98 protein-coding genes are annotated in these 113650 nt (G+C 72.3%); 63 read left to right on the top strand and 35 right to left on the bottom strand.

Translation table 11 applies throughout. The features are described 5' to 3' along the window. Positions 1 to 7: 7 nt before the first annotated feature. Entirely contained in the window at positions 8 to 700 is a 693-nt protein-coding gene (locus AC27IY_RS23335; RefSeq protein ID WP_423473330.1) for an aspartate/glutamate racemase family protein, read from the top strand. A 19-nt stretch (positions 701 to 719) separates the two neighbouring features. On the opposite strand, the gene vanY-N is transcribed toward AC27IY_RS23335, so the two are convergent. After that, positions 720 to 1280, bottom strand: a complete 561-nt coding sequence (gene vanY-N, locus AC27IY_RS23330; protein WP_371251139.1) for a D,D-peptidase/D,D-carboxypeptidase VanY-N — start codon at positions 1278 to 1280, stop codon at positions 720 to 722. Positions 1281 to 1483: 203 nt separating this feature from the next. Between vanY-N and AC27IY_RS23325 the strand changes: the two genes are divergently transcribed. The 3 genes from AC27IY_RS23325 (at position 1484) to AC27IY_RS23315 (ending at position 4518) form a co-directional block, all read left to right on the top strand. Next, on the top strand, positions 1484 to 2158 hold the full coding sequence (locus AC27IY_RS23325) for a response regulator (RefSeq protein WP_364451137.1): 675 nt from the start codon (positions 1484 to 1486) through the stop codon (positions 2156 to 2158). A 7-nt stretch (positions 2159 to 2165) separates the two neighbouring features. Continuing rightward, positions 2166 to 3662: an ATP-binding protein gene (locus AC27IY_RS23320; RefSeq protein WP_487179158.1), complete on the top strand. Its 1497-nt coding sequence runs from the start codon at positions 2166 to 2168 to the stop codon at positions 3660 to 3662. Positions 3663 to 3951: 289 nt separating this feature from the next. Further along, complete coding sequence (locus AC27IY_RS23315) at positions 3952 to 4518, top strand: GerMN domain-containing protein (RefSeq protein WP_487179157.1); 567 nt, start codon at positions 3952 to 3954, stop codon at positions 4516 to 4518. Here AC27IY_RS23315 and AC27IY_RS23310 read toward each other — a convergent pair. Next, positions 4493 to 4801 (bottom strand): hypothetical protein, encoded by a 309-nt coding sequence (locus AC27IY_RS23310; RefSeq protein ID WP_344204886.1) that lies wholly within the window; start codon positions 4799 to 4801, stop codon positions 4493 to 4495. The genes AC27IY_RS23315 and AC27IY_RS23310 overlap by 26 nt on opposite strands. 95 nt (positions 4802 to 4896) lie before the next feature. On the opposite strand from AC27IY_RS23310, the gene ccmA reads away from it, so the two are divergent. Then, positions 4897 to 5520 carry a heme ABC exporter ATP-binding protein CcmA gene (ccmA, locus tag AC27IY_RS23305; RefSeq protein WP_423445226.1) on the top strand — a complete coding sequence of 208 codons (624 nt, stop codon included), beginning with the start codon at positions 4897 to 4899 and terminating at the stop codon, positions 5518 to 5520. Continuing rightward, positions 5517 to 7367: a DUF6297 family protein gene (locus tag AC27IY_RS23300; protein WP_487179156.1), complete on the top strand. Its 1851-nt coding sequence runs from the start codon at positions 5517 to 5519 to the stop codon at positions 7365 to 7367. The genes ccmA and AC27IY_RS23300 overlap by 4 nt, the downstream gene beginning before the upstream one ends. Here the strand turns inward: AC27IY_RS23300 and AC27IY_RS23295 are convergent. Next, positions 7337 to 7846 (bottom strand): GNAT family N-acetyltransferase, encoded by a 510-nt coding sequence (locus AC27IY_RS23295; RefSeq protein ID WP_371251146.1) that lies wholly within the window; start codon positions 7844 to 7846, stop codon positions 7337 to 7339. The genes AC27IY_RS23300 and AC27IY_RS23295 overlap by 31 nt on opposite strands. A gap of 57 nt (positions 7847 to 7903) precedes the next feature. Here AC27IY_RS23295 and AC27IY_RS23290 point away from each other — a divergent pair, with 57 nt between their 5' ends. Together AC27IY_RS23290 and AC27IY_RS23285 are read left to right on the top strand one after the other, a co-directional pair. Next, positions 7904 to 8200, top strand: coding sequence for a hypothetical protein (locus tag AC27IY_RS23290; RefSeq protein WP_091083820.1), 297 nt, complete (start codon positions 7904 to 7906; stop codon positions 8198 to 8200). After that, complete coding sequence (locus AC27IY_RS23285; protein ID WP_487179155.1) at positions 8197 to 8616, top strand: acyl-CoA thioesterase; 420 nt, start codon at positions 8197 to 8199, stop codon at positions 8614 to 8616. The genes AC27IY_RS23290 and AC27IY_RS23285 overlap by 4 nt, the downstream gene beginning before the upstream one ends. A 6-nt stretch (positions 8617 to 8622) precedes the next feature. On the opposite strand, the gene lepA is transcribed toward AC27IY_RS23285, so the two are convergent. Next, on the bottom strand, positions 8623 to 10452 hold the full coding sequence (gene lepA, locus AC27IY_RS23280) for a translation elongation factor 4 (protein ID WP_344204895.1): 1830 nt from the start codon (positions 10450 to 10452) through the stop codon (positions 8623 to 8625). Positions 10453 to 10508: 56 nt separating this feature from the next. Here lepA and AC27IY_RS23275 point away from each other — a divergent pair, with 56 nt between their 5' ends. The 7 genes from AC27IY_RS23275 to AC27IY_RS23245 all read left to right on the top strand — a co-directional run bounded on the left by AC27IY_RS23275 (position 10509) and on the right by AC27IY_RS23245 (position 21797). Further along, positions 10509 to 10886, top strand: coding sequence for a hypothetical protein (locus AC27IY_RS23275; RefSeq protein WP_344204896.1), 378 nt, complete (start codon positions 10509 to 10511; stop codon positions 10884 to 10886). Positions 10887 to 11603: 717 nt separating this feature from the next. Beyond that, on the top strand, positions 11604 to 11873 hold the full coding sequence (gene rpsT, locus AC27IY_RS23270) for a 30S ribosomal protein S20 (RefSeq protein WP_344204897.1): 270 nt from the start codon (positions 11604 to 11606) through the stop codon (positions 11871 to 11873). Between the two features lie 197 nt (positions 11874 to 12070). Further along, positions 12071 to 15121, top strand: coding sequence for an FtsX-like permease family protein (locus AC27IY_RS23265; protein ID WP_487179154.1), 3051 nt, complete (start codon positions 12071 to 12073; stop codon positions 15119 to 15121). Further along, positions 15118 to 17703 (top strand): FtsX-like permease family protein, encoded by a 2586-nt coding sequence (locus AC27IY_RS23260; RefSeq protein WP_487179153.1) that lies wholly within the window; start codon positions 15118 to 15120, stop codon positions 17701 to 17703. Before AC27IY_RS23265 ends, AC27IY_RS23260 begins: the two co-directional genes overlap by 4 nt. 25 nt (positions 17704 to 17728) lie before the next feature. Then, a complete protein-coding gene (locus AC27IY_RS23255; RefSeq protein WP_371251149.1) occupies positions 17729 to 18658 on the top strand; it encodes an ABC transporter ATP-binding protein in 930 nt (309 codons plus the stop codon). Then, on the top strand, positions 18648 to 19352 hold the full coding sequence (locus tag AC27IY_RS23250) for an ABC transporter ATP-binding protein (protein WP_329582946.1): 705 nt from the start codon (positions 18648 to 18650) through the stop codon (positions 19350 to 19352). The genes AC27IY_RS23255 and AC27IY_RS23250 overlap by 11 nt, the downstream gene beginning before the upstream one ends. An 81-nt stretch (positions 19353 to 19433) precedes the next feature. Continuing rightward, positions 19434 to 21797, top strand: a complete 2364-nt coding sequence (locus AC27IY_RS23245; protein WP_487179152.1) for an ExeM/NucH family extracellular endonuclease — start codon at positions 19434 to 19436, stop codon at positions 21795 to 21797. Between the two features lie 518 nt (positions 21798 to 22315). Here AC27IY_RS23245 and holA read toward each other — a convergent pair. The 8 genes from holA to AC27IY_RS23205 all read right to left on the bottom strand — a co-directional run bounded on the left by holA (position 22316) and on the right by AC27IY_RS23205 (position 34005). After that, complete coding sequence (holA, locus tag AC27IY_RS23240; RefSeq protein WP_487179151.1) at positions 22316 to 23287, bottom strand: DNA polymerase III subunit delta; 972 nt, start codon at positions 23285 to 23287, stop codon at positions 22316 to 22318. A 224-nt stretch (positions 23288 to 23511) separates the two neighbouring features. Then, the gene (locus AC27IY_RS23235) at positions 23512 to 25569 is read right to left on the bottom strand and encodes a ComEC/Rec2 family competence protein (protein WP_487179150.1); all 2058 of its coding nucleotides are present in this window, start codon (positions 25567 to 25569) and stop codon (positions 23512 to 23514) included. Positions 25570 to 26452: 883 nt separating this feature from the next. Further along, positions 26453 to 27520 carry a ComEA family DNA-binding protein gene (locus AC27IY_RS23230; RefSeq protein ID WP_487179149.1) on the bottom strand — a complete coding sequence of 356 codons (1068 nt, stop codon included), beginning with the start codon at positions 27518 to 27520 and terminating at the stop codon, positions 26453 to 26455. 352 nt (positions 27521 to 27872) lie between these two features. After that, complete coding sequence (locus AC27IY_RS23225; RefSeq protein ID WP_487179148.1) at positions 27873 to 28787, bottom strand: IS982 family transposase; 915 nt, start codon at positions 28785 to 28787, stop codon at positions 27873 to 27875. Positions 28788 to 29128: 341 nt separating this feature from the next. After that, the gene (locus AC27IY_RS23220) at positions 29129 to 30028 is read right to left on the bottom strand and encodes a DegV family protein (protein ID WP_487179147.1); all 900 of its coding nucleotides are present in this window, start codon (positions 30026 to 30028) and stop codon (positions 29129 to 29131) included. 40 nt (positions 30029 to 30068) lie between these two features. Beyond that, positions 30069 to 31277 carry an imidazolonepropionase gene (gene hutI / locus AC27IY_RS23215; RefSeq protein ID WP_344204908.1) on the bottom strand — a complete coding sequence of 403 codons (1209 nt, stop codon included), beginning with the start codon at positions 31275 to 31277 and terminating at the stop codon, positions 30069 to 30071. Positions 31278 to 31800: 523 nt separating this feature from the next. Further along, complete coding sequence (gene hflX, locus AC27IY_RS23210; protein ID WP_344204909.1) at positions 31801 to 33228, bottom strand: GTPase HflX; 1428 nt, start codon at positions 33226 to 33228, stop codon at positions 31801 to 31803. 84 nt (positions 33229 to 33312) lie between these two features. Beyond that, entirely contained in the window at positions 33313 to 34005 is a 693-nt protein-coding gene (locus AC27IY_RS23205) for a DUF4097 family beta strand repeat-containing protein (protein WP_423445242.1), read from the bottom strand. 156 nt (positions 34006 to 34161) lie between these two features. On the opposite strand from AC27IY_RS23205, the gene aceB reads away from it, so the two are divergent. From aceB to AC27IY_RS23170, 7 genes are read left to right on the top strand one after another with little or no spacing between them, the layout of a single operon-like run. Further along, the gene (gene aceB / locus AC27IY_RS23200) at positions 34162 to 35739 is read left to right on the top strand and encodes a malate synthase A (RefSeq protein WP_487179146.1); all 1578 of its coding nucleotides are present in this window, start codon (positions 34162 to 34164) and stop codon (positions 35737 to 35739) included. A 10-nt stretch (positions 35740 to 35749) separates the two neighbouring features. Further along, positions 35750 to 37186 (top strand): FAD-linked oxidase C-terminal domain-containing protein, encoded by a 1437-nt coding sequence (locus AC27IY_RS23195; protein WP_344204913.1) that lies wholly within the window; start codon positions 35750 to 35752, stop codon positions 37184 to 37186. Further along, on the top strand, positions 37183 to 38343 hold the full coding sequence (locus AC27IY_RS23190; RefSeq protein ID WP_487179145.1) for an FAD-binding oxidoreductase: 1161 nt from the start codon (positions 37183 to 37185) through the stop codon (positions 38341 to 38343). Before AC27IY_RS23195 ends, AC27IY_RS23190 begins: the two co-directional genes overlap by 4 nt. A gap of 2 nt (positions 38344 to 38345) precedes the next feature. Then, positions 38346 to 39548: a (Fe-S)-binding protein gene (locus AC27IY_RS23185; protein ID WP_487179144.1), complete on the top strand. Its 1203-nt coding sequence runs from the start codon at positions 38346 to 38348 to the stop codon at positions 39546 to 39548. After that, complete coding sequence (locus tag AC27IY_RS23180; protein WP_449943097.1) at positions 39545 to 40288, top strand: IclR family transcriptional regulator; 744 nt, start codon at positions 39545 to 39547, stop codon at positions 40286 to 40288. Before AC27IY_RS23185 ends, AC27IY_RS23180 begins: the two co-directional genes overlap by 4 nt. Positions 40289 to 40302: 14 nt before the next feature. After that, entirely contained in the window at positions 40303 to 41046 is a 744-nt protein-coding gene (locus AC27IY_RS23175) for an IclR family transcriptional regulator (protein WP_344204918.1), read from the top strand. Positions 41047 to 41049: 3 nt separating this feature from the next. Continuing rightward, positions 41050 to 41262, top strand: coding sequence for a DUF2277 domain-containing protein (locus AC27IY_RS23170; protein ID WP_344204919.1), 213 nt, complete (start codon positions 41050 to 41052; stop codon positions 41260 to 41262). Between the two features lie 19 nt (positions 41263 to 41281). Here AC27IY_RS23170 and AC27IY_RS23165 read toward each other — a convergent pair whose 3' ends face one another. Together AC27IY_RS23165 and AC27IY_RS23160 are read right to left on the bottom strand one after the other, a co-directional pair. Beyond that, entirely contained in the window at positions 41282 to 41521 is a 240-nt protein-coding gene (locus AC27IY_RS23165; RefSeq protein ID WP_487179143.1) for a DUF6289 family protein, read from the bottom strand. 67 nt (positions 41522 to 41588) lie between these two features. Beyond that, positions 41589 to 42008, bottom strand: a complete 420-nt coding sequence (locus AC27IY_RS23160) for a hypothetical protein (RefSeq protein WP_364451073.1) — start codon at positions 42006 to 42008, stop codon at positions 41589 to 41591. A 92-nt stretch (positions 42009 to 42100) separates the two neighbouring features. Here AC27IY_RS23160 and AC27IY_RS23155 point away from each other — a divergent pair, with 92 nt between their 5' ends. The 6 genes from AC27IY_RS23155 (at position 42101) to AC27IY_RS23130 (ending at position 47468) form a co-directional block, all read left to right on the top strand. Beyond that, positions 42101 to 42778: a response regulator transcription factor gene (locus AC27IY_RS23155; RefSeq protein WP_344204923.1), complete on the top strand. Its 678-nt coding sequence runs from the start codon at positions 42101 to 42103 to the stop codon at positions 42776 to 42778. Continuing rightward, on the top strand, positions 42775 to 44013 hold the full coding sequence (locus tag AC27IY_RS23150) for a sensor histidine kinase (RefSeq protein ID WP_423473611.1): 1239 nt from the start codon (positions 42775 to 42777) through the stop codon (positions 44011 to 44013). The genes AC27IY_RS23155 and AC27IY_RS23150 overlap by 4 nt, the downstream gene beginning before the upstream one ends. Before the next feature lie 35 nt (positions 44014 to 44048). Then, positions 44049 to 44393: a PepSY domain-containing protein gene (locus tag AC27IY_RS23145; RefSeq protein WP_487179142.1), complete on the top strand. Its 345-nt coding sequence runs from the start codon at positions 44049 to 44051 to the stop codon at positions 44391 to 44393. A gap of 942 nt (positions 44394 to 45335) precedes the next feature. Continuing rightward, the gene (locus AC27IY_RS23140) at positions 45336 to 45917 is read left to right on the top strand and encodes a hypothetical protein (RefSeq protein WP_423473614.1); all 582 of its coding nucleotides are present in this window, start codon (positions 45336 to 45338) and stop codon (positions 45915 to 45917) included. Positions 45918 to 46021: 104 nt separating this feature from the next. After that, positions 46022 to 46768 carry an isocitrate lyase/PEP mutase family protein gene (locus tag AC27IY_RS23135; protein ID WP_487179141.1) on the top strand — a complete coding sequence of 249 codons (747 nt, stop codon included), beginning with the start codon at positions 46022 to 46024 and terminating at the stop codon, positions 46766 to 46768. A gap of 49 nt (positions 46769 to 46817) precedes the next feature. Beyond that, a complete protein-coding gene (locus AC27IY_RS23130; RefSeq protein ID WP_487179140.1) occupies positions 46818 to 47468 on the top strand; it encodes a class III extradiol ring-cleavage dioxygenase family protein in 651 nt (216 codons plus the stop codon). Here AC27IY_RS23130 and AC27IY_RS23125 read toward each other — a convergent pair. Next, on the bottom strand, positions 47444 to 48358 hold the full coding sequence (locus tag AC27IY_RS23125) for a ribonuclease Z (RefSeq protein ID WP_344204942.1): 915 nt from the start codon (positions 48356 to 48358) through the stop codon (positions 47444 to 47446). The genes AC27IY_RS23130 and AC27IY_RS23125 overlap by 25 nt on opposite strands. Here AC27IY_RS23125 and AC27IY_RS23120 point away from each other — a divergent pair. Genes AC27IY_RS23120 through AC27IY_RS23095 form a run of 6 tightly spaced genes read left to right on the top strand, consistent with a single transcriptional unit; the run spans position 48357 to position 54546 of the window. Then, complete coding sequence (locus tag AC27IY_RS23120; protein WP_449943081.1) at positions 48357 to 48893, top strand: methylated-DNA--[protein]-cysteine S-methyltransferase; 537 nt, start codon at positions 48357 to 48359, stop codon at positions 48891 to 48893. The genes AC27IY_RS23125 and AC27IY_RS23120 overlap by 2 nt on opposite strands. Before the next feature lie 40 nt (positions 48894 to 48933). Then, positions 48934 to 49839, top strand: a complete 906-nt coding sequence (gene miaA / locus AC27IY_RS23115; protein WP_487179139.1) for a tRNA (adenosine(37)-N6)-dimethylallyltransferase MiaA — start codon at positions 48934 to 48936, stop codon at positions 49837 to 49839. A gap of 9 nt (positions 49840 to 49848) precedes the next feature. Then, a complete protein-coding gene (gene dapF, locus AC27IY_RS23110; protein WP_344204947.1) occupies positions 49849 to 50661 on the top strand; it encodes a diaminopimelate epimerase in 813 nt (270 codons plus the stop codon). 49 nt (positions 50662 to 50710) lie between these two features. After that, on the top strand, positions 50711 to 51466 hold the full coding sequence (locus tag AC27IY_RS23105; protein WP_487179138.1) for an SCO6745 family protein: 756 nt from the start codon (positions 50711 to 50713) through the stop codon (positions 51464 to 51466). Between the two features lie 19 nt (positions 51467 to 51485). After that, positions 51486 to 53762: a tetratricopeptide repeat protein gene (locus AC27IY_RS23100; protein WP_487179137.1), complete on the top strand. Its 2277-nt coding sequence runs from the start codon at positions 51486 to 51488 to the stop codon at positions 53760 to 53762. A 25-nt stretch (positions 53763 to 53787) separates the two neighbouring features. Further along, positions 53788 to 54546, top strand: a complete 759-nt coding sequence (locus AC27IY_RS23095) for an SDR family NAD(P)-dependent oxidoreductase (protein WP_364451047.1) — start codon at positions 53788 to 53790, stop codon at positions 54544 to 54546. Positions 54547 to 54559: 13 nt separating this feature from the next. Here AC27IY_RS23095 and AC27IY_RS23090 read toward each other — a convergent pair whose 3' ends face one another. Beyond that, the gene (locus tag AC27IY_RS23090) at positions 54560 to 55579 is read right to left on the bottom strand and encodes a helix-turn-helix domain-containing protein (RefSeq protein ID WP_487179136.1); all 1020 of its coding nucleotides are present in this window, start codon (positions 55577 to 55579) and stop codon (positions 54560 to 54562) included. 130 nt (positions 55580 to 55709) lie between these two features. On the opposite strand from AC27IY_RS23090, the gene AC27IY_RS23085 reads away from it, so the two are divergent. The 5 genes from AC27IY_RS23085 to AC27IY_RS23065 are packed head-to-tail and all read left to right on the top strand — an operon-like array spanning position 55710 to position 63462. After that, positions 55710 to 58106, top strand: coding sequence for a GcvT family protein (locus AC27IY_RS23085; protein WP_487179135.1), 2397 nt, complete (start codon positions 55710 to 55712; stop codon positions 58104 to 58106). Then, entirely contained in the window at positions 58103 to 59317 is a 1215-nt protein-coding gene (locus tag AC27IY_RS23080; protein ID WP_487179134.1) for a sarcosine oxidase subunit beta family protein, read from the top strand. The genes AC27IY_RS23085 and AC27IY_RS23080 overlap by 4 nt, the downstream gene beginning before the upstream one ends. After that, positions 59317 to 59550, top strand: a complete 234-nt coding sequence (locus AC27IY_RS23075) for a sarcosine oxidase subunit delta (protein ID WP_423473630.1) — start codon at positions 59317 to 59319, stop codon at positions 59548 to 59550. Before AC27IY_RS23080 ends, AC27IY_RS23075 begins: the two co-directional genes overlap by 1 nt. Further along, on the top strand, positions 59547 to 62744 hold the full coding sequence (locus AC27IY_RS23070; RefSeq protein ID WP_487179133.1) for a 2Fe-2S iron-sulfur cluster-binding protein: 3198 nt from the start codon (positions 59547 to 59549) through the stop codon (positions 62742 to 62744). The genes AC27IY_RS23075 and AC27IY_RS23070 overlap by 4 nt, the downstream gene beginning before the upstream one ends. Positions 62745 to 62778: 34 nt before the next feature. Continuing rightward, positions 62779 to 63462: an HNH endonuclease family protein gene (locus AC27IY_RS23065; protein ID WP_423445276.1), complete on the top strand. Its 684-nt coding sequence runs from the start codon at positions 62779 to 62781 to the stop codon at positions 63460 to 63462. 7 nt (positions 63463 to 63469) lie between these two features. Here AC27IY_RS23065 and miaB read toward each other — a convergent pair whose 3' ends face one another. After that, complete coding sequence (gene miaB / locus AC27IY_RS23060) at positions 63470 to 64966, bottom strand: tRNA (N6-isopentenyl adenosine(37)-C2)-methylthiotransferase MiaB (RefSeq protein WP_487179132.1); 1497 nt, start codon at positions 64964 to 64966, stop codon at positions 63470 to 63472. A 137-nt stretch (positions 64967 to 65103) separates the two neighbouring features. On the opposite strand from miaB, the gene AC27IY_RS23055 reads away from it, so the two are divergent. The 6 genes from AC27IY_RS23055 (at position 65104) to AC27IY_RS23030 (ending at position 71400) form a co-directional block, all read left to right on the top strand. After that, a complete protein-coding gene (locus tag AC27IY_RS23055; RefSeq protein ID WP_344204963.1) occupies positions 65104 to 65859 on the top strand; it encodes an amino acid ABC transporter ATP-binding protein in 756 nt (251 codons plus the stop codon). Between the two features lie 17 nt (positions 65860 to 65876). Continuing rightward, positions 65877 to 66731, top strand: a complete 855-nt coding sequence (locus AC27IY_RS23050; RefSeq protein WP_364451022.1) for a glutamate ABC transporter substrate-binding protein — start codon at positions 65877 to 65879, stop codon at positions 66729 to 66731. 77 nt (positions 66732 to 66808) lie between these two features. Then, positions 66809 to 67498 carry an amino acid ABC transporter permease gene (locus AC27IY_RS23045; RefSeq protein WP_423473637.1) on the top strand — a complete coding sequence of 230 codons (690 nt, stop codon included), beginning with the start codon at positions 66809 to 66811 and terminating at the stop codon, positions 67496 to 67498. Beyond that, positions 67495 to 68376, top strand: a complete 882-nt coding sequence (locus AC27IY_RS23040) for an amino acid ABC transporter permease (RefSeq protein WP_329583062.1) — start codon at positions 67495 to 67497, stop codon at positions 68374 to 68376. Before AC27IY_RS23045 ends, AC27IY_RS23040 begins: the two co-directional genes overlap by 4 nt. 131 nt (positions 68377 to 68507) lie before the next feature. After that, the gene (locus AC27IY_RS23035; protein WP_487179201.1) at positions 68508 to 69350 is read left to right on the top strand and encodes a glutamate ABC transporter substrate-binding protein; all 843 of its coding nucleotides are present in this window, start codon (positions 68508 to 68510) and stop codon (positions 69348 to 69350) included. 310 nt (positions 69351 to 69660) lie between these two features. Further along, positions 69661 to 71400, top strand: a complete 1740-nt coding sequence (locus AC27IY_RS23030; RefSeq protein WP_487179131.1) for a S9 family peptidase — start codon at positions 69661 to 69663, stop codon at positions 71398 to 71400. Positions 71401 to 71430: 30 nt separating this feature from the next. Here AC27IY_RS23030 and rny read toward each other — a convergent pair whose 3' ends face one another. The 3 genes from rny to recA all read right to left on the bottom strand — a co-directional run bounded on the left by rny (position 71431) and on the right by recA (position 77705). Beyond that, positions 71431 to 73050, bottom strand: a complete 1620-nt coding sequence (rny, locus tag AC27IY_RS23025; RefSeq protein ID WP_449943050.1) for a ribonuclease Y — start codon at positions 73048 to 73050, stop codon at positions 71431 to 71433. A 401-nt stretch (positions 73051 to 73451) separates the two neighbouring features. Next, on the bottom strand, positions 73452 to 75029 hold the full coding sequence (gene recX, locus AC27IY_RS23020; protein WP_487179130.1) for a recombination regulator RecX: 1578 nt from the start codon (positions 75027 to 75029) through the stop codon (positions 73452 to 73454). A gap of 1584 nt (positions 75030 to 76613) precedes the next feature. Further along, positions 76614 to 77705 carry a recombinase RecA gene (gene recA, locus AC27IY_RS23015; protein ID WP_344204974.1) on the bottom strand — a complete coding sequence of 364 codons (1092 nt, stop codon included), beginning with the start codon at positions 77703 to 77705 and terminating at the stop codon, positions 76614 to 76616. Between the two features lie 279 nt (positions 77706 to 77984). Here recA and AC27IY_RS23010 point away from each other — a divergent pair, with 279 nt between their 5' ends. Continuing rightward, positions 77985 to 78266 (top strand): hypothetical protein, encoded by a 282-nt coding sequence (locus tag AC27IY_RS23010; RefSeq protein WP_487179129.1) that lies wholly within the window; start codon positions 77985 to 77987, stop codon positions 78264 to 78266. A 6-nt stretch (positions 78267 to 78272) separates the two neighbouring features. Here AC27IY_RS23010 and AC27IY_RS23005 read toward each other — a convergent pair whose 3' ends face one another. Then, a complete protein-coding gene (locus tag AC27IY_RS23005; protein ID WP_026214037.1) occupies positions 78273 to 78467 on the bottom strand; it encodes a DUF3046 domain-containing protein in 195 nt (64 codons plus the stop codon). A 44-nt stretch (positions 78468 to 78511) separates the two neighbouring features. On the opposite strand from AC27IY_RS23005, the gene AC27IY_RS23000 reads away from it, so the two are divergent. Then, positions 78512 to 78706: a hypothetical protein gene (locus AC27IY_RS23000; protein ID WP_329583084.1), complete on the top strand. Its 195-nt coding sequence runs from the start codon at positions 78512 to 78514 to the stop codon at positions 78704 to 78706. A gap of 212 nt (positions 78707 to 78918) precedes the next feature. On the opposite strand, the gene AC27IY_RS22995 is transcribed toward AC27IY_RS23000, so the two are convergent. Further along, positions 78919 to 79407 (bottom strand): VOC family protein, encoded by a 489-nt coding sequence (locus tag AC27IY_RS22995; RefSeq protein WP_344204977.1) that lies wholly within the window; start codon positions 79405 to 79407, stop codon positions 78919 to 78921. A gap of 116 nt (positions 79408 to 79523) precedes the next feature. Here AC27IY_RS22995 and AC27IY_RS22990 point away from each other — a divergent pair, with 116 nt between their 5' ends. From AC27IY_RS22990 to AC27IY_RS22970, 5 genes are all read left to right on the top strand, one after another. Continuing rightward, positions 79524 to 84101: an ATP-dependent helicase gene (locus tag AC27IY_RS22990; RefSeq protein ID WP_487179200.1), complete on the top strand. Its 4578-nt coding sequence runs from the start codon at positions 79524 to 79526 to the stop codon at positions 84099 to 84101. 151 nt (positions 84102 to 84252) lie between these two features. After that, positions 84253 to 85020 (top strand): hypothetical protein, encoded by a 768-nt coding sequence (locus tag AC27IY_RS22985; protein WP_487179128.1) that lies wholly within the window; start codon positions 84253 to 84255, stop codon positions 85018 to 85020. Between the two features lie 25 nt (positions 85021 to 85045). After that, on the top strand, positions 85046 to 85723 hold the full coding sequence (locus AC27IY_RS22980; RefSeq protein WP_364450991.1) for a GntR family transcriptional regulator: 678 nt from the start codon (positions 85046 to 85048) through the stop codon (positions 85721 to 85723). Between the two features lie 103 nt (positions 85724 to 85826). Then, positions 85827 to 87575, top strand: a complete 1749-nt coding sequence (locus AC27IY_RS22975; protein WP_487179199.1) for a gamma-glutamyltransferase family protein — start codon at positions 85827 to 85829, stop codon at positions 87573 to 87575. After that, positions 87572 to 88318 carry a sulfite exporter TauE/SafE family protein gene (locus AC27IY_RS22970; RefSeq protein WP_487179127.1) on the top strand — a complete coding sequence of 249 codons (747 nt, stop codon included), beginning with the start codon at positions 87572 to 87574 and terminating at the stop codon, positions 88316 to 88318. The genes AC27IY_RS22975 and AC27IY_RS22970 overlap by 4 nt, the downstream gene beginning before the upstream one ends. A gap of 11 nt (positions 88319 to 88329) precedes the next feature. On the opposite strand, the gene AC27IY_RS22965 is transcribed toward AC27IY_RS22970, so the two are convergent. The 3 genes from AC27IY_RS22965 to AC27IY_RS22955 all read right to left on the bottom strand — a co-directional run bounded on the left by AC27IY_RS22965 (position 88330) and on the right by AC27IY_RS22955 (position 91336). Next, positions 88330 to 89415 (bottom strand): carboxylate-amine ligase, encoded by a 1086-nt coding sequence (locus AC27IY_RS22965; RefSeq protein WP_344204985.1) that lies wholly within the window; start codon positions 89413 to 89415, stop codon positions 88330 to 88332. Between the two features lie 85 nt (positions 89416 to 89500). Next, positions 89501 to 90175, bottom strand: a complete 675-nt coding sequence (locus AC27IY_RS22960) for a M15 family metallopeptidase (RefSeq protein WP_344204986.1) — start codon at positions 90173 to 90175, stop codon at positions 89501 to 89503. A 12-nt stretch (positions 90176 to 90187) separates the two neighbouring features. After that, positions 90188 to 91336, bottom strand: a complete 1149-nt coding sequence (locus tag AC27IY_RS22955) for an ROK family transcriptional regulator (protein WP_344204987.1) — start codon at positions 91334 to 91336, stop codon at positions 90188 to 90190. A gap of 137 nt (positions 91337 to 91473) precedes the next feature. On the opposite strand from AC27IY_RS22955, the gene AC27IY_RS22950 reads away from it, so the two are divergent. The 4 genes from AC27IY_RS22950 to AC27IY_RS22935 all read left to right on the top strand — a co-directional run bounded on the left by AC27IY_RS22950 (position 91474) and on the right by AC27IY_RS22935 (position 96181). After that, complete coding sequence (locus AC27IY_RS22950) at positions 91474 to 92790, top strand: extracellular solute-binding protein (protein ID WP_371251177.1); 1317 nt, start codon at positions 91474 to 91476, stop codon at positions 92788 to 92790. Between the two features lie 2 nt (positions 92791 to 92792). Continuing rightward, on the top strand, positions 92793 to 93806 hold the full coding sequence (locus tag AC27IY_RS22945; protein WP_371251178.1) for a carbohydrate ABC transporter permease: 1014 nt from the start codon (positions 92793 to 92795) through the stop codon (positions 93804 to 93806). Beyond that, positions 93803 to 94654, top strand: coding sequence for a carbohydrate ABC transporter permease (locus tag AC27IY_RS22940; RefSeq protein ID WP_364450976.1), 852 nt, complete (start codon positions 93803 to 93805; stop codon positions 94652 to 94654). The genes AC27IY_RS22945 and AC27IY_RS22940 overlap by 4 nt, the downstream gene beginning before the upstream one ends. An 84-nt stretch (positions 94655 to 94738) precedes the next feature. Beyond that, positions 94739 to 96181, top strand: a complete 1443-nt coding sequence (locus tag AC27IY_RS22935) for a glycoside hydrolase family 3 protein (RefSeq protein WP_487179126.1) — start codon at positions 94739 to 94741, stop codon at positions 96179 to 96181. Between the two features lies 1 nt (position 96182). Here the strand turns inward: AC27IY_RS22935 and AC27IY_RS22930 are convergent, their stop codons facing one another. After that, entirely contained in the window at positions 96183 to 97364 is a 1182-nt protein-coding gene (locus AC27IY_RS22930) for an ROK family transcriptional regulator (protein WP_423445590.1), read from the bottom strand. Between the two features lie 244 nt (positions 97365 to 97608). Here AC27IY_RS22930 and AC27IY_RS22925 point away from each other — a divergent pair, with 244 nt between their 5' ends. Both AC27IY_RS22925 and AC27IY_RS22920 read left to right on the top strand, forming a co-directional pair. Further along, the gene (locus AC27IY_RS22925; protein ID WP_091083967.1) at positions 97609 to 98058 is read left to right on the top strand and encodes an RrF2 family transcriptional regulator; all 450 of its coding nucleotides are present in this window, start codon (positions 97609 to 97611) and stop codon (positions 98056 to 98058) included. 99 nt (positions 98059 to 98157) lie between these two features. Continuing rightward, complete coding sequence (locus AC27IY_RS22920) at positions 98158 to 98937, top strand: DNA-formamidopyrimidine glycosylase family protein (protein ID WP_371251181.1); 780 nt, start codon at positions 98158 to 98160, stop codon at positions 98935 to 98937. On the opposite strand, the gene AC27IY_RS22915 is transcribed toward AC27IY_RS22920, so the two are convergent. From AC27IY_RS22915 to AC27IY_RS22875, 9 genes are all read right to left on the bottom strand, one after another. Then, positions 98934 to 99290, bottom strand: a complete 357-nt coding sequence (locus AC27IY_RS22915) for a helix-turn-helix domain-containing protein (RefSeq protein ID WP_091084154.1) — start codon at positions 99288 to 99290, stop codon at positions 98934 to 98936. The genes AC27IY_RS22920 and AC27IY_RS22915 overlap by 4 nt on opposite strands. Before the next feature lie 286 nt (positions 99291 to 99576). Further along, the gene (locus AC27IY_RS22910) at positions 99577 to 100065 is read right to left on the bottom strand and encodes a CinA family protein (protein ID WP_364450965.1); all 489 of its coding nucleotides are present in this window, start codon (positions 100063 to 100065) and stop codon (positions 99577 to 99579) included. Positions 100066 to 100071: 6 nt separating this feature from the next. Then, on the bottom strand, positions 100072 to 100644 hold the full coding sequence (gene pgsA, locus AC27IY_RS22905; RefSeq protein WP_364450962.1) for a CDP-diacylglycerol--glycerol-3-phosphate 3-phosphatidyltransferase: 573 nt from the start codon (positions 100642 to 100644) through the stop codon (positions 100072 to 100074). Then, positions 100641 to 102050, bottom strand: a complete 1410-nt coding sequence (rimO, locus tag AC27IY_RS22900; RefSeq protein WP_344204999.1) for a 30S ribosomal protein S12 methylthiotransferase RimO — start codon at positions 102048 to 102050, stop codon at positions 100641 to 100643. Before rimO ends, pgsA begins: the two co-directional genes overlap by 4 nt. 60 nt (positions 102051 to 102110) lie before the next feature. Then, the gene (locus tag AC27IY_RS22895; RefSeq protein WP_423445295.1) at positions 102111 to 102926 is read right to left on the bottom strand and encodes a helix-turn-helix domain-containing protein; all 816 of its coding nucleotides are present in this window, start codon (positions 102924 to 102926) and stop codon (positions 102111 to 102113) included. 60 nt (positions 102927 to 102986) lie between these two features. After that, positions 102987 to 105524 (bottom strand): DNA translocase FtsK, encoded by a 2538-nt coding sequence (locus AC27IY_RS22890; RefSeq protein ID WP_423445296.1) that lies wholly within the window; start codon positions 105522 to 105524, stop codon positions 102987 to 102989. A gap of 73 nt (positions 105525 to 105597) precedes the next feature. Continuing rightward, on the bottom strand, positions 105598 to 106539 hold the full coding sequence (locus tag AC27IY_RS22885) for an aldose epimerase family protein (protein WP_487179125.1): 942 nt from the start codon (positions 106537 to 106539) through the stop codon (positions 105598 to 105600). Beyond that, positions 106536 to 107498 carry a LacI family DNA-binding transcriptional regulator gene (locus AC27IY_RS22880; RefSeq protein WP_344205004.1) on the bottom strand — a complete coding sequence of 321 codons (963 nt, stop codon included), beginning with the start codon at positions 107496 to 107498 and terminating at the stop codon, positions 106536 to 106538. Before AC27IY_RS22880 ends, AC27IY_RS22885 begins: the two co-directional genes overlap by 4 nt. 94 nt (positions 107499 to 107592) lie before the next feature. Then, positions 107593 to 108387 (bottom strand): NAD-dependent epimerase/dehydratase family protein, encoded by a 795-nt coding sequence (locus tag AC27IY_RS22875; RefSeq protein WP_487179124.1) that lies wholly within the window; start codon positions 108385 to 108387, stop codon positions 107593 to 107595. A 135-nt stretch (positions 108388 to 108522) separates the two neighbouring features. On the opposite strand from AC27IY_RS22875, the gene AC27IY_RS22870 reads away from it, so the two are divergent. The 5 genes from AC27IY_RS22870 (at position 108523) to AC27IY_RS22850 (ending at position 113396) form a co-directional block, all read left to right on the top strand. After that, positions 108523 to 109833: a sugar ABC transporter substrate-binding protein gene (locus AC27IY_RS22870; RefSeq protein WP_423445300.1), complete on the top strand. Its 1311-nt coding sequence runs from the start codon at positions 108523 to 108525 to the stop codon at positions 109831 to 109833. Continuing rightward, the gene (locus AC27IY_RS22865; protein ID WP_344205008.1) at positions 109830 to 110759 is read left to right on the top strand and encodes a carbohydrate ABC transporter permease; all 930 of its coding nucleotides are present in this window, start codon (positions 109830 to 109832) and stop codon (positions 110757 to 110759) included. Before AC27IY_RS22870 ends, AC27IY_RS22865 begins: the two co-directional genes overlap by 4 nt. Further along, complete coding sequence (locus tag AC27IY_RS22860) at positions 110756 to 111616, top strand: carbohydrate ABC transporter permease (protein ID WP_329583156.1); 861 nt, start codon at positions 110756 to 110758, stop codon at positions 111614 to 111616. Before AC27IY_RS22865 ends, AC27IY_RS22860 begins: the two co-directional genes overlap by 4 nt. A gap of 96 nt (positions 111617 to 111712) precedes the next feature. Next, entirely contained in the window at positions 111713 to 112474 is a 762-nt protein-coding gene (locus AC27IY_RS22855) for an IclR family transcriptional regulator (RefSeq protein WP_344205011.1), read from the top strand. Positions 112475 to 112487: 13 nt separating this feature from the next. Further along, positions 112488 to 113396 carry a 5-dehydro-4-deoxyglucarate dehydratase gene (locus AC27IY_RS22850; RefSeq protein WP_487179123.1) on the top strand — a complete coding sequence of 303 codons (909 nt, stop codon included), beginning with the start codon at positions 112488 to 112490 and terminating at the stop codon, positions 113394 to 113396. Positions 113397 to 113650: the final 254 nt, after the last annotated feature.

Genomic DNA, 113650 nt, shown 5'->3' with positions numbered 1-113650 from the left:
GAGTTCCATGCGCGCCATCGGCCTCATCGGCGGGTTGAGCTGGGAGTCGACGGTGATCTACTACCAGATCATCAACCAGCGGGTACGCGAGCGGCTCGGCGGCAGCCATTCCGCCGACAGCCTCATCTGGTCGGTCGACTACACGACCGTCGAGGACCTCATCTTCGCCGACCGCTGGGACGAGGTGAGCGCGCTGCTGGCCGACGCCGGCCGGAAACTGCAGAGCCTCGGCGCCGGCGTCCTGCTCGTCTGCAGCAACACCTTCAGCCGGGTGAGCGACGACGTGGCGCGCGCCGCGAGCGTGCCCGTGCTGCACATCGCCGACGTCGTGGGCGCCGAGGTCCGGGCCAGGGGGATGCGCAGGGTCGGCCTGCTGGGCACCCGCTTCACCATGGAGCAGCCCTTCTACCGGGACCGGCTGGCCGCCCACGGCTTCGACGTGGTCGTCCCGCCGCGGGAGCAGCGGGAGCTGGTCCATCGCGTGATCTTCGACGAGCTGGTGCGCGGGGTGCTCAGGGAATCGTCCAGGGACGCGTTCGCCCGGATCATCGCCGGCCTCGCGGCCCGCGGAGCGGAGGGTGTCATCCTCGGCTGCACGGAGATCGAGCTCCTGATCACCGAGAAGGACACCCCGGTTCCGCTGCTGCCGAGCGCGCGGCTGCACGCGGAGGCCGCGGCCGGCTTCGCCCTGAGCGGCTAGTTCCCGATGACGTGGCCCGCTAGTTCCCGATGACGTGGCCCGCGCCCGGATGCGGCCGTCGTGGTGGTGGCGTGCCGCCGCACTCCGGGCGGTGCTCGAAGTGCCACCATTCGTTGTCGTACAGGCGGTAGAGGTCGTAGCGGGCGCCGTGTTCCTCCAGCCACCGCGCGCCCTCATGGGGACGGACGTCCAGCGCGACGCCCTTCACGTGGCCGGACTCCGCCGGCGGCAGCACGAGCATGCGTGCCGAGGCCGGGGAGCCGGAGCGGCGGACCTCCTCGTCGAACATCCGCTGCTGGACGGCGGGGTCGCGGTAGCCCGAGGTGAGGCCGATGAGCTGGCGGTGCCGCCAGAGCGCCTCGGTGCGCGCCGCGGTGAACGCGGCCCTGGCGCCCTCGGTGAGCCCGGTCAGGTCCTCGGCGGGGAAACGCATCGCCAGCACCCAGCCGCAGGCCAGCTCGCGGGCGTGGCCGGGACGGCGGACGAACGCCACGGGCAGCAGCAGCACGGCGAGCACCAGCGTGACGGCGGCGTACAGCCGGTCCCGGGGCCGAGGTGGGATGGTGCGTGGTTCGTTCATGGCGAACTACGATTGGCGCCGAATGTGCGCGCGTCGTCAGCCGTATGTCACCGTTCGTCGACGCGTTCGTCGACGGGGACCCCCGCTCGTGCGACCGTGACACAACCATGACATGGCGCTGACGGGACGAGGACACGACCGGCCGACAGTGGTTGGGGTCGGCCGACGGGCGAGTTACGGAGTGTGCGGTGAAACCCGGGGGCATGTCGCGAATACTGCTCATCGAGGACGACCCGGCCGTACGGGAGGGCCTTGAGCTGGCACTGTCCCGGCACGGCCACTGGGTGCGCGCGGTGGAGTCCGGCGAGCAGGGGCTGGACCGGCTGCGCGCGGACGTCCCCGACGTCGTCGTGCTCGACCTGATGCTGCCCGGCATGGACGGGTTCGAGGTCTGCCGCCGCATCAGGGCCACCGGGAACGTGCCGATCATCATGCTGACCGCACGCGGCGACGATATGGACGTGGTGGCCGGGCTGGAGTCGGGCGCCGACGACTACGTGGTCAAGCCCGCGCAGCCCAGGGTGCTGGAGGCCCGCATCCGCGCCGTGCTGCGGCGGATCGGCCGCGAGCAGGCCGAGCTCGAACGGCACGGCGACCTGACCATCGACCGGGCCGGGCTGGTGGTCGACAAGCGCGGCGTGCCGGTCAGCCTCGCCCCGACCGAGCTGCGCCTGCTGCTCGTGCTCTCCAGCACGCCCGGCCGGGTGCACAGCCGCCAGCAGCTGCTGGAGTCGGTGTGGGAGCACGGCTACTTCGGCGACTCGCGGCTGGTGGACGCGTGCGTGCAGCGGTTGCGCGCGAAGATCGAGGACGACTCGGCGGCGCCCGTCTACGTGCAGACGGTGCGCGGGTTCGGCTACCGGTTCGGGCCGGTGTGAGCCCGCGGTGGCGCCTCGACCGAGCCTGGGGCTGCGGGCCCGGCTGCTGTTCGCGTTCGCGCTGCTGTGCGTGGTCACCGCGGCGGCGGTGGCCGGCGGGAGCTACGTCCAGGCCCGCAACGCCATCCTGGAGCGGACCCAGGACGCCGCGGTGCAGGCGCTGACCAGCCGCCTGCAGGCGCTCTACCCGCTGCCGACCGCCACGCCCGGCCAGGAGCAGCTCAACAAGATCGCCGCGGCCGCGGCCGAGCAGTCCGGCTTCTCGGTCGCCTTCTCGGTCGCCTTCTACGGCGAACTGCACTCGCCGGTCCCTCCTCCTCCACCCCCGCCGCCGGGGCGCGGCCCGGGTCCGGATGCCCGGGCGCCGGTTCTCTCGGTGATCTCGCCCAAGCTGCGGCGGGTGGTGGCCGGCGGCCGTACCGCGTGGCAGCGGGTGCAGTGGCAGGACGGGCCCTGGCTGATCGTCGGCATGCCGCTGCTGGTCTCCGAGCCAGGTCTCGGGCCGCCGCGGCCGTCCGGCATCGAGGTCTACGCCGCGCGCAGCCTGCTCGCCGAACAGCGCAGCATCGACGAGCTCGCCACCCGCGCCTGGCTCACCGGCGGGGCGGCGCTGGCGTTCGCGGTCGTCCTCGCGTCGCTGGCCACCCGCGGCGTGCTGGGCCCGGTACGCGAACTCGGCCGGGCGGCGCGCCTGCTGGGCGAGGGCGAGCTGCGGACGAGGATCGAGGTCCGCGGCTCCGACGAGCTGGCCGACGTGGCGCGTACGTTCAACAACACCGCCGCCGAGCTGGAACGGCACGTCGAGCAGCTGCGCGCGATGGAGGCCGACGCCCGCCGGTTCGTGGCCGACGTGTCCCACGAGCTGCGCACCCCGCTGGCCGCGCTCGCCGCGGTCGCCGACGTCCTCGACGAGGAGGCGGCCCGGCTGCCCGAGCCCGCCGCCAGGGCCGCCCGGCTGGTCAGCCAGGAGACGCACAACCTCACCGGCCTGGTGAACGACCTGATCGAGGTCAGCCGGTTCGACGCCGGCGTCGCGGCCCTCGCGCTGAACGACATCGACGTCGCCGAGCTGGTGCACGCGACCCTGCGCGCCCGGGGCTGGCCGGAGCGGGTGGAGGCCGAGCTGCCGTCCGGGGTGACGGCCCGGCTGGACCCGCGCCGGGTGGACGTCATCCTCGCCAACCTGGTCGGCAACGCTCTGCGGCACGGCGAGCCACCGGTGTCGGTGCGCCTGTCCGCCGACCCGGAGTGGATCGAACTGCAGGTCCGCGACCACGGGCCGGGGCTGGACGACGCGGTGCTGCCGCACGTGTTCGACCGCTTCTACAAGGCCGGCGCGGCCAGGACCAGGTCCGAGGGCAACGGCCTCGGCCTGGCCATCGCCCGCGAGAACGCCCGCCTGCACCAGGGAGACATCACCGTCACCAACGCCGAGGACGGAGGCGCCCTCTTCACCTTGCGCCTGCCCCGCCGATCCTCCGATCCGGAGGAGGACCCGGCATGAGAACCCGATCCGCCGCCCCCGGGCCGCCGGATACCAGATCCGGACGCAGGCCCGGAGTAAGGACCTGCTGCGCCGCCCCCGCCCTGCCTGGCATCCAACCCCGACGGAGGCCCGCTATGGGGACTCGGTCCACCGCACCTGTCCAGCCGGACTCCGGACGGAAGCCCCAGTATGAGGACCGCTTCACCGCTCCCACCCCGCCGCACATCACATTCGGACGCAGGCCCGGCGTGAGGACCCGTTTCACCGCCGCCTCCCTGCCAGCAGGCAACCCCGACGGAGGTTCGGTGTGAGGACTCGGTTCGCCCGGCGCGTGTTCGCTGCGGACTTCGTCGGGCTCGTGGTGGGCTTCGTCGCGCTTGTCGCCGTGGCGGGGTGTGGCGTGCGGCCCAGCGATGTCATCCTCGCCGGTGATCCGCCGAGCGGGCCCGTCCAGCATGCCACGACGGTCACCCTCTACCTGGTCAAGGACGGGCGGCTCAATGCGGTGGCGCGGCCCGACGGGCGGCTGACCCCGGCGGACACGCTCGCGCTGCTGGCCGCCGGGCCCACGCCGAGGGAACAGGCGCACGGGCTCACCTCCGAGGTGCCGCCCGACGCCGGCCCGTTCTCGCTGACCGCCGGCCCGGCCGGCCAGCTGGTGGTGACCCTGTCCGCTCCGGCCGGCGAGCTGTCGGCGCCGGCCGTCGACCAGATCGTCTGCACAGCCGCCGCCACGATGCGGGGCAGCTCCGCACAGGTCACCGTGGTCGGCGCCGGCCGGAGCATCGGCCCCCGGACTTGCCCGTCCTCGCCTCCTGACGCTGCGGACGGGCCGAGACGGCCGCCCTCTACCGCATCCCCCCGCCCGAGTTGAGCTGCGACTCGTCGTCGAACCCGGCGAGCTGTAACAAGGTCTCCAGCGCCGCCTGCCGCGTCTCCTCGACCGAGCCGCCCCGCTCGCCGAAACACTCGGCCGCCACGTCGAGCAGGGCCGTGACCACCGCGGCGTCGGGATAGGGCACGTCGACCAGCACGGTGCCGTCCGCCCCCTCCTCGCTCGCCGCAGGGTCGAGATGCCGGCTCAGCAGCCGCCTGGCCTCCTCCGCCACAGCGACCCCCAGCACCGCAGCACGCTCGAAGCGCTCAGAAGCAATCATGCCGACCTCCAGTCGCACAGGTGTTCGGAACAGAAGGTAGACGACCGCACCGACAGAATCGCCTGTGCGCACGGGGATCTGGCTAGGCTCGAACGGTGGACGAGCCGATCATCAGTGTCGAGAACCTCACGGTCGAGCTCGGCGGCAACCCCGTGCTGCGCGAGCTCACACTGACCGTGTCACCAGGCGAGATCGTCGCGGTCGTGGGCCCGAACGGCTCCGGCAAGTCGACGTTGCTCCGCACCCTCGCCGGGCTCCAGCCGGCCTCGGGCGGCGAGGTACACGTGTTCGGGGCCCCGCCGGTGGACGACGCGGCGTTCTGGCGCAGGGTGGCGCATCTCGGCGACGAGCCCGCCTGGTACCCGGGGCTGACGGCGGGCGAGCATCTGGAGCTGATGGCGGCCGTGCATCCGCGTGCCCGGATGGACGCCGGGACCGCGCTGGAGGTGTTCGACCTGGTGGAGCGGGCGGACGCGGCGCCGCTCAACCTGTCCACCGGGCAGCGGCAGCGGCTCGCGCTGGCGGCCACGCTGCTGAGGCCGAGCAGCGTGCTGCTGCTGGACGAGCCGGAACGCGGCCTGGACCTCGCGTTCCGGCTGCGCCTGGCGGAGTTGCTGACGGCGTACCGGGACGAAGGCGGCACCGTGGTCATGGCCACGCATGATTCCGGCCTGGCCGCGCACGGGCGGCTGATCTCACCGGCGGGGATGGCGGCATGAGCGGGGACGGCGTGAGCGCGGGTGGCGGCGTCGGCGCTGGCGGCGGCGTCGGTGCTGGTGGCGGCGTCGGCGCTGGTGGCGGCGTCGGCGCTGGTGGCGGCATGAGTGTGGGCGGTGGCGTGGGTCAGGGGCAGGGGCAGGGTGGTGTGCGGGCGGTGCGCGGGTTCCTGCGGGCGCGGAGCCGGACCCGATCGACGTCGCTCGACCGGTACGTCACCCTCTTCTGCCTGCTGATGTTCGCCGCCGTCGCCGGGCAGCCGGTGTCGGAGCTGCTGACCGACCTGGCCGGGACGGCGGGGGCCGTCGAGCCGGCCCGCTTGGGGGCGGGGGTGGCGCTGCTGGCGCTCGGGCTGGCCGGGTTCCTGGCCGTGGCTCGGGCCGCCGGGCCGGTGATGATGACGGCGCCGGACGCGTCCTGGCTGCTGCTGTCGCCGTTGGACCGCAGGCAGGTGCTCGGGCGTACCGGGCGGGCGCTGCTGATGGTCGCCGTGGCGGCGGGGCTGGTGCTCGGGCTGGGGCTGGTGGCCGTGCTGGGCGCGCCGGACCAGCTCGCCTGGCGGGTGCTCGGCGCGCTGGTGCTCGGGGTGTCGGCGAGCGTGGGGGCGATGGCGCTGGCCGTGCTGGCGCGGGCGTCCCAGTCGTGGCAGGTGTGGCTCGTCGTGGCGATGATCGCGCTCCTGGTGGTGGCCGTGGTGGCGGTCAGCGGCCAGGCCCGTACGGTGCTCGCGATCGCCAGCGGCGCTCCCCTGACCGCCGTGGCCGTCGCCGCCTCGCTCGCGGCGGCGGGCTCGGCCCTCCTGGCGTGGCAGGCGTGGCGGGCGTTCGGCCGGATCCCGGCTCGGGAGATCGCCGCCGCCTCCACGCGGGGCGGGCACGTCGCGGACGCGGCCACAGGGGTCGATCCCAGTGCGCTCACCTGGATCGCCGAGGACAACCACTGGCGGGGCAGGAGGCTCAGGTCGCGGAGGTGGCCGGCGCTGCCCGCGGCGTTCGCGACCGCCTGGCAGGACTGGCGGCGGCTGGCGCGGCGGCCGGGGCGGCTGGCGTTCACGCTGGCCACGGCCGGGCTGCCGGCCCTTCTGGCGCAGGCGGGCGGCGCGCCCGGCATGCTCGGGGCGGTGGTGCTGGCGGGCGGGCTGGCGGTGGCGGCCTCCGCCGCGACCGGGGCGCGCCGCGACGCCGCCAACCCGGCCCTGGCCCGGCTCCTCGGCATCGGCCACCGATCGACGCTGGCGGCGCGTGCGGCGCTGCCCGCCCTGCTCGCGGCCCTCTGGACGTCGGCCGCCCTCGCGGGCCTCACCCTGACGGCCGCGCCGCCGTCCCCGGCCCCTGCCGTGGCCCAGGCGACGAGCAGCGCGGCCCCGGTGGCGGGCATCCCGGCGCACCAGGCGAACGCCGCCGGACCGGAAGCGAGCGCCGCAGGAGCGGGAACGGGCGTCCCAGAGCACGGACCGAGCGCCGTCGTACCCGGAGCGGGCGCCCCAGGGCACGGGCCCGGGACGGGCGCTCGCGAGGCGAGTGTCGCGGGGGGCGGCGAGGGCGTTGCCGTGGTGGTGTTGTTCGGGGTGTTGGCGGCGCCAGGGCTGGCGGCCGGGGCGTTGCGGGTGGTGCGGCGGCGGCCGGTCGATCATTCGCTGCCCGTCATCGACACGGGCGCGGGTCCGGTCCCCCTCGGTCCCGTCCTCTGGGCGGTCACCGGGCTCGACCTGGCCCTCGTCGGGTGCCTGCCCGCTCTCCTCGCGTTGTCCACCGCTCCCCCGCAGCCGGGCCCGTACCTGGTGGCCCAGGCTGTGACGGGGGCGGCGGCGCTGGCGGGCTACGTCCTGCGGGCCGGCAGGGCGACGTAGACGTAGCTGGGCACGCCCCCGTACGGGATCGCGCGGTCCCGGCGCATCCCCGCGCGCTCGGCCACGCGGAGCGAGCGGGTGTTGACGTCGCGGATGACCGCGACGACCGTCCCGAGCGGGCCGCCGACGCGCAGCGCCGCTCTGACCAGCTCCACGGCGTACCCGTGGCCCCAGGACATCGGATGGAATCGGTAGTAGAGGTTGAGCACCTCGGCGCCGTCCACGACGGCGTGCCGGAGGCCGCCGACGCCGATGAGGTCCGGTGACGTCAGCGGCCGGGCGGCCCAGTAGCCGAGGCCGCGTTCGGCCCAGTCGGCCAGCCACAGGTCCAGCATCGCGCGGCTGGACTCCAGGTCCGGGGACGGGCCGGCCGGGTTGTACACGCTGGTACGCGGATCGGAGTGAAGCTCGTGCACGGCCTCCAGGTCGTCGGCCGTGACGCGAGATAGGAGCATTCGCGCCGTTTGCACCACTTCCATGGTTCCAGCGTAGCCCCTACTATCGAAAAGCAATTGATACCGATCGAGGAGCGATCGATGGACGTTCCGAAGATCCAGAGTGCGCTGCGGACCATCGCGCGCGGCCTGGAGGAGCTGGCCGGGGCGCTCGGCGACGAGCAGGAGGCCGGCGAGGACGAGCGCACCGCGCGGGTGATCAGGGAGTGGGGCCGGCGCGGGCTCACCCAGAAGGAGGCGTCCGCGCTGTTCCAGCGGCACGGGTTCGCCCCGCAGACCACCGGCGGCTGGGCGCGCGGCGAGTGGGTGGAGCTCGGCGACGACGGCCTGCGCTACCTCACCGCGAAGTCGCACGCCTGGCTGGAGGGCCGGCCGTGACCTTCTCCGTACGCGTCGCCGTACGCGGCTACGAGCTCGACACGCAGGGCCACCTCAACAACGTCGTCTACCACCAGTACGGCGACCACGCCCGCTGGGAGTGCCTGCGCGCCGCGGGCATCGAGCTCGGCGAGATGCTCGCCGCCGGCGTCGGCCCGGTCACCCTGGAGAACACCATCCGCTTCCGCCGCGAGCTGCGCGGCGGCGACGAGGTGGACGTGACGTGCGCGTTCGAGTGGGGCGCGGGGAAGACGTTCCGGGTCAGGCAGGAGTTCCTGCGGGTGCGGGACGGCGCGCAGGCCGCCGCGCTGACCGGCGTCGGCGGCCTCATGGACCTGCGCGAGCGCCGCCTGCTCGACGACCCGGGGGCGCGCTGGCGAGCCCTCGCCCGCGCGCCCGAGGTGCTCAACCTCTGAGACCGGCTACTTCTTCGGCTTGTCGGAGCTGGACTCGGTGGACAGCGCGGCGACGAAGGCCTCCTGCGGCACCTCGACGCGGCCGACCATCTTCATCCGCTTCTTGCCTTCCTTCTGCTTCTCCAGCAGCTTGCGCTTACGGGAGATGTCACCGCCGTAGCACTTGGCCAGAACGTCCTTGCGGATGGCCCGGATGTTCTCGCGGGCGATCACCCGGGCTCCGATGGCGGCCTGGATCGGCACCTCGAACTGCTGCCTCGGGATCAGCTCGCGCAGCTTCTTGGCCATGTCGACGCCGTAGGTGTAGGCCTTGTCCTTGTGGACGATCGCGCTGAAGGCGTCGACCGGCTCGCCCTGGAGCAGGATGTCGACCTTGACGAGGTCGGCCTCCTGCTCGCCGGCCGGCTCGTAGTCGAGCGAGGCGTAGCCGCGGGTGCGGGACTTGAGCTGGTCGAAGAAGTCGAAGATGATCTCGCCGAGGGGCAGCGTGTAGCGGATCTCGACGCGGTCCTCCGACAGGTAGTCCATGCCGAGGAGCTGGCCGCGCCGCCCCTGGCAGATCTCCATGATCGCGCCGATGAACTCGGACGGCGCCAGGATCGTGGACTTGGTCACCGGCTCGTGGACGGTCGCGATCTTGCCGCCGGCCGGGAACTCCGACGGGTTGGTGACCGTGAACTCCTTGCCGTCCTCCATGACGACCCGGTAGATCACGTTGGGCGCGGTGGAGATGAGCGACAGGCCGAACTCGCGCTCCAGCCGCTCGCGCACGATCTCCATGTGGAGCAGCCCGAGGAAGCCGACGCGGAAGCCGAACCCGAGCGCGGCGGAGGTCTCGGGCTCGTAGACCAGCGCGGCGTCGTTGAGCTGGAGCTTGTCGAGCGCCTCGCGCAGCTCGGGGTATTCGTCGCCGTCGATCGGATAGAGGCCGGAGAACACCATCGGCTTGGGGTGCTCGTAGCCGGCCAGCATGTCGCCGGCGGGCTTGGCGGCCGAGGTGACGGTGTCGCCGACCCGCGACTGGCGGACGTCCTTGACGCCGGTGATGAGGTAGCCCACCTCGCCGACGCCGAGGCCGAGGTCGGCGGGCTTGGGCTCGGGCGAGATGACGCCGATCTCCAGCGTCTCGTGGGTGGCGCTGGTGGACATCATGAGGATGCGCTCGCGCTTGCCCAGGTGGCCGTCCACGACCCGGACGTAGGTGACCACGCCGCGGTAGGTGTCGTAGACGGAGTCGAAGATCAGCGCCCGCGCGGCGGCGTCGGCGACGCCCACCGGCGCGGGGATGGTCTGCACGACGTGGTCGAGCAGCTCGCGTACGCCCTCGCCGGTCTTGCCCGAGACCCTGAGCACGTCGGACGGGTCGCAGCCGATGAGCCCTGCCAGCTCCTCGGCGAACTTCTCCGGCTGCGCGGCGGGCAGGTCGATCTTGTTGAGGACCGGGATGATGTGCAGGTCGGCGTTCATGGCCAGGTAGAGGTTGGCCAGCGTCTGCGCCTCGATGCCCTGGGCCGCGTCGACCAGCAGGATCGCGCCCTCGCACGCCTGGAGCGACCGGGAGACCTCGTAGGTGAAGTCGACGTGGCCCGGCGTGTCGATCATGTTGAGCACGTGGCCGTCCCACGGCAGGCGGACCGCCTGCGACTTGATGGTGATGCCGCGCTCGCGCTCGATGTCCATCCGGTCGAGGTATTGGGCGCGCATGGAGCGGTCGTCGACCACCCCGGTGATCTGCAGCATCCGGTCGGCAAGGGTCGACTTGCCATGGTCGATGTGCGCGATGATGCAGAAGTTGCGGATCAACGCGGGGTCGGTCTGGCCAGGCTGAGTGCGCACCGAAGTCCGTTTCAACAGATTTGAGGTCAGGCAGTCTTCTATGGTGACATGCCCGGATGATTGTCCGGACCGTCATCCGCCGCGGCCTGCGCCTGCTCGCGCTTGCCTTGGTCGTCGTGGTCGCGCTGGCCGGCCTGCTCGCCGCAGCGCTCCGCGTCCAGTTTACCGGTGCCCCGGCCGCGTGGGCGAAGAGCACGGGAGATGACGCTCTGTGGCTGGGGCACATGTGGGTGGACGGCCGGCGCGGGGAGGCGGACGTCGAGCGGCTGGCACGGCGGCTGGGGGCGACGGGGATCAAGGACGTGTACGTCCATTCCGGACCATTCGATGAGGGCGGCCGCCTCGCCCGGCGCTACACCGGGCCGCTGTCCACCTCGGCGCCCCAGATCGAGCCGTACCCCGGTCTGCGCCTGACCGCGCGGGCGCCGTTATGACGTACGTCTCCGGCACGCCCGCCCGGTCCCTCTACGGCGGCCACGTCGCCCGCTAGGCCGAGCTGGCCCTGGACCTGACGCCGGCGGGCAAGCACCTGCTCATCGGCGCGGCCGCCGAGGGCGCCCGCCTGGCGCTGACCGGGCACGGCCCCCGCCAACGTTTCGGCCCGGCCCTCTACGTGGACTTCGCCGCCACCGAGGAGGACTGGCGGGAGTACTTGACATCCTCCCCCTCGTAAACGAGGGGGATTCCCACGGTCACCCGTGAGGGTTCCTGCTTCACTGCCGGTCGCCCGCCAGGAAGGACTTCCCTTGAGGTCTTACACCAGCTCCACAGGCGTTTCAGCTCTCCGCCAGCCCGGCGGCGAGGGTGTTTCTGATCATTCGGCAGGTGGCTTAGTTGTCGCCACCGTCGAACACAATACCGAACCGTGCGGTGTCGTGCGGCGTTTCGACGGCGGTCCGCCTGGCGGCGGATCGCCTGCTCCTGCCCTGCTCCGCAGAGTCCGATTCCTCCCCCGCCTGGAGGCGGGGGTTCCCTCGGAGGTATCCGATGACCGGCTGGATGGCCGTAGACTCGTGACAGCCCATTCGCCCAGGCTGTTGATTTGAGGAGCCGCCTGGGTTATTGGTAATCTGTTCAACTGCGTGTGTGGCGCGCCCTCTCTCGAGCCCGCGCGCCCCATCCATCACTCAGACTTTCACCGAGGCTTCTTCGTGGCGAACATCAAGTCCCAGATCAAGCGCAACAAGCAGAACGAGAAGGCTCGTCTGCGCAACAAGGCGGTCAAGTCCTCTCTGAAGACGGCCGTCCGCAAGTTCCGCGAGGCCGCCGAGCAGGGCGACGCGGCACAGGCCGCCGCGCTGCAGCAGGCCGCCGCCCGCCAGCTCGACAAGGCTGTCAGCAAGGGCGTCATCCACAAGAACCAGGCCGCCAACCGCAAGTCGGCCATCGCCAAGCAGGCCGCCGCGCTGGCCGCCAAGTAAGGCCAAGGCCCGGCGGCACGCCGGGCCTGTCATTGCGGACGCCGCTCCCCCAGGGGGCGGCGTTCTCGTTTTCTCCACGGTTTCGTCACGGTTTCGATATCACACCGCCGTATCGGGTGAGTCACCGTTCCAGAGATCACCTTGATTGCGTCCGGCCCCTCCCCGAAGGTGCACTCAACGGACAAGAGGGGGATCGGATGCGGGGGCCGCTGGTCGTCAAGCGGGCGTTCAGCGAGCCGCTGCTCCTGCTGGCCGCGTTCGGGGCGATCCTGCTGGCCACCACCACGCTGGTGGCGCTGACGATGTACGCCTCCTCCATCGCCGACGCGGGCGTCCGCCGGACGATGGAGACCGCCTCGTTCCGCCAGACCGCCGCCGTCATCAGCGCGCCCGTCACCGCCGAGACCTTCCCCAGGTACGACCGCGCGGTCCGCGACGAGCTCACCCGCGCCTACGGCGCCGCCCCGGCGATCGGCACCAGCTTCCGCTCCGACTCCTACGTGATGCCGGGCCAGGACGGCGAGCCGCAGCCCGAGCTGCTCAGGTTCGGCAGCTACGACGGGCTCGACCGGCACGCCAGGCTCGTCTCGGGGAGCTGGCCGCGGCCCGGCGGCCCGGCCGTCGAGGCGGCGCTGTCGCTGCCCGCCGCCTCCGCCGCCGGCCTGGAGGTGGGCCGCGAGTTCACCACGAAGGGCCGGCTCGACCCGCGCCCGGTCACCGTGCGCGTGGTGGGCGTCTTCCAGCTCACCGACCCCGCGGGCGAGCGCTGGGCGAACGAGCCGCTGCTCACGCGGGGTGTCGAGCGCGGCGACTTCACCACGTACGGCCCGCTGATGATCCCCCGCGAGACCTTCCTGGCCCGCTTCGCCACCAGCGTCAACGCCACCTGGACCGCCGAGCCCGACCTCGGCGCGCTCACGCCCGAGCGGCTGCGCCCGCTGGCGGCGGCGCTCGGCCAGGTGGGCGAGCGGCTCAAGGAGGGCGGCTGCCCGAGCTGCGTGGCGTCGGGGCGGCTGCCCGAGATCCTCACCCAGCTCGACACGGCGTCCCTGGTGGCGCGCTCGACGATGCTGATCCCGGTGCTGCAGCTGCTGTTGCTGGCCGCGTACGCGCTGATGCTCACCGCCCGGCTGCTGGCCGAGCACCGGCGCATGGAGGTGGCGCTGCTGCGCTCGCGCGGGGCGGGCACCGGGCGGCTGGCCGCGCTGGCCGGGGGCGAGGCGCTGCTGGTGGCGCTGCCCTGCGCGATCGTCGCGCCGTTCCTCGGGCCGCCGCTGCTGGCGCTGGTCGGCGAGCTGCCGTGGATCAGGTCCACGGGCGTGCGGCTCGCGCCGTCTCCCGATCTCGGCACGTTCCTGGTCTCCTCGGCGGTGGCGCTGGCCGCGGCCGTGCTGCTGGCGCTGCCGGCGCTGGCGGGGGCGCGGCGCACGTACGTGGAGGAGCAGTCGGCGCGCGGGCGCGGCGGCGGGCGCGGGCTGGTCGAGCGGGCGGGCGCGGACCTCGCGCTGCTGGCGGTGGCCGGGCTCGCGATCTGGCAGCTGCGCCGCTACGGCGCGCCGGTCACCACGACGGCCGGCGGCGGGCTCGGCATCGACCCGCTGATCATCTCCGGGCCCGCGTTGGCCCTGCTCACCGGCGGCATGCTGGGCCTGCGGCTGGTGCCGCGGGTGTCGAGGCTGGCGGCGCGGCTCACCGCCCGGCGGCGGACGCTGGCCCCCGCGCTGGGGGCCTGGCAGGTGAGCCGGCGGCCGCTCACGTACGCGGGGCCGGCGCTGCTGCTGACCATGGCGATCGCCATCGGCGTGGTCTCCCTGGCCACGGCGGCGACCTGGCGCGCTTCGCAGCTCGACCAGGCCCGGCACCAGGCGGGGGCGGACCTGCGGCTGTCCGGGCCGCCGGACGGGCCGGAGCTGGGCGCGCTCGGGCGCGGCACGGCGTTCACCGCGCTGCCCGGCGTCACCGCCCACTCCCCCGCCTTCCGGGGACAGAGCGAGGTCAGCGGCGAGAGCGCGCTGCTGCTCGGCCTGGACGCGGCCCGGCTCGGCGAGCTGTTCCACCTGCGGGCCGACCTGTCGGAGCAGAGCGTCGCGCAGTTGTCCCGCGCCCTCGCGGGGAGTCGGGCGGGCGGGCTGGCGCTGCCCGGCGAGCCGGCCACGCTGACCGTACGGGCCGAGGCGGACGCCGCGCTGCCGGCCAGGCTGGTGCTCTCCGACGCGCTCGGCGTGTGGCGGGACCTGCCGCTCGGCCCGCTGCGTACCGGTGACAACCAGGTGGAGCTCGACCTGAAGGAGCTGGCCGGGCGGTCAGGGAAGATCAGCTATCCGCTGACGCTGCGCGGCCTGATCGCGGGCGCGTCCCGCGCGGAGGCCACGGTGAAGGTGACCGGGATCAGCGCCGACGGCCGCGAGGTGCCCGCCGCCGCGCTGTCGGTGACGGCGGCCGACCGGCCGGCCGCCGCGGTGTACGGGCCCGGCGCCGCCCCCGGGCCGCTGCCGGTGGTGCTCACCGCGAACCTCGCCGCCGCGCTCAAGCTGGACGCCGGGCAGACCGGACCGGTCAGCATCGACCGGCGGGTGCTCCAGGTGACCGTGGTGGGCGTGGTGGACAGCATGCCGACGGCCGTGGCCGGGCAGCAGGCGCTGCTGGTGGACTGGGGGACGTTGCAGGCGTACGAGCTGGGCGCGGCGCAGCCGCCGAGACCGGCCACCGAGTGGTGGCTGGCCGCCGCCGACCCCGCGCCCGCCCGCGCCGCGCTGCGCGAGCAGCCCGGCTGGGACGTCAGCGTCGTCGACGAGCGCGAGCTCGCGGCGAGGCTGCGCGACGACCCTCTCGCGAGCGGGCTCCAGGGGGCGCTGATGCTGGGCTTCGGTGCGGCGCTGGTGTTCGCCGGGCTCGGCTTCCTGGTGAACGCGGCCGTCGCGGCGCGCGAGCGGCGGGCCGAGTTCGCGGTGCTGCGGGCGCTCGGCACGAGCGCGCGGCAGATGTTCGGGCTGCTGGCGGTCGAGCAGGCGTTCGTCGTCGGGCTGTCGCTGGTCGCCGGTACGGGGCTCGCCGTGGCCGTCGGAGCGCTGGTGGTGCCGCACATCGTGCTGACCGGGCAGGCGTCGGCCGTCACGCCGGGCGTGCTGCTGGAGATCCCGTGGGGCGCCACGGGCCTGATGCTGGCGCTGGTGGCGGCGGTGCTGTTCGCCATCGTCGCCGGGCTGGCGCGGCGCCTGCGGCGCGGGCAGATCCTGGAGGACCGGTGAGGATCCCGCTGCTGGCCCGGGCGCACGCGGGCGCGCTGATCGTGCTCTTCGTGCTGACCGCGCTCGCCTGCCTGCTGGTCTCGGGGCTGCCCCGGGCCACGCAGGCGGCCTTCGACCGGGCGCTGCAACGCGCGCTGACCGACGCGCCCGCGGTGCGTACGGACCTGACCGTCGCGGGCGAGTCCCGCTCCCCCCGCGACGACCTGCACGAGCCCGCCGCCTTCGCCGAGCGCGAGCGGCGCCTGCGGGCGCTGCTGCCCGCCACGCTGCGCCCGCTGGTCGCCCCCGACGGGCACATGAGCGCCAAGACCACCCTCACGCCCGTCACCGGGACCGGCGGGAACACCTACATCAACCTGGGCTGGCTGTCCGACGCCGACCGGCGGGTGGACTGGGTGGCGGGCCGCGCGCCCGGCGCGCCCTCCACCACGCGCTTCCAGGGGCAGCAGATCCCGTTGTTCGAGGTGGGGGTCGTCGAGGAGGCCCTCGGCCAGATGAACCTCCGCCTCGGCGACACCCGGACGCTCGGCGAGAGCGACTTCGCGGCCGTGCGCATCGTCGGCGTCTTCCGCGCCAAGGACCCCGCCGACCGCTACTGGACCCACAACACCGACATCCTGCACGTCACCAAGCTGCAGCCGCCCGGCAAGCTGGACTTCGAGCTCCACACCACGACCCTCATCCCGGACGCCGGCCTCGCCGCGCTGAGCGGCGAGTCCCGCAACCTGACCTACCGCTGGGTGCTGCCGCTGAACGGGCGGGCCGCGAGCGCGCTGGCCGTGCCCGGCGTCGAGGCGGGGGTCGCCGAGCTCGAACGGGTGCTGACCCTCCAGGCCACGACGTCCGCCCCCTACCGGCTGGAGACCGGGCTGCCCAAGGTGCTCGGCGACTTCACGGCGGCGCTGGCCACCGCGCAGACCGTCATGTACCTGCTGCTCGCCGGGCTGCTCGCGGTCGCGCTCGGCGTGATCGTGCTCGGCGTACGGCTGCTCACCGACCGCCTGGACCGGGCGCTCGCGCTCGCCCGCGCCCGTGGCGGCTCGCTGCGGCAGGTGGCCGGGACGGGCGCGGCGCTCACCGCGGCGGCGGTCGTCCCCGCCGCGCTGGCCGGGTACGCCCTCGCCTTCCTCGTCCCCGGCCCCGTGCTGCCGCTCGCGCATCTCGGACCGGCGTTCGTGCTGGTGGCGGGCGTCGGGTTCGGGGCGGCGCGGGTGGCGCTCGCGCACCGGACGCCGCTGCACGAGCGGCGCGACGACGTGGCCGCGGCCCGGCCGACGGCGCGGCGGATCACGGTGGAGGCGCTGGTCGTGGTGCTCGCGCTGACGGGGGCCTACCTGCTGCGGGCGCGCGGACTGTCGGCGCAGGCGGGGCTGGATCCGTTCCTGCTGCTGGTGCCGATCGCGCTGACGCTGGCGGCGGCGCTGGTCACGGTGCGGTGCTACCCGTACCCACTGCGGCTGCTCGTCCGGCTCGCCGCGCGCGGGCGGACGGCGGTGCCGTTCCTGGGGCTGACCAGGGCGGCGCGGGCCCGCGCGGCCGGCGGGCTGCCGGTGCTGATCCTGCTGCCCGCGCTGTCCGTGTCGGTGTTCGCCGCGGTGATCTCGGACGGCATCACCGGTACGCAGCGGCTGGCGTCCTGGCAGCAGGTGGGCGCGCCCATCAGGATCACCTCGACGATCGAGATCCCGGCCGCGACGATCGACAGGATCCGCGCGACGCCCGGCGTCGAACAGGTGGTGACCGCCCAGACCGCGCGGGTGCAGCTCGGCTACACCAGCGAACGCGCCGAGGCCATCGCCGTGGACGTCGCCCAGTGGCGGCGGCTGCTCGCCGGGGCGCCCATCGACCTGCCCGAGCTGCCCGGCGGCCCGTCCGCGCTGGTCTCGCCCGAGCTGCGGGAGCGCGGGACGCTCGACGTCGGCTGGCAGTCGCGGATCAAGGCCAGGGTGGCCGGCGTCGTCGACGCGGTGCCCGGCTTCTACCGCACCGGGAAGTTCCTCGTCCTGCCCCTGGACACGTTGACCCGGCCGGCCGTCAACACGCTGCTGATCAAGGGCGACGTCGCGCCGGGCGAGCTGGCGCGGCTGGTCCCGTCGGCCGCCGTCGAGTCCCAGGAGGGGGCGCTGGCCGCCATCCAGGGCGATCCGCTCACCGGCGCGGTCCTCACGACGCTGGTCGTGGTGACCGCGGCGCTGGCGCTCTACGCGCTGGTGGCGGTGATCCTGTCTCTGGTCGTGGGGGCCGCCGACCGGGCCAGGGCGGTGGCGTTCCTGCGTACGCTCGGGCTGTCGGACCGGCAGGCGCAGCGGCTCACCATGCTGGAGGTGCTGCCGATGGTGCTGGTGACGGCGCTCGTCGGGTTCGGGCTGGGGCTGGCGCTGCCGGCCGCGCTCGGCCCCGGCGTCGACCTGTCCGCGTACGCCGGGGACCTGCCCGTCGGCGGCTACTCCCCCGACCTGCTCACGCCGGGCGCGCTGGCGGCCGGGCTGGCCCTGGTCGCGGTGCTCGGCGCGTACGCGCACACCGCGCTCGACCGGCGGCGCGGCCTCGGCGCCGCGCTGCGCGCGGGAGACCTCTCATGAACGCGTTCCTGCCGGAGGACTCACGATGAATCCCACCCTGTCCGAGCTGGAGGCCAAGGCCACGCGCGGGAAGGCGGCCTTCGGCGGCGACGCGCACATCGTCTGCGACAACCTCGTCCGCATCTACAAGACCGAAGGCGTCGAGGTCGTCGCGTTGCAGGGACTCGACCTGGTGATCGACGAAGGCGAGCTGGTCGCCATCGTCGGCGCGTCGGGATCGGGCAAGTCGACGCTGCTCAACGTGCTGTCCGGGCTCGACGTGCCGACCGCCGGGGTGGCCAGGGTGGCGGGCATGGACCTGCTGTCCATGACGCCCAAGGACCGGCTGCGTTACCGGCGGTCGGTGGTCGGGTTCATCTGGCAGCAGACGGCCCGCAACCTGCTGCCCTACCTGAACGCCAAGGAGAACGTCGAGCTGCCGATGAAGCTCGCCGGCGTGCCGCGCAAGGATCGCGGCCGGGCGATGGAGCTGCTGGAGCTGCTCGGCGTGGCCTCCTGCGCCGGGCGGAAGATCCCCGAGATGTCGGGCGGCGAGCAGCAGCGGGTGGCCATCGCCGTCGCCCTGGCCAACTCCCCGCAGCTCATCCTCGCCGACGAGCCCACGGGCGAGCTCGACAGCGAGACCTCGGGGCAGGTCTTCGACGCGCTGCGCACCGCGAACCGGCAGCTCGGCGTGACCGTCGTCATCGTCACCCACGATCCCATGGTGGCCGGGCAGGTGGACCGGACGATCGGCATCCGCGACGGGCGTACCAGCAGCGAGACGCTGCGCCGCGAGGGCGCCGAGGGCGAGATCGTCGCCGAGGAGTACGCCGTGCTCGACCGCGTGGGGCGGCTGCAGCTCCCCCGCGACTTCATGAACGCCCTGAACATGGAGCGCCGGGTGCGCCTCGAGCTGGAGAGCGACCACATCGGCGTGTGGCCCGCACGGGAGGAGCCCTCTGATGAGCGATGAACCGTTGGTCGTGGTGGAGGGGCTGCGCAAGGTCTACCGCAGCGGCCCCAAGGAGGTCGTGGCGCTGCGGGAGGTGTCGTTCGTCGTGCGCCCCGGGGAGCTGGTCGCCGTACGCGGCCGCTCCGGCTCCGGCAAGACCACCCTGCTCAACCAGATCGGCGGCCTGGACCGGCCGGACGCGGGCCGGGTGCTGATCTCCGGCCAGGACGTCACGGCGATGTCCGAGGACGCGCTGCTGGAGCTGCGCAGGGACGTGGTCGGCTTCGTGTTCCAGTCGTTCGGGCTGATCCCTGTGCTGTCGGCGGCCGAGAACGTGGGGGTGCCGATGCGGCTGGCCCGGATGCCGGTCGAGGAGCGCGAGGCCCGCGTCCGGATGCTGCTCGCCCTGGTGGGCCTGGAGCAGCACGCCAACCAGCGGCCGTTCGAGCTGTCCGGCGGCCAGCGGCAGCGGGTGGCGATCGCCAGGTCCCTGGCGAACCGGCCCCGCCTCCTCGTGGCCGACGAGCCGACGGGGCAGCTCGACTCGCAGACGGGGCGGCAGATCATGGAGCTGCTGCGGGCGCTCGTGCGCAGCGAGGGCGTCACGGCGCTGGTCGCCACCCACGATCCCAGCCTGATCACGCTGGCGGACCGGGTCCTGGAGATCAGCGACGGCGTCGTCCACGAGGCCGACCTGGCCGCGCCGGCCGGCTGATCGAGGCTTACGTCCGAAAGTTCACGGCTCGTCTACTCTTTACATAGGGTTCTGGTGGTTTGTCGGTTTACGCTCGCCGACATGCATGCAAAGTCCCGGGTCCCGGTGATCCTCTTAGCGGCCGGCGCCCTCGCCGCCACGTTCGCCGCCCTGCCCGCAACCTCCGCGTCCGCGGCTCCCGCGAACGTGGTCATCAGCCAGGTCTACGGCGGAGGCGGCAACTCCGGCGCCCCCTTCACCAACGACTACGTGGAGCTGTTCAACCGCAGCGCCGCCCCCGTGCCGCTGGACGGCTGGTCGGTGCAGTACACCAGCGCCACCGGCACCGGGAACTTCGCCGCCAACACGGCCGCGCTCTCCGGCACCCTCGCCCCCGGCCAGTACCACCTGGTGCAGCTCGCGGCGGGCACCACCCCGAGCGGCGCGCTCCCCCAGCCCGACAGCACCGGCTCGATCAACATGAGCGGCAGCGCGGGCAAGGTCGCGCTGGTCCGCTCCGCCTCCGGCCTGGCCTGCAACGGCTCCACCGCGCCCTGCTCCGACGAGCAGCTCGCGCTGCTCGCCGACCTGGTCGGGTACGGCAGCGCGAACTTCTCCGAAGGCGCCCCGGCTCCCGCGCTCACCAACGCGACCGCCGCCTTCCGCAGGAGCGGCGGCTGCGCCGACACCGACGACAACGGCGCCGACTTCGAGTCCGCGGCCCCCGCGCCGCGCAACTCCGCCACCGCCCCGGCCCCCTGCGGCGCCGACCCGTCCCCCTCCCCCACAGTGACTCCCACGGCTACGCCCACGGTGACGCCGACCTCCACTCCTTCCGAGACCTGCGACACCCCGGCCACGCACCCGATCTCCCAGGTGCAGGGCAACGGCGAGACCAGCCCGCTCGCCGGGCAGAACGTACGGGTGGAAGGCGTCGTCACCGGCTCCTTCCAGGGCTCCGGCGGGCTCGGCGGCTTCTACCTGCAGTCCCTCACCCCGGACGCCGACCCGGCGACCTCCGAGGGCCTGTTCGCCTTCTCGTCCTCGCCGGTCAAGCCCGGCGACCGGGTCCTCGTCTCCGGCAAGGCCGTCGAGTTCAACGGCCTCACCGAGCTCTCGCCGGTCACGTCGGTGAACGTCTGCGGCACCGGCACGGTCAAGCCCGTCAAGGTGAAGCTGCCGCTCCCCAAGGACGTCACCTTCGAACGGTACGAGAACATGCTCGTGACCTTCCCCGACGACCTCGCCGCCTCCGAGGTCTACAACCTCGGCCGGTTCGGTGAGATCACCCTCGCCGAGGACGAGCGGCTGTGGCAGCCGACCGACCGCAAGGGCGTGGACCCCGCGAAGGACGCGCGGCGTACGATCCTGCTGGACGACGGCTCCAACGCGCAGAACCCGGCGACGCTGCCGTACCACACCGAGGGCGCGGCGAGCGTACGGCTCGGCGACGAGGTCGAGGACCTGACCGGCGTCCTCAGCTACGGCTTCGACCGCTACCGCGTGCAGCCGACCAAGCCCGTCGTCTTCACCGCCGAGAACCCGCGCCCCGCCCGCCCCGAGAAGGTCGGCGGCGACGTACGGGTGGCGAGCCTCAACACCCTCAACTGGTTCACCACGCTCGGCTCCCGTGGCGCGACCAACGCCGCCGAGCGGGACCGCCAGCTCGCCAAGCTGGTCGCCACCATCACCACGCTCGACCCGGACGTGGCCGGCCTGATGGAGGTCGAGCGCAACGGCGACGTGGCGCTGAACGCCCTGGTCGACGCCCTCAACGCCAAGGCCGGCGCGGGCACCTACAAGGGCATCACCCACCCGAACCCGGGCACCGACCTCATCCAGACCGCGCTGATCTACAAGCCGGGCAAGGTGACCCCGATCGGCGCGGCCCGGTCCTCGGCCGACCCGATCTTCAACCGCCCGCCGCTCGCGCAGACCTTCGGGCCCGCCAATGGCAAGGGCAAGACGTTCACCGTGCTGGTGAACCACTTCAAGTCCAAGGGCTGCACCGACGGCGACGAGACCGCGAGCGGCGCCGACGCCGACCAGGGCGACGGGCAGAGCTGCTACAACGCCAAGCGCGTCAAGCAGGCCCAGGCGGTGCTGGCCCTGATCGACGACCTGCGGCTGCCGAACGCGCTCGTCCTCGGCGACCTCAACGCCTACGGCGAGGAGGACCCGATCCACGTCCTCGAGGACGCCGGGCTCACCAGCCTGAGCAAGAAGCACGTCAAGAAGGACGACCGCTACAGCTACGTCTTCGAGGGCCTGTCCGGCGAGCTCGACCACGTGCTCGCCGACAAGGGGGCACGCAAGCTCGTGACCGGCGCCACGATCTGGCACATCAACGCCGACGAGGGCCGGTTCATGGACTACAACACCGAGTTCAACCCGCCCTACCTGTACGCCCCCGACCCGTTCCGCTCCTCCGACCACGACCCGCTCCTGGTGGGCCTACGCCTCTGACCTGAGGCCTGTCCACCTGCCGCCCCTTTGCGCCGACTACCCTCTCCGGCGCAAAGGGGCTCCCCGGCTGGGCCACGCAAACAACTCCCCACCCGCCCGGCCCACACTCCAGCAGCATCAGCCACAGCCGACGAGGCCACAGAACCTACAGCAGCGCCAGCGACGGCAGCGGTAACGGCAACGGCGGAAGAAGCAGCGGCCGCAGCGGCAACGACGACAGCAGCACCGAAGGTCACCTACAGTCGCGGCTCGCTGCAATCACCCGCCGGTCCGCCGCCATCCAGCCACCTGCCGGTACGGCTCCATCCGCTCACCCGCCGGTCCGCCACCATCCAGCCACCTGCCGGCACAGCTCCATCCGCTCACCTACCGGCGCGGGCCCATCCAGCCACCTACCGGTACGGCCCCATCCGCTCACCCGCCGATGCGCCGCCATCCAGCCACCTGCCGGCACAGCTCCATATGCTCACCTACCGGCGCGGGCCCATCCAGCCACCTGCCGGTGGCGCTCCATGCGCTCACCTACCAGTGCGGCTCGCCACGATGACCTGCACCGTGTGTTCCAGCGCGTACGCCGGATCCGCTCCCCCGCCCTTGACCTGCTCATCCGCGTCGGCCACCGCCTGGATGGCCCTCGACAACCCGTCCGGCCCCCACCCGTTGAGCTGCCGCTTCACCCGGTCCACCTTCCAGGGCGGCATGCCGAGCTGACCGGCGAGCTGCGCCCCCCGCGCGTTGCGCGGCGCCCCGGCGACCTTGGCCAGCGAACGCAACCCGTTGGCCAGCGCGCTCACCAGCAGCACTGGCGCCACTCCCGTGCCGAGCGCCCACCGAAGCTGCTCCAGCGCCTCCGCCAGCCGCCCCTCGATAGCCGAGTCGGCCACGTTGAACCCGCTGACCTCCGCCCGCCCCTTGTGATAGCGGGCCACGGAAGCCGTACCGATCGTCTTGTCATCGGTGTCGAACGCCAGCTGGCTGCACGCGGCCGCCAGCTCCCGCAGGTCATTGCCCACCGCGTCGAGCAGCGCCTGCGCCGCGTCCGGCGCGATCCCTCGCCCCACCCGCTTGAACTCCCCCTTGATGAAGTCCAGGCGCTCGCCCGCCTTGGTGACCTTGTTGACCGTGATCACCGCGGCCTTGGCCTTCTTCACCCCGTCGACCAGCGCCTTCCCCTTGACCCCGCCGGGGTGCGCCAGCACGAGCACGGTGTCGTCGGACGGCTGCTTGGCGTACGTCACCATCTCCGTGATCACGTCCTTGGGCAGATCCTGCGCGTTCCGGATCACCACCACCGACCGATCCCCGAACAACGACGGCGAGGTCAGCTGGGTCAGCTCCCCCGTCGTCACCTTGCCACCGACGAGGTCGTGCACCTCGGCACTCGGATCGACGGCCCGCGCCGCCGCGACCACGCCACTCACCGCCCGCTCGGCCAGCAGTTCCTCATCGCCGAGGACCAGGGTCACAGGTGCTGGATCGGTTGCCGCCATGCCAGGCAGCATGCCATGCACCGCCGACAACCCGGTACTCGAACCCCACACCCCACGCCCCTCACATGGCAGTCGAAGCGAGCCGTCCGGGCGAGGCGGCCGGCACAAGCGCCGCTGAGAGATCCGCCGCAGACGTGCCACCCATGCCGACAGCCCTCTGCCAGACTCGCGATCACGGCTTGCGTCTTCTGCAATCTCATCCGCGAGGACTCGGCGATCACCAGCTAGTCGAGGCCAATTGTTCCTCGAAGGCGTGTGCGTCGGAAGGCGAGCCGTCTCCTCAAGGCGCGGCTGTGCCCCAGCTCATCCCCAAGCAGCCTTTCTCCCTGATGCTCGTGGCCGCCGTGGTCCCCGTGGTCCCCGTAGCCGCCGTGGTCCCCGTGGTCCCCGTGGTCCCCGTAGCCGCCGTGGTCCCCGTGGTCCCCATGGTCCCCATGGTCGCCGCGGTCGCCGCGGCGTGGGCCGTACGCCTTCGGTGCCCTGGGATCACCCCGCGCCACGATCGCCAGGCCGCCGTCGCGCTCCACCACGGCCAGGTCGCCTGATCGGTCAGTCCGGTAGGGCGTGGCACCGATGCGTTGCAACAAAGCGAGCGTGGACGGGGCAGGGTGGCCGTAATCGTTGTCGGCTCCCACGCTGATCAGTGCCGCCCGTGCTCCCAGCGAGGCGAGGAAGGCCGGTGACTGACGGTTCGACCCGTGGTGGGGCGTCTTGAGGATGTCGGCGCGTACGGGATGCCGGCGTAACAGCTCGTCCTGGGCCTCGGTCTCCAGGTCGCCGCCGAAAAGCATCGACCCCGCCCGCCAGCGGACCCACAGCACCACGCTCGCGTTGTTGATCGTGCTTCCCTCCCCCTGCCCGTGCGCAGGGCCGCCGCCGGCCTCGGGCGCGATGACGCTCACCTCCGACGGCCCGAACCGCCAACCGGTCCCCGGCGCCACCGCCCATTCGGGGATGCGGCGGCGTGCCAGGTCGGCCGAGATGCGGGTGCTCGCCTGCGGATTCGTAGGACGGGAGCTGACGACCACCGCCCCGACTCGCCGGTTCCTCAACACCCCAGGTAGACCGTTGACGTGGTCGGCGTGCGGGTGAGTGAGCACAAGCAGCGGTACGTGCTTGATGCCGGCTCTTCGCAGGCATTTGTCCATGAGGACCGGGTCTGGTCCGGTGTCCACCACCACGCCCTGCCCGGCTCCGGCCGCGATCACCATGCCGTCGCCCTGGCCCACGTCGCACATGATCATGAGCCATTGGTCCGGCGGCCATGACCCCACGAGCGGGCGGACGACCAGCACCGCCACCAGCGCCGTTCCCGCGAGGGTCAACGCCAGCACGCGCCAAGCCCGGCGGCGAAGCACGATCATCACCACGGCCACGGTGACAGCCAGCAGGCCGAGTCCCACGAGCCCGCTCGGCCACGGGACCGTGGCGAATGGCAGATCGACGGCCCAACCGGCGACCGTGATGATCCAGCCGACGGCGTACCCGGCGGGGATGACCAGCAGCGCGGCGGCGTCCGGCCAGAGCGGCGCGACGAGCGCCGCCCCGAACCCCAGCAACGTCGCCGGCGCCACCGCCGGGGCGACGAGCAGGTTCGCGAGCAACGCCACGGGCGTCACCTGACCCGACATCAGCACGAGGACAGGCGTCACGGCCACCTGCGCCGCCGCAGGCACGGCCACCGCCTCCGCCAGCCAGCGCGGCAGCAGGAGACGGCCGCCTCCCGGTCGCGCATCCGGGTGCTCGGCGGCGTCTTCCTTGTTCGCGGTCGTCCGTGACCAGCGGTCGCGCCAGCGTGGGGCGATGAGCAGGATGCCGGCGGTGGCCGCCACCGACAGGGCGAAGCCGTAGGAGCGGGCCAGCTCGGGAGCGAACAGCGTCAACAGCAGAACGGTCGCCGAGAGCGCCGCGAATCCGTCCTTGGCGCGGCCCGTGGCCAGGGCTACGCAGGCGGCCAACCCCATGAGGAGCGCTCGCAGGACGCTCGGCGAGGGACGTGCCACCACGGCGAAGCAGAGCATGGCAAGGGCGGCGAAGCCGGCTCTCGTGGTGAGGGAGAGCCTGAGCAGGCGGGACAGCGCGAGCGTAGCGCCCGCGACGATGGCGAGGTTGGCGCCGCTCACCGCGTTCAAGTGGTTCAGGCCGGTCTCCTTGAGGTCGGCCGACACCTGGGGGTCCATGCGGGAGACGTCGCCCACCACGAGGCCGGGCAGGAGACCGCGCTGGTCCGGAGGCAACGCGTCGGCGGCGGTACGCAGGCCCGCTCGCAGACTGCCGGCCACGGTTTGGAGGGGTGACGGGGCTGTCAGTACGCGTGGTGGTCCGCGTACGAGGAGGATCGCCGCCTCCTGGTCGCCAGGGGTGGGTCTGGCGAGGCGGCCGGTGACCTCAACCTGCTGGCTCGGCAGCAGGGCACCCCATGTGCGGCCGCTGGCGAAGACGGTGATGGGGACGTTGACTGACTGGTGGCCGGTGGTCGTGGTGGCGTGCGACTGGATGGTCTTCAGGGTGGCCGGGACGACGTACCTGTCCTGGATGATCTGTTGTGGGCCTTGGTAGTGGTGCTGGGGTCTGCGTCTCGGATCGTCGGTGATCGCGATCTGGGCGGTGATGCTCGCGTTCCTGGCCGCCAGATCGGCTACTGGTCCGGTGGTGAGGGCGTGTACTCGGAGTGCGACAGAGGCTGAGGACGCGGCTGCGGCGATCAGTGAGGCTAGGACGATGTTGCGCCATCTGCGCTGCTCGGTAGTGGCATCTATCCCCGCTTGGCCTGCTTGCGGTTGTCGGGGCGTGGAGGGGCGTGTGGCGTCCTGATTCCCCCAGCGGGGGCGGCGGCGGGTGTGCCAGGCGGTTGTTCCGGCGGCCACGGCTGCGATGGCAGCGACGAGCATGCCCACGGTGGCGGAGCAGCTCAGGAGAACCAAGGCGCTGGCCCAGGCGGCCAGGGCAGGCAGCATGAGGGGCCAGGAGGGCTTGTGCTCGCTGTCCGGTGCGTGCTCGCCGTTGGAGGCGTTCGGTGAGTCCTGTTGTGACGTGGGCTTGTGTACTGATGCTGCTGCCGTGCTGATGGCGGTTGGGTGGGGATCGGACTCGGTTCGTCGGGGCGCGGTTGGCTGCGCACCTGGTGGCTGTGAGCTTGGCGGAGGGCCTTTGCGCCTGGTCATGTCAGATGCGGACCTTCGGCTTGATCTCCGCGTACTTGCGCGGGCCTATGCCGGAGACCTCGCGTAGTTGCTCGACGCTGGTGAAGCCGCCGTGGGAGTCGCGGAACTCGGCGATGCGGGCGGCGAGGACTTCTCCGACGCCTGGGAGTTGTTCGAGCTGGTCGGGGGTCGCGGTGTTCAGGTCGAGGACGGCGTCCGCCGGGCTCGCCCCGGGGACGGCAGCGGATGTTCCTGGGGCTCCTACGACGATCTGCTCGCCGTCGATCAGGCGTCTGGCGAGGTTGAGGGAGCCCGTCGCGCTGGTACGGGAGGGGCCGCCGGCGGCTGTCACTGCGTCTGCCACTCGGGTGCCTGCGGGGAGGAGATAGACGCCTGGTTTGCGGACCTTGCCGGTGACATGGACGGTCAATCTGATCGTGGCGGCGGCGGTGGGTGTCACGAGGGCGGTTGGGGTGGGGGGCGGCAGCGGTTGCGGGGTTGGCTGTGATTGCCAGACGAAGTAGACGGCGGCCGCTACCGCGACTGCTCCGATGGCGAGCAGCACGCGGAGGCCCGGCCTGCCGGGATCGAGGGTTGGGGCCCGGGAGGTCAGGGCGGCGCGGAATGCCTGGAAGGAGGGAGAGATGGGGGCGGCGGCGGTGTCGGGATGGCGCGGCGGTGGTTCGAAGGGCTGGTGGCCGCTGTCCGGCGAAGGGAAGGCGTGCTGGTCGAAGTCGTCGGTGACAGGTGGGGATCCGGCGGCTTCTGAGGTGAGGTCGTGGTCCTGGGGGCTCGTGAGTTCAGGGCCGGAGTAGAAGGGGTCGGCGTCGCGGATGGCGAGGAAGGCGTCAGGGTCGTGGGTGGGGAGGAAAGTGCCGGGGTTCGGGATGGCGGCGTAGGGAGTGCTGTCAAGAGTGGCGGTGCCGTCGCGGGAACGGCGGAAGGGGGGAGATGGGTCGGTGGGGTGGAGGGGTGCACTGTCCTGGTGGCGGTGAGTGCCGGGTATGCGGTTCTTGGCGAGCTCCTGGCCTCGGGTGGTGAGGGTTGTGAGCTTGTGCGGGGCGTGGCTGGGCGTGCGACGGTAGGGCAAGAGACGGCGGGGGCGGCGTGGAGGGTTGATGAGCGACCGTAGCCGGGATTCGGCTATGGCCCGCTCTGTGGTCGGATCGGGAGTTCGCACGGCAGAGACAGTAGGGCGGTTGCGGACGAGGCGAAGGGCCGAACGGGGTTCTGGGGATAGCGGTGACGATGGGCGTAGAGCCTGTGGATAGCGGCGCTGCACAGGCGGTTACGAGGGCTGACGGGGTCCGAACGATCCAGAGGGGTGTAGAGGTACCGAGGACGCAGTGCGATTGGGACGGAGGCTCAGAGGGCGCGAGGGCGCAGGAGAGGTGGCAGCTCAGGCTCGACTAGATGATTGATGCCAAGGGGTCTGGCTACGGTTAGTGGTCGTAGGCGATCAGAGACCGCTTGATCGGCTGGCCGGTCTTGTCGTTGTGCCAGATCACGCTGGTCAGCGCGAGGATGCGGGTCAGTACGCGGATGATGACGCCAGCGTGGGTGCGGCCGCCGTGGCGTTCCAGGTCCAGCTGGCTCTTAAGGGTCTGGTTGATCGACTCGATGGTCTGGCGCAGTGGCTTGAACAGTGCTGCGCCGGGCCGCTCGGGTTCGCTCTGACGGGCCGGGCGCAGCAGCTGCAGCTCACGCTCGGTGAGCTCGGCTTCGAAGACGCGGCCGTAGTAATGCCGATCAGCGATGATCGTCTGTTCCGGATGAGCGGCCAGGACGTCGGGTGCGGCCTGCAGCATGCCGAGCAGTACCTCGCGCTCATCGGCCTTGGCGCCGCTGAGGGCGTACAGCACCGGCAGTCCGCCCAGCGTGCACAGCAGGTGCAGCCGAAGCCCCCAGAAGTAGCGGGAGTGGGAGGCACAGTAGCCGTACTCCGCCCACCCTGCCAGCGCCGAACGCCGCGCCGTCTCCCGTGAGCGGCCGCATTCGATCGGCGTGGAGTCGGCTACCCAGACGTCGTCACTCCACAGCGAGGTGTCGGCGGCCAGTATCCGGATCATGTGCCTGACCAGGCCGCAGGCGTTGCGCAGCCGCCGGTTGTAGCCCGGCTGGCCAGACAGATGCGGGAACATCGCGCCCAACTCGGTGCGAGCGTGCCGCAGCCAGCGGCGCTCGGAGGTGAAGCCCAGCAGCGCCGACAGCACCGCCAGGGTCACCAGCTCGGCGTCGCTGAGCGTCGGCGCGATGCCGACCTTAGGCCGCCACGGAGCCAGCTGTGGCTGGGCCTTCAACACATCATCGATCTGCACGTACAGTGCGGTTGCGAGGGTGTCTAACTCTTTCGTCACACATCGAGCTTGGGCACCCTCGCCCTATCTCCGCAGCTACGCCTTGGCATCAATCATCTAGGGCTAAGGAGGGGTGACGGCTCAGGAGGGGTGACGGCTCAGGAGGGGTGACGGCTCAGGAGGGGTGACGGCTCAGGAGGGGTGACGGCTCAGGAGGGGTGACGGCTCAGGAGGCGCGCTCGGGCCTAAGAAGTGCGGCCGCTCAGGAAGCGCCAGGGCCCCAGGCGGTGCGCCGGTTCAAAGGCGCCAAGGCCCAGGAAGTGGGGCCGCTCACGAGGCGCTAGGGCCCAGGAAGTGTGGGGGCTCAAGAGGAGGCGCCAGGGCCCAGGAAGTGTGGCGGCTCAAGAGGTGTGGGGGGTGATGGTGAGGCCGAGCATGCCAGGGCCCACGTGTACGCCGATGACCGGACCGACCTCGACCACCTGAAGGTCGGCGAGGGCGGGGAGGCGTTTACGGAGGCGTTCCGCCAGGGCTTCGGCTCGGGGGCGGGCGGCCAGGTGCTGGACTGCCAGTTCCACGGGACCGTCGCCGGCCGCTTGCACCGCCAGATCCTCCAGGCGGGCGATGGCGCGCGTGGCGGTGCGGACCTTCTCCAGAAGGGAGATCTGGCCGTCCACGATGTGGAGCAGAGGCTTGATCATGAGGGCCGAGCCGAGGAGGCGGGCGGCGGCGCCGATGCGGCCGCTGCGGCGCAGGTTGTCCAGGGTGTCGACGTAGAAGTACGTCCGCGTGGACGTGGCGCAGCGGCGGGCGGCCGATGTCACCGTCTCCAATGACGCGCCTGCGGCGGCGGCGCGGGCGGCGGCCAGGACCGGGTAGCCGAGGCCCATCCCTATGGACCGGCTGTCGATCACCTCGACCGGGATGGCCGCGTCGCGGGCAGCCGCTCGTGCGGAGTCCACGGTGCCCGACATTTCGGCTGATAAGTGGATTGAGGCGATTGCAGTGACGCCTGACTCCGCGAGCGCCGCATAGCAGGCGGCGAAGCGGGCGGGCGAGGGACGGGAGGTGGAGGCCGAGCCCGAACCAGAGCCGGAGCCCAGAGCTGTGGGGGCGAAGGAGGCCGGAGGGGCCTGGTTCGGGTGGGGGGTGGGGTCCTCGTGGGGGGTGGGGTCGTCGTGGGGGGTGGGGTCGTCGTGGGGGGTGGGGTCGTCGTGGGGGGTGCCGCTGACGATCATGGTGATCGGGACCACCGTAACCCCGTCCACCTCATCAACCAGGCAGGCAGTCGAGTCGGTCACGACGGCGATTCGGGGCAAAGACGGCATACCCCGAGACTAACTACTGAACGGGCGTCCCACCCCGCCACACCCGGCGCGGCTTGAGGCCGAAGGACCAGGCGAAGGCGCCCTCGTGGTCGGCGTCCCACTGGACGATGTCGGCGAGACGGCCGGGCGCGAGGACGCCGCGGTCGGGCGCCCCGAGCACGGTCGCGCCGCCCAGCGTGGCGGCCCGCAGCGCGTCGTTGACGCTCATCCCGAACGCCGACACCGCCATCGCGATGACCAGCGACATCGAGGTGATGCCGCAGTAGCCGGGGTTGTGGTCGCTGCCGAGCGCGATCTGCACGCCGTGCTTGATCATCTGGCGGACCGGCGGGAGGTGGCCGCGCTGGAGGGCGGTGGCCGGGCAGACCACGGCGGGCACGCCGTAGCGGGACATGATGGCGATGTCCTCGTCGGACATGTGGTGCAACCCGTCGGCGGAGGCGCAGCCGAGCTCGGCGGCGAGCTGGACGGCGCCGCGGCGGGCGAAGAGGCCGGCGTGGATGCGCGGCAGCAGGCCGACGTTGCGGCCGGAGGCGAGGACCCAGCGGGATTCCTCGGTGGTGAAGTGGCCCTCGTCGCAGTAGACGTCGACGCTGTCGGCGCCGGCCGCGGCCGCGTCGGCGCACCAGGCGCCCACGGCCTCGACGTATTCGCGCTGACGGCCGAAGTATTCCGGAGGCACGACGTGCGCCGCGAGGAACGTGACGTGCACGCGCGGCATCATCGGCTCCTTCTCCAGCTCACGCAGGAGCCGCACGTCGGCGAGCTCGCCGTCGCGCGTGAGGTGGTAGCCGGTCTTGGCCTCGACGGTGGTGGTGCCGCTGAGCAGCCAGCTGCGCAGCCGCTCGCGTACGCCGTTGCACAGGGTCCACGGGTCGGTGCCGCGGGTCACGGTGACGGTCGAGCCGACGCCGCCGCCCGCCGCGGTGATCGAGGCGGCGCTGGAGCCGCCGGTGCGGATGGCCAGCTCGGCGTAGCGGTTGCCGGCGTAGACGGGGTGCGTGTGGGCGTCGATGAGGCCGGGCGTGACCAGCGCGCCGCCGAGGTTCTCCACGTGGTCGACGTCGACGATGTCGTCGACGACCCCGGGCACGCTCTGCGGCAGGTCGGGCGCCCGCCCGACCCACGCGATGCGGTCGTTGTGCACGAGGATGGCCGCGTTGCTGAGGACCTCGTTGCCGGTCCAGAGGCGGCCGATGTTGGTCAGGAGCCGAACGGTCACCGCATCACCGCCCTGCGCGAGCCCCCGCGCGAGCGCATGGCCCAGCGCACGGCCTGTGCCGCGCCCACTGAGTCCGCTCCGGGTCCGGACGACATGGGGGGTCTCCTGCTCTCATCCGCGTCTGTTGTGCGGTGACCGTATCGCCAGAGTCATGATCCGGCGATTTCAGTTCAGTTACGTTATTTCACATATCGGGCCGGTGTACAGGGTTATTCGGAAGAAAGACCAGTCATCCCCACCGTCACCCAGCCCCACCTCGTTCACGCGGCCCCCGCTGATGACTTTGACACCTTCAGTCATCATCCGAAACCCGGAAGCCGAACCTCAGCCAAGACAGCCAGACCTACGTCAGGTCTGGCCAATCGTAGCAATACCAGGGCTTCAGGGACCACTGCCGCTTTTGGGCAAGTCTGCACGCTTTGCGGCAAGACCTCCCCAGCCATGCCGTGACGTGCCCGACAATCGGACCGCCCCACCGTACCGCAGTACGGCGGGGCGCCCCGGGTGAATCGTGAAAGTGCTTCTACGAAACGCGCTCCACCGGCTTGCCCACCCGCTCCAGCTCCTGGAACAGGCTGGGCAGCACACGGGCGTGCAGGACCGTGCCGTCCTCGACGTGGTCCACGGAGAGCACCTCGCCCTCCTTGTGGGCCCGCGAGACCAGGTCGCCCCGCTCGTACGGCACCAGCAGGTGCACCTCGTGGTCGAGCCGCGGCAGCTCCCGCTCGATGAGCTCCATGAGCTCGGGGATGCCCTTGCCGGTGCGCGCCGAGACCACGATGCTGCGCCGCTCGCGCCGCGTGATGCGGTCGAGGACCTCCTGGTCGGCCGCGTCGGCCTTGTTGACCACGACGATCTCGGGGATGCCCGAGACGCCGTCGAGGTCGGCCAGCACCTCGCGCACGGCGGCGAGCTGGCCTTCGGGGTCGGGGTGCGAGCCGTCGACCACGTGCAGGATCAGGTCGGCGTCGGCGACCTCCTCCAGCGTGGAGCGGAACGCCTCGACGAGCTGGTGCGGCAGGTGGCGGACGAAGCCGACGGTGTCGGCGATCGTGAACAGCCTGCCTTCGGGCGTGCGCGCGCGGCGCACGGTCGGGTCGAGGGTGGCGAACAGCGCGTCCTCCACCAGCACGCCCGCGCCGGTGACGCGGTTGAGCAGCGAGGACTTGCCGGCGTTGGTGTAGCCGGCGATGGCCACGGCCGGGACCTCGCGCTGCTGGCGCGCTTGACGCTTGGTGTCGCGCGCGGTGGACATGCCGCCGATCTGCCGGCGGAGCTTGGCCATCCGCTCGCGGATGCGGCGGCGGTCCAGCTCGATCTTGGTCTCACCGGGGCCGCGGCCGCCGATGCCGACGCCGCCCGCCGCCCGTCCGCCGACCTGGCGGGACAGGTTGCCACCCCAGCCGCGCAGCCGCGGCAGCAGGTATTGGAGCTGCGCCAGCTCGACCTGGGCCTTGCCCTCGCGGCTCTTGGCGTGCTGGGCGAAGATGTCGAGGATCAGCGCCGTGCGGTCGATGACCTTGACCTTGACGGTGTCTTCGAGCTGGCGGAGCTGGCCGGGGGTCAGCTCACCGTCGCAGATCACGGTGTCGGCGCCGGTCGACTCCACGATGTCGCGCAGCTCCAGGGCCTTGCCCGAGCCGATGTAGGTCGCGGGGTCGGGCTTCTGGCGCCGCTGGATGAGGCCGTCGAGCACCTGGGAGCCGGCCGTCTCCGCGAGAAGCTTGAGCTCCAGCAAGGAGTTGTCTGCGTCCTCGGCGGTGCCGGAGGTCCAGACGCCGACGAGAACGACCCGTTCAAGCCGCAGCTGCCGGTACTCGACCTCGGAGACGTCCTGGAGCTCGGTGGAGAGGCCCGCCACGCGCCGCAGCGCCTGACGCTCCTCAAGGTCGAATTCCCCGGTGTCGAAGCCTGTGGTCTCGAACTCGTCGAGTGCGGTGTTTTTGTGCATTCGTGTCATCTCTATGAGGGAAACGTCTGGACACCTCGATGTCTTCCCCGATGGTGGCACGACATCCCCCGCGTAAGCACCTGGTTATCGCGCTGACACGCTGATGTTGCCCGACCCGGTGCTGACGGAGATCTTGTTCGGGGAGGAGCGGTCCTTCTTCACCGAGATCTCCACGTCGCCCGAGCCCACGTCGGTCGACACGTCGTAGGCGCCGTCGGGGACGAACAGGGAGACGTCCCCCGAACCGGCCTTGAGCCGGGCGCTGGTGGGGGCGGTGGCGTACTTGAGCTCGACGTTGCCGGAGCCGGAGTCGGCCACGACGTTCTTGCCGCTCAGGTCGGCGGCGTCCACGTCGCCGGAGGCCACGTGCACCCGTACGTCCCCGCTGAGGGCGCGCAGCGTGATGTCACCCGAACCGGTCTCCAGGTCGACGGCGAGCCCCTTGGGGACCTCGATCCTGTAGTCGACGCCGCAGGTGCCCAGGCTGGACGGGCAGGAGTAGAAGAGGGCCAGCGTGCCGCCCTCGACCTTGTGCTCGGGCGTGGGCCTGGAGTCGCCGCTCCAGCGCAGGGTCTCGGTGACGCGGACGGCCGTGCCGCCGGTCTCGGTGATCACGGCATCGCCGGAGGCGCCGTCGAGCCGCAGCTCGGTCACCCGGTCGGTCACCTCGTAGGACTTGGTGTCCTTGTTGGTGGGGCCGGCGATGGCGTCCAGTCCGCAGCCCGTCAGCAGCGCGGCCCCGGCCAGCAGGCCACCCGCGATCGCGATCGTTCTCATGGATCGATCTTCCCCCCGGCGAGCCGCCCGCGCCCATCGGGGATGTCCCCTAAGACGCCCCGGGGGACCCCCGGTCTTTGACCCGGAAGGCCGGGCAGAGTAGCGTCACTTCCACAATCCAGAATCTAATTTCCACAGAGCGGAAAAGAGGCCCGTATGGAGATCACCGGCCCGAGGCTCGACCGGTTCGACGAGATCCTCACCCCGCAGGCGCTCGACTTCGTGGCGGCGCTCCACCGGGAGTTCGACTCCAGGCGGCTGGAGCTGCTGGAGGCCCGGCAGGCGCGGCAGGCGGAGCTGTCGGCGGGCGGCACCCTCGACTTCCTGCCGGAGACGAAGGAGATCAGGGAGGGCGACTGGCAGGTCGCGTCCCCGGCGCCCGGCCTGGAGGACCGGCGCGTCGAGATCACCGGACCGGTCGACAAGAAGATGACCATCAACGCGCTCAACTCCGGCGCGAAGGTGTGGCTGGCCGACTTCGAGGACGCCAACTCGCCGCTCTGGGAGAACTGCGTGGCCGGCCAGCTCAACCTGCGCGACGCGCTCGACCGCGCGATCGACTTCGAGACCGGCGGCAAGTCCTACGCGCTGCGCCCCGACGACGAGCTGGCCACGATCGTGGTCCGGCCGCGCGGCTGGCACCTGGACGAGAAGCACGCGAACGTCGACGGGCGGCCGGTGTCGGCCTCGCTGTTCGACTTCGGCCTCTACTTCTTCCACTGCGCGCAGCGGCAGCTCGACAAGGGCAAGGGCCCGTACTTCTATCTGCCGAAGATGGAGTCGCACCTGGAGGCGCGGCTCTGGAACGACGTCTTCACCCGCGCGCAGGAGCTGCTCGGCATCCCGCACGGCACCATCAGGGCCACCGTGCTCATCGAGACCTACCCGGCCGCGTTCGAGATGGAGGAGATCCTGTACGAGCTGCGCGAGCACTCGGCGGGGCTCAACGCGGGCCGCTGGGACTACCTGTTCAGCGTGATCAAGAAGTTCCGCACCCGTGGGCGGGAGTTCCTGCTGCCGGAGCGGAACGCGGTGACGATGACGGCGCCGTTCATGCGCGCGTACACCGAGCTGCTGGTGCGCACCTGCCACAAGCGCGGCGCGCACGCGATCGGCGGGATGGCGGCGTTCATCCCCTCGCGCCGCGACCCCGAGGTCAACGCGGTGGCGCTGGAGAAGGTGCGGGCCGACAAGACGCGCGAGTCGGGCGACGGGTTCGACGGCTCGTGGGTGGCGCACCCGGACCTGGTGCCGATCTGCAGGGAGGTCTTCGACGGGGTGCTCGGCGAGCGGCCCAACCAGCTCGACCGGCTGCGCGAGGACGTCGCCGTCTCGGCCGCCGACCTGCTGTCGGTCTCCGAGACGCCGGGCGACATCACCGAGGCCGGGCTGCGCAGCAACGTGGACGTGGCGCTGCGCTACCTGGCCGCGTGGATGGGCGGCTCCGGCGCGGTGGCCATCCACAACCTCATGGAGGACGCCGCCACGGCCGAGATCTCGCGCTCGCAGATCTGGCAGTGGATCCACAACGACATCACGCTGGCCGACACGGGCGAGCGGGTGACGAAGGAGCTGGTCGAGCGGATCATCGCGGAGGAGCTGGAGCAGGCGGCCAAGGAGCCGGGGTACGACGAGAAGCTGTTCGGCCAGGCCACGGCGCTGTTCAAGGAAGTGGCGCTCGACGACGACTTCGCCGAGTTCCTGACCCTCCCCGCCTACGCCCGGATGCCGTAGAAAAGGCGTGATGGAGACACTGACGACGGCGTTGCTCTCGGTGCTGCCCCGCGATTCGGTCATCACCGATCCGGTGCGCCTGCGCACCTACGAGTGCGACGGCCTCACCTACCACCGGGCGACCCCGGGCGTGGTCGTGCTGCCGGCCACGGCCGAGCAGGTCGCCCGGGTGGTACGCCTCTGCAACGACTTCGGCGTGCCCTTCGTGGCCAGGGGCGCGGGCACCGGTCTGTCCGGCGGCGCGCTCCCCCGCGAGGACGGCGTGCTCATCGTGACCTCGAAGATGCGCGCCGTCCTGGAGATCGACCTGCCGGGCCGGCGGGCCGTGGTGGAGCCGGGCGTGACGAACCTCGCCATCACCGAGGCCGTGCGCGAGCAGGGCTACTACTACGCGCCCGACCCCTCCAGCCAGCAGGTCTGCTCGATCGGCGGCAACGTGGCGGAGAACTCGGGCGGCGCCCACTGCCTCAAGTACGGCTTCACCGTCAACCACGTCGAGGCGTGCGAGATCGTCACCCCTGACGGCGACCTGGTCACACTGGACCGGATGGACCCCGGCTACGACCTGCTGGGCGCGTTCATCGGCTCGGAGGGCACGCTCGGCATCGCCACCAAGATCACGGTACGGCTCAGCCGGGCGCCGGAGGCCGTCACCACGGTGCTGGCCGCGTACGAGAGCATCGAGCAGGGCGGCCAGGCGGTCTCGGAGATCATCGGGGCGGGCATCGTGCCGGCCGCGATCGAGATGATGGACGCGCTCGCCATCGAGGCGGCCGAGGCCGCCGTGGCCTGCTCCTACCCCGAGGGCGCCGGGGCGGTGCTGATCGTGGAGCTGGACGGGCCGGCGGCGGAGGTGGAGCGGCAGTTCGCGCGGCTCAGGGAGATCTGCGCGGGCGCGTTCGAGCTGCGCGTGGCGGCGGACGCGGCCGAGCGGGCGGCGATCTGGAAGGGCCGCAAGTCGGCGTTCGCGGCGGTGGGCCGCATCAGCCCGGCCTACATCGTCCAGGACGGCGTGGTGCCGCGCACGGCGCTGCCCGGTGTGCTGGCCGCCATCGACCGGATCTCGGCCGAGCACGGCATCAGAGTGGCGAACGTCTTCCACGCGGGCGACGGCAACCTGCATCCGCTGGTGCTGTTCGACGACGCCGAGCCGGGCGCGGGCGAGCGGGCCGAGGTGGTGTCGGGCGCGATCCTCGACCTGTGCGTCGAGCACGGCGGCTCGATCACCGGGGAGCACGGCGTCGGCGTGGACAAGGCGCGCTACATGCCGCGGATGTTCAGCGCGACCGATCTCGACACCATGCAGCTCGTCCGGTGCGCGTTCGACCCGGAGGGCCTGGCCAATCCGGGCAAGGTGTTCCCCACGCCGCGCCTGTGCGGCGAGGTGCCGGGCGTGCGCAAGGGCGTTCATCCGCTGGTCGAGTCGGGGAAGGCGGAGCAGTTTTGATCGAGGGTGTGACGGTCGGGCAGGCGGGCCCCGAGGACGCCGTCGGCGGCGTGCTCCCCCGGTGGGTCGCGCTGCCCGAGAGCGTCGAGGAGGTCGCGGCGGTGCTGCGGGCCTGCGCCGAGCGGGACCTCGCGGTGGTGCCCGCGGGCGGCGGCACGAAGCTGCACTGGGGGGCGCCACCGGAGCGCTGCGACGTGCGGCTCGACCTGAGCCGTCTCGACAAGATCCTGGAGCACGCGGCGGGCGACCTGGTGGTCCGCGCGCAGGCGGGGGTGAGGATGGGCGCCCTGGCCGCCGCGCTCGCGGACGAGGGCCAGGAGCTGGCGGTCGACGCGCCCGAGGACGCGACGGTGGGCGGGACGCTGGCCACCGGGGCCGCCGGCCCGCGCGCCTTCCGCTACGGCACCCCGCGCGACCTGCTCATCGGCGTCACGGTGGTGCTGGCGGACGGCACGGTCGCCCGCTCGGGCGGCAAGGTCGTCAAGAACGTCGCGGGCTACGACCTCGGCAAGCTCTTCACCGGCTCCTACGGCACGCTCGGCGTCATCGCCGAGGCCACGTTCCGGCTGCACCCGCTGCCCGCCGCGCGGCGCTGGGTGCGCGCCGAGGTCGGGGCGGCGGACCTGCCGGGGATCGCGGCGGCGCTGGCCGCCTCGCAGGCCGAGCCGAGCGCCGCCGAGGTGGACCGGGCGGAGCCGGGCGCGCGCCCGGTGCTCGCGGTGCTGGCCGAGGGCGCGGCGGCGGAGAGCCGGGCGGCGGCGCTGCGCGAGCTGGTGGGCGGCGGCGAGATCTCCGACGCGCCGCCCCCGTGGTGGGGGCTGGTCTCCCGGGACGAGACGCTGGTCGAGGCGCGGTTCCCCGCCACGGGCCTGGCGGCCGTGCTGGAGGCGGCCGAGCGGGCCGGGCTGGCGCTGCGCGGGTCGGTGCTGTCCGGGCGGGTGCTGCTGGCGCCGGCCGCACCTGTGGAAGCCGAGGTCCTGGCCGGGTTGCGGCGACGGGTGGAGTCCGCGGGCGGGCGGGTGAACGTGCTGGCCGCGCCGCACGCCGGGCTCGACCGGTGGGGGCAGGTGAGCGCGCTGCCGCTGATGCGGCGCGTCAAGGAACGGTTCGATCCCGGGCGCAGGATGTCTCCCGGCCGGTTCGTGGGAGGCATCTGAGCATGGACCCCAAACTGATCAACGACTGCGTGCACTGCGGGTTCTGCCTGCCGACGTGCCCGACGTACGTGCTGTGGGGCGAGGAGATGGACTCGCCGCGCGGGCGCATCCACCTGATGAAGCAGCACGTCGAGGGCACGCCGGTGACGCCGGAGATGGCCGGGCACTTCGACGCCTGCCTCGGCTGCATGGCCTGCGTGACCGCCTGCCCGTCGGGCGTGCGCTACGACCGGCTGATCGAGCTGACCCGGGTGGAGGTGGAGCGGCGGCACGAGCGCGACCCCCAGGAGCGGGCGGTGCGCGGCATCGTGTTCAGCCTCTTCCCCTATCCGCGCCGGCTGCGGCTGACGCGGCCGCTGACGCCGCTCGCCCGGCGCATGGCCGGCTACGTCGGCAGGGCCAACCCGAGCCTCGGCGCGATGGCCGCGCTCGCGCCCCGCGTCGAGCGGCGCGAGCGGCTGCCGCGCGTGGTGCGGGCCAGGGGCGAGCGCCGGGCCGTGGTCGGCATGCTGCTCGGCTGCGTGCAGCGCGAGTTCTTCCCGCAGGTCAACGCGGCCACGGCGCGGGTGCTGTCGATGGAGGGCTGCGACGTGGTGATCCCGCCCCGGCAGGGCTGCTGCGGCGCGCTCAGCGTGCACGCCGGGCGCGAGGAGCAGGCCAGACGGCTGGCCCGGCGCACGGTCCGGGCCTTCGAGCGGGCCGGGGTGAGCACGGTCGTGGTCAACTCGGCGGGCTGCGGCTCCTCGATGAAGGAGTACGGCGAGCTGCTGGGCGAGGAGCCCCGGTTCGAGGTGCGCGACCTGTCGGAGTTCCTGGCCGAGCTGGGGCCGGTCGCCGAGCGGCATCCGCTGCCGCTCACCGTCGCCTACCACGACGCCTGCCACCTGGCCCACGCCCAGGGCGTACGGTCGCAGCCACGCGAGCTGCTGGCCGGCATCCCCGGGCTGGAGGTGCGCGAGATCCCCGAGTCGGCCATCTGCTGCGGCTCGGCCGGCACGTACAACATCTTCCGCCCCGAGGCCGCCCGCGAGCTCGGCGACCGCAAGGCGAAGGCGGTCGGCTCGACCGGCGCGGAGCTGCTGGTGTCGGCCAACCCGGGGTGCACGATGCAGATCGCGGCCGCGATGCGGCGGGCGGGCGACGACATCCGGGTGGCGCACACGGCCGAGGTCCTCGACGCCTCCCTGCGCGGGGTGAGCCTGTGAGCGTCCAGTCGGTGGAGCGGGCGCTCGACGTGCTGGAGGCGCTGGCCGAGCACGGGGGCGAGGCGGGGCTGTCGGAGATCGCGGCGCACACGGGGCTGCCATACGGCACGATCCACCGGCTGCTGCAGACCCTGCTCGCCCGCGGCTACGTACGCCAGGAGGCCGACCGGCGCTACGCGCTCGGGGGCGGGCTGGTGCGGCTCGGCGGGGTCGCGGAGGGCATGGTCGGGGTGCGGGCGCAGCCGTACCTGGAGAAGATGGTGGAGCTGTCCGGCGAGACGGCGAACCTGGCCGTGCTCGAAGGCGACTTCATCGTCTACGTGGCGCAGGCGTCCTCGCCGCGCCGGCTGCGGATGTTCGCCGAGGTGGGGCGGCGGGTGCTGCCGCACAGCACGGCGGTGGGCAAGGTGCTGCTGGCGGGGCGGCCCCCGCGGGAGGCGGTCGCGGTGTTCGAGCGCACCGGCATGCCCCGCCGCACCCCCAACACCATCACCGAGATCGACGCCATGCTCGCCGAGCTGGCGGCGGTGCACGAGCGCGGCTACGCCATGGACCTCGGCGAGGAGGAGCTGGGCGTGCACTGCATGGCGGTGCCGGTACGCGACGGCGAGCGGGTGGTGGCGGCCATGTCGGTCTCGGGGCCGGCCGAGCGGATCGACGCGCTGGACCGGACGGAGCTGGCCGAGGGGCTGGGGAAGATCGCTCTCGACTTCGGCAGGGAGTTCGGCCCGCACTCCTAGTAACCTGTTGCGCCATGAGCAACAGCACGACGGTCCAGTCGGTCGACCGGGCCATCGCGATCCTGGAGATCCTCGCCCGCGAGGGCGCCACCCGGGTGACCGACCTCGCGGCGGAGCTCGACGTGCACAAGTCCACCGCGTTCCGGCTGCTCGCGGCGCTGGAGCAGGGCGGGCTGGTGGAGCAGAGCGGCGACCGGGGCCGTTACCGGCTCGGGTTCGGGGTGATCAGGCTGGCCGGCGCGGCCAGCGCCCAGCTCGACCTGGCCCGCGAGAGCCGGCCCGTGTGCCTGCGCCTGGCCGCGGCGGTCGGCGAGACCGTCAACGTCGCGGTGGCGCAGGACGGGGCCACGGTCAACATCAGCCAGGTGCGCGGCCCGGCCGCGATCAGCGGCCACAACTGGGTGGGCCAGCGCACCCCCTCCCACGCCACCTCCAGCGGCAAGGTGCTGCTCGCCTTCGGCGCGCTGCGGCTGCCCGGCGGCGAGCTGGAGCGCTACACCCCGCGTACGATCACCGCGCCGGACGCGCTCGGGCTGGCCGAGATCAGGGAGCGCGGCTGGGCGGTCACCGTGGAGGAGCTGGAGGTCGGGCTCAACGCCGTGGCCGCGCCGGTGCGCGGCGGTGACGGGACCGTGGTGGCCGCGGTCAGCGCGTCCGGGCCGTCCTACCGGCTGACGCCGGAGCGGCTGCCCGAGGTGGGCGAGCTGCTGGCCCGGGGCGCTCAGGAGATAAGCGAGCGCATCGGCTATTACGGTTGAGTCATGTGCAGGAGCATCAAGACCCTCCGTCCTCCTTACGTCGAGAGCGTCAGCGAGGACGACGTGCGCGCCGCGGCGCTGCAGTACGTCAGGAAGATCTCCGGATTCCGCGCGCCGGCCGCGCACAACGCCGAGGCGTTCGACCGTGCGGTCGAGGCCGTCACCAGGGCGTCCGAGGAGCTGCTCGGCGCGCTCGAGGTACGCGGGAGCCGTTGACGCGGCTCCCGCGCGGACGTCAGCAGGGCGTCTCGACGAAGACCGGGATGCCGCGGGTGCCCCACATGGAGCGGTTGCCGGCGCAGTCCTCGTAGAGCTCTCCGACGACGGTCGTGTACGTGCCGTCGGAGTAGAACGTGGTCACGCAGTAGTGGTCGATCCTGCATGCGCGGGCCTGGGCCGGTGACGCGGTGGCGGCCGTGACGGCGGCGGCGGCGAGCAGAGTGGCGAGCAGAGTGGCGAGGACGCGGCGGATCATCGGCGGTCCCTTCCGTCGTTGAGGGGGGTCGCTCCGATGATCGCCCCGCGACGGCCGGTTGAAAAGGTCAGCCGTGGAGCAGGACCGGCCGGCCCGCCGAACAGCCGATCGTCAGCTCGATCTCCTCGCCCTCGCGCGGCTCGAACTCGACCTTCGCCTCGGCGGCCGGCCCCGGCTCGACGCCGTCGACCGAGTAGTCCTGGGCAGGGCTCCACGAGCGCAGCGTCACCAGGCCGCCGTCGCAGGAGGCGATGACCGTGCCGCCCGCGCTGCGGATGAGCCTGCCCTGCTGGGTGCTTTCCGGCGCGGCGGCCGGCGTGGCGGCGGCGCGTACGGTGGCGGTGGCGAGCGCGGCGGCCGCGTCCTCCTCGGACAGGACGTGCCCCGAGGCGCCGGTGACCCCGGTGCCGACGAGCCCGAGCACGGCCAGGGAGGTCCCGGTCGCGACGACGGCGGTGGCGGCCCATGCCAGCAGGTATCTCTTCATCCCCGCCAGCTTCCCCCACGTCGGGCTAAGACCGGGTTAAAGGGAGGCTAAGGCGTCCCAAGACAGGGTCAGTGAGCGGCTACGTTCGTGCTATGGCCGACATTCTGCTCATCGAGGACGACGTGGCGATCCGCACGGCGCTCAGCCGGGGGCTGCGGGAGCTGGGGCACGCGGTGTCCTCCTCGCCGACCGCCCTCGACGGGCTCAAACTGGCCGTGCAGGACCGGCCCGACCTCATCGTGCTCGACCTGGGGCTGCCCGACCTGGACGGGGTGGAGCTGCTGCGGATGCTCCGGGCGGTCAGCCGGGTGCCGGTCATCGTGGCGACCGCCCGCGACGGGGACGCCGAGATGGTGCCCGTGCTGGACGCGGGGGCCGACGACTACGTGGTCAAGCCGTACAGCGCGGCGCAGCTCGACGCCCGGGTACGTGCGGTGCTGCGGCGGGCGGGCGGGTCGGCGCCCGAGCCGCTGGCGGTTGGGGAGCTGCGGGTGGATCCGCGGGCGCGTACCGCGACGCTGGACGGCACGCAGCTCGACCTGACGCCGCGCGAGTTCGACGTGCTGCACTACCTGGCGGCGCGGCCCGGCGAGGTGGTGACCAAGCGGGAGCTGCTGACCGAGGTGTGGCAGCTCCCGTACGGGGGCGCCGACAAGACCGTGGACGTGCACCTGTCCTGGCTGCGCAGGAAGCTCGGCGAGACCGCGGCCGAGCCCCGCTACCTGCACACCGTGCGCGGGGTCGGCGTCAAGCTGGTCGAGCCGGCATGAGGCGCTGGCTGGCGCTGCTGGTGGCGGCCACCACGTCGCTGGTGCTGATCGCGCTGCTGGTGCCGATGGCGGTGCTCATCAGGTCCGTGGCCGAGAACGGCGCCATGGACCGGGCGCTCACCACGGCCGGGTCCGTGGCGGTCGCCGTCGGCACGCCGGACCTGCCGCTCGCGGTGGAGCAGGTGGCGCGGCCGGTGACGGTGTTCCTGCCGGACGGCACCACCCTCGGCGCGCGGGCCGAGCGCTCGGCCGCGGTGCGGCTGGCCGCCACCGGGCGCAGCGTGACCGCCGAGGCCGACGACGGCAGGGAGGTGCTGGTCTCCGCCCAGTCGCCCGAGGGCACGGCGGTGATCAGGGTGTTCGTGCCGGAGTCCGAGCTCATGCGGGGCGTGCGCGAGGCGTGGGCCGCGCTGCTCGCGCTGGGGCTGGGGCTGGTGGTGCTCGGGATCGTGCTGGCCGACCGGCTGGCGCAGGCCGTGACCCGGCCGGTGGACGGCCTCGCCCGCGTCTCGCACCGGCTGGCCGGCGGTGACCTCGCCGCGCGGGCCGAGCCGGGCGGGCCGCCCGAGGTGCGCTCGGTGGCGCTGGCGCTCAACCACCTGGCAGGGCGGATCGACGAGCTGCTGGTCGCCGAGCGGGAGTCGGTCGCGGACCTGTCGCACCGGCTGCGTACGCCGCTGACCGGCCTCCGGCTCGACGTCGAGTCGCTGCGCGACCCCGAGGAGGCGGCGCGGCTCCAGGCCCGGGTGGACGCGCTGGAACGGGCGGTGAGCGCGCTCATCACCGAGGCGCGCAACCGCACGGCCGACCGGGAGTCGTGCGAGGCGGGCGCCGTGGTGCGCGAACGGGTGCGGTTCTGGTCGGTGCTGGCCGAGGACCAGGGGCGCGAGGTCGAGGTGACGCTGCCCGGCGAGCCGCTGAGCGTCGCCGTACGGGCCCAGGAGCTGGCGGCGTGCGTGGACGCGCTGCTGGGCAACGTCTTCGCGCACACGCCCGAGGGCGCCGCGCTGTCGGTACGGCTGGCCGGGCACCCGGACGGCGCGCTGCTGACCGTGGAGGACGCCGGGCCGGGGTTCGACCCCGCGCTGCTGGAGCGCGGCATCAGCGGCGGCGGCTCGACCGGGCTGGGGCTGGACATCGTCCGGCGTACGGCCGAGTCGTCCGGCGGCCGGCTGGCCGTCTCCTCGCCGTCCGGGGGCGGGGCGCGTGTTGAGGTGGTTTTAGGAGCCGCTTAGCGCGCGGTTATCGGCGTTCGCGATGTCCTTGGGTCATGCGAAACACGAAGAAGTTCATCGTCATCGGTGCCGGGGCCGTCACGCTGCTGGCGGGTGGCGGAGCCGCCGCCTACGCCGCGACCGCCGCGCCCACCGCCCCCAAGATCACCGCCGAGAAGGCCATCGAGCTGGCCCACCAGCAGGTCCAGGGCGCCTGGGTGAGCGAGGTGGACCACGACGACTCGGGCAAGTGGGAGCTGGAGCTCGTCAAGGGCGACCAGGTGCACGAGGTCGACGTGGACGCCGCCAGCGGCAAGGTGACCGCGCACGCCCCCAAGGCGGCCGACAAGGACGACGACGGCAACGGTGACGACAACGGCGGCGACCGCGACGACGACTGACCCTGCCCGGCTGAGATCCCCTTATGGAACGTCCCGCCCGCCTCCCCCGCTCACGGGGGCGGCGGGCGGTCCCGTGTCCGGAGGGGTCAGCGCGTGAGGCGGTTCAGGTAGGCATAGCAGGGGTCGCGGCGGAAGTCGTGGAAGGTCGCGCAGGGGTCGATCGGGGTCCCGGGATGCGCGGGGCGCGGCTCCTCGCGCGGGGCCTCCGGGGGAGGCTGCGGCGTGGGAGAGCCCGTACGGCGGGGGCCCGGCGGCGGGGCGGCGGGCTCGGGGCCCGGCGGCCGGGCAGGCTCGGCGCCACGCGGGCGCGGCTCTGCCGGCGGTCTGGGCTCTGCCGGCGGTCTGGGCTCTGCCGGCGGTCTGGGCTCCGTCGGCCGCCTGGGCGCCGCCGGTGGCCCCGGCTCCGCCGGCCGGAGCGCGGAAGGGGCGGGCAGCGCTCCCGGTGAAGGCCGCGCGCCCGGGACGGACCGCACTGACGCGAGGTCCGGGAAGGGCGGGGTGTCCGCCGGCGCTCCCGGGGAGGGCACGGCACGCACCCAGGGAGCCGGAACCGGCGTTCTCACCGCGAATTGGAGCGTTCCATCGTCATCCGGTGGAGATGCGATCAATGTCATACGAGTGACGCGCGGCGTGCTGTCCGATGAATGCGATCTTGCGGAAATCGGCGTTTCCCCTTGGTTTTCCGGCGTACTTCGGAGGGCCGGACCAGGTGCGCCGCTGAATGCCAGGAATATGCCGACAACCGCGGTGGCGAGGACTCCGGCCGCTCCGGCGACCGACCCGAGGCGACCCCGGCTACCAGCAGAAATGGATCTAAGGGGGGACAAGTCGTGATTCCTTTGTGATTGGTGTGCGAGCATTCCGTCGATGCGGCTAGTGTGGTCCATCACCCGCGGAAGCCGGCGAGCTTTCCCCGATACGACCGCGAGGAGCTGCACCCTCATGCAAGATCCGACCGCACCGGATCACCACGAGATCCTGACCGGACCGGGCGATTCACGCCCGGCGAAGAACAATCGCGGCGCCGCCCGCCAGAAGAAGACCAAGAAGACCGCCGCCATCGCGGCCGGAGTGCTCGTCGCGCTGATCGCGGCGGGCGGCGCGGGCTACGTGGTGGCCTCCGGCGACTCCACCCCCGGCACCCAGCAGGAGGCCGGGCCGTCACAGGGCACCGGCGGCGACGACAGCGCCCAGGACGACCTCCAGGACGACCTTCAGGACGACGCCGCCGACGACGCCACCATGGGCGACGCCCGCACCGACGCCCCCGACGACGGCCTGCCCGACGACGGCAGCATGGGCGACGCCGCCACCGACCCGGGCCGCGCGGCCGACACGGGTTCGACCGGCACGGGCACCTCCACGAGCCGCGACTCCGCCAGCGGCGCCGGCGCGAAGCAGACCGGCGACGGCAAGAAGGCCACCACCTCGCCCACCAAGGCCCCGCAGTCCTCCGAGGCCGACAGTCCGGCCGACGGGCCCGGGGGCCTGGTCTCCGGCCAGTGCGCCACCAGCGGCTGCTGAACCGCCTCCGCTGACGCCGGAAGGCGGCAGGGGCGAAGTGGTCCGGAGGTTATGGCCATCATTGGACCTTCGAGACAGGCCACCTCGCGCCTAGGGTCAGGGGCATGACGACGATCGACGACGCCGGTGTCCTCCGTGGGCTGCATGTGCCCGGAACGCCCGTGATCCTGCCCAACGTCTGGGACGCCGCCTCCGCGCGCGCCGTCCAGGAGGCCGGCTTCCCCGCCGTGGCGACCGGCAGCGCCGCCGTCGCCCGGGTCCTCGGCCACGAGGACGGCGAGCGCGTCCCGGTGGACGAGATGATGTCCGCCGTGGCCCGCATCGCCCGCGCGGTGGACGTGCCGGTCACCGCCGACGTCGAGCGCGGCTACGGTCTCAAGCCCGCCGAGCTGGCCGAACGCCTCCTGGCGGCCGGCGCGGCCGGCTGCAACCTGGAGGACAGCGACCCGCGCACCGGCGAGCTGATCGAGCCGGGCGAGCAGGCGGACTTCCTGGCAGAGGTGCGGGCGGCGGCGGGCCAGGCACTGGTGATCAACGCCCGCGTGGACACCTACCTGCACGGCTCGACCTCACGGGAGCAGGCGCTCGCGCGGGCGGAGCGCTACCTGGAGGCGGGGGCCGACTGCGTCTACCCCATCACGCTCGCCGACGAGGACGAGATCCGCGCCCTGGTGACCGCGCTCGGCGGCCGGCCCGTGAACGTGCTGTTCCGGCCGGGCGCGCCGAGCCTCGCGCGGCTGGCCGAGCTGGGCGTGGCGCGCGTCAGCTTCGGGGCCGGCCTGCACCGGCTCGCCCACGCCCACACCGTGGCGCTGCTGGCCAAGGTCAAGGCGGGCGGCAGCCCCTTCTGAGCGGCCCTCGCGAGCGGCGGGCGGTGACGGGCCGCGTACGCTTGCGCTCGTGCTTGCCGCCGCGGCCGTCTGCCCGCAAACCCCGCTGATCGTGACCGGGATGCCCCGGCTCCGCGCCGCCTGCGACGCCGCCGTCCAAGGCGTGCTCGCCGCCCGTCCCGACGTGCTGATCGTGGTGGGCGGGGCCGCGGAAACCGAGGCGTACGCGGGCGGCGCGGCGGGCAGCCTGCGCCCCTGGGGCCTGGACGCCGGCGCGGGCACGGGCGAGCCCGTCCTGCCGCTGTCGCTGACCGTGGGCCGCTGCCTCCTCGACGGGCACGTGCCCCACGCCTGCCAGGCCGTGGGCTTCGACGCCGCGCCGGCCGAGTGCCTGGCGCTCGGCGAGAAGCTGGCCGCGTCCGGCGAACGGGTGGGGCTGCTGGTGCTCGCCGACGGCTCGGCCTGCCTGACGCCGAAGGCGCCCGGCAGGTACGACGAGGCCGCCGGCCCGTTCGACGACCGGGTGGCGCGGGCGCTCGACGCCGCCGACCCGGCCGCGCTCGCCGCACTCGACCCAGCGGAGGCCGACCGGTTGTGGGCCACCGGCCGCGCCGCCCTCCAGGTGCTCGCCGGGGCCGCCACCGGCGCCACGCCGCGCGGCAGGCTGCTGGAGCGCGACGCCCCCTACGGCGTCGGCTACTTCGCCGCGCTGTGGGACTGACGCCGCGGCACCGGCACCTTCATGAGGTCGCGGGCCAGCACGACCTCCCCGTCGTAGCTGCGCCGCACCTCGGCGACGAACGCGGGCTCGTCGTCGAAGCCGTACCGTTCGGAGAAGTGCGTGAGCACCAGCCGCCGCACGCCCGCGTCGGCCGCCACGAGGCCCGCCTCGTACGCCGTCAGGTGCCCGTACTCCTTGGCGAGCGCGCTCTCCCCCGACAGGAACGTGGCCTCGATGACCAGCAGGTCGGCCCCGTTGGCCAGCTCGAAGACGGTGTCGCAGAGCCGGGTGTCCATGACGAAGGCGACGGCCTGCCCCGGCCGGGGCTCGCTGCACTCCTCCAGCGTGACGCCGCGTACGGAGCCCTTGCGCTGCAGCTCGCCGACCTCGGGGCCGCGGATGCCGTGGGCGGCGAGCCTGGCGGGCAGCATGCGGCGGCCGGGCGGCTCCTGGACGCGGTAGCCGTACGACTCCACGGGGTGGGACAGGCGGCGCGCGGTCAGCGGCCCGATCGCGGCCAGCGGGCCGGAGACGGGATGCTCGGAGATCACGTCGGTGTCGGCGAAGGCGGCGGCGTGCCGCAGCCGCCGCCAGTACGTCGTCCCGGAGGCCGGGAACACCGCCCGCACCGGATGCCGCACCCGGTCGCGGGCGATGCGCTGCACGACGCCGGGGACGCCGAGGCAGTGGTCGCCGTGGAAGTGCGTGACGCAGAGCCAGTGCACGTCGTTCGCGCGCGCCCCGGCGTGCACCATCTGCCGCTGCGTGCCCTCGCCGGGGTCGAAGAGGAAACCCTGACCGTCCCAGCGCAGAAGGTAGCCGTTGTGGTTACGGTGTCGGGTGGGAACGGCGCTGGAGGTGCCGAGCACCACGAGCTCACGAGAGGACATGATGACCATCACTGAGACCGGCGCGGCGGGCACGGTGGCGCTGGCCGAGGTGCCGACGCCGGTGGGCGCGTTCACGCTGGCCGTCACGGAGACGGGACTCGTGGCGTCGGGCTGGGGCTCCGGCGCGGGCCTGGCGGAGCGGCTCGGGCTGGTCGAGGTGCATGATGCGGATCGTACGGCCTCGGCCGTCGCCGAGCTCGACGCGTATTTCGCCGGGGAGCTGCGCGCCTTCCGCACGCCGATCGACTGGCGGCTGATGGCGGGGTCGCGGCTGCGGGTGCTCCAGGCGCTGCACGCGGTGCCGTACGGGTCCGCCGTCACCTACGGCGAGCTGGCGAAGCTCAGCGGCACGAGCGTGCCCGCCCGGGGCATCGGCTCCATCATGGGCTCCAACCCGATCCCGATCATCGTGCCCTGCCACCGGGTGATCGCGGGCACCGGGCTCGGCGGGTTCAGCGGCGGCGTGGGCGTGGAGACCAAGCGGTGGCTGCTCACCCACGAGGGCTACCTGCAGCCGACCCTGCTGGATCTCTGAGCGGCTCGGACACCCCCCGGCCTCCGACAGACTGGTGCGTGTGCGCCAGCAGCCTGTCATCGCCGTCGTCGGCCCCACCGCGGCCGGGAAGTCCGACCTCGCCGTGGAGCTCGCCCTCCGCCTCGGGGGCGAGTGCGTCAACGCCGACTCCATGCAGCTCTACCGGGGCATGGACATCGGCACCGCGAAGCTGACGCCCGCCGAGATGCGCGGCGTGCCGCACCACCTGCTGGACATCTGGGACGTCACGGTCACCGCGAGCGTGGCCGAGTACCAACGGCTGGCGCGTGAGGTGTTCGACAAGGTCGCGACGCCGGTGCTGGTCGGCGGCAGCGGCCTCTACGTCCGGGCGGCGCTCGACGACCTGGAGTTCCCCGGCACCGACCCCGAGATCCGGGCCCGGCTGGAGGCCGAGCTGGCCGAGCGCGGCCCGGCCCCGCTGTACGAGCGGCTGCGCGGCCTCGACCCGGCCGCCGCCGCGGCGATCCTGCCCGGCAACGGCCGCCGCATCGTGCGGGCGCTGGAGGTGATCGAGCACTCGGGCCGGCCGTTCTCGGCCACGATGCCGTCGTACGACGCCCTCTACCCGAGCGTCCAGATCGGCCTGGACGTGCCGCGCCCCGAGCTGGACGAGCGGATCGAGCTCCGGGTGGACCGGATGTGGGCGGCGGGCCTGGTGGAGGAGGTGCGCGCGCTGCTCGGTCAGGGCCTGGCCGAGGGCCGTACGGCCGGCCGCGCGCTCGGCTACGCGCAGGTGATCCGTTTCCTGAACGGCGAGTGGAGCGAGGAGCAGGCCCGGGCCGAGACGGTGCGGGCGACCAGGCGTTTCGCCCGCCGCCAGGAGTCGTGGTTCAGGCGCGATCCGCGGGTGCGGTGGCTGCCGTACGACGCCCCTGATCTTGTCGAGCGCTCCCTCGCCGAGCTCCCCGGACACCCCGCACCCTAAACTTGCAATATGCGCTTCCTGAAGGGTCACGGCACCGAGAACGACTTCGTCATCCTGCCCGATCACGACGGCGAGCTGGACGTGACGGCCGCGCTCGTCGCCAGGATCTGCGACAGGAGGGCGGGACTCGGGGCCGACGGCGTGCTCCGGGTGGTGCGCACCAAGCGGAGCCACGAGGTGGCCGGGCAGGCGTCCGCCGCGGAGTGGTTCATGGACTACCGCAACGCCGACGGCAGCATGGCCGAGATGTGCGGCAACGGCGTGCGCGTCTTCGCCCGCTACCTCATCGACGCGGGACTCGCCGACTCCTCCGGGTTCGCCGTCGCCACGCGGGGCGGCCTGCGCCAGGTCCACCTGGAGCCGAACGGCGACGTCACGGTCGACATGGGCAAGCCGAACGTGCTCGGCGAGAGCACGGCCCACGTGGGCGGCATCGACTATCCCGGCATGCGGATCGACATGGGCAACCCGCACCTGGCCTGCCCCATCGGCGATCCGGTCGCCCAGCTCGACCTCACGCACCAGCCCGGCTTCGACACCGGCGTCTTCCCGAGCGGCGTCAACATCGAGCTGTTCAACCCAGTGGGCGTCAGCCGCGCGGTGATGCGCGTCTTCGAGCGCGGCTCGGGAGAGACCCGCGCGTGCGGCACGGGCGCGGTGGCGACGGCGGTCGCGGCGGCGGCCCTGTCGGGCGACACCACCGGCACGTGGACGGTGGAGGTGCTCGGCGGCACGCTCACCGTCATCCTCGAAGAGGAGACGAGCTACCTGTCCGGGCCGGCGGTGATCGTGGCCAGCGGCGAGCTCATGCTTGCAGAATGATATTCTGCTGAGGCATGCTGGGTCTTATTCCCGAACCGAGAGGTGGGGCATGGCAGACCCGCGCACGACCGCAGTCCAGGTGAAAGCGCCCATCGGGCAGCTCGGCGGCGGCTTCATGGTCTCCCGGGAGGCCAAAGCCGCCTGCGAGGAGCACGGCCTCGGCCCCCGCGAGCTCTACTTCCGCGGCCGCTGCGGCGTGCTCGGCGAGTGCGACGCCGACGTGGTCCACTCCGTCGCCGTCTTCTTCCCGCGCGAGCACGTCGAGGAGAGCTGGAACGGCGGCCGCAAGCTCGCCGCCGACCGCGCCGTCGAGGTCTACGCCGAGGTGTGCCGCGCCTGGGGCCGGCGCAAGCTGGGCGGATACGAGGGCTGCGCCAGGATCGCCGAGCTGCTGGAGCCGGTGGTCGCCGCGGCGTCGTCCGTGGGCGCGCCGCTGTTCGCCGGCTGGCGGGCGGTGCCGCTCGCCGACGACCCGCCGGCCCGCGCCGTCCAGCTCATGCACTGCGTACGTGAACTGCGCGGCGGCCTGCACGCCAACGTCGTGCTCGCCGCCGGGCTGCACCCGCTGGAGGCCACGCTCGCCGCCGAGCACGACACGACCCCGTTCGGACAGGCCACCGGCACCCGGATCGCCCAGTTCTTCTCCTGGCCGGAGCCCTACCCCGAGCCGACTCCTGAGCTCATGGCCCGCCGGGCCGAGGCCGAGGAGCGCACCGACGATCTCATGGCGCCGGTCTTCTCCGTGCTCGGCGCCAGCGAATCGGACGAGCTGATCGGCCTTCTGCGTTTTGGGCACGCTCGTTGACCTGGCAGACTGACTGCCCATGGACGTGGACATCTGGGCCTGGGTCGGCGACACCCAGCAGCAGCTTTCCGAGGCGGGCAACGTTGGCCTCGCCATGGCGCTGGGAGACCTTCCCGCACAGGCCTATGAGGGCCGATACCCGCAGCTCGACGTCATGGCCCCCGCCATCGCGCAGCAGGCCGAGACCCTTGAGCTGCCCTGGCTGGAGTTCTACGCCCGCTACTGGCACCTCGTCGGCCGCATCGGCGACCGCGCCCAGGGCGCGGTCGCGCTCGACGACGCGCGGCAGCTGCTGGCGTTCGCCCAGCGCGAAGACGTGCGCGAGTGCCCGTCCGCCCCGGCGGCGGTCGAGGCCCTCGCCATCGCCCTGGCCAACACCGACGGCCCCGGCTACGCCACCGAGCGCCTGGAGACGCTGGGCGCCCACCTGGAGGCCCTGAGCCCCGAGCGGCCCGCCTTCACCGGCCTCGTCACCCAATACGTCGCCGCGCTGATCGACGCCGGCAAGGCGGACGAGGCCGTCAGCTACGCCGAGTCCGCCACCGAGCGGCTGCGCACCGCCGGCCGCGCGCCGAGCTGGGAGCTCGGCGCCGAGCACGCCCGCGCGCTGCTGGCCGCGGGCCGCGCCGAGGCCGCGCTCGACGCCCTGCAGGCCGCCTCCGGCCACCAGCCCGACGACCCGGTGGCCAAGGAGCACCGCGACGGCGTGCGCCGGGCGCTGATCCTCGCCACGCTCGGCCGGGTCGCCGAGGCCGTCGACGCGCTGCCCGACCTCGACGTGGTCGGCGAGCACCCGCGCGTGTTCGTCGAGTGGTCGCGCGCGGTCGCCCTGATGGCCGGCTCCGCGCAGATCACCAACACCTGGCAGCTCGGCCGGGTGCTGCGCCAGTGGATCGACTACTTCGGCATGATGGGCGGCTACCGCGCCCGGGTCGAGCTCGCGCTGATCGCCGGCGACCTCGCCGTCGGCCGCAAGGGCGTCTGGCAGGCCAGGCTGCTGGCCGACGTCGCCGAGTCCGGCACCGCCGAGCTGCGCGCGAGCGACGACCTCGCCGAGCGCATCGCCGCGCTGCGGGCCGCCGCCGACGCCACCGCCGAGCACGAGGCCCCCGGCACGCTGGAGGAGCGGGTGGGCCTGTTCGACGCGGCCGACGGCTTCAACGCCGACCCCGAGAAGTGGGTGGGCTGGCTGGCGCCGCTGTCCGGCGACGACATCGAGGCGACCCGCCGCCACACCACCACGCTGGGCTTCCTCGGCTACCCCGCGGCCGGCGCCGACATCTACTGGAAGACCCTCGTCGACACCGGAAAGATCGGCGAGGCCGACGCCGACGACGTCGCCTACCTCACCACCCTGCTCATCGAGGCCCGCCAGGACGAGCGGCTGGAGCAGATGGCCGCGCTGCTGCCGCACGCCGCGCAGCAGGTCGCGCTCGCCCGCCTGCACAGCGCCCGCGAGCGCTGGCCGGAGGCGCTCGACGCCGCCGAGCACGCCGTCGCGGCCGGGGCCGGCATCGACGCCCGCCGCCTGCTGTCCGGCGCCGCCCAGCAGCTCGACCAGAACGCCAGGGCCGCCCAGGTGCTGGTGGAGGTCCTCGACGAGCTGGCCGACGAGGACGTCTGGCGCATGATCGTCATGGCCACCTCCGCCGAGGACTGGGACATCGTCCGCAAGGGCGCCGCCAAGATCGGCATGCCGGTCAAGTCCAAGGAGGGCCCGATCGAGGAGGAGATGGGCCTCATCCGGGTCATCCTCCCCGCGCCCGACGGCGGCCAGCGCCAGGTGCTGTCCATCCGCACCGGCCCCGCCACCGCCCGGCTGGCCCTGCCGCAGCCGCGCGGCATGGACTACAACGCCGGCGACCTGGTCGTCTTCGACCCGCAGCTGCTGGAGCCGGTGCCCGACGACCCGCAGGAGCAGCAGAACTTCGTGCCGCCGTTCGCGGCCGTACGCATCCTGCGCCCCGGCGGCTACACCAGCTACTTCTTCGACGGCGCCGCGCCGAGCGAGTCCGACTGGGCCGAGTTCACCGAGGTCATGGCCGAGCGGGGCTGGCCGATGTGGGTCTACAGCGACGAGAACTACAAGGTCACCCACCCCACCTCGGGCGAGCCGCTGCCGGGCGTGTTCGGCTGGGTCGCGGTGCCGCCGGACGTCAGCCCGCAGGAGGTCGACGCCCTGCTCGACGACGCCACCGAGCGGTGGGTGCACCCGCTGGCCTGGCTCGACCTCGCCCGCGAGATCGACGTCGAGGTCGGCCGGCACGAGCGCATCGTCAAGGAATACGGCCTGTAGGCGAAAACGGAGAAGGGCGGCGCGGGTGCTGGAGCGGTTCCGTCTGGACGGGAAGGTGGCGATCGTCACCGGAGCCTCGTCCGGGCTCGGGGTGGCCTTCGCCCGCGGCCTGGCCGAGGCGGGCGCCGACGTCGTGATCGGCGCCCGGCGCGCCGACCGCCTGGAGAAGACGCGGCGGCTGGTCGAGGAGACCGGCCGCCGGTGCCTGGTCGTGCCCGCCGACGTGGCGAAGCCCGAGGACTGCGAGGCGCTCGCCGCCGCCGCGGTCGAGGGTCTCGGCGGGGTCGACGTGTTAGTCAACAACGCCGGGCTCGGCACCGCCGTCCCCGCGCTGAAGGAGACGCCCGCCGAGTTCCGCCAGGTGGTCGAGGTCAACCTGATGGGCGCCTACTGGATGGCGCAGGCGTGCGCGCGGGTGATGCGGCCGGGCTCGTCGATCGTCAACATCGGCAGCGTGCTGGCCGAGAGCACCGCCGGGCTGCCGCAGGCCGCCTACACCGCCTCCAAGGCGGCGCTCGCCGGGCTGACCCGCGACCTCGCGCAGCAGTGGACGGGGCGGCGCGGCATCCGGGTCAACTGCCTGGAGCCGGGGTTCTTCGCCTCCGAGATGACCGACCAATACCGGCCCGGCTACCTGGAGCAGATGGTGGACGCGCGGGTGGTCATGCGGCGGCCGGGCGACCCCGCCGAGCTGGTGGCGGCCGCCGTGTTCCTGGCGAGCGAGGCGTCCTCCTACGTCACCGGCGTCGTCCTCCCGGTGGACGGCGGCTTCCTGCTCACGTAGGCGTGCTGCTCGTTCATTCGTTGAGCAGGTCGTGTTGGGCGGCGAGGACGCCGGCGTGGAAGCGGGTGCGGGCGCCGAGGCGTTCGCAGAGCACCTGGATGCGGCGTTGCACCGTGCGCGGGCTGAGGCCGAGCTGGCGGGCGATGGCGTCGTCCTTCATGCCGCCGGCGAGCAGGGCGAGCACCTCGGCGTCGGGAGCCCTGGGCCGGCCGTCGGGCTGGAGGCGGTCCTCGGACAGGCGCAGCGGCACGGCCGCCCGCCACAACGTCTCGAAGAGCCCGACCAGGGCGTCCAGCAGCGCTGACGGGTGCACGACGAGCGCGCTCTCGACGGCCAGGTCCTCGTCCGAGGCCAGCGGCAGGATGGCGGTGCGGGCGTCGGCGACGGCCAGCTTGACCGGCACCTCGCCGAGCCTGGCCTTCTCGCCACCGGCGACGGCGCGGCGGATGTGGGCGAGCATGCCGGGCTGCTCGAAGGCGAGCGGGCTGTAGATGCCGCGGACGACGGGCGCTCCCCTGAGGGCGGCGCGGCGGGAGGGCCGGCGGCCGTCGCCGATGTCCACCGCGTACGGCGGATGCACCAGCACCAGCAGCTCCCGGGTGGCGTCGCGTTCGAGCTGGAGGTAGCGGCGGGCGACGGCGTCGCGCCCGGTCACCACCTCCAGCACCTCCTCCGGCTGCGGCCCGCCGCGCCCGGCGGCCTCGGTGGCCAGCAGCTCGGCGGCGGCGCGGCTGTGGGTCAGCTCCTCCTGGCGGCGGGCGACGAGGATGTCGACGGCGATGTCCGGCGGGGTGGCGACGAGCCGGAGCGGCCGGCCGGCGACGCGGGAGGTGAGCCCGAGGTCCTCGAGGCGGGGCAGCACGCGGCGGACGGCGGCGGCCGAGGAGCCGGTCTCGGCGGCCAGCTCGCCGAGGGTCGCGGGGCCGTGCCGGAGCAGGGCCCGGTAGGCCGTCTCCTCGGCGACGGTGACCCCCAGCCCTTCCAGTAAGCGCCGCTGCGCCATGCCGACCTCTCTGAACAGGCCATGATCCATCACGAGCGTACGGCGGGCCGGCTCCGGCGGTCCACAGGCGGACGGAGGTCTTGTTCGAGGGGCGGGCGGCCATCTATGGTCGTTGCGTAGTCCGGTGCGTGTTGCGCATTAAGGAACAACCGGAGGCGCCATGAGTCGGCCCCGCTTGGTGATCATCGGCGCCGGGATCGTCGGGTGCGCCCTGGCCGACGAGCTCACCGACCGCGGCTGGACCGACGTCACCGTGCTGGAGCAGGGGCCGCTGTTCGCGGCGGGCGGATCCAGCTCGCACGCGCCCGGCCTGGTCTTCCAGACCAACCCCGCCAAGACGATGACCGAGTTCGCCGCCTACACCGTGCGCAAGTACACGGCGCTCGGCGAGCACTGCTTCCGCCAGGTGGGCGGCCTGGAGGTGGCCACCACCCCCGAACGCTGGGCCGACCTGCACCGCAAGCTCGGCTGGGCCGAGTCGTGGGGCGTCGAGGGCCGGCTGCTCGACGCCGACGCCTGCGTGGAGCTGTGGCCGCTGCTGGACCGTACGAAGGTGTTCGGGGGCTTCCACGTGCCCACGGACGGACTCGCCGCGGCGGTCGCCTGCGGCGAGACGCAGGCGGCGCGGGCGAGCGAGCGCGGCGCGCGCTTCCTGGAACGGCACACGGTCGTCGGCATCGAGCAGCACGGCGGCCGGGTCACCGGCGTGTCGGTGCTGACCGGCGGGGAGCACCGGACGATCCCCGCCGACGTGGTGGTGTGCGCGGCCGGCTTCTGGGGGCCGTCGATCGGGAAGCTGGCCGGCCTGACGGTGCCGCTGCTGCCGCTCGCCCACCAGTACGCCAAGTCGGGCCCGCTCGACCTGGGCCGCCCCGGCCCCATCCTCCGCCACCAGGACCGCGACCTGTACTTCCGGCAGCACGGCGACCGCATCGGCATCGGCTCCTACGCCCACCGCCCCATGCCGGTCACCCAGGAGGAGATCCCGGCCAAGGGCACGGTGATGCCGTCGGTGCAGGCGTTCACCGAGGAGGACTTCGAGCCGGCCTGGCGGGACGCCGTCGAGCTGCTGCCCGCGCTCGGCGGCTCCGCGTACGAGGACGGCATCAACGGCGTCTTCTCCTTCACCCCCGACGGCTTCCCGCTGATCGGCGAGGCGCCGCACCTCGACGGCTTCTGGCTGGCCGAGGCCGTGTGGGTGACGCACTCGGCGGGAGTCGCGCGGGCGGTGGCCGAGCTGCTGGTGGACGGGACGTCCGGGTTCGACCTGCACGAGTGCGACCTGGCCAGGTTCGAGCAGGCGCAGCTCTCGCCCGCCTTCGTCGAGGAGCGCGGCAAGCAGAACTTCGTCGAGGTCTACGACGTCATCCATCCGCTGCAGCCGATGGAGTCGCCGCGGCCGCTGCGCACCAGCCCGTTCCACGTGCGGCAGCGGGAGCTGGGGGCGTACTTCCTGGAGGGGTCCGGCTGGGAGCGGCCGCAGTGGTTCGAGGCGAACGCGCCGCTGCTGGAGAGCCTGTCGGACGAGCCGTTGCTGGGCGCGGCGCAGCGGGACGCCTGGGCGAGCCGCTACTGGTCGCCGGTCGCGGCCGCCGAGTCGCACGCGACCAGGGAGCGCGTGGCGCTCTACGACATGACCCCGCTCAAGCGGATCGAGGTGAGCGGCCCGGGCTCGGCGGCGTTCCTGCAGCGCATGACCACGAACAACGTGGACAGGAAGCCCGGCTCGGTCACCTACACCCTGCTGCTGGACGCCAGGGGCGGCATCCGCTCGGACCTGACCGTCGCCCGCCTGGCCGAGGAGCGCTTCCAGATCGGCGCGAACGGCAACCTCGACCTCGACTGGCTCTCCCGGCACGCGCCGGGCGGCGTACAGGTGCGCGACATCACGCCCGGCACCTGCTGCGTCGGGGTGTGGGGGCCGCAGGCGAGGGAGCTGGTGCAGCCGCTGACGGACCTGGACCTGTCGAACGAGGGCTTCCGCTACTTCACCTGCAAGTCCGGATATGTCGGGCACGTTCCGGTGCTGGCCCTGCGGGTGTCGTACGTCGGCGAGCTGGGCTGGGAGCTCTACACCACCGCCGACATGGGGCTCAAGCTGTGGGACACCCTCTGGGCCAGAGGGCTCGCGGTCGCCGGCGGGCGGGCCGCGTTCACCAGCCTGCGGGTGGAGAAGGGCTACCGTCTGTGGGGGGTGGACATGACGAGCGAGCACAACCCGTACGAGGCGGGGCTCGCCTTCGCCGTCCGCGACGACAAGGACTTCCTCGGCCGCGACGCCCTGCGCCGCGAGGTCACCCGCAAGCTGGTCCCGCTGCTCAGCGCCGAGGTCGTCATGGGCAAGGAGCCCGTACGGCACGGCGGCCGCATCGTCGGCCACGTCACCAGCGCCGCCTATGGCCACACCGTCCAGCGCCCGATCGCCTACGCCTGGCTGCCGGCCGAGCTGGCGGTTCCCGGGACACAAGTCGATATTTCCTACTTCGGCCGCCGCGTTCCCGCGGAGGTCGCCGCCGAGCCACTGTACGACCCCGGGATGGAGAAGATCAGGCGTTGACCCGGCCCCGCACCCACCCCGACTTCCTCTGGCGCGACCCCGACCCGCGCCAGTCCTACGACGTGGTGATCGTCGGCGGCGGCGGCCACGGCCTGGCCACCGCCTACTACCTGGCCAGGAACCACGGACTGACCAACGTCGCCGTCCTGGAGAAGGGCTGGCTGGCCGGCGGCAACATGGCCCGCAACACCACGATCATCCGCTCCAACTACCTGTGGGACGAGAGCGCCGCCATCTACGAGCACTCGCTCAAGCTGTGGGAGGGGCTGAGCGAGGAGCTGGACTACGACCTGCAGTTCAGCCAGCGCGGCGTGCTCAACCTGGCGCACAGCCTGGGCGACGTGCGCGAGGGCCGCCGCCGGGTCGAGGCCAACCGGCTCAACGGCGTGGACGCCGAGTGGCTGGACGCCGCCGAGGTGAAGAAGTTCTGCCCGATCATCGACGTCTCCGACCGGCCCAGGCACCCGGTCTTGGGCGCGACGCTGCAGCGGCGCGGCGGCATCGCCAAGCACGACCACGTGGCGTGGGCGCTGGCCCGGCAGGCGGACGCGTACGGGATCGACCTCATCCAGGGCTGCGAGGTCACCGGCTTCGAGATCACCGGCGGCCGGGTCGCGGCCGTGCGCACCTCGCGCGGCCGGATCGCGGCCGGCAAGGTGGCGCTGGCCGCCGCCGGGCACACGTCGGTGCTGGCGGAGCTGGCCGGGTTCCGGCTGCCGCTGCAGTCGCACCCGTTGCAGGCGCTGGTGTCGGAGCTGCTGGAGCCGGTGCTGGACTGCGTGGTGATGTCGAACGCCGTCCACGTCTACGTGAGCCAGGCGCACAAGGGCGAGCTGGTCATGGGGGCGGGCATCGACGCGTACAACTCCTACGGCCAGCGCGGCGGCGTGCACGTGATCGAGGCGCAGATGGCGGCGGCGCTGGAGCTGTTCCCGATCTTCAGCCGGGTGCGCGTGCTGCGCACCTGGGCCGGCATCGTGGACGTCTCCCCCGACGCCTCCCCGATCATCGGCCGCACGCCGGTCGAGAACCTTTTCATCAACGCGGGCTGGGGCACCGGCGGCTTCAAGGCCACCCCGGGCTCCGGCTGGGTGTACGCCGACACGATCGCGCACGGCCGCCCGCACCCGCTCGCCGAGCCGTTCGCGCTGGAGAGGTTCACCACGGGGGCGCTCATCGACGAGCACGGCGCGGCGGCGGTGGCGCACTGATGCTGCTCATCCCCTGCCCCTTCTGCGGCCCGCGCGACGAGACCGAGTTCCGCTACGGCGGCCAGGCCGGCATCGCCTACCCGGCAGGCGAGACCACGGACGCCGAGTGGGCCGAGTACGTCTTCATGCGCGACAACCCCAAGGGCTGGTTCCACGAGCGCTGGTTCCACGCGCACGGCTGCCGCACCTGGTTCACGGTCGAGCGGCACACGGTCACGCAGGAGATCAGATGAGATTCACCTTCGACGGCCGCGCCTACCGGGGCGAGCCGGGCGACACGCTGGCCGCCGCGCTGCTGCGGGGCGGGGTGCGCGTGGTCGGCCGGAGCGTGGAGCTGGGCCGCCCGCGCGGCGTCTTCACCGCCGGCCCCGAGGAGCCGAACGCGCTGGTCCGCGTGGGCGCCGACCCCATGCTCGCGGCCACCACGGTCGAGCTGTACGACGGGCTGGAGGCGTGGAGCCTGCGCGGCAAGGGCAGCGTCGACCCGGACGCGCGGGACGAGCGCCGCTGCGACAAGGGCTACCTGCACTGCGACGTGCTCGTGGTCGGCGGCGGCCCGGCCGGGCTGGCGGCCACGGCGGCCGCCGGGCGGGCCGGCGCGCGGGTGATCCTCGTGGACGACCAGCCGCGGCTCGGCGGGGACCTGCTGAACAGCCGGGTCACCCTGGACGGCCGGCCCGCCCTGGAGTGGGTGGCCGGCCTGGAGCTGCCCGCCCGCGTGCTGACCAGGACCACCGCCGTCGGCTACTACGACCACGACTACGTGGTCGCCGTGGAGCGGCGGCCGCGCGGCGAGCGGCTGTGGCACATCAGGGCGCGGCGGGTGGTGCTGGCGACGGGCGCGCACGAGCGCTCGCTCGCCTTCCCCGGCAACGACCGGCCTGGGGTGATGCTCGCCTCGGCCGCCCGCGCGTACGCCAACCGATACGGCGTGCGGGCCGGACGGCGGGCGGTGGTGTTCGCCTGCGCCGACTCCGGCTACGAGGCCGCCCGCGACCTGGCGGACGCCGGGGTGGAGGTGCTGGCGATCGTGGACCCGCGGCCCGGCCCGCCGCCCGTCGAGGGGGTGGAGGTGCTGGCCGGGCAGGTCGTGACGGGCACCTCAGGCGACGCTGAGGGCGTGCTGACCGGCGTACGGGCGGGTGACCGGGAGTTCGCGTGCGACCTGCTGGCCGTCGCGGGCGGCTGGAACCCGGCGGTGCAGCTGTTCAGCCAGTCCCAGGGCCGGCTCCGCTACGACGAGGAGCTGCTGGCCTTCGTGCCGGGCACGTCCGCGCAGGCCGAGCGGTCGGCCGGGGCCTGCCGCGGGCTCTACGGCACGAGCGAGGCCATCGCCGACGGGTACGCCGCCGGGGCCGAGGCGGCCGGGAGCTCCTGGGACGGGTCGCGCGTCCCCGAGGACGACCGGCGGCCCGAGCGCCCGCCGGCGGCCGTCTGGTCCGTGAGCAGTTCTTCTCCGGAGCCCGCCTTCGCCGACCTGCACCGGGACGTGACCGTGGGCGACCTGGCCAGGGCCACCGGGGCCGGGCTGCGTTCGGTGGAGCACGTCAAGCGCTACACGACCGCGGGCACCGGCGCCGACCAGGGCAAGACGTCGGGCGCGGTGGTCGTGGGCGTGATGGCCGCCCTGCTGGGGGCGGCGCCGGGGCAGGTGGGGACGACGACGTTCCGGCCGCCGTACACGCCGGTGTCCTTCGCCACGCTGGCCGGGCGCGACCGGGGTGAGCTGTCCGACCCAGTCAGGACCACGGCCATGCACGACGCGCACGTCGCGCTCGGGGCCGTGTTCGAGGACGTCGGTCAGTGGAAGCGCCCCTGGTACTTCCCGCGCGGGGGCGAGACGATGGCGGCGGCCGTGCGGCGCGAGTGCGAGGCCGCGCGCACCGGCGTGGCCGCCATGGACGCCTCCACGCTCGGCAAGATCGACGTCCGGGGCGCGGACGCGGGCGCCTTCCTCGACCGGATCTACACGAACCTCTACTCCACGCTGCCCGTCGGCGCCTGCCGCTACGGGCTGATGTGCGGCGCGGACGGCATGGTGTTCGACGACGGCACGATGACCCGGCTGGCCGAGACGCACTACCTCATGACCACGACCACCGGCAACGCCGCCGCCGTGCTCGACTGGCTGGAGGAGTGGCATCAGACCGAGTGGCCGGAGCTGGAGGTGTCGTTCACCTCGGTGACCGACCACTGGGCGACGGTCGCGGTGGCCGGGCCGCGGGCCCGCGAGGTGATCGCCGCCGTCGCGCCCGGCGCGGTGGACCTGGCGTTCATGCGGTACGCCGAGACCGACGTGCTCGGGGTGACCGGGCGGGTGTTCAGGATCAGCTTCTCGGGCGAGCTGGCGTACGAGGTGAACGTGCCCTGGCGGCACGGCCGGGCGCTGTGGGAGGCGGTGCTCGACCTCGGCGCGGTGCCGTACGGGACCGAGACCATGCACGTGCTGCGCGCCGAGAAGGGCTTCGCCATCGTCGGCCAGGACACCGACGGCACCGTGACGCCGCAGGACCTCGGCATGTCATGGATCGTCTCCTCCCGCAAGCCCGACTTCGTCGGCAAGCGCTCCCACGCCCGCCCGGACACCGCCCGCCCCGGCCGCAAACGCCTGGTCGGCCTGCTGCCCGACGACCCGGCGACGGTCGTGCCCGAAGGCGCGCAACTCGTCCGCACGCCGGCGCCCGCCGACGGCGGGACGCTCGGGCAGCTCACCCCCGGCAACGGCACACTCCCGCTCGGGCAGGTCGCCTCCGGAGACGGCACGCCGCCGCTGGGGCACGTCACCTCCGGCTACGCGAGCGCGGCGCTCGGCCGTGGCTTCGCGCTCGCCCTGGTCAGGGACGCCGAGCCGGGCGACCGGCTCACCGCCGTGTGCGACGGCGCGGCCCACCCCGTCACCGTCTGCTCCCCCGTCTTCCTCGATCCGGGCAACGACCGCCGCGACGGCCTCCCGCTGACCGTGGAAGTGGGCCCCTACCAGGGGGAGCCGCGGCCCGCCGAGAGCCCGGCCGCCGCGTTCGCCGCCCGCTTCCAGGCGGCGAGCACCCCGGCCGCGCGGCTGCGCGAGATCGCCTTCGAGCCCATGTGGGAGGTCCGGGGGGCAGACCCCGGGATGGGCCTCGCGCTGGGCCCGTCCTGGTGGCTCGTCACCGGGAACGTCGCTCCCGGCCCGGAATGGGTGGACGTGTCGGACCAGCGGACGATCCTGGAGCTGTCCGGCCCCGCGGCCGACGACGTCCTGATCACCGGCTGCCCGCTCGACCTGCATCCGTCGGTGTTCCCCGGCCACGCCCAGACCTTCCTGGGGCAGGCGTCCGTGCTGCTGGAGCGGCGGGCCGCGGACACGTACCGGATCCATGTGCGGTCGTCGTTCACCCGTTATCTCGCGGAATGGCTACTCGACGCTCTTGAGGGCATTTATCCCTAAGCTTTACGAAAACCTTGAGTTTCGGGAGTTCGACGTGCGCGTACGGGCGTTGGTGGCGGGTCTGTCCACGGTGGCGGTGCTGGCGACAGGGTGCGGCGAGCTGGACGCCCAGCTCTCCACCGGTAACTCCTCCGACAAGGCGTCCAAGCCCGACTCGGCCTCGATCTCCGACGCCCGCAAAAAGCTCGCCAAGCTCCAGGTCAAGGGCCGCGCCCCGCGCACCGGCTTCGACCGCGACAAGTTCGGCCCCTCCTGGGCCGACGTCGACCGCAACGGCTGCGACACCCGCAACGACATTCTCAAGCGCGACCTGGAGGACGAGACCTTCAAGTCCGGCACGCACGACTGCATCGTGCTCACCGGCACGCTGAAGGACCCCTACAGCGGCAAGACGATCAAGTTCAAGCGCGGCCAGGACACCAGCACGGCCGTCCAGATCGACCACCTCATCCCGCTCTCGGACGCCTGGCAGAAGGGCGCCCAGCAGTGGTCGGCCACCAAGCGCAAGGAGTTCGCCAACGACCCGCTGAACCTCCAGGCCACGGACGGCCCGCTGAACGGCCAGAAGAGCGACTCCGACGCCGCCACCTGGCTGCCGCCGCTCAAGTCCTACCGCTGCACGTACATCGCCCGCCAGATCGACGTCAAGGCGAAGTACGACGTCTGGGTCACCGCCGCCGAGAAGTCGGCCATGGAGACCATCCTCGACGACTGCTGAGCCGCCGTCAGGTGAGGGAGCAGCCGCTCGCCGCCGGGGCGGGAGCGGGAGCCGGGCGGCCGATGGTCGGCATGCCGAGCATCACGCCGGGAGCGGCCCCCGAGCCGCCCTGCCGGGCCTCCCAGGCGTCGCCGGCGCGGGTGCGGCGCAGCGCGCGCACCGGGCCGTCGGCCACCAGGTGGTGCGGCGCCGCGTACGTCACCTCGACCGTCACCAGGTCACCCGGCCGCGGCGTCTCGTCACCGGCGGCGAAGTGGACCAGGCGGTTGTCGGGGGCGCGGCCGGACAGGCGGCGCGTGGCGTCGTCCTTGCGGCCCTCGCCCTCGGCGACCAGCACGTCGAGGGTGCGGCCGACCTGCTTCTTGTTCTCCTCCCAGGAGATCTCCTCCTGCAGCGCGACCAGCCGCTCGTAGCGCTCCTGGACGACCTCCTTCGGCACCTGGTCGGGCATGGTGGCCGCCGGGGTGCCGGGGCGGATGGAGTACTGGAAGGTGAAGGCGTTGGCGAAGCGGCTCTGCCGCACCACGTCGAGCGTGCCCTGGAAGTCCTCCTCGGTCTCGCCGGGGAAGCCCACGATGATGTCGGTGGAGATCGCCGCGTCGGGCATGGCGGCGCGCACCCGCTCGATGATGCCGAGGTAGCGCTCGGCGCGGTAGGAGCGGCGCATCGCCTTCAGCACCCGGTCGGAGCCCGACTGGAGCGGCATGTGGAGCTGGTGCATGACGTTGGGCGTCTCGGCCATGGCGGCGATCACGTCGTCGGTGAACGCGGCCGGGTGCGGCGAGGTGAAGCGCACCCGCTCCAGGCCCTCGACGTCACCGCAGGTGCGCAGCAGCTTGCCGAAGGCGAGCCGGTCGCCGAACTCGACGCCGTAGGTGTTGACGTTCTGGCCCAGCAGCGTGACCTCAAGCACGCCCTGCTCGACCAGCGTGCGCACCTCGGCCAGGATGTCGCCAGGCCGGCGGTCCTTCTCCTTGCCGCGCAGCGACGGCACGATGCAGAAGGTGCAGGTGTTGTTGCAGCCGACCGAGATCGCGACCCAGGCGGCGTAGGCGGACTCGCGCCTGGTGGGCAGCGTGGAGGGGAAGGTCTCCAGCGACTCCTTCAGCTCGACCTGCGCCTCGCCCTCGACGCGGGCCCGCTCCAGCAGCACCGGCAGCGAGCCGATGTTGTGGGTGCCGAACACCACGTCCACCCAGGGCGCCTTGCGGACGATCTCGCCCTGGTCCTTCTGCGCCAGGCAGCCGCCCACCGCGATCTGCATGCGCGGGTTGCGGACCTTGGCGGGGCGGAGGTGGCCGAGGTTGCCGTAGAGGCGGTTGTCGGCGTTCTCCCGCACGGCGCACGTGTTGAACACGACCACGTCGGCGGTCTCGCCGCCGGACGCGGGCACGTAGCCGGCCTCCTCCAGCAGGCCGGAAAGCCGCTCGGAGTCGTGGACGTTCATCTGGCACCCGTATGTGCGCACTTCGTACGTGCGGGCGCCCTCCTGGGTCACAGTCATGGCACATTCCAGGGTAGTCGTTGTCCGGCTCCCGACGGTCCGTACCGATCTAAAAGGCCAGCTTGACGGCCGGATGTGATCGGATCGGTACCGCTCGGTTAGTGACCAGCGTCCTGGAGGCCCGTACGGTTCTACCCATGACGGACAACGGTGACGGCGCTCCACTCGTACGGTTGGAGAACGTCAACAAACACTTCGGGGCGCTGCACGTCCTGAAGGACATCAACTTGACCGTCTTCCGGGGCGAGGTCCTGGTCGTCATCGGCCCATCGGGGGGCGGGAAGTCGACCCTCTGCCGGACCGTCAACCGGCTGGAGACGATCGACGGAGGCCGCATCGTCTTCGACGGTCAGCCTCTTCCGGAGGAGGGCAAGGGGCTGGCCAGACTGCGTTCGGAAGTCGGCATGGTCTTTCAGTCCTTCAACCTGTTCGCGCACAAGACGATCCTGGAGAACGTCACGCTCGGCCCGATCAAGGTGCGCGGCCAGAGCCGCGAGGCCGCCGAGCGGCGGGCCATGGAGCTGCTGGAGCGGGTCGGCATCGCCGCGCAGGCGCAGAAGTACCCCGCGCAGCTCTCCGGCGGCCAGCAGCAGCGGGTGGCGATCGCGCGGGCGCTCGCCATGGAGCCGAAGATGATCCTCTTCGACGAGCCGACGTCCGCGCTGGACCCCGAGATGGTGCAGGAAGTCCTGGATGTCATGGTGAGCCTGGCCCGCGATGGGATGACCATGATGGTGGTCACCCACGAGATGGGCTTCGCCCGCCGGGCGGCGAACCGGGTGGTGTTCATGGCCGACGGCCAGATCGTCGAGGAGAACACCCCCGACGCCTTCTTCGGCTCGCCCCAGACCGACCGGGCCAAGGATTTCCTTTCCAAGATTCTGACGCATTGAGAGAGCCGAGGTAGGACATGCAGTTCCGACGGGTGGGTGTTGCCCTGGCCGCGGCCGGCGCCATGATCGCCGGTCTCACCGCCTGCGGCGGCGGCGAGGCCACCACCGTGTTGCAGAAGGCCAAGGACGAGAAGAAGCTCGTCATCGGCGTGAAGTACGACCAGCCCGGGCTCGGGCTGAAGAAGCCTGACGGCACGGTCGAGGGCTTCGACGTCGATGTGGCCAAGTACATCGCCGGCAAGCTCGGCGTTCCTGAGAGCGGGATCGAGTTCAAGGAGGCCCGCTCGGCCAACCGTGAGAGCTTCCTGAAGCAGGGCCAGGTCGACATGGTGATCGCGACCTACTCGATCACCGAGGCCCGCAAGCCCCAGGTGACCTTCTCCGGGCCCTACTACCTGGCGCACCAGGACTCCCTGATCCGGGCCGACGACTCCTCGATCACCAGCCTGGAGACGCTGAAGGGCAAGAAGGTCTGCCAGGTCAGCGGCTCCAACTCGTGGAAGAACATCACCGAGGGCACCAACAAGCAGAACCTCAAGGTCGAGGCCACCCTCGTCCCCGCGGGCGGCTACGACGAGTGCATCGCCAAGCTCAAGAGCAGCGCCGTCGACGTGGTGACGACCGACGACACGATTCTCGCCGGCTTCGCCAAGCGCGAAGGCTCCAGCGTGAAGGTCGCGGGCGCCCCGTTCACGGACGAGAAGTACGGCGTCGGCCTGAAGAAGGGCGACATCGAGACCTGCAACGAGATCAACAAGATCATCGGTGAGATGTGGTCCGACGGCACGGCCGCCAAGCTCCTGGCGAAGCACTTCGACGGCACCGGACTGAAGATGGAGACCGCGGCGCCCCCCGCCGAGGGCTGCGCCTGATCCCCGTCCAAGACCCGGTCACTCACCGGCGGGCGCGTCAGCGCGCCCGCCGGTGAGCTCCCCTGACGAGGAAAGTCATGGACACCTCCGCCCTTTTTGATTTCTCGCCGCTCGTCCAGGAGCTCGACAAGATCCTCCTCGGGTTCTGGGCGACCATCAGGCTCACCCTGACCAGCGCCGTCATCGCGCTCATTCTCGGCACGATCCTGGTGGCCATGCGGGTCGCGCCGACGCCCGTCCTGCGCTGGGCCGGCGCGGCGTACGTCAACGTGGTGCGCAACACCCCGCTCACCCTCGTGCTGATCCTGTGCGCGCTCGGGCTGAGCGACACGATGCAGCTCACCTTCTCCGGCGACCCCACCACCAACTACTTCTGGTGGGCGGTGGCCGGTCTGTCCGCCTACACCGCGACGTTCGTCTGCGAGGCGCTGCGCTCGGGCATCAACACCGTGTCCATGGGGCAGGCGGAAGCGGCCCGCGCGATCGGCCTGACGTTCACGCAGACGCTGCGGCTCGTGGTGCTGCCCCAGGCGTTCCGTGCGGTCATCTCGCCGCTCGGCAGCATCCTGATCGCGCTCGCCAAGAACACCACGATCGTCATCGTGGCGAGCTACCTCGACGCCGCGGCGCAGATGAAGCAGATGTTCGACGACTACGGCGGCACCATCCCCATCTTCCTGGGCTTCGCCTTCGGTTACATGGTCCTGACCCTTCCCACCGGCTTCCTGTTCGGCTGGCTGGCCAAGCGCATGGCGGTGGCGCGATGAGCACGAACGTCCTGTTCGACGCCCCCGGGCCGCGTGCCCGGCTGCGCAACAACGCGCTCACGCTGCTGTCGGCCGCCGTGCTGCTGTTCATCGCCTACCTGGTCATCTCCACGCTGGGCGAGAAGGGCCAGCTCGACGCGGCCAAGTGGGAGCCGTTCCTGCGCGGCGACACCTGGACCGGGTTCATCCTGCCCGGCCTGGTCGGCACGTTGCAGGCGGCGGTGGTCGCGGCGGTGCTCGCGGTGATCTTCGGCGTGCTGTTCGGCCTCGGCCGGCTCTCCGACCACAAGGTGATCCGTACGGTGTGCGGCGGCGTCGTGGAGTTCTTCCGCGCCATCCCGCTGCTCATCCTCATCTTCTTCGTGCAGGCCGGCCCGGCGACGCTGAGCGGCTACACGATGAGCGTGCCGGCGTTCTGGGCCGTGGTCATCGGCCTGACGCTGTACAACGGGTCGGTGCTGGCGGAGATCGTCCGGGCCGGCATCCTCGCCGTGCCGAAGGGGCAGTCCGAGGCCGCGTACGCCATCGGGCTGCGCAAGTCGCAGGTCATGCGGCTGGTGCTGGTGCCGCAGGCGACGACGGCCATGATGCCGGCGATCGTCAGCCAGATGGTCGTGCTGCTCAAGGACACCGCGCTCGGCTGGATCATCGCCTACGAGGACCTGCTGAACGCCGGGCTCAAGCAGTTCGCGGTCAACTACGGCAACCTCATCCCGAGCGCGATCGTGCTGGCGCTGATCTACGTGCTGATCAACCTGGCACTCGGCGCCCTCGCGCACTGGCTGGAGCGGCGCAGCCGGCGCAGCCGTACGTCCGCGGCGGGCCCGGTCGCGGCTCCCCCGGCCGTCGGCGCCGGAGGGGCCACCGCCACGCTCTGAGGACCTGATCCCCCGGCAGGGAAAGCCCCAAGAAGGGGTCACGGCTCGGTGAGGGCCGCTCGCGTGGCGGCCCTCCCGCGATCTTCGCCACGCACACTTCTCCTGGACGCAGGGAGAGGCCGGTGGTGGAGATGCGGGTCGCGGGGACGCCCCTCTGCCTGGCCGTGTGTCTCGTCTCCTGCGGCTCCGGCGGCTCGTACGCCACCGTCGTGGAAAAGGTCAGGGGCAGCGGACGGGTCACCGTCGGCACCAAGTGGGACCAGCCGGGGCTGGGGCTGAAGCCCGGCACCGGCGAGCCGCAGGGCTTCGACATCGACGTCGCCAAGTACGTCGTCCACGCGCTCGCCCCCGGCGAGGACGTGCGGATCACCTGGCGGGAGACGCCCTCGTCCAGCCGCGAGGCCATGCTCCAGAACGGCGCCGTGGATCTGATCTTCGCCACCTACGCGATCACCGAGGCGCGCAGGCCCAAGGTGACGTTCGGCGGGCCGTACGTGTCGGTGCCCCAGGACACGATGGTCCGCGCCACGGACACCTCGATCCGTACCGTCCAGGACCTGCGCGGCACGCGGCTCTGCCTGGCCAAGGGGTCGAACTCGTACCGGCGGATCGTCGACCCGCCGCCGGACGGCAAGCTGGGCCTGCCGGCGCGCCTGGTGTCCGCCGAGAACTACTCCGACTGCGTACGCAAGCTCGACGCCGGGCAGCTCGACGCGGTGAGCACCGAGAACCTGGTGCTGGCCGGCTACGCGGCGGCCGCCCCCGGGCGGTTCCGGCTGCTCGGCGATCCCATCGGCGAGGAGCGGTGGGGGGTCGGGATCAAGAAGGGGGACACGGCGACCTGCGAGGCGGTGAACGCGGCGGTCGCCGCGATGTGGCGCGACGGGACGGCCACCCGGCTGCTGCGCAAGTGGTTCGGCGACACCGGCCTCCCCCTCCCCTCCGCCCTCCCCCGCCCAGAACCCTGCCCCTGACCCTCCACCGACCCTCTGAGGGCCCCCAGGACCCTCCATCCGCTCCCCTGGCCCTCCCCGCCCCTCTCGGGGCCTCGCCTTCACACCCCGGGTCCTCCGCCGGCTCCTGCGGGAAGCCGTAGCCCTTGACGGAACATGAGCGCAGCTCAGACGGGGGTCGGAAGTGCCGGTGATCTAGGGGGACCTGGCGGCACCGCCGGTGATCTTCCGGCAGGATGCGGGTATGCCTTTCTGGCCCTCCCCCATATCGACGCGAGACGTGGCGGCTTCGGGCACGCGCCCCGCCTGGCCCACCGCCAGGGACGGTCGGGTGTGGTGGACGGAGGACCGCCCCGACGAGGGCGGACGCACCACGATCATCTGCCGCACCCCCGACGGCACCTGCCACGACCTGCTCGCGCCCCCGTGGAACGCCCGCACCAGGGTCCACGAGTACGGCGGCCACCCCTACGCCGTGACCCCCGCGAACGAGGTCGTCTTCGCCAACCTGGAGGACCAGCGGCTCTACCTGCTCGGCGCCGACGGCAAACCGCAGCCCCTCACCCAGGACGGCGCCCGCTACGCCGACCTGCTGGTTCGCGACGGGCAGGTCTGGTGCGTACGCGAGCGGCACACCGACGACGGCACGGTCAGCCGGGCCATCGTGACCGTCCCCCTCGACGGCGACGCCGAGCCCCGCGTACGGGTCACCGGGCACGACTTCTACGCCTCCCCCACCCTGTCCCCCGACGGGCGACATCTCGCCTATGTCTGCTGGAACCACCCCCACATGCCCTGGAACGCCACCGAGGTCCGCGTCACCAGCCTGGAGACCGGCGAGTCATGGCCGGTGAAGGGCGGCCCCGCCGAGTCGGTGCTGGCCCCCTCCTGGCGCGACGACGCCCACCTCTACCTCGTCTCCGACGCCTCCGGCTGGTGGAACCTGTACGAGACCGACCTGCGCGGCGAGGACGTCCGTGCCCTCTGCCCCGCCGAGGAGGAGTTCGCGGCGGCGCCGTGGCAGCTCGGCGGCCTGCCGTACGCGGTGCTCGAAGACGGCCGGCTCGCGGTCCTGCACGGGCGCGGTGACCTGCGGCTCGGCGTGCTCGACCCGGAGTCGGGCACCCTCACCGACCTGGAGACCCCTTTCAGCGGCTGGACCGCCGCGCTGACCGCCGACGGCACGTCCGTCACGGGCGTCGGCTACGCCGCCACGATCCCCCGCTCCGTCGCGACCGTCGACCTCGCCTCGGGCGCCACGACGCCGCTGCGGCCTGACGCCGCCGAACGGCTGCCCGACCCCGCGCTCCTGCCCGTCCCCCGCGCGGTCCTGGTGCCGGGGGGCGAGGAGGTGCACGCCTACCTCTATCCGCCGTACGAGCCCGCCGTCGAGGGCCTTCCCCCGTACGTGATCTTCGTCCACGGCGGCCCGACCTCCCACGCGGGCAGCGCGTTCGACCTGGAGAAGGCGTTCTTCACCACGCGGGGCATCGGCGTGCTCGACGTCAACTACGGCGGCTCGACCGGCTACGGCCGGGCCTACCGCGAGCGCCTGCGCGGCCAGTGGGGCCTGGTGGACGTGGCCGACGTCGTCGCCGCCGCGAAATGGCTGGCCGCCGAGGGGCTCGCCGACCCGGCCAAGATCGCGGTACGCGGCGGCAGCGCGGGCGGCTGGACCGTGATGGCCGCCTGCTGCCGCTCGGACGTCTTCGCCGGCGGGGTGTCCTACTACGGCGTCAGCGCCCTCGGCCCGCTCGTCGCCCACACCCACGACTTCGAATCCCGGTACGTGGAATGGCTCGTCGGCCGCCCCGACCCGGCGGTCTACGCCGAGCGCGAACCGCTCGCCCTGGTCGGCGGCGTCTCCTGCCCCATGCTGCTCCTGCAGGGCCTGGACGATCCCGTGGTGCCGCCGGAGCAGTCGGCGGCCTTCGCCGACGCGCTGTCGGAGCGCGGGGTGGCCTGCACCTATCTGGCTTTCGAGAGCGAGTCACACGGCTTCCGCCGCACCGAGACCCGCACCGCCGCCCTGGCCGCCGAACTCGCCTTCTACCAGCAGATCTTCTCGTGAGGCGCGGGCCCCGGGGCGGCTCCGCTCGGCTCAGCGGGCGAACTCTGTCGCCCGCGACTCCCGCACCACCGTGATCCTGATCTGCCCGGGATAGGTCAGCTCCTCCTCGACCTGCTTGGCCACGTCCCGCGCGATCACCTGGGCCTGGATGTCGTCGATGGCGTCCGGCTTCACCATGACCCGGATCTCCCGCCCGGCCTGCATGGCGAACACCTTCTCCACGCCCTCGTACGACTGCGCGATCTCCTCCAGCCGCTCCAGCCGCTTCACGTACGCCTCCAGCGACTCCCGCCGCGCGCCCGGCCGGCTGCCGCTGATGGCGTCGGCCGCCTGGGTGAGAACCGCTTCGACGGTCTTCACCTCGACCTCGTTGTGGTGCGCCTCGATGGCGTGCACCACGTCCTCCTCCTCGCCGTAGCGGCGGGCGATCTCGGCGCCGATGAGCGCGTGGCTGCCCTCGACCTCGTGCGTGAGGGCCTTGCCGATGTCGTGCAGCAGGGCGCACCGCTTGACCAGCCGCTGGTCCAGCTTCAGCTCGGCGGCCATGATGCCGGCGATGTGCGCGGACTCGATGAGGTGCTTCAGCACGTTCTGGCCGTAGGAGGTGCGGTAGCGGAGCTGGCCCAGCAGGAGCGTCAGCTCGGGGTGCATGTCCGTGATGCCCAGCTCGACGAGGGCGTCCTCCCCGGCCCGCGCGCAGAGGTCCTGGACCTCCTGCCGGCTGCGCTCGTGCGCCTCCTCGATGCGCTGCGGGTGGATGCGCCCGTCGAGGACGAGTTTCTCCAGGGTGAGCCGCGCGGTCTCCCGGCGTACCGGGTCGAAGCAGGACAGCAGCACCGCTTCGGGCGTGTCGTCGATGATGAGGTTGACGCCGGTCGTGGACTCGAAGGCGCGGATGTTGCGCCCTTCGCGCCCGATGATGCGCCCCTTCATCTCGTCGCCCGGCAGATGCAGCACGCTGACCACCGACTCGGCCGTCTGCTCGGCCGCCACCCGCTGCACGGCCAGCGTCACGATCTTGGTGGCGCGCTTCTCGCCCTCCTTGCGGGCCTGGCTCTCGATCTCCCGTACGATGAGCGCCGCCTCGCGCTTGGCCTGGTTCTCGATCTCCTTGACCAGCTCGGCCTTGGCCTGCTCGGCCGTCAGCCCGGTCACCCGCTCCAAGATGAGCCGCCGCTCGTCCTCCACCTGCAGCAGTTCCTCGCGCCGGCCGGCCAGCTCGATCTCCGTCTCCGCCAGCTTCCTGTCACGCTCGGACTGCCGGCGGGCCTCCTCGTCCAGCCGCTGCTCGCGCTCGGCCAGGCGGGCCTCGCGGCGTTCGAGGTCTGCGCGCAGCTCCTTGAGCTCGGTCTTGAGCACGCGGCTCTCCGCCTCGACCTCCTGCCGCATCCGCGCGGCGCTCTCGGCGGCCGCCTCGGACCTGCGCAGCATCTCCTCGGCGTCGACCTCCGCCTTCTGGCGGATCTCCCGAGCCTCCTCACGCGCCTGTTCGAGCTCCTCGTGCACGACCTGCACCTGCTCGGGACTCGGCCGCGCCACCCCTTCGGGTGCGGTGCCGGACGTGCGGCGTATGACGACGAGCAGCGCAACGATCATCCCGAACGCGAGCACGAGCACCGCCACCATCAGCACCACGACCAGCGGCCCCATGTGCGCCCCGCCCTCCTCGCGTCGTCAACACCCCATAACGCGGACCCAGACCATGGGAGGGGTCACAAGCACGCCACGCGAAGCCCGTACGGTGCCGGGATCGATATCAAGCCAAGACTGACCGGGCGTCGACCCGCACAGCCGACACCTCGCCCGCCTTCATCAACCACGCTCGTTCGTCCGTCGCTCACCGGTATGGCAATCCGCACTGCGCGGAGTAACTCCTCACTGCCGTCGAGGTTATGCGTCGAACTGGTCACGAGCAAGCAAACGAGTCGTCAAGCGTGTCTTACGGGCCCGCAACTCCCCATCGAGCCCAAGATCCCTCATGGATGCCGCAATCCCCCCTCGCCGCCCCGATCCCGTCCGGAGACGGGGCAGACGGGCGGCCGGCCACGTCCCTACGGAAAGCCATCGCCCTCCACATCGATGCCCTCCTCATCCAGCGCCTCCCGAATCACCCGATACGCCAGCCCCGAGGAGTACCCCTTGCGGGCGAGCATGCCGGCCAGACGGCGGGTACGGGTCTGCGGATCGAGAGAGCGGGTGGACGCCAGCTTGCGATCCACCAGCCGCCGAGCCGTCTCCGCCTCCTGATCGGAATCCAGGCGCTCCACAGCCTCCTTGACCGTGTCGTTGTCCACGCCCCGATGACGCAACTCGGCCGCCAGCGCACGCTTGGCCAGCCCACGCCCGTGATGCCGGGAATCGACCCACGCCTCGGCGAACGCCTCATCGTTGATCAGCCCCAACTCCGAGAACCGATCGAGAACCGCGTCGGCCGCCTCCTCCGGCACATCCCGCTTCCGAAGCGCCTCGGCGAGCTGAGCCCGCGTCTTGGGCGCCATCGTCAGGAGCCGAAGCACGATGGCCCGAGCCACCGACTCCGGATCCGCCGGAGGCGTAGACGCGGCCTGGCTCTCCTCATCGGGCCCATCCGGCAGCCACGAACGCCCCGCGCTCCGCCGCCCCTTACTACCGGCACGACGCCCGCCCCGCCGCCCTTTCCTCGCGCTGCCTCGCTGCCCATCCTCAGCCCCACCACCCAGCAGACTCCCACCCCAGTCCAGGGCACTGGAACCGTCAGCAGAGTGCCTTTCGCCGCCCCGATCCCCCGAAGCCCCTTCAAGAGCCTCCACGACAACACCCTCAGCAGCGCCTCCCTCCGTGGCCCCGCTGTCCTCAGCGCCACCTATCGTGGCGCCACCATCCGCAGCGCCACCGTCCCCCGCCACACTCCCGGTGGTGACGTCCTGAATGGTGATGCCGGGAGTGGTGACGTCCTGATTGGTGACACTTTGAGTGGTGACGCCCTGGGCAGTCACGCCTTGAGAGGTCACGTCCTTGAGGGTCACGCCCTGGGGGATCACATCCTGGACTGTCAGGCCCCGGGCGGTCACACCCTGGGCAGTCACATCTTGGAGCGTCATGCCCAGGGCATCCACATCCTGGGGAACCACGTCCTGGTGAGTCACACCCTGAGCAGCCACCTCCGGGGAGATCATGCCCTGACGGGTCACGCCCTGAGCAGCCACGCCCTGAGGGGTCACGCCCTGAGCAGCCACGCCCTGAGGGGTCACGCCCTGAGCAGCCACGCCCTGAGGGGTCGCGCCTTGAGCAGCCACGCCCTGGGGGGTCACGTCCTGAGCAGCCGCACCCTGGGCAGCCGCACCTTGAGGGGCCATATTCTGGGGCCTCGCGCCCTGGCGGATCACGCCCTGATTAGTCACACCCTGGAGGATCACATCATTCTCGGCGCTGCCCTCGGTGGCGACGCCACCCTCGGTGACGTCATCCTCGGTATCGGCGTCCTCCTCAGGGGACCCCGCTACGACGGTTTCCTCTGCGGAGCGCCGAGTAGTGGCGTTCTCGGCGGGATCATCCACGGCATCCTCTTCAGCGAGGTCCGCCGCCTGGTTCCCTTCGGCGGCATTCGCTGTCAGATCCTCGTGCGGGGGCTCCACCGCGATCTCCCGCACGGAGGGATACGCCGTCCCATGTTCCTGGGTTAGATCCGGCATGGTGCTGCCCTCAGCGAGATGCGCCGCTACGCCCCCTTCGAGGTGATCCGGCTGTGCATCCTCTTCGGCGGAATCCGCTGTGGCGTGTATCTCGAAGGGGTCGGCGGCGCTTCCCCCTGCCGGAGGAGTGCCTCCGCGTCCGGTCTCCCCTGGAAAACCGCCCGCTGCGGAAGGATCACCTATAGGGAGGCCGGAAGAGCCATCTGAAGGCGTATCCGAAGAGCTGCCGATCGGCACGTCGAGGACGTCAGCGGCCTCGTACGTGCGGGAACGGCCCTCAAGCTCCTGCGCCTCATCAGCCGATCCAGAGCCCTCCAGAACGAAGGGTCCCGGGCTGTCTGTCGTCGCGTGAGGACCATTCAGCGGCATGCCCAGCGGCCCCGCAGGGGAACGGCTGGACGGTATCTCGCGAGGCCCACCAGCAGACGTGTCGGCTGACGAGTCCTCCTGCGAAATCTCGCGCAGGCCGGCGGAGGCCATAGGCATGACGACGGGACTGGCCTCAGACGCAAGCCCAGCAGAATCGCCACCGCCCGAGGCGGCATCTCCCTCCAAAGAGTCCGCAGCGGGTGCTACGGCATCGACAGGAGAACCCCCAGGTAGCACAGGCTCTCCGTCGGAAGAGCCGGTGGAAGGTGCTGCTGGTGTGTTGGCGAAGAAGGGGTGGGTGTTTGAGGCTTCGCCGGGATTGTGGCTTGAAGCGTCACCGAAGAAGGACGTGGCGGCGGCCGCCGCACGGTCCCTGAAGGAGGCGGACGAGTGTGGTTCGTCCGCGAGGGTTGATGACCAGGCCCCAGCGGGGACCGACGGTGACCAGGCCCCGGTGGAGGTAGCGGGTGACCGGCCCTCGGTGGGAGTGGCGGACGACCAGGTCTCGGTCGGGGTAGCGGGTGACCGGCCCTCAGTGGGGGAGGCGGACGACCAGGCCCCGGTTGGGGTGGCTGGTGACCGGTCCTCGGCGGGGGCAGAGGGCGACCAGGTCTCGGTCGGGGTAGCGGGTGACCAGCCCTCGGCAGGGGCGGAGGGCGACCATCCCTCGGTGGGGGTGGCGGACGACCAGCCCTCGGCCGGGGTCGGGGGTGTGGGGTCGTCGGTGTGGGGGGTGGAGGTGCGGTCTTCGTCCTCGCGGGGGCGTCGCTTGGTGCGGCGGCGGGGCTTGGTGGCTTTGGCGCTGGCTGCGGGGGTTTTCCGGCGGGGAGTGTGCTGGTCGTCGGGGGCGTAGGCGGCGTTCTCCGGGTCCACCGGGCCGGAGATGGTGTCGGTGGAGGGCTCGGGCTGCTCCTCGCCGGGGTCGTGGGAGGGGTCCGAGGCGCGTTGGGCGAGGCGTTGGGCGCGCCACTCCTCCACGGAGGGCCAGCCGTCCGCGGCGGAGCGGGCCAGGTCACGGGAACTGGAACCGGAACTGGCCCGGGAACCGGAACGGGAACGAGGAGGGGTCGGTGAGTCAGTCACGGGTCAGGCCCCAGTGGTGCAGGGGTGGTCGGGCCAGGCGCCCCGCGGCCGGGGCGCCTGTGGCCAAGGCGTGTCACTCATGGGCGACGATCAGACGTCACCCGGCTTCGGAGTGGACTTCGAGCCGCGGCCCGAGGTGGCAGGCGCCGGAGCCGGAGCGGCGACGGGCTCGGCCGGGGCATCGAGGCGCGGGCCCACGCCCAGCTTGTCCTTGATCTTCTTCTCGATCTCGTTGGCCATGTCGGGGTGGTTGCGCAGGAAGTTGCGGGCGTTCTCCTTGCCCTGGCCGAGCTGGTCGCCCTCGTAGGTGTACCAGGCTCCCGACTTGCGCACGAAGCCGTGCTCCACGCCCATGTCGATCAGGCCGCCCTCGCGGGAGATGCCCACCCCGTAGAGGATGTCGAAGTCGGCGACCCGGAAGGGCGGGGCCATCTTGTTCTTGACGACCTTGACCCGGGTGCGGTTGCCGACCGCCTCCGTGCCGTCCTTGAGCGTCTCGATGCGGCGGATGTCCATGCGCACCGAGGCGTAGAACTTGAGCGCCTTGCCACCGGTCGTGGTCTCGGGGCTGCCGAACATGACGCCGATCTTCTCGCGCAGCTGGTTGATGAAGATGGCGGTGGTGCCGGTGCTGTTGAGCGCGCCGGCGACCTTGCGCAGGGCCTGCGACATGAGGCGGGCCTGGAGGCCGACGTGGCTGTCGCCCATCTCGCCCTCGATCTCGGCCTTGGGCACCAGGGCGGCCACCGAGTCGATGACGATGATGTCGACGGCGCCGGACCGGATCAGCATGTCGGCGATCTCCAGCGCCTGCTCACCGGTGTCGGGCTGGGAGACCAGCAGGGCGTCGGTGTCGACCCCCAGCTTCTTGGCGTATTCGGGGTCTAGGGCGTGCTCGGCGTCGATGAACGCCGCGATGCCCCCGGCCCGCTGGGCGTTGGCGACCGCGTGCAGCGCGATCGTGGTCTTGCCGGACGACTCCGGACCGTAGATCTCGACGATGCGGCCGCGCGGGAGGCCGCCGATGCCGAGCGCCACGTCGAGGGAGATCGACCCGGTGGGGATCACCTCGATGGGAGCTCGGGCGTCGTCGCCCAGGCGCATCACAGAGCCCTTGCCGAACTGCCGCTCGATCTGAGCGAGTGCGGTCTCGAGGGCCTTCTCGCGGTCGTTGATTGCCATGGGAACTCCCCCTGGAGGGTCGTGGTCCGATCAGTCGAGTGAAAGCTACGGCCTGCCACCGACATTTTCTGCGACTGCCGGGGAAGACGTGGCCCGGCGTTCTCCATGGTAGCCGAACGGCTGTTCGATCACAGCAGGAACACACGGGAGCCGGAAGGTTACCCGGAGCACGGCGGGAGCGGGCCCCTGATGATGTTCACGACCGTTCGCGACGGCGTGTTGTCATGCGCGGTGAGCTGGGGAGACTCACTGGAGGGGGCGACGGTTGGAGGCGGTGACGTGGCGAGCGGCTACACCGGTGAACGACGCGCCCATCTGCAGGCTCTCGCGGAGCTGCTGCCGGACCACGGACTGGTGAGCCGCATGGTCGGCGGCGACGAGCCGGTGCTGTGGGCGTGGCATCCGCGTACGGGCCGCCAGACGCTCGTCTTCGCCACCCCGTCGTCCGGCGGCTGGGTGTTCCTGTGGTCGCCGAAAGGTCAGGGCGACGCGGACGACCTCGGCCGTACGGCGGACGCGCTCCGGCAGACCCTGGACGCCACCCCCCAGGGCCAGGAGTGAGCGGCGTCAGCGGAGCTTGGACGAGACGTCCTCGACCTGGCACACCGCCCGCCAGACCGTCTTGGCGCTCTCGCCGTCGGCCAGGGCCTGCATCACGGTGCGCCCGCCCAAGGGGGCGATCACGTAGTCGCGGGCCCACGACTCGGCGTACGCCTCGCCGAAGTGCGCGTTCATACGTCGCCAGAATTCCGTAAGCCGCATGCCACCAAGTATGGAAGCGCCCAGGGGGTGGGTAGGACATCCCCATGCCAAAGACCCACAAGTCTTCACCCCCGAAGACACCCACGACAAAGGCCAACAGGGCCAGACGCCGCCGGCTGCTGTCGGCGTTACGTGACGCCGTCAAGAAGGAGAAGGCGGAGCGCGCGGAGCGGCACGCCGGCATCAGGCAGGCGCCACGGGCGGGCAAGCCGCGCACGCGCCGGCCCTCGCGGCGCTAGCCGCCCGACCGCACCCCGAGCCGCCGCTCAGCCAGACGGCTGACCCTCCAGAGCCGCCGCTCAGCAGGATGAACAGGGTCCGACCAGACGCAAGGCAGATGGTCGGCGCCCCGAGCAGACCCTCAGGCGGACGGCTGACGCTCCAAGCGGGCGGTCAGGCGGATGCGCGTCGGAGCGGGTGCCGAGGGTGCGGGTGACAGACACGTGCGGGGTCACAGCACCCGCGCGCCGTACATCTCACCGAGATGGTCGGCGAGCAGCTCCAGCCGCGCGCCGTCGGGGTCCTTGAAGTAAATGGAGGCGCCGCTCTCGATCTGGTGCGGCACGCCGGCCATCTCCAGTTTCCCGCGCAGGCGCTCCCACGTGGCCGGGTCCACGGAGATCGCGATGTGGTGGAGCCCTCCCAGCACCTCCTGGTAAGGACCGAGGTCGAGGCCGGGGAAGTCGAAGAAGGCGAGCAGGTTGCCGTTGCCGATGTCGAAGAAGAAGTGGCTGGAGCCCTTGTAGTCGCGGTTCTCGATGATCTCGGTGAGCGGGAACTCCAGCAGATCCTGGTAGAACTGGACGGTCCGCTCCACGTCCGACGAGAGCAGGGCGACATGGTGCAGGCCACGGGCGCTGCTCGACGGCCGGCGCGCTAACACGTGACGGCGCCTGATCTCGGCACGGCGGGCTTCGATGGCCGCGTGGTCAATGGTCACGGTCGCTGTATGTCCGCCAGGAGGCCCGCTCAACCACCCGCCGTCCGCACAATGCGTTTTCTGTCGGTGGCGCGAGGCAATATGGGCTGGTGAGCACGCTAGCCCAGTTCAGCCCGATGACCCAGCAGTGGTTCACGGGGGCGTTCGAGGCGCCCACGGCCGCCCAGGAGGGGGCGTGGGAGTCGATCGCGCGCGGCGACAACACGCTGGTCGTCGCGCCCACGGGGTCGGGCAAGACGCTGGCGGCGTTCCTGTGGTCGCTCGACCGGCTGGCCGCGCAGCCCCGTGATCCGGGGGCGGGCGGGGGCACGCGGGTCCTTTACGTCTCGCCGCTCAAGGCCCTCGCCGTCGACGTCGAGCGCAACCTGCGCGCGCCGCTGGCCGGGCTGAAGCAGACGGCGCGGCGGCTCGGGCTGCCGGTGCCGGAGATCTCGGTGGCGATCCGCTCGGGCGACACGCCCGCGGAGGACCGCAGGAGGTTCGCGGCCAAGCCGTCCGACATCCTCATCACCACGCCGGAGTCGCTGTTCCTGCTGCTCACCAGCCAGGCGCGGGAGGCGCTGCGCGGGGTCGAGACGGTCATCGTGGACGAGGTGCACGCGGTCGCCGCCACCAAGCGCGGCGCCCACCTGGCGCTCACGCTGGAGCGGCTGGACGTGCTGCTGGAGCGGCCGGCGCAGCGCATCGGCCTGTCGGCGACGGTGCGGCCGGTGAGCGAGGTGGCGGCGTTCCTGGGCGGGGCGCGGCCGGCCACGGTGGTGCAGCCGCCCGCCGACAAGCGGATCGAGGTCGAGGTCGTGGTCCCGGTCGAGGACATGACCGAGACCGCCGCCGGCCCCGAGGAGGGCGGCGACGGCGAGGAGCCGCGGGGCAGGTCGATCTGGCCGCACGTCGAGGACCGGTTGTTCGAGCTCATCGAGGCCCACAGCTCGACGATCGTGTTCGCCAACTCCCGTCGGCTGGCCGAGCGGCTGTGCTCGCGGCTCAACGAGCTGGCCTACGAACGTTCCCAGGGCATGGAGGCCGTCGACCTGTCGATCTGGGAGACGCCGTCCGACCTGCCGCGGCGCACCCCGGCCGAGGTCATGGCGCAGGCGGGCGGCACCAAGGGCGTCGTCACGGAGGTCGTACGCGCCCACCACGGCTCGGTGTCGAAGGAGGAGCGGGCGCAGATCGAGGAGGCGCTGAAGTCGGGCCGGCTGCCCGCCGTGGTCGCCACCTCCAGCCTGGAGCTGGGCATCGACATGGGCTCGGTCGATCTCGTGGCGTGCGTGGAGGCGCCGCCGAGCGTGGCGAGCGGCCTGCAGCGCATCGGCCGGGCCGGGCACCAGGTCGGCGCGGTGTCCAAGGGCGTGATCTTCCCGAAATACCGCGGCGACCTGGTGCAGACCGCCGTGGTGGCCGAGCGCATGCAAGCCGGCCACATCGAGGAGATGCGTTATCCGCGCAACCCGCTCGACGTGCTGGCCCAGCAGATCGTGGCCATGACGGCGATGGACGAGTGGACGGTCGACGAGCTGGAGTCGGTGGTCAAGCGGGCCGCGCCCTACGCCACGCTGCCGCGCACCGCGCTGGAGGCCACGCTCGACATGCTGGCCGGCCGCTACCCGAGCGAGGAGTTCGCCGAGCTGCGCCCGCGCGTCGTCTGGGACCGCGTCACCGGCACCCTCCAGGGCCGGCCGGGCGCGCAGCGGCTCGCCGTCACCAACGGCGGCACGATCCCCGACCGCGGCCTGTTCGGCGTGTTCCTGGTGGGCGAGCGGGCCTCCCGGGTCGGCGAGCTGGACGAGGAGATGGTCTACGAGTCGCGCGTGGGCGACGTGTTCGTGCTGGGCGCGACCTCGTGGCGGATCGAGGACATCACGGCCGACCGGGTGCTGGTCTCCCCCGCGCCTGGGCAGCCGGGCAAGCTGCCGTTCTGGCACGGCGACGCGCCGGGGCGGCCGGCCGAGCTGGGGCGGGCCATCGGGGAGTTCCTGCGCGAGCAGGCCAAGGGCGGCGCGGCCGAACGGCTGCGGGCGGCCGGGCTCGACGACTTCGCCGCGGGCAACCTCCTCTCCTACCTGGAGGAGCAGCGCCAGGCCACCGGCTACGTGCCCGACGACCGCACGCTGCTGGTCGAGCGGTTCCACGACGAGCTGGGCGACTGGCGGATAGTGATCCACTCGCCCTACGGCGCGCGGGTGCACGCGCCGTGGGCGCTGGCGATCAACCGGCGGCTGCGCGAGCGCTACGGCGTCGACGTGCAGGCGCTCCATTCCGACGACGGCATCGTGCTGCGCGTCCCCGACACGCTGGCCGAGCCGCCGGCCGACGTGGCGGCCTTCGACGCCGACGAGATCGAGCAGATCGTCACCGAGGAGCTGGGCGGCTCGGCGCTGTTCGCCTCCCGCTTCCGCGAGTGCGCGGGGCGGGCGCTGCTGCTGCCGCGCCGCACGCCGGGGCGGCGCAGCCCGCTGTGGCAGCAGCGGCAGCGGGCGGCCCACCTGCTGGGGGTGGCCTCGCAGTACGCCTCGTTCCCGATCGTGCTGGAGACGATGCGCGAGTGCCTGCAGGACGTGTTCGACGTGCCGGGGCTGGTGCGGCTCATGCGCGACATCGCCGCCCGCCGGGTGCGGGTGGTGGAGGTGGAGACCTCGCAGGCCTCGCCGTTCGCGGCGTCGCTGCTGTTCCACTACGTGGGCGCGTTCATGTACGAGGGCGACGCGCCGCTGGCCGAGCGGCGGGCGCAGGCGCTGGCCCTGGACACGTCCCTGCTGGCGGAGCTGCTGGGCCAGGCCGACCTGCGTGAGCTGCTCGATCCCGACGTCATCTCCGACGCCGAGCGCGAGCTGGCCCGGCTCGACCGGCCGCTGCGCGACGCCGAGGACCTCGCCGACCTGCTGCGCTCGCACGGGCCGCTGCTGGCGCCCGACGTCAGCGTACGCGGCGGCGATCCGGCCTGGCTGGAGGAGCTGGAGCGGGCGCGGCGGGCCATCCGGGTGCGCGTCGCGGGCGAGGAGCAGTGGGCGGCCGTCGAGGACGCCGGCCGGCTGCGTGACGCGCTGGGCGTGCCGCTGCCGGTGGGGGTGCCGCACGTGTTCCTGGAGCCGGTGCCAGATCCGCTGGCCGACCTGGTGGCGCGGCACGCCCGCACCCGCGGCCCGTTCCACGCCGGCACCGCCGCCGCCAGGTTCGGGCTCGGCGTGGCCGTGGTGACCGACGCCCTGCGGCGGCTGGCCGGGTCCGGGCGGGTGGTCAGCGGGGAGTTCCGGCCCGGCGGGCGGGGCGAGGAGTGGTGCGACGCCGGAGTGCTGCGGATGTTGCGGCGGCGGTCGCTGGCCCGGCTGCGCAAGGAGGTGGAGCCGGTCGCGCCGGAGACGCTCGCCCTGTTCCTGCCGGCCTGGCACGGCATCACGGGCGCCTCCGCCGACGGGCCGAGGGCGGGCGGTGACCGGCGGGGCGGCGCGACGGCGCGAGCCATGGACGCGCTGGTCCGGGCGATCGAGCAGCTCCAGGGGGCGGCCGTGCCCGCGTCGGCGCTGGAGAGCCTGGTGCTGCCCGCCCGGGTGCCCGGCTACCACCCGTCGTTGCTGGACGAGCTGACCTCGTCCGGCGAGGTGATGTGGGTGGGGCAGGGGTCGCTGCCCGGCGGCGACGGCTGGGTGTCGCTCTACTTCGCCGACACCGCGCCGCTGCTGCTGCCCGAGCCCGCCGAGATCACGATGACGGCGGTGCACGAGCGGGTGCTGGAGCTGCTGGGCGGCGGGGGCGCGCTGTTCTTCCGCGGCATCTCCGACCAGCTCGGCTCGCAGGACGACCAGACGCTGGTGTCGGCTCTGTGGGACCTCGTGTGGTCGGGGCGGATCTCCGGCGACACGCTGGCGCCGCTGCGGGCCACGCTCGGCACCGGGCGGCCCGCGCACCGGCCGGCGACGACCCGGCGGCGGCGGGCGGTGCTGCCCACGCGCAGCGGGCCGCCGACGGTGGCGGGGCGGTGGTGGCTGCTGCCCGCGCCCGCGGCCGACGCCACCCAGCGGGCCCAGGCCCAGGCCGAGGCGCTGCTCGAACGGCACGGGGTGGTGACGCGGGGGGCGGTCACCTCGGAGCGGCTGCCGGGCGGGTTCACGCCGGTCTACCAGGTGTTGCGGGCGTACGAGGAGAGCGGGCGGTGCCGGCGGGGCTACTTCGTCGAAGGGCTCGGGGGTGCGCAGTTCGCGCTGCCGGGGGCGGTGGACCGGATGCGCGCCATGGCGCCCGGCATCGCCCCGACGGCCGCCGGCGCCCCACCCCTCGACCCAGGCCCGGGGGGCGCTGGGTTCGGGTCCGGGGGCGGGCGGGAAGGTGCTAGGCGGGCTGTGGTGTTGGCGGCGGCTGATCCGGCCAATCCGTACGGCGCCGCGCTGTCGTGGCCGCAGCGTCCCGGCGACGCCGGTCACAAGCCGGGCCGTAAGGCGGGCGCGCTGGTGGTGCTGGTGGACGGGCATCTCGTCCTCTATGTGGAGCGCGGCGGCAAGACCCTGCTGTCGTTCGCCGACGACGAGCGGCTGCAGCCGGCCGTGGACGCCCTGGCCCTCGCCGTACGCGACGGCGCGCTCGGCAAGCTCACCGTCGAGCGCGCCGACGGGGCCTCGATCGGGGAGTCGCCACTGGCGGCGGCCCTGGAGGCGGCCGGGTTCCATCCCACGCCGCGTGGCCTTCGCCTGCGCGCCTGACCGAAGCTCCGCGGCAGGCCGGGGATCCGCGGCGGGCCGGGGATCCCCGGCGGGCCGGGCCTCCGCCGCAGGGCGGGTCTCCGCCGCAGGCCGAGCCTCCGCCGCAGGCCGAGCCTCCGCCGCAGGGCGGGGAAGCGATCACAATAGCCGGATGAGTTCCTTCCGCCGTTTACGGGCCGACCTCCTCACCGGCAAGAACCTGGAGATCTACCTCACGGCGCTGATCGCGCTGGCGGTGGGCGTGCTCGGCGTCTTCGACGTCGTGGACGCCAAGGTGGTGGGCGCGGCGACGCTGGCCACGCTCGCCCTCGTCGCGGTCAACGCGCTCGGCCCCCGCCATCAGGTGGCCGACCTGGAGGCGCGGGTCGCCGAGCTCAACCGCCTGGTCGAGGCCAGGCTCGCCGGCGACACGTTCCTGACCGCCGAGCGGAAGGGGCTCGCCGAGCAGGTGGGGCGGGCGCGTGACCTGCGTCTGGCGGGGGTGACGCTGAGCCGCACGGTGCGGGGGCACGTCGAGGAGCTGCGCAAGGCGCTGGAGCGGGGCGCGACGGTCAAGGTGCTGCTCATCGACCCGTCCGGCGGGGTGCCCGAGGAGGCGGCGCGGCGCAGCACGATCGCCGGGCGCGGCGAGGTCTTCGAGCACCGGGTCACCTCCACGCTTCACCTGCTGGAGGGGCTGGAGGGGGCGATCGAGGTGCGGTTCGTGCCGTTCGTGCCCGCGTTCGGGGTGGTGCTGCTGGATCCGGCGGACGACCACGGCGTCGCGTACGTGGAGCTGGGCACGCACAGCACGGCGGGCCGCGATCCGGTCTTCGCGGTGACGCGCCGCCGCGACCTGTTCTGGTTCGAGCACTTCACGGCGGAGTTCGAGCGCCTGTGGGAGGTGTCCAGGAAGCGGGAGCCAGATCAGGACGGCTGAAAATCTTGTATACGATAAGCCCGATATGACCGATCTGACGCTGGGCGCGGCCCATCGGACCTTGCGTGACGAGGTCACCGCGGAGCTGCGGCGCCGCATCCTGTCCGGCGAGCTGGCCCAGGGCGAACGGCTGGTCGAGGACCGGCTGGCCGCCGCGCTCGGCGTGTCGCGCAACCCGGTCCGCGAGTCCATCCGGGTGCTGGCCGCCGAGGGGTTCGTCGAGGTCGTCCCCCGTCTCGGGGCCACGGTCGCGCGCCTGTCCGCGGAGGAGGGCGAGGAGCTCTTCGACGTACGGATGGCCGTAGAAGGGCTGGCGGCGCGGCTGGCCGCGCGCAAGCGCACGCCGGAGTCGGCGCGGCGGCTGCGCGCGGTGCTGGAGCAGGCCAAGGACGCCGTCGAGAACGGCCAGGTGGAGCGGGTGGCCGACCTCAACACCGCCTTCCACCTGGCCGTGGGCGAGGCGGCGGGCAACGCCTACCTGCACCTGATGATGACGCCGATGTTGCAGCGGGCGCAGTGGGTCTTCAGCCGTACGGCGTCGGTGCGCGGGCCGCACTCCTGGACCGAGCACCTCGGGCTGTGCGAGGCGATCGTGGCGGGCGACGAGGACGAGGCGCAGGCCAGGGCGGTCGCGCACGTGGCCGCCGCCCGGCGCTCGTTCCTGTCCGCGATCGGCCGGACGGCCAAGCACCCGAACGATTGAGACGCCGGCCCTGTCGTATACAGTCTCCGAGCCGCCGGCCGGGGAGCGGGAAGAAGGAGAGACGTTGTTCACCACCAGGCCCGAGCTGACGGGCGACTTCGGCATGGTCGCGGGCACCCACTGGCTGGCCTCGGCCGCCGGCATGAGCGTCCTGGAGCGGGGCGGGAACGCCTTCGACGCGGCCGTGGCCGCCGGTTTCGTGCTGCAGGTCGCCGAGCCGCACCTGAACGGCCCCGGCGGCGAGGTGCCCATCCTGCTGTGGAGCGAGGCCGAGCAGCGGACGCACGTCGTGTGCGGGCAGGGCGTGGCCCCGGCCGCCGCGACCATCGAGCGCTTCCGCGAGCTGGGCCTGGACGTCGTCCCCGGCACCGGCCTGCTCGCCGCCACCGTTCCCGGGGCGTTCGGCGGGTGGATGCTCCTGCTGGAGCGGTGGGGCACCTGGCGGCTGGCCGACGTGCTCGCGCCCGCCATCCACTACGCCGAGCACGGCGTCCCCGTGCTGGAGCGCGTCTCGGCCACGATCACCGCGGTCGAGGACCTGTTCACGGCCGACTGGCCCACCTCGGCGGCCACCTGGCTGCCCGGCGGCCGGGTGCCCGAGCCGGGCTCGCGGCTGGCCAACCCCGTGCTCGCGGCCACCTACCGGCGGGTCGTCGCCGAGGCCGAGGCCGCCTCCGGCACCCGCGAGGGCCAGCTCGCCGCCGCCCGCCACGCCTGGTACGAGGGCTTCGTCGCCGAGGCGATCGCCGACTTCAGCGCCACGACCGCCTGGCGCGACAGCTCCGGAGAGGTGCACGGCGGCCTGCTGACCGGCGACGATCTCGCGGGCTGGAGCGCCACGACCGAGGAGCCGGTCAGCTTCGACTACCGGGGTCACACGGTGTACAAGACCGGCCCGTGGGGCCAGGGCCCGGTGTTCCTGCAGCAGCTCGCCCTGCTCGACGGCGTGGACCTGGACGCGATGGGCTACCTGAGCGCCGACTACGTCCACACGGTGACCGAGGCCGCCAAGCTCGCCTTCGCCGACCGCGAGGCCTGGTACGGCGACGCCGACGTGCCGCTCGCCGACCTGCTCGACCCGGCCTACAACGCCGCCCGGCGCGCGCTGATCGGTCCCCGGGCGAGCCTGGACCTGCTGCCCGGCTCCCCCGGCGGCCGCGAGCCCCGGCTGCCCGTCCTGCCCGGGGCCAGGGTGCCGGTCACGGAGGGCGTGGGCGAGCCCACCGTGGACACGGCCGGGCTGGAGCGGACGCTGCCCGACGGCCAGGTCCGCGGCGACACCTGCCACGTGGACGTCGTCGACCGCTGGGGCAACATGGTCTCGGCCACGCCGAGCGGCGGCTGGCTGCAGAGCTCCCCCACCATCCCGGCGCTGGGCTTCTGCCTGGGCACGCGGGCCCAGATGTTCTGGCTGCAGGAGGGGCTGCCCTCGTCGCTGCGGCCGGGGGCGCGCCCGCGCACCACGCTGTCGCCGTCGTTCGCGCTCAAGGACGGACGGCCGTGGCTGGCGTTCGGCACGCCGGGCGGCGACCAGCAGGACCAGTGGAGCGTGAACTTCTTCCTGGCGCTCGTCCACGGCGGCCTCAACCTGCAGGAGGCCATCGACGCCCCCATGTTCCACACCGAGCACTTCCCCAGCTCGTTCTTCCCGCGCGGCGCCCGGCCGGGCGTGCTGCACGTGGAGGAGCGGCTTGAGGCCGGCGTGGTGGCCGAGCTGCGGCGGCGCGGGCACGAGGTCGAGGTGCAGGGGCCGTGGTCGCTGGGCCGGCTCAGCGCGGTGGCCCGTGACGGCGGCTTCCTCAAGGCCGCCGCCAACCCGCGTGGCGCCCAGGGCTACGCCGCGGGCCGATGAGCCCGGCGGAGCTGCTCTTCCTGGCGGCGTCCGGCCTGCTGGCCGGGGTGGTGAACGCGCTGGCCGGCGGCGGCACGCTCGTCTCGTTCCCCGCCCTGCTGGCGTTGGGGTATCCGGGCCTGACCGCGTCCGTGACCAACGCGGTGGCGCTGTGGCCCGGCTATCTCGGCGGCGCCCTGGGCTACCGGGCCGAGCTGCGCGGGCAGCGGCGCAGAGTGGTGACGCTCGGGGCGACGGCGGTCACGGGCGCGGTGGCGGGCAGCGCGCTGCTGCTGGTCACGCCCGGCCGGGTGTTCGAGTCGATCGTGCCGTGGCTGGTGGGTCTCGCCAGCCTCGCGCTGCTGGCCCAGCCGTGGCTGCGCGCCCGTCTCGGCGGCGCGGCCGACGGACCGCCGAGCCGCCGGGTGTACGCCGGGGTGTTCCTCGGCGGGTGCTACGGCGCGTACTTCAACGGCGGCATGGGCGTGCTGCTGCTGGCCGTGCTCGGGCTGTTCCTGCACGACGGCCTGCACCGGGTCAACGCCGTACGGGCCGTGCTGGCGCTGGTGATCACCTCGGTGTCGGCGGTGGCGTTCTCGCTCTTCGCGGACGTGCGGTGGGGGGCGGTCGCGGTGATCGCGCCGGCCAGCCTCGCGGGTGGCTTCCTCGGCACCCGCGTGGCCAGACTGCTGTCGGCGAAGGTCCTGCGTGGCGTGGTGGTCGTCTTCGGCCTCGGTGTGGCCGTGGCGCTCGCACTCCAGTGAAAGCCTGGGTCTCAGGCGACGGTGGCCTCGATGAGGTCGTCCACCACGTCGTTCAGGTCGTGGCCGCGGGCGTGCACCCGCCGCTGGCGCATCGCGCCCGACCCCTTGCGCAGCAGCCGGTCCAGGCCCTCCTGCACGAAGGCCAGGTCACCCGCCTCGGCCAGCGCCGGGCGTACGTGCTCCAGCAGCCGCCAGGCCAGCACGCTCGCGGGCAGGCGGGTGCCGTCGCGCACGTCCACGCCCTCGCCCGCGAGGCCGTCCCTGGCCGCCCGCCAGTAGGCGGCGCGCAGCACCTCGGAGGAGACGGGCAGCCCGTGGTCGCCGCGGCGTACCGCTTCCAGTGAGGTCACCACCAGGGCGCGGACGAGGCCGATCAGTGTGAGGCTGTCGCTCACGTCGAGCGGCACGTCGGCCGCCCTGATCTCGACCGTGGGCAGGCTGGGCGAGGGACGGGTGTCCCAGTAGACCGTTTTCGGGTCGATGAGCGCCCCCGTGTCGTCGAGTGCCCGCACGGCCAGCTCGTAGTCGGCGTAGGAGGCGAAGTAGGGGGGCGCGCCCGCCACCGGCCACCGGCCCCAGGAGATCACTCTCCAGGAGGCGTACCCGGTGTCGCGGCCGGCGAAGAACGGCGAGTTGGCGGCCAGCGCGATCAGCGTCGGCAGCCAGCAGCGCACGTGGTTGCCGACGTAGACGGCGTGCTCGCGGTCGGGCACGTCCACGTGAACGTGGAGCGCGCAGATGGTGATCTCGTCCTGGAGCGCCCGGTAGGCCACCCTGCTCTGCAGGTAGCGGGGCACGTCGGTCAGCGGCGGCGAGCTCACGTCGCCGAGCACGGGGATGCCGCTGGCGACGATCGCGAGACCGCACGCCCGCGCGGCGTCGGCCACCTCCTTTCGTACGGCGCGCAGTTGCGAGCCGAGTTCGCTCAGGTCGGTGGAGGGGGGCGTACGGGCCTCCACCTGGAAACGGGTGATCTCATGAACCACGTCGGCCATCCCGGTGGTGGCGGCCAGGACATCGGTCGCCCGGGGAGAGACGTGGCGGGTGCGGGGATCGACGATGAGGTATTCCTCTTCGATCCCGATCAGCGGAATCATGCCTGCACCTCGTTGGGGGGAGTGAGTTCCGCAAGGAGTTGTGCCCCGGCGACAGCTCGCGGAAAACCTTCCCGACCCGAGGGCGTCAGGCGGTGAAACCTGTGGGGCCGTAGAGGGCGTGGGGCGCTCCTGTGGCGAGGGCCCAGTAGCGGTCGCCGTAGGACCAGTGCCACCACTCGGTGGGGTAGTTGACGAGGCCGGCCGGCTCCAGGACGGCGGCGAGGAGGTCGCGGTGCGCGCGGGCGTCGGCCGAGATGCCGGGGGCCGCGGTGTAGCAGGCGCCGGCGCTCTCCTCGGGGTTGTCGTTGACCTGGGTGCCCATGTCGTACTCGACGCCCTCGGGGTCGCACAGGGTGAGGTCGACGGCCGCGCCGGCGGTGTGCGGGGCCACGCTGACCGGGGAGACGTACCGGCTGGCGGCGACGTGGGCCTCCTCGACCGTCATGCCGGGATTGGCGGCCAGCAGCTCGTCGCGGTAGCGGGTGAAGTAGAGGGACTGGGTGGCGATCGGCCGGTAGCCCTCCACGATCAGCAGGTGGTAGCCGTCGGGCAGACCGGCCTCGGCGCGCTCCAGCCGCTCCAGCAGCCCGGCGCGCAGGTGCGCCCAGGCGCCGTCGGGGTCGGCCAGCCGCTCGTCCACCCGCAGCCGGCCGCGTACCTCGGCCAGCGGCTCGTCCGACTCCTGCACCGGGATGGCGGCCACCCGGGGGTCCGAGATGAGCACGACATCGTTCCTGGGGTCGTTCGGGGACTGCCACATGGGCAACGATTTTCACACAGTGTCGGAGAAGACCTGTTCCCGGGCCTGGTCCAGAGCGGCGACCAGGGCCCCGCGCAGCACGGGGTTCCCGGCCACCCTGGTGGTGACGACGGGGGGCCGGCTCGGGCACACGCGGGCCACGGCCTCCTGCACCTTCGCGGCCAGCCGCTCGCCGCCCGCCCGGCCGACGTCGCCGCTCAGCACGATCAGGCCGGGGTCGAGCACGACGGTGACCGCCGCCGCGCCCACGGCCAGCCGGCCGGCGACCGCGTCGAGGAAGTCCTCGCCGCCGTTGCGTACCAGGTCGGGTACGGTCGCCCCCTGCACGCCGTGCTCGCGGGCGAGGCCGCGCAGCGCGTCGTGGCCGACCAGGCGCTGGAAGGAGCCGGACTGCGGCTGGGAGACGTCGGCGGGCAGCGGCTCGCCGGGCACCGGCAGCCAGCCGATCTCGCCCGCGCCGCCGGTGATGCCGCGGTGCAGCCGGCCGTCCAGCATGACGCCGAGGCCCTGGCCGACGCCCGCCCAGATGACCACGAAGTCGTCGTGGCCGACGGCGGCGCCGTAGGTGTGCTCGGCGAGGGCGACCAGGTTGACGTCGTTCTCGATGGTGACGGAGGCGCCGAGGGTGCGGCGGAGGCTGGCGAGCACGCCGACGTGCCAGGCGGGCAGGTCGTACGACCAGCGCACGTCCCCGCTGACCGGGTCCACGACTCCCCTGGTGCCAATGACGAACGCCTTCAGCCGCTCCAGCCCGATGCCGGCGGTGCCGCAGGCGCGCTGCACGGCGGCGTGGACCGTGCGGACCGGGTCGCCGCCGTCGGCGGGGTTGACCGTGATCTCGACCACGATCCGGCCTGTGATGTCGGCCACACCGACCTTGAGGCTGTCGGGCAGCACCTCCAGGCCGGCGACGTAGGCGCTGGAGGGCACCACCCCGTACAGTGCGGCGTGCGGCCCCCTGCCGCCCGCCCGCTCCCCCGCGACCTCGACCAGCCCCCGCTCCTCCAGTCGAGCCAGGAGCTGACCTGCGGTTACCTTGGAGAGCCCGGTCCGCTCGCCCAGCTCGGCCCGGGTGAGCGGGCCGTCCACGAGGAGGAGCTCGAGTGCCGCGCGATCGTTCAACCGCCGCAGCAGCCGGGGAACCCCCGGGCTTCGACTCATTACCGCACCCCTCTCGTCACGAATGGCTAACGAGCGTTTCTTTTAAGAAAGTTTCTTGTTAGTTTAGCAGCGTCGTTCGGCATTTGACGATCAGCCTGGTGCGGACCGTAGGCCAGCACCCGGGAAGGGAGAACCCTGTGAGGATCGCGAAGATCACAGCCACTACGGTCACCACGGCCGCCCTGGCCCTGGGCCTGGCCGCCTGTGGCTCCGGCGAGGCGCCCTCCTCCTCACCGAGCGCCGCGGCCTCCGCCAGCGGCCCGAAGTTCGCCGGCAAGACGCTGAGCGTCTGGCGCCTCGGCGACAGCAACCCGGCCGCGGCCAAGTACATGGAAGAGCTGAACGCCGAGTTCAAGCAGCAGACCGGCGCCGAGGTCAAGCTCGAGTGGATCCCGTGGCCGCAGGTCGCCGACAAGTTCGCGGCCGCCGCCACCGGCTCGGGCCCGGACGTGACCGAGATCGGCAACGACCAGGTCCCGATGTGGCAGAGCCAGGACGCGCTCACCCCGATCACGGACATCGCCCGCGAGGGCGACCGCGCGCAGATCCCCGAGAACCTCTACGGCTACGAGACCGTGGACGGCGAGATCTACGCCGTGCCGTGGGGCGCCGGCGCCCGCGCCGTCCTCTACCGCAAGGACTGGTTCGAGGAGCTCAAGATCGAGGTCCCGAAGACCTGGGACGAGCTCGTCGCCGCCGCCAAGAAGATCCAGAAGGAGAAGGGCGAGGGGGTGGACGGCTTCGCCTTCAACGGCGGCTCCGACGCCAACCACCTGCTGGCCGCGTTCGCCTGGTCCGAGGGCGGCGACTTCGCCGTCAAGGAGGGCGACAAGTGGGTCGGCAAGCTCACCGAGCCCGGCTTCGCCAAGGGCTTCGAGACCTACACCGGCCTGGTGACGGGCGGCCTGTCCAGCAAGGCGAACCTCACGCTCAACACGGTCGACATCCGTAAGCGCTTCGCCAACAACAAGGTCGCGATGTACCTCACCGCGGGCTGGGACCTCCCCGGCATCGAGGAGGACTCGAAGGGCAAGCTGAAGAGCGACAAGCTCGCCTTCTTCCCGCTGCCCGCCAAGACCGGCGGCGTCGCCCCCTCCTTCTTCGGCGGCAACGACATCGCGCTGTGGGGCGGCACCAAGGAGGCCGACCTCGGCAAGGAGTACATCAAGCTGGCCACCAGCAAGACCTGGGCCGACCGCTACGCCAGCGAGGGCGGCCTGCTCCCGGTCTACCCGGACACCCTGGCCAAGCTTGAGGAGGACCCGGCGCAGGGCGCGTTCGCCCAGGCGTTCGCCAAGGCCCGCGCCTTCCCCGCCGACCCCAACTGGTCCGAGGCCGACGCCACCAAGATGGTGCTGCAGAACGCCGCGCGGGCCGTCATCGAGGGCAAGAAGGACGCCGGCGCCGCCCTCGCCGACGCCAACAAGGAACTCGAAGAGATCCTGAACCAGTGAGCATGGCGAACCCGACTACGGTCGCCCGGGACGGGGGCTCCTCCCCCGCCCCGGGTCACCGGCGCAGGAAGGAGAGCGGCCGCGGGCGGGCGAGCGGGCTGCCGGCGTGGAGCATCCCGTACGTGCTGCTCGTGCCCGGCCTGCTGGTGATCGCGGGGCTGCTGCTCTACCCGATGTTCCAGCTCGCGGTCATGGCCTTCCAGAAGGTGGGCCTGGCCCAGATCCGGGGCACCAGGCCGGCCGAGTGGGTGGGCCTGGAGAACTTCGAGAAGATTCTGTCCAACGACATCTTCTGGTCGGCGCTCCGCAACACCGTGGCCTTCGCCTTCGTCGCGGTCAGCCTCACGCTGGTCGTCGGCACCGCCGTCGGGGTGCTCCTGCACCGGCTCGGCAGGAAGATGTCGCTGTTCGTGGTGATCGGGTGCATGTTCGCCTGGGCGGTGCCGCCGGTGGCGCAGGGCGTCATCTGGCGCTCGCTCTTCGACGCCGAGGCCGGCATCGTCAACTGGGCGCTCGACCTGCTGCCCGACTGGCTGGCCGCGCCGCCCGACGGGCAGCGGAGCTGGGTCGGCACCCCCTGGCTCAACGACACCCTGCCCCTCTACATCGCGCTGGTCGTCTGCGTGGTGTGGGCCGGCTTCCCGTTCATCGCCGTGTCGGTGCTGGCCGGGCTCAAAGGCATCCCCGCCGAGCTGTACGAGGCGGCCAGGGTCGACGGCTCCGGGCCGTGGCGCACGTTCACCAAGATCACCCTGCCGTTGCTGAAGCCCGTCTTCGCCGTCCTGACGATCCTGTCGATCATCTGGGACTTCAAGGTCTTCAGCCAGCTCTACGTGCTGATGAACGGGCCCACCAACCGCGACGGCTTCAACCTGTCCATGTACGCGGTCGCCGAGGCGTTCAAGCCCCCGCAGAAGCTGGGCAGCGGCGCGGCGATCTCCGTCGTCCTGACGATCATCCTGCTCGTGATCACCGTCGTGTACGTCAGGCAGATCGTGAAGCAGGAGGAGATGTGACCCCGCTCGCCCGCAAGAGGCTCGGCAAGATCCTCCTCAACACGGCCGGCGTCCTGGTCTTCCTCTACGCCGTCTTCCCCGTCTACTGGATGGTGGCGACCGGCTTCAAGGAGAACGACCAGATCTTCACCACGGAGTTCGTCCCGTTCCCGACACACTTCACCTTCGATCACTTCGAGCGGGTGCTGACCGAGGGCGTCGCGAACAACTCCATCTGGCTCTACATGCGCAACAGCGCCATCGTGGCGCTCGGGACGGTGCTCATCGGCTCGGCCTTCGCCCTGCTGTCGGCCACCGCCATCGCCCGCTTCCGCTTCAAGGGCCGCGGCGTGTTCCTCGTCGTGCTGCTGGTCGTGCAGATGCTGCCGGCCGAGGGGCTGCTCATCCCGCTCTACATGATGGTCAAGCGGGTGGGGCTCGGCGACAACTTCATCGGGCTGATCGTCACCCAGGTCGCGCTCACGCTGCCGTTCGGCGTGTGGATGCTCCGCACGTTCGTCGCGGCGGTCCCCAAGTCGCTGGAGGAGGCGGCCTGGATCGACGGCGCGGGGCGCATGCAGACCTTCTGGAAGGTGCTCTTCCCGCTGGTCGCGCCCGGCCTGGTGGCGACGAGCATCTTCTCGTTCATCACCGCGTGGAACGACCTCGTCTTCGCCCTCTACCTGATGTCGGAGTCCGAGGGCTACACGATGCCCGTCGCCCTGCAGTACTTCTTCGGCCAGAAGGGCGTCGACTGGGGGGCGATCATGGCCGGATCCACCCTGATGACGATCCCGGTCGTCGTCTTCTTCCTGCTCGTGCAGCGCCGCATGGTCTCCGGCCTGGTCGCCGGGGCCGTCAAGGGCTGACGCGACACATCCCCGCACGGCGCCGCCGGCGCCGTGCACGACCCTGCCCATTTTCACTGCCCATCTTCCACTTGATGAGGAGCCATGAGTCAGAGTGATCGGGGGCTGCGCCGCCTGGCGGCCGGCACACTGCTCGTCGCCTTCCAGGGCACCGAGGCGCCCGACTGGGTGCTGCGCGAGCTGGAGCACGGCCTGGGCGGCGTGACGCTCTTCGGGTTCAACGTGGCCGACCACGGCCAGGTGAGGGAGCTGACCACCGCGCTGCGGGGAGCCGGTGAGCCCGTCATCTCCCTGGACGAGGAGGGCGGCGACGTCACGCGGCTCGCCTACCACGTCGGCAGCCCGTACCCGGGCAACGCGGCGCTCGGGGCGGTGGACGACCCCGGGCTGACCCGCAGCGTCTACCGGGCCATCGCCGCCGAGCTGGCCTCGTGCGGCATCAACCTCGACATGGCGCCGAGCGCGGACGTCAACACCGAGGCCGACAACCCGGTGATCGGCACCCGCTCGTTCGGCGCGGACGCCGCCCTGGTGGCCCGGCACACCGTGGCCGCCGTGGAGGGCCTGCAGTCGCTGCGCGTGGCCGCCTGCGTCAAGCACTTCCCCGGCCACGGCGCCACCCGCGTGGACTCGCACCTGGCGATCCCGGTCGTGGACGTGGGCCTCGACGTGCTGCGCGAGCGGGAGCTCGCCCCGTTCCGCGCGGCCGTGACGGCGGGGGCGAAGTCGGTGATGACCGCGCACGTCGCCGTGCCGGCCGTGACGGGCGACTCGCCCGCGACGCTGTCCGGCGCGGCGCTGACCGGGCTCCTCAGGGGCGAGCTCGGTTTCGACGGCGTGGTCGTCACCGACGCCCTGGACATGCACGCCATCACCCGCAGCGTCGGCCTCGCCGGGGGCGCGGTGCTGACCCTCGCGGCCGGGGCCGACCTGCTGTGCCTCGGGCCGCTGCCCGTCTACGACGACGTGCAGGCGATCATCGCCGAGATCGTCTCGGCGGTGCGCGAGGGCCGGCTGGCGGGCGAGCGGCTGGAGGAGGCCGCGGCGCGGGTGGCCGCGCTGCGGGAGTGGTTCGGCGGCGACCGCGAGATGTCGGCCGAGCGCAACGTCGTGGGCCTGCACGCGGCCCGCCGCGCCGTACGGCTGAGCGGCGTCCCCGAGCCCCTGGTCGAGCCCCTGGTGGTCGAGGTGGACACCCCGCCGACGATCGCCGTGGGCGACGTGCCGTGGGGCGTGGGGCCGTGGCTGCCCGAGGCGGAGGTCGTCCGCGTCGAGCCGTCGGCCGCCGACGCGTCCGCGCTGCTGGCCAAGGCCGCCGGACGGTCCCTGGTCGTCGTGGTCAAGGACGCCCACCGTCACCCCGCGAGCCGGGACCTGGTCTCGGCGCTGGTGACGGCCCGGCCGGACACGACCGTCATCGAGATGGGGCTGCCGGTGTGGCGGCCGGACAGCGCCGCCTACATCGCGACGTACGGGGCCGCCCGCGCCAACGCCCAGGCGGCCGTGGAGCTCCTCCAGACCGCCTGACTCAGGAGGCCAGCAGCTCCTCGCGGGCCTGGTCGAGCGCGGCCAGCACGGCGCCGCGCAGCACCGGGTTGCCCTCGGTCACCGTGGTGGTGCCCACCTGGGGCCGGACCGGGCAGATGCGGGCCACGGCCTCCTCCACCCGGGACGCGAGCGCGTCGCCGCCCGCCTGCCCGACCTCCCCGGCCAGCACCACGAGGCCGGGGTCGAGGATCACGCACACGGCGGCCACGCCGAGCGCGAGCCGCTGGGCGATCTCGTCGAGCAGCGGCTCGCCCCGCGTGCCCGCGGCCATCGCGACCCTCACGCACTCGCCGGCGCTGCTGGCCGCGAAGCCGTAGCCCTGGGCCAGCTCGGCCACCGCCTCGGCGCTGACCAGCGACTGCAGGCCGCCCGCCAGCGACGGCAGCCGCCCCGGCTCGGTGCGGATGTCCTCCGGCAGCGGCACCCCGGGCACCGGCAGGTAGCCGATCTCGCCCGCGCTGCCGGAACGCCCCCGGTGCAGCCGGCCGCCGAGCATGACCGCCAGGCCGAGGCCGCGGCTGGCCCACAGCAGCACGAAGTCGTCCACGCCCTGGGCAACCCCGTCGGCGCGCTCGGCGATGGCGGCGAGGTTGACGTCGTTCTCGATCGTCACCTCGCGCCGCAGGTCGCCGGCGAGCGCCCCGTGGATGCCCTCGTGCCAGCCGGGCAGGTCGAAGGAGAAGCGCACGTCGCCGCTGCGCGGATCGACCACGCCGGGGGTGCCGATCACCACGCCGCGCAGCCTGCTCAGCCCGACCTTGGCGCCGCGGCAGGCCTTGACGATGGCCTCGTGCACGGCGGCGACCGGGTCCTCGTGGCCCTTCGGGTCGACGGTGATCTCGGTGATGGTGTGGCCGTGGATGTCGGCGACGGCCGAGGAGATGCGTTCGGGGCCGACCTCCAGGCCGGCGACGTACGCGCTGGAGGGGATCACCGAGTAGAGGGCCGCGTTGGGCCCCCGCCCGCCGGCCTGGGTGCCGACGACCTCGACCAGGCCGCGCTCCTCCAGCCTGGACAGCGTCTGCGAGGCCGTGACCTTGGACAGGCCGGTCAGGTCGCCGATCTGGCCGCGGGTCATGGGACCGGTGGCCAGCAGCAGTTCGAGCGCGGCCCGGTCGTTGATCTCCCTCAGCAGCCTGGGCACACCTGGGCGTCGCTCCACCACGCTGAATCCCCACCGTCGGTCCACTGCGAATCGGTCACTTCGCATCGGTCACTGCGAAATCGCAAAGATTGTTGGAAGTTTAGCGCCCGCGTTCCCGAGAGACGTCGCAGGTGAACGCGAGATTTCTTCATGATCACCGTATCGGAGGGCCGCGCGCGGGACGACGCCGGGCCTCGGATCACCGGCCCCATCTGACGACCGTGCGGCTAACCAGTGTTGACCAGGAGGGATAATCGAGAACATGCGCCTCTCCGCTCGTGTCGACTACGCCCTCCGAGCCGCCGCCGAACTCGCCGCCGCGGGTGCCGGCCCGACGACCGTGGGCGAGCTCGCCAAGGAACAGGACATGCCTCCCAAATACCTGGAGAACATCCTGCTCCAGATGCGCCGCGCCGGGCTGGTCCGCGGGCAGCGAGGCCCCGAGGGCGGCTACGTCCTGGCCCGGCCCGCGGGCGAGATCTCACTCGCCGACGTGATCCGGGCGGTGGACGGCCCGCTCGCCAACGTACGCGGCGAGCGGCCCGAGCACGTCGGCTACCGGGGGCCGGCCGAGTCGCTGCAGCAGGTGTGGATCGCGCTGCGCGCCACCGAGCGCGCCATCCTGGAAGAGGTCACGCTGGAGCAGGTCGCCGCCGGCACGCTGCCCGACCGCGTCCGCCAGCTCGCCGCCGACCCCGCCGCCTGGGACTGACCTCCCGGCTCAGCGCCTGGTGCACCAGAGCGCGACGTTCCTGATCTCCCCGACCACGTCCACGGCCGAGCCGCCGGAACGGGTTCCTAGACTGGAAGGATGCCCGAGGGAGACGCCGTCCACCGCACGGCCGCCCGCCTGCGCTCCGCGCTCGACGGACGGGTGCTCACGAGGTCCGACTTCCGCGTGCCGCGGCACGCCACCGCCGACCTGACCGGCCGCGAGGTGCTGACCACGCTCTCGCGCGGCAAGCACCTGCTCACCCGCGTCGAGGGCGGCCTGACCGTGCACACGCACCTGCGCATGGACGGGAGCTGGCGGATCGTCGGACCGGGAGCCCGGGTGCCGCCCGGCGACCAGGTGCGGCTGATCCTGGCCAACCGGGACTGCACGGCGCTCGGCCGCAAGCTGGGGATGGTGGACCTCGTACGGACGGAGGACGAGGCGCGGCTGGTCGGCCACCTGGGGCCGGATCTGCTCGGGCCCGACTGGGACCCGGACGAGGCCGTGCGGAGGCTGCGCGAGGCGCCCGGCAGGACCATCGGGGAGGCGCTGCTCGATCAGCGCAACCTGGCGGGGATCGGCACGATCTATCGCGCCGAGACCTTGTTCCTGCGGGGGATCTGGCCGTGGAGGAAGGTCGGGGAGATCGAGGATCTGGGCGGGCTCGTGTCGCTGGCACAGCGCCTGCTGGCGGCCAACCTCGAACACGCGGGCACGGTGACCACAGGTGATCGCCGCCCGGCGAACGCGACGTGGGTCTACGGCAGGGCAGGAAGACCCTGTCGCCGATGCGGCACCCGCATCAGCCGAGGGGAGATGGGATCGCAGCCACAGGAACGGCTGATCCTGTGGTGTGCCGGCTGCCAGCCTCGTTAGGCAGCCACCATGTCCTTGACTTCGGGGAACACGGAATCGGAGATCGATCCGGGAACCGTCTCCGCAAGAGGCAGTCGCTCGTGCTCGGGAACATCGGCGAGCACGGGAGCAGCCTGGAGCTCGGCCAGCGCGAACTGGTCGGACACCTCACGCAGCACCTGCGAGAGTGGCACTCCGAGCGCACCGCAGATGGACGCGAGCAGCTCCGACGACGCCTCCTTCTGCCCCCGTTCGACCTCGGACAAATAGCCGAGCGAGACACGGGCCAGCGTGGAAACCTCGCGCAGCGTGCGTCCCTGGCGCACGCGCAACCGCCTCAGCACATCGCCGAGCAGCTGACGCAGCAGAATCATCTGTCGCTCCCTCCCCGGCGCGGATGTCTTCACCACGCCCCGCGCGATCGGATCGTGCCGCACATTGGTCTTCTTCGCTTCGTACATACTCCTCGCCGTCATCACCGGGCGTCGCCGCCCCTTGCTCGCCGCTTGTGCCTCGCCGCGCGACTCATCAGGCCCGCCTGCCGGGCGCTCGGTGCTTGCAGTTGGCTCACGGACCTCACTCACAGCTCCACCGTACCCGTATCCACCGACACCGCGTCAGACCGTGCAAGGCATGTTCGCTCGGGACGTAACACGGTAATCATCCGGAATGTTCCCCTATGTTCGCCTGTAGCACACTTGAGAGGAGATCAACTACCTCGTGCACCGTCTCTACCCTTATACGTTCGCGTGACCCCTCAAGTCTCAACTCGCGTCCCCAGACCTGTCCGCCGGGACCGGCGACCGCGACGAACACGGTGCCGACGGGCCGGCCGTCCTGGGGCTCCGGCCCGGCCACCCCGGTCACGGCCATCCCGTAGCTCGCCGCGCAGACCCGCGCGACGCCCCGCGCCATGGCCGCCGCCACCTCGGGGTGCACCGCCCCCTCGCGCTCCAGGAGCTCGCCCGGCACGCCCAGCAGGTCGCGCTTGAGCTCGGTGGCGTAGGAGATCACCCCGCCGCGGAAGACCCGCGACGCCCCGGGCACCGCCGTGACGGTCGCCCCGATCAGCCCTCCGGTCAGCGACTCGGCCACCGCCAGCGTCGCCCCCTGCCGCTCCAGCAGCGCCAGCGCATCCGCCACGTCCATCGTCGATCACTCCCCGCGTGCCCGCCTGGCCACCTTACGCAGTCTGACCGCCCGGAACACGTAGTCGGCGCCGGTGAGCACCGTCACCACGAGCGCGGCGCCCATCACCACCCAGCGCAGCACGTCCGGCACCATCGGCAGGAGATAGAGGACGATCGCCGCGATCTGCAGCACGGTCTTGACCTTGCCGCCGTAGCTGGCGGGGATCACCGCGTGCCGCAGCAGCACGAACCTGAGCGCGGTGATGCCCAGCTCCCGCCCCAGGATCACCACCGTGACCCACCACGGCAGCTCCTGCAGGACCGACAGGCACACCAGCGCCGCGCCCGTCAGCGCCTTGTCGGCGATCGGGTCGGCGATCTTGCCGAAGTCGGTGATGAGGCCGTAGCGGCGGGCCAGCTCACCGTCGAGATGATCGGTGAGCGAGGCCACGCCGAACACCGCCAGCGCGGCGATCCGCCAGCCGGTGCCGGGCAGGAAAAGACAGACCACGAAGAAAGGGACGAGCACCAACCGGAGGACCGTGAGGATGTTGGCGATGTTCCACGGGCTCACCGCACGGCGCTCGTCCTTCTTCATGGACCGGCCTTGATGCGCGCGATCAGGTCGACCCCCTCGGCGTCGACCACGACCGCGCGCACGACCTGGCCCTTGACCAGGCCGATGCCCTGCACGGTCACCGAGCCGTCGACCTCGGGACCCTGGTGGGCGGCCCGGCCCTCGTAGCCGCCGTCGCCCAGGTCGTCCTCGATCAGCACGTCGACCTCGGTGCCGATGCGCTCCTCCGCCCGCTGGGCGGTCAGCTCCTCGGCCAGCTCGGTGAGCACCCGCACCCGCTCGTCGATGACCTCCTGCGCCAGCTTGCCGGGCAGGTCGGCCGCCTCGGTGCCGTCCTCGTCGGAGTAGCCGAACACGCCGATGACGTCGAGCCGCGCGGCTTCGAGGAAGCCCACCAGCTCGCCGAACTCCTCCTCGGTCTCGCCGGGGAAGCCCACGATGAAGTTGGAGCGCACGCCCGCCTCGGGAGCGCGCTCGCGCACGCTCTCCAGCAGCCCGAGGAAACGCTCGGGGTCGCCGAAGCGGCGCATCCGGCGCAGCACGCCGTTGCTGGCGTGCTGGAAGGACAGGTCGAAGTAGGGGGCCACGCCCTCGGTGCCGCAGATCACGTCGATGAGCCCGGGACGCAGCTCGGCCGGCTGCAGGTAGCTGACCCGCACCCGCTCGACGCCCTCCACCTCGGCCAGGCGCGGCAGCAGCTTCTCCAGCGCCCGCAGGTCGCCGAGGTCCTTGCCGTAGGAGGTGGAGTTCTCGCTCACCAGCACCAGCTCGCGGACCCCGCGATGGGCCAGCCAGTCGGCCTCGGCCAGCAGCTCGTCGGGGACGCGCGAGACGTAGGAGCCACGGAAGGACGGGATGGCGCAGAACGTGCAGCGCCGGTCGCAGCCGGAGGCGAGCTTCAGCGAGGCCACGGGGCTCTCGTCGAGCCGCTTGCGCAGCACGCGGGGCCCGCTGGCGGGAGCGACGCCCGACGGCAGGTCCCCGTGGCCGGGAATGCCGGTCTTGGGCGCGGCGGCGCGCTCGACCGGCGAGATGGGCAGCAGGGTGCGGCGGTCACGCGGCGTGTGAGGCTTCAGCGACCGGCCGGCGAGCACGTCGTCGAGCCGGTCGCCGATCTCGGCGTAGTCGTCGAAGGAGATGACGGCGCTGGCCTCGGGCAGCGCCTCGGCCAGCTCGCCTCCGTAGCGCTCGGCCATGCAGCCCGCGGCGACGACCTTGGCGCCGGAGTCCGCGGCGGCGAGCAGCGTGTCGATGGAGTCTTTTTTGGCCGAGTCGATGAAGCCGCACGTGTTGACGACGACGACGTCGGGGTCGTCGTCGCCGAGCTGCCAACCGGCAGCCTCAAGTCGCGCGGCCAGCTCCTCGGAGTCGACCTCGTTGCGGGCGCAGCCCAGGGTGATCAGCGATGCGGTGCGGCGGGATGACATGGTGAACACTACGGTATCGGGAGTTGGCCACCACCCGATGCACTGGCCCACCGGAGACGGCTAGCGGGCCTTCTGCTTGACCGGTGCCTTCGGCGCCTCGAACGAGGTGCGCACCATCTCCCCGCGCTCCCCGAGCCGCTTCACCTTCTTGCCGTTGACCTGCAGCGTCACCGCCGTGGCGTCGCTCAGCAGCAGGGTCACCTTGCCCGGCGCCCGCCATTCCGAGGTCTTGCCCGCGTTGAGCGTGCCCGAGAAGAGCCGGTGGCCATCGGCGTCGTGCACCCCGACGTACGACGAGCGCTTGGCCTTGATCCGCAGCGTCACCATCTCCTTCGAACGCGTGCCGCGCGACGGCGACGCCCTGGGCGACTCGGTGATGGGGGTGTTGGGCGGCACGCTCGGCCGGGCCGACGACTGCCGCACCCCGGCCACCTGCACCTGGTCGCCCGCTCCCCCGAGCATGCGCATCGTGCCGAACACGACCACGATCGCCAGCGCCACCCCCAGCGCCATCGACCAGTTGGGCCCCCGCCGCTCCGGCAGGTTGATCTTCTTGTCGGCCTGGAAGACGGCCGAGGCCCGCACCGGCTCCGGCGCCCCGCCGTGTTCCTGGTCGTACTGGTGGACCACGGCCTCGGGATCGAGCCCGACGGCCGCGGCGATGGCCTTCACGTGGCCTCTGGCGTAGAACGGGCCTCCGCACTGGTCGTAGAGATCCTGCTCGATGCAATGGACGATGGTCTCGCGGATGCGCGTGGCCGCGCTGACCTGCGCGACCGACATCCCGGCCGACTGCCTGGCTGCCGCCAGCATGGCCCCGATGCTCTGCTGTTCCTGCACGGCGAACGCCTCCCCGATGGCGTCTGGTTCCCCCACCACGACTCTCCGTAGTGGTTCCTATTCAACCAGTTGACGCCGCTCGCCCCCGCATTGGGGTCATTCGCCACGCAGGTCGGCCAGCAGACCGGGCAAATCGTCGGGCTTCACGAGCACTTCGCGCGCCTTGGAGCCCTCGCTCGGGCCGACCACGTTGCGGCTCTCCAGGAGGTCCATGAGCCGCCCCGCCTTGGCGAAGCCGACCCGCAGCTTGCGCTGGAGCATCGAGGTGGAGCCGAACTGGGTGGTGACGATCAGCTCGGCCGCCTGGATCAGCAGGTCGAGGTCGTCGCCGATCTCCTCGTCGATCTCCCGCTTGACCGGCGCCGCCGCCACGTCCTCGCGGTATTCGACCTGCATCTGCGCCTTGCAGTGCGCGACGATCTCGGCGATCTCCTTCTCCGAGACGAACGCGTTCTGGATCCGGATGGGCTTGCTCGCGCCCATCGGCAGGAACAGCGCGTCGCCCTGGCCGACCAGCTTGTCGGCGCCGGGCTGGTCGAGGATGACCCGCGAGTCGGTGAGGCTGGAGACGGCGAAGGCCAGCCGGGAGGGCACGTTGGCCTTGATCAGGCCGGTGACGACGTCGACGGACGGCCGCTGCGTGGCGATCACCAGGTGGATGCCGGCCGCGCGGGCGAGCTGCGTGATGCGCACGATCGAGTCCTCGACGTCGCGCGGCGCCACCATCATGAGGTCGGCCAGCTCGTCCACGATCACCAGCAGGTACGGGTACGGCTGGTAGACCCGCTCACTGCCGGGCGGCGGCTGCAGCTTGCCCGCCCGCACCGCCTTGTTGAACTCGTCCACGTGCCGGAACCCCGACGCCGCCAGGTCGTCGTAGCGCCGGTCCATCTCCCCCACGACCCATTCCAGGGCCTCCGCGGCCTTCTTCGGGTTCGTGATGATCGGGGTGATGAGGTGGGGGATGCCCTCGTACACGCTGAGCTCGACCCGCTTGGGGTCGACCAGCACCATGCGCACCTCGTCGGGCGTGGACCGCATGAGGATGGAGGTGATCAGGCCGTTGACGCAGACCGACTTGCCGGCGCCGGTGGCGCCCGCGATGAGCAGGTGGGGCATCTTGGCCAGGTTGGCCACGATGGTGCGGCCCTCGACGTCCTTGCCGAGGCCGACGATCATCGGGTGGTGGTCGGCCTGGGCCACCTGCGAGCGCAGCACGTCGCCCAGCGCCACGAGGTCCTTGTCGGCGTTGGGGATCTCCACGCCGATGGCCGACTTGCCGGGGATCGGCGACAGGATGCGCACGTCGGCGGACTTGACCGCGTAGGCGATGTTCTTGGTGAGCGCGGTGACCTTCTCGACCTTCACCGCCGGGCCGAGCTCGATCTCGTAGCGGGTCACGGTCGGGCCGCGGGTGAAGCCGATCACCTGCGCGTCGATGCTGAACTGCTCCAGCACGCTGGTCAGCGCGTTGACCACGGTGGTGTTGGCCTTGGTCTGCGGCTTGGGCGCGGTGCCGGGCTTGAGGAACTGCAGGTCGGGCAGCGCGTACGGCCCCGCCTGCGGCGACAGCACGAGCTGTTCGACCTTGCGCGGCGCGGGCGTCGGCAGCGGCGGCTCCGGCGGCCTGCGCTCGGCCTCGGCCTCCGCCGCGGCAGCTGCGGCGACCGCCGCGTCCTCCTCGTCGGTGAGCCCGGGGACGATCTCCGGCGAGTGCTCGGCGCGCTCCTTGTCCTTCTCCGACAGCACCGGCGTGTCGTAGGGCTTGACGCCGTCGCCGCCCTCACCGTCACCCGCGGGCTTCTTCGTCCGGGGACGCTTCCTGCTCGGCTCGCGCGGCAGCGGGTCGGACTGCCGCTCGAAGAGCATGTGCCGCAGCTCGGCCAGCCGCTCGGGGATGCGGTGCACCGGCGTCGCGGTGATGACCAGGACGCCGAACGCCGACAGGAGCAGCAGCAGCGGGATCGTGATCCACGACGGCAGGATGCTCATCGGCGGCGCCGAGACGATGAAGCCGACCATGCCCCCGGCCGCCGACACCTTGTCCATGCCCTGGCCCTCGCCGGCCGGGTACGGCGTGTCGTTGGCCACGTGGATCACGCCGAGCACGCCGACCAGCAGCGCCGCCCAGCCGATCACCATGCGGCCGGTGTCGGCGTTCTGGTCGGGGTGGCGCATGTAACGCCAGGCCAGCAGGCCGAGCAGCAGCGGCAGCGCCCAGGCCAGCGAGCCGAACACGCCGCGCACGGTCGCGTTGACCACCCCGGAGACGGCCCCGTCGGCGTTGCGCCAGGTCATGGAGGCCAGCACGATCGCGGCGGCCAGCCAGGCCAGCCCGAGCCCGTCGCGCCGGTGCGCCGGGTCCAGCTCGCGGGCGTTGTTGCCGAGCGCGCGGGCCATGCTGCCGACCCCGCCCGCGAACAACATCCACAGCCCGACGATCAGCTTGCCGATCATCGTGAAGACCCAGCTGATCGGATCGGGGTGGGCGACGGAGGACTTGCGGCCGGAGGCGCCCGTCCTCGGCCGGGGGCGCCCGGCCGACGCCGTCGTCCGCTTCGCGGACGTCGTGCGGGCCGGGGTCGACCGCTTCGCCGGCCCCTTGGATGCGCTTTTCGGCGTACGGGTGGCCATGGTGCCAAAGGTACGACGGAGACACCGGACTCCGCGCGCTGACGCGCCGCACACCCGTACAAAGACCCCAGGATCAGGTGGTGAACCTGTAGGTGGTGCTCGAGGTCCGGCGCTCGCCTGGCCGCAGCACCGTGGAGGGGAACTGCGGCTGGTTGGGCGAGTCGGGGAAGTGCTGGGTCTCCAGGCACAGCCCCGCGAACGGCCCGAACGGCGTGGCCGTGCCGTCCAGCATGCTGCCGGAGTAGAACTGCACGCCCGGCTCGGTCGTGGTGACCTCCATGGTGAGGCCGCCGGCCGTGACGCTCATGCCGCCGTCGAGCACGTAGCAGTGGTCGTAGCCGCCGTCGATGCGCTCGCCGAGCGCGTGCGGCTCGGTGAAGTCGAACGGGGTGCCCTTGACCGGCGCCAGCTCCCCGGTCGGGATCTTGTCGGCGTCGACCGGCAGGTAGTGCTCGGCGGCGATCCGTACGACGTGGTCGCGCACGTCGCCCTCGCCCTGCCCCTTGAGGTTGAAGTAGGAGTGGTTGGTGAGGTTGACCACGGTCGGCTTGTCGGTCTCGGTGGCGTAGTCGATGCGCAGGCCGTCGTCCTCCAGCGTGTACGTCACCGTCGCGGTCAGCGTGCCCGGGTAGCCCTGGTCGCCGTCCGGGCTGACCAGGGTCAGCGTGACGGAGGAGGGCGAGCGGTCGGCGACGGTCCACACCTTGGAGTCGAAGCCCTCGGTGCCGCCGTGCAGGCTGTTGGGCCCGTTGTTGACCGGCAGGGTGTACTCGACGCCGTCGAGGGTGAAGCGGCCGCCCGCGATGCGGTTGCCGTAGCGGCCGACGACCGCGCCGAAGTAGCGGCTGCGGGTGAGGTAGTCCTCCAGCGTGTCCAGCCCGAGCACCACGTTGCGGCCCGACACCTCCAGCGAGCGTACGACGGCGCCGAGCGTCAGCACCTCGGCGCGGAGCCGTCCGGACGACAGCTCCACCTGCTCCACCTGCTCGCCGGACGGCAGCGTTCCGAAAATCATTTTTGTGCCCTTCCCGTGGACTCGCGGACTATGAGGGCGGTGTCGAGGGTCACCGTCGCGCCCTCGCCCCCCGATTGCAGCAACAGGTCCACCGCCATCCGCCCCGCGGCCACGGCGGGCATGGCCACCGTGGTGAGCTTCGGCCGGTTGAGCCGGCCGGGCAGGATGTCGTCGAACCCGATGACACTTATCTGGTCTGGTACCCCGATGTCCATCGTGGCGAGCCCCTCGATGAGGCCGAGCGCGACGAGATCGTTGTAGGCCAGCACGGCGGTCGCCCCGCACGCCGCGACGTCGGCGGCCACGGCCAGGCCGCCGCCCTCGGTCGGCTGGTTGGGGCCGAAGAAGACGAGGTCGAGCCCCGGCGTCTCGGCGGCGACGCCCTGCATCTCGTTGCTGGTCCACGACCCGATGGGGCCGGACACGAGCGCGATCCTGCGGTGGCCGAGCCCGGCCAGGTGCTCCAGGGCCAGCTTGGCGCCCTGGGCGACGTTCATGAGCACCGCGGGCATGCCCTTGATGCGGCGGTTGACCACCACGAACGGGACGTCCTCGGCCAGGCGCTCGATCATCTTGTTGGACAGGCGGGGGCTGCACAGCAGGACGCCGTCCACCTGCTTGGTGAACGTCCTGATCAGCTCTTCCTCGACCCGCGGGTCCTCGTCGGTGTCGGCCACGAACACGTGGTAGTCGCGGCCCCTGGCCTGCGCCTGGGCCGCCTTGATGAGCGGCGGGAAGAACGGGTTGGCGATGTCGGCCACGATGAGGCCCATGTTGAAGGTGCGCCCGGTGGTGAGCGCGCGGGCCGCCCGGTTGGGCCGGTAGCCGAGGTCGTCGGCCGCGGCCAGCACCCGGCTCCTGGTGGCAGGATTGACCAGGTGCGGCGCGGAGAAGGTGCGGGAGACTGTGGACACGTGCACGCCGCAGGCGCGCGCCACGTCCTTGATCGTCGCCGCCATCGCCGTCCTCCCTTGCAAACGGTTGCCAGATCAAACCTTGACCTTTGCCGCTCTGCCCGTCAAGGTTTGTGCAACCGGTTGCCATGGTCGGCGGTCACCAGCGGCCGCCGAGCTCCTTCAGTGTGAAGACGCCGCCCGCGCGGTCGTGCACCGGGTCCGACAGGTCGGGCTCGCCGTGCTCGGCGATCAGGGGCCCCGCCAGCGTCTCCGAGTCGTCGCGCGAGACGTAGCCGATGGCCTCGGCCTCCTTCAGCGACCACCAGCGGCGGGTGTTGTCCGAGACGCCCCACACCACGTGGAGGCCGGGCGCGACCAGCGCGGCCTCGACCAGGCGGGCCAGGTCGTCGGGTGAGATCCAGGTGGCCAGGCCGCGGGTGTCGAGCGGGCCTTCGTTGCAGGTGCCGAGCCGGACGACGGTGATGTTCATGCCGAAGCGGTCGTGGTAGAGGCCGGCCAGGGCCTCCATGACGACCTTGCTGACGCCGTAGAAGGTGTCGGGGCGGGGGAAGGCGTAGTCCGGCAGGTCCTCGCCGCCCGCCGGCCTGGTGTGGAAGCCGGCCGCGTGGTGGCTGCCCATGAGGACGAGCTGGCGTACGCCCGCCTCGCGCGCCGCCTCCAGCAGCACCTGCGTGCCGTCGATGTTGGCCCGCACGATGTCGGCCCAGGGGTGCTCGCGGCTCTGCCCGCCGAGGTGGAGCACGGCGTCCACGCCCTTGACGGCCTCGGCCATGGCGGCCGGGTCGGCGAGGTCGGCGACGACCTGCTCCTCCCCCGGGCCGGGCTCGACCGGCTGGAGATCGGAGAGCCGCAGGATGCGACCCTCGCGGGCGAGCCGCGGGCGGAGCAGCGTGCCGACTTTCCCCGCGGCACCGGTCATGAGAATGCGCATGTCTTCATGGTGTACACGATTCTGACCCAAATTCACATACTTGAATATTGACCGTGAAGCATGCGCTAGTTACGTTCACAGCCACGAGTTCAAGTCTTCGACTCATGTCCACGTATGTGAACGGGAGGCGGTCTGATGTCACGTCGTCTGCTGGGGGTCGCGGTCGCTGCGGCCCTCGCCGCAACGGTGACCGGCTGCGGCTCCGGGGGATCGAGTTCAACCGACGACACTCTGGAGATCTGGATCCGGCAGGCGCCCGATTCCGACTCCGCCAAGACGGCGCAGAAACTCGCCGACGCATTCACCAAGTCCAGCGGCGTGAAGACCAAGGTCGTCGCGCTTTTCGACGACTTCGAGACCAAGCTCAACCAGCAGGCCGCGCAGCGGCAGCTTCCCGACATCGTCATCAACGACACCGCGCAACTCGGCAACATGCACAGCCAGGGCTGGCTCCAGGAGGTCGACAAGGCGGGCTTATCCGGCTCCGGCGACCTCGCCGACCGGGCCTGGCAGGCCGCCGCGGGCAGCGACGGCAAGTTCTACGCCGCGCCCTTCTCCGCGCAGGCGTTCGCGCTGATCGTCCGCAAGGACTGGCGTGAGAAGGTCGGCATGGAGCCGCCCGCGACCTGGGAGGACCTGACCAAGCTGGCCGTCGCCTTCACCGAGAAGGACCCCGACGGCAACGGCCAGAAGGACACCAGCGGCTTCGTCGCCCCCGCCGGCACCAAGCGCGGCTACGCCTCCTGGTACGCCTCCTCCCTCATCTACGCCAACGGCGCCGACTTCCTGAAGGCCAACGGCCCCGGCAAGTACGTCGCCACCGCGAACGACCCCAGGTTCGTGGAGGCCGTCCAGTACCTCCAGGACCAGTTCTGCAAGACCAAGACCGTCAACCCGGGCGCGGTCAGCAACGACACGACCGTCACGCACGAGGTGTTCGAGAAGGGCCAGGGCGGCATCTACCTGGTCGGCCCGTACGTGCTCGCGCGCTTCGTCAAGAGCGTCGGCACCGACAAGATCGAGGTCCTGCCCGTGCCCAAGGGCCCCTCCGGCGGCCCCGGCACCCTCGGCGAGGGCGAGAACGTCTACCTCATGGCCGGCTCGCAGCTGCAGGACGCCCAGAAGAAGTTCGCCGAGTTCGCGATCTCCCCCGAGGGCCAGCGGATCGGTATGAACAAGGACGCCAACGGCGCCATCGTCCGCCTGCCGGTCAACAGGACCGTGGACATGGCCGCCGAACGCCAGGACCCGCGCTGGAAGGTCTTCCAGGAGTCCTACGACTTCGCGGTCTACGCGCCGCCGGTGCCGAACTGGGCGCCGATCCGGCAGACCTCCGCCGACGCGATCAACACCGTCTGGGCCGACTGCTCGGCGGACGTCAAGACGGCCATGGACGGGCTGAACACCAAGCTCACCCAGGAACTCCAGAGCCAGAAAGCGTCATGACCGCGACCGTGACCCGGGCGGGAGCCGCCACCGCGCCCCCTCGCCGCCGCGCCCGACGGGCGCGGTGGCGGGGGCCGCTGGTCGCCTGGCTGTTCCTGGCGCCCGCGCTGCTGCTCTTCCTGTACTTCAAGTTCATCCCCATGGTCGTGGGCCTGTGGAAGAGCCTGTTCAAGGTCCAGACGTTCCTCGGGGACGAATGGGTGGGTCTCGACAACTACCGCACGATCATCACCGACGACCTGTTCGCCGCGGCCATCGGGCACAGCGTGGTGCTGGCGCTCGGCACCACGATCGGCTCCCTCGTGCTGGGGCTCGGGCTGGCGCTGCTCGTCGAGGGGCCGGCGCGCTATCTGTGGTTCGTCAGGACGGCGGCGTTCCTGCCGGTCGTGACGACGATGGCGGCGGTGGCCGAGGTGTGGCGGATCATGTTCCATCCGGCCGACAACGGGATGCTCAACGTGATCATCGGCTGGGCGGGCGTCGATCCGCAGCCCTGGCTGGCCAGTGAGCACTCCTCGCTCTGGTCGATCATGCTCATGAGCGTCTGGCGCGGCACCCCGTACGACATGATGATCTTCCTGGCCGGGCTGGTCGGCGTGGACCGCACGCTCTACGAGGCGGCGGCCGTGGACGGGGCCTCCACCTGGCGGCGGCTGCGGCACATCACGCTGCCCGCGCTGCGCCCGGTGTTCTGGATCCTGTTCACGCTCGCGGCCATCCGCGGGCTGCGCGTCTTCGTCGAGGTCTACGTGCTCACCAACGGCGGGCCGAACAACTCCTCCGAGGTGCTGATGACGCTCATCTACAAGCTCGGCTTCCAGAAGAACGAGCTGGGCGTCGCCTCGGCCGGCGGGATCGTGCTGTTCCTCGCCACGCTCGTGCTCACGGTGATCGTGCAGCTGATGCGCAGGAGGCAGGCGTCATGAGATTCGACAGCGCACTGGGGCTGGAGTCGCGCAAGGGCCCGCTCGCCGTCGCCGCGCGCTTCGTCGTCTACGGGCTCATGGTCGTGGCCTTCACGGGGCCGCTCGTGGGGCTGCTGGTCAGCGCGTTCAGCAAGACCCTCGATCCCACCTCGTTCACCCTCTGGCCGGACGAGTTCACGCTGGAGAACTTCATCCAGGCCGGGGACAAGAACGTCTATCTCTACCTGCTGAACTCGTTCGTGGTCGTCGGCTTCGGGCTGCTGCTGCAGATGCTGGTGAGCGTCTTCGCGGCGTACGCGCTGGCCCGCAAGAAGTTCCGCGGCATGACGGTCGTGATGCTGCTCATGCTGGCCACGATGATGCTGCCCGAGGAGATCATCGCGATCCCGCTCTCGCTCGTCCTCGCCGACCTGCCGGTGCTGCACCTCAACCTCATCGGCACGTACGCGGGGATGATCCTGCCCGTCGGGGCCTGGGGGTTCTCGATCCTGGTCATGACCGAGTTCATGAAGGAGGTGCCGGTCGAGCTGGAGGAGGCCGCGCGCATCGACGGGGCGGGCGAGCTGCGCATCTTCGCCACGATCATCGTGCCGCTGTGCCGGCCGGCGCTCGGCGTGATCGGCGTCTTCGGGTTCACCATGATCTGGGACCAGTACCTGCTGCCGCTGATCGTGGCGACCGAGTCGACCATGTGGACGCTGCCCATCGCGCTGCGCTCGCTCCGCTCGGACGAGGAGGTCGGCATCGGGGTGCTGCTCGCGGCCTCGCTGCTGGCGCTGCTGCCGTCGATCATCGCGTTCCTGGCCTTCCAGCGGCAGTTCATGCGCGGCCTCACCAGCGGCGCGGTCAAGGGATAGCGGTCAAGGGATAGCGGTCAAGGGATAGCGTCCACGTATCTGGACGCTATCCCATATGCTGGATGTGTCGGCATTGTGGAGTGAGATGGGACGAGTATGGAGCCCCAGCTGGTCAAGTCCGCCGAGCGGACCGTACGCATCCTGGAAGCGCTGGCGGAGTCGCACGAGACCCTGACGCTGTCGGAGCTCCAGCAGCGCACCGGTTTCCCGCGCAGCAGCCTGCACGCCCTCATGCGCACGCTGGTCGAGCTCAACTGGGTCGAGACCGACTCGGCCCGCTCGGCGTTCGGGATCGGGCCGCACGCGCTGCTCACCGGGACGGCGTACCTCGACAAGGATCCCGCGCTGCCCTTCGCCCAGGAAACCCTGGAGGACCTGCGGGACGAGATCGGGCAGACCGTGCACTTCGCCCGCCGGGACGGCGCCCACGTGCTCTACCTGGCCACCAGGGAGTCGCGCGAGGCCGCGCACGTCATCCCCAGGGTCGGCCGGCGGCTGCCCGCCCACGTCACCGCGCTCGGCCAGGTCCTGCTCGCCCAGCTCACCGACGACGAGGTCGTGGCCCTGCTCCCCGACCCCCTCCAGGGACTCACCGAGCACTCCATCACCGACCTGGGCAAACTGACCGGCGAGCTGGACCAGGTGCGCACCCGGGGCTGGGCCTGCGAACGCGAACAGGGCACGCCCGGCCTGGCCTGCGTGGCCGTGGCCGTCGACTACCGCATCCCGGCCACGGACGCGATCAGCTGCTCGATGCCCGCCGCCCTGCCGCCCGCCGACGTCGAACGGGTCACCGAAGCGGTGATCAAGCACACCCGCAAGCTCGCTGCCACCCTCCGCCGGGAGGGCATCCGCTAGGAAAGGACCGTTGATGCGGCTAGATGGCGTTCTCTTCTTCCCGGTGACCCCGTTCGACGCCGCCGGCGAGCTCGCGGAGGCGGTGCTCGCCCGGCACGTCGCCGACGGGGTCGCGGCCGGGGCGGGAGGGGTGTTCACCGCGTGCGGCACCGGCGAGTTCAACGCCCTCGACCTCGGCGAGTACGGGCGGGCCGTCACCGCCGCCGTCAGCGCCGCCGGGGGGCGGGTGCCCGTGCTCGGCGGGGCCGGCGGCACGCTCCCCGCCGCCCGCGCGATCGCCCGCGAGGCGGCCGCGCGCGGCGCCGACGGGCTGCTGCTCATGCCCCCCTACCTCGTCAACGCCCCGGCCGCCGGCCTGGTCCGGTACGTCCGCGACGTGGCCGCCGCCGCTTCCGAGCTCCCGGTGATCATCTACCAGCGGGGCAACGCCCGCTTCACCCCCGAAGCCGTGACCGAGCTGGCCCAGGTACCGAACATCGTCGGACTCAAGGACGGCCTCGGCGACTTCGACCTGCTCCAGCGGATCATCCTGCGAGTGCGGGAGGCCGGCCACCGGGACTTCACCTTCTTCAACGGGCTGCCGACCGCCGAGTTCACCATGCCCGCGTACCGGGGGCTGGGGGTGACGCTGTACTCCAGCGCGGTGTTCGCGTTCGCGCCCGAGATCGCGATCGCTTTCCACAAGGCGTTGACCGCCGGGGACGAGGCGCTGGTGCAGCGGCTGCTGACCGGGTTCTACCTGCCGCTGGTGGAGCTGCGCGACCTGGTGCCCGGGTACGCGGTGTCGCTGGTGAAGGCGGGGGTGCGGCTGCGCGGGCTGGAGGCCGGCGGGGTGCGGGCGCCGCTGGTGGATCCGTCGGTGGAGCATGTGGAACGGCTTGAGCGGATTGTGGGGGCGGGGCTGGAAATAGCAGGCGCCTGACCCGCTCCTCCGGCGCTGTCTCCACCGCCCCCTCCCCGCACCTCTTCCCCAGCCTCCCGTTTCCCCCAGCACCCCTTCCAACCACCGCCGCCCTGTCACCACCAGCCGCGTCCCACCAGCCACCGGCGATCAGCCACCGCCCTCACCCATGGCCCTTCACCACGCCCCGCCCCAGGAGCCGTGGACCATGAGCCGTGGGCCATGAGCCCCTACCCTGCGGCACGAACCACCCGACACCAGTCATCCGTCAGGAG

The organism is Nonomuraea sp. B208 (genome assembly GCF_057536035.1).
Note: the sequence above shows the minus strand (reverse complement) of the source record. Positions and strands in the feature narration are given on the sequence as shown.

What these genes read in the sequence shown, in the direction of transcription:
- AC27IY_RS23335 (WP_423473330.1), top strand. Translation starts at nt 8, where the DNA reads ATGCGCGCCATCGGCCTCATCGGCGGGTTGAGCTGGGAGTCGACGGTG.
- vanY-N (WP_371251139.1), bottom strand. Translation starts at nt 1,280, where the DNA reads ATGAACGAACCACGCACCATCCCACCTCGGCCCCGGGACCGGCTGTAC.
- AC27IY_RS23325 (WP_364451137.1), top strand. Translation starts at nt 1,484, where the DNA reads ATGTCGCGAATACTGCTCATCGAGGACGACCCGGCCGTACGGGAGGGC.
- AC27IY_RS23310 (WP_344204886.1), bottom strand. Translation starts at nt 4,801, where the DNA reads ATGATTGCTTCTGAGCGCTTCGAGCGTGCTGCGGTGCTGGGGGTCGCT.
- AC27IY_RS23300 (WP_487179156.1), top strand. Translation starts at nt 5,517, where the DNA reads ATGAGCGGGGACGGCGTGAGCGCGGGTGGCGGCGTCGGCGCTGGCGGC.
- AC27IY_RS23295 (WP_371251146.1), bottom strand. Translation starts at nt 7,846, where the DNA reads ATGGAAGTGGTGCAAACGGCGCGAATGCTCCTATCTCGCGTCACGGCC.
- AC27IY_RS23290 (WP_091083820.1), top strand. Translation starts at nt 7,904, where the DNA reads ATGGACGTTCCGAAGATCCAGAGTGCGCTGCGGACCATCGCGCGCGGC.
- AC27IY_RS23275 (WP_344204896.1), top strand. Translation starts at nt 10,509, where the DNA reads ATGATTGTCCGGACCGTCATCCGCCGCGGCCTGCGCCTGCTCGCGCTT.
- AC27IY_RS23265 (WP_487179154.1), top strand. Translation starts at nt 12,071, where the DNA reads ATGCGGGGGCCGCTGGTCGTCAAGCGGGCGTTCAGCGAGCCGCTGCTC.
- AC27IY_RS23255 (WP_371251149.1), top strand. Translation starts at nt 17,729, where the DNA reads ATGAATCCCACCCTGTCCGAGCTGGAGGCCAAGGCCACGCGCGGGAAG.
- AC27IY_RS23250 (WP_329582946.1), top strand. Translation starts at nt 18,648, where the DNA reads ATGAGCGATGAACCGTTGGTCGTGGTGGAGGGGCTGCGCAAGGTCTAC.
- AC27IY_RS23245 (WP_487179152.1), top strand. Translation starts at nt 19,434, where the DNA reads ATGCATGCAAAGTCCCGGGTCCCGGTGATCCTCTTAGCGGCCGGCGCC.
- holA (WP_487179151.1), bottom strand. Translation starts at nt 23,287, where the DNA reads ATGGCGGCAACCGATCCAGCACCTGTGACCCTGGTCCTCGGCGATGAG.
- hflX (WP_344204909.1), bottom strand. Translation starts at nt 33,228, where the DNA reads ATGCACAAAAACACCGCACTCGACGAGTTCGAGACCACAGGCTTCGAC.
- AC27IY_RS23205 (WP_423445242.1), bottom strand. Translation starts at nt 34,005, where the DNA reads ATGAGAACGATCGCGATCGCGGGTGGCCTGCTGGCCGGGGCCGCGCTG.
- aceB (WP_487179146.1), top strand. Translation starts at nt 34,162, where the DNA reads ATGGAGATCACCGGCCCGAGGCTCGACCGGTTCGACGAGATCCTCACC.
- AC27IY_RS23195 (WP_344204913.1), top strand. Translation starts at nt 35,750, where the DNA reads ATGGAGACACTGACGACGGCGTTGCTCTCGGTGCTGCCCCGCGATTCG.
- AC27IY_RS23185 (WP_487179144.1), top strand. Translation starts at nt 38,346, where the DNA reads ATGGACCCCAAACTGATCAACGACTGCGTGCACTGCGGGTTCTGCCTG.
- AC27IY_RS23175 (WP_344204918.1), top strand. Translation starts at nt 40,303, where the DNA reads ATGAGCAACAGCACGACGGTCCAGTCGGTCGACCGGGCCATCGCGATC.
- AC27IY_RS23170 (WP_344204919.1), top strand. Translation starts at nt 41,050, where the DNA reads ATGTGCAGGAGCATCAAGACCCTCCGTCCTCCTTACGTCGAGAGCGTC.
- AC27IY_RS23165 (WP_487179143.1), bottom strand. Translation starts at nt 41,521, where the DNA reads ATGATCCGCCGCGTCCTCGCCACTCTGCTCGCCACTCTGCTCGCCGCC.
- AC27IY_RS23160 (WP_364451073.1), bottom strand. Translation starts at nt 42,008, where the DNA reads ATGAAGAGATACCTGCTGGCATGGGCCGCCACCGCCGTCGTCGCGACC.
- AC27IY_RS23155 (WP_344204923.1), top strand. Translation starts at nt 42,101, where the DNA reads ATGGCCGACATTCTGCTCATCGAGGACGACGTGGCGATCCGCACGGCG.
- AC27IY_RS23150 (WP_423473611.1), top strand. Translation starts at nt 42,775, where the DNA reads ATGAGGCGCTGGCTGGCGCTGCTGGTGGCGGCCACCACGTCGCTGGTG.
- AC27IY_RS23145 (WP_487179142.1), top strand. Translation starts at nt 44,049, where the DNA reads ATGCGAAACACGAAGAAGTTCATCGTCATCGGTGCCGGGGCCGTCACG.
- AC27IY_RS23140 (WP_423473614.1), top strand. Translation starts at nt 45,336, where the DNA reads ATGCAAGATCCGACCGCACCGGATCACCACGAGATCCTGACCGGACCG.
- AC27IY_RS23135 (WP_487179141.1), top strand. Translation starts at nt 46,022, where the DNA reads ATGACGACGATCGACGACGCCGGTGTCCTCCGTGGGCTGCATGTGCCC.
- AC27IY_RS23120 (WP_449943081.1), top strand. Translation starts at nt 48,357, where the DNA reads ATGATGACCATCACTGAGACCGGCGCGGCGGGCACGGTGGCGCTGGCC.
- AC27IY_RS23125 (WP_344204942.1), bottom strand. Translation starts at nt 48,358, where the DNA reads ATGTCCTCTCGTGAGCTCGTGGTGCTCGGCACCTCCAGCGCCGTTCCC.
- dapF (WP_344204947.1), top strand. Translation starts at nt 49,849, where the DNA reads ATGCGCTTCCTGAAGGGTCACGGCACCGAGAACGACTTCGTCATCCTG.
- AC27IY_RS23105 (WP_487179138.1), top strand. Translation starts at nt 50,711, where the DNA reads ATGGCAGACCCGCGCACGACCGCAGTCCAGGTGAAAGCGCCCATCGGG.
- AC27IY_RS23100 (WP_487179137.1), top strand. Translation starts at nt 51,486, where the DNA reads ATGGACGTGGACATCTGGGCCTGGGTCGGCGACACCCAGCAGCAGCTT.
- AC27IY_RS23090 (WP_487179136.1), bottom strand. Translation starts at nt 55,579, where the DNA reads ATGGATCATGGCCTGTTCAGAGAGGTCGGCATGGCGCAGCGGCGCTTA.
- AC27IY_RS23085 (WP_487179135.1), top strand. Translation starts at nt 55,710, where the DNA reads ATGAGTCGGCCCCGCTTGGTGATCATCGGCGCCGGGATCGTCGGGTGC.
- AC27IY_RS23075 (WP_423473630.1), top strand. Translation starts at nt 59,317, where the DNA reads ATGCTGCTCATCCCCTGCCCCTTCTGCGGCCCGCGCGACGAGACCGAG.
- AC27IY_RS23070 (WP_487179133.1), top strand. Translation starts at nt 59,547, where the DNA reads ATGAGATTCACCTTCGACGGCCGCGCCTACCGGGGCGAGCCGGGCGAC.
- miaB (WP_487179132.1), bottom strand. Translation starts at nt 64,966, where the DNA reads ATGACTGTGACCCAGGAGGGCGCCCGCACGTACGAAGTGCGCACATAC.
- AC27IY_RS23055 (WP_344204963.1), top strand. Translation starts at nt 65,104, where the DNA reads ATGACGGACAACGGTGACGGCGCTCCACTCGTACGGTTGGAGAACGTC.
- AC27IY_RS23050 (WP_364451022.1), top strand. Translation starts at nt 65,877, where the DNA reads ATGCAGTTCCGACGGGTGGGTGTTGCCCTGGCCGCGGCCGGCGCCATG.
- AC27IY_RS23045 (WP_423473637.1), top strand. Translation starts at nt 66,809, where the DNA reads ATGGACACCTCCGCCCTTTTTGATTTCTCGCCGCTCGTCCAGGAGCTC.
- AC27IY_RS23040 (WP_329583062.1), top strand. Translation starts at nt 67,495, where the DNA reads ATGAGCACGAACGTCCTGTTCGACGCCCCCGGGCCGCGTGCCCGGCTG.
- AC27IY_RS23035 (WP_487179201.1), top strand. Translation starts at nt 68,508, where the DNA reads ATGCGGGTCGCGGGGACGCCCCTCTGCCTGGCCGTGTGTCTCGTCTCC.
- rny (WP_449943050.1), bottom strand. Translation starts at nt 73,050, where the DNA reads ATGGGGCCGCTGGTCGTGGTGCTGATGGTGGCGGTGCTCGTGCTCGCG.
- recA (WP_344204974.1), bottom strand. Translation starts at nt 77,705, where the DNA reads ATGGCAATCAACGACCGCGAGAAGGCCCTCGAGACCGCACTCGCTCAG.
- AC27IY_RS23005 (WP_026214037.1), bottom strand. Translation starts at nt 78,467, where the DNA reads ATGCGGCTTACGGAATTCTGGCGACGTATGAACGCGCACTTCGGCGAG.
- AC27IY_RS23000 (WP_329583084.1), top strand. Translation starts at nt 78,512, where the DNA reads ATGCCAAAGACCCACAAGTCTTCACCCCCGAAGACACCCACGACAAAG.
- AC27IY_RS22990 (WP_487179200.1), top strand. Translation starts at nt 79,524, where the DNA reads ATGACCCAGCAGTGGTTCACGGGGGCGTTCGAGGCGCCCACGGCCGCC.
- AC27IY_RS22985 (WP_487179128.1), top strand. Translation starts at nt 84,253, where the DNA reads ATGAGTTCCTTCCGCCGTTTACGGGCCGACCTCCTCACCGGCAAGAAC.
- AC27IY_RS22980 (WP_364450991.1), top strand. Translation starts at nt 85,046, where the DNA reads ATGACCGATCTGACGCTGGGCGCGGCCCATCGGACCTTGCGTGACGAG.
- AC27IY_RS22975 (WP_487179199.1), top strand. Translation starts at nt 85,827, where the DNA reads ATGGTCGCGGGCACCCACTGGCTGGCCTCGGCCGCCGGCATGAGCGTC.
- AC27IY_RS22970 (WP_487179127.1), top strand. Translation starts at nt 87,572, where the DNA reads ATGAGCCCGGCGGAGCTGCTCTTCCTGGCGGCGTCCGGCCTGCTGGCC.
- AC27IY_RS22965 (WP_344204985.1), bottom strand. Translation starts at nt 89,415, where the DNA reads ATGATTCCGCTGATCGGGATCGAAGAGGAATACCTCATCGTCGATCCC.
- AC27IY_RS22960 (WP_344204986.1), bottom strand. Translation starts at nt 90,175, where the DNA reads ATGTGGCAGTCCCCGAACGACCCCAGGAACGATGTCGTGCTCATCTCG.
- AC27IY_RS22955 (WP_344204987.1), bottom strand. Translation starts at nt 91,336, where the DNA reads ATGAGTCGAAGCCCGGGGGTTCCCCGGCTGCTGCGGCGGTTGAACGAT.
- AC27IY_RS22945 (WP_371251178.1), top strand. Translation starts at nt 92,793, where the DNA reads ATGGCGAACCCGACTACGGTCGCCCGGGACGGGGGCTCCTCCCCCGCC.
- AC27IY_RS22935 (WP_487179126.1), top strand. Translation starts at nt 94,739, where the DNA reads ATGAGTCAGAGTGATCGGGGGCTGCGCCGCCTGGCGGCCGGCACACTG.
- AC27IY_RS22925 (WP_091083967.1), top strand. Translation starts at nt 97,609, where the DNA reads ATGCGCCTCTCCGCTCGTGTCGACTACGCCCTCCGAGCCGCCGCCGAA.
- AC27IY_RS22920 (WP_371251181.1), top strand. Translation starts at nt 98,158, where the DNA reads ATGCCCGAGGGAGACGCCGTCCACCGCACGGCCGCCCGCCTGCGCTCC.
- AC27IY_RS22915 (WP_091084154.1), bottom strand. Translation starts at nt 99,290, where the DNA reads ATGATTCTGCTGCGTCAGCTGCTCGGCGATGTGCTGAGGCGGTTGCGC.
- AC27IY_RS22910 (WP_364450965.1), bottom strand. Translation starts at nt 100,065, where the DNA reads ATGGACGTGGCGGATGCGCTGGCGCTGCTGGAGCGGCAGGGGGCGACG.
- pgsA (WP_364450962.1), bottom strand. Translation starts at nt 100,644, where the DNA reads ATGAAGAAGGACGAGCGCCGTGCGGTGAGCCCGTGGAACATCGCCAAC.
- rimO (WP_344204999.1), bottom strand. Translation starts at nt 102,050, where the DNA reads ATGTCATCCCGCCGCACCGCATCGCTGATCACCCTGGGCTGCGCCCGC.
- AC27IY_RS22890 (WP_423445296.1), bottom strand. Translation starts at nt 105,524, where the DNA reads ATGGCCACCCGTACGCCGAAAAGCGCATCCAAGGGGCCGGCGAAGCGG.
- AC27IY_RS22885 (WP_487179125.1), bottom strand. Translation starts at nt 106,539, where the DNA reads ATGATTTTCGGAACGCTGCCGTCCGGCGAGCAGGTGGAGCAGGTGGAG.
- AC27IY_RS22880 (WP_344205004.1), bottom strand. Translation starts at nt 107,498, where the DNA reads ATGGCGGCGACGATCAAGGACGTGGCGCGCGCCTGCGGCGTGCACGTG.
- AC27IY_RS22875 (WP_487179124.1), bottom strand. Translation starts at nt 108,387, where the DNA reads ATGCGCATTCTCATGACCGGTGCCGCGGGGAAAGTCGGCACGCTGCTC.
- AC27IY_RS22870 (WP_423445300.1), top strand. Translation starts at nt 108,523, where the DNA reads ATGTCACGTCGTCTGCTGGGGGTCGCGGTCGCTGCGGCCCTCGCCGCA.
- AC27IY_RS22865 (WP_344205008.1), top strand. Translation starts at nt 109,830, where the DNA reads ATGACCGCGACCGTGACCCGGGCGGGAGCCGCCACCGCGCCCCCTCGC.
- AC27IY_RS22860 (WP_329583156.1), top strand. Translation starts at nt 110,756, where the DNA reads ATGAGATTCGACAGCGCACTGGGGCTGGAGTCGCGCAAGGGCCCGCTC.
- AC27IY_RS22855 (WP_344205011.1), top strand. Translation starts at nt 111,713, where the DNA reads ATGGAGCCCCAGCTGGTCAAGTCCGCCGAGCGGACCGTACGCATCCTG.
- AC27IY_RS22850 (WP_487179123.1), top strand. Translation starts at nt 112,488, where the DNA reads ATGCGGCTAGATGGCGTTCTCTTCTTCCCGGTGACCCCGTTCGACGCC.